86 protein-coding genes (1 of these 86 running past the window's edge) are annotated in these 103,664 nt (G+C 74.2%); 46 read left to right on the forward strand and 40 right to left on the reverse strand.

From position 1 onward, the window contains the following. Positions 1-265: the start of an acyl-CoA dehydrogenase family protein gene (locus ACH414_RS28505; RefSeq protein ID WP_382545622.1), read on the reverse strand. The gene continues 932 nt to the left of window position 1, outside the view; the window shows 265 of its 1,197 coding nt (coding positions 1-265); its start codon is at positions 263-265; the stop codon falls past the left edge of the window. Positions 266-946: 681 nt separating this feature from the next. On the opposite strand from ACH414_RS28505, the gene ACH414_RS28510 reads away from it, so the two are divergent. Then, positions 947-2,563: an AMP-binding protein gene (locus ACH414_RS28510; RefSeq protein WP_382545619.1), complete on the forward strand. Its 1,617-nt coding sequence runs from the start codon at positions 947-949 to the stop codon at positions 2,561-2,563. 20 nt (positions 2,564-2,583) lie between these two features. Further along, positions 2,584-3,417, forward strand: coding sequence for a PaaX family transcriptional regulator C-terminal domain-containing protein (locus tag ACH414_RS28515; RefSeq protein ID WP_382545616.1), 834 nt, complete (start codon positions 2,584-2,586; stop codon positions 3,415-3,417). Positions 3,418-3,432: 15 nt separating this feature from the next. Here ACH414_RS28515 and ACH414_RS28520 read toward each other — a convergent pair whose 3' ends face one another. Further along, positions 3,433-5,814 (reverse strand): bifunctional salicylyl-CoA 5-hydroxylase/oxidoreductase, encoded by a 2,382-nt coding sequence (locus ACH414_RS28520; RefSeq protein ID WP_398943906.1) that lies wholly within the window; start codon positions 5,812-5,814, stop codon positions 3,433-3,435. Beyond that, positions 5,811-6,638: an enoyl-CoA hydratase family protein gene (locus ACH414_RS28525; protein ID WP_398943908.1), complete on the reverse strand. Its 828-nt coding sequence runs from the start codon at positions 6,636-6,638 to the stop codon at positions 5,811-5,813. Before ACH414_RS28525 ends, ACH414_RS28520 begins: the two co-directional genes overlap by 4 nt. Before the next feature lie 278 nt (positions 6,639-6,916). Between ACH414_RS28525 and ACH414_RS28530 the strand changes: the two genes are divergently transcribed. Then, the gene (locus ACH414_RS28530; RefSeq protein WP_382545608.1) at positions 6,917-7,387 is read left to right on the forward strand and encodes an ATP-binding protein; all 471 of its coding nucleotides are present in this window, start codon (positions 6,917-6,919) and stop codon (positions 7,385-7,387) included. 79 nt (positions 7,388-7,466) lie between these two features. Here the strand turns inward: ACH414_RS28530 and argF are convergent, their stop codons facing one another. From argF to mmuM, 15 genes are all read right to left on the reverse strand, one after another. Further along, positions 7,467-8,477 (reverse strand): ornithine carbamoyltransferase, encoded by a 1,011-nt coding sequence (gene argF / locus ACH414_RS28535; protein ID WP_382545605.1) that lies wholly within the window; start codon positions 8,475-8,477, stop codon positions 7,467-7,469. Positions 8,478-8,631: 154 nt separating this feature from the next. Then, positions 8,632-9,864, reverse strand: coding sequence for an arginine deiminase (locus tag ACH414_RS28540; RefSeq protein WP_382545602.1), 1,233 nt, complete (start codon positions 9,862-9,864; stop codon positions 8,632-8,634). 40 nt (positions 9,865-9,904) lie between these two features. Next, a complete protein-coding gene (locus tag ACH414_RS28545) occupies positions 9,905-11,896 on the reverse strand; it encodes a hypothetical protein (RefSeq protein WP_398943911.1) in 1,992 nt (663 codons plus the stop codon). Beyond that, positions 11,896-14,019: a hypothetical protein gene (locus ACH414_RS28550; RefSeq protein WP_386567309.1), complete on the reverse strand. Its 2,124-nt coding sequence runs from the start codon at positions 14,017-14,019 to the stop codon at positions 11,896-11,898. Before ACH414_RS28550 ends, ACH414_RS28545 begins: the two co-directional genes overlap by 1 nt. Further along, entirely contained in the window at positions 14,016-16,658 is a 2,643-nt protein-coding gene (locus ACH414_RS28555) for a hypothetical protein (RefSeq protein ID WP_391770021.1), read from the reverse strand. Before ACH414_RS28555 ends, ACH414_RS28550 begins: the two co-directional genes overlap by 4 nt. After that, positions 16,655-20,047, reverse strand: coding sequence for a tubulin-like doman-containing protein (locus ACH414_RS28560; RefSeq protein ID WP_398943912.1), 3,393 nt, complete (start codon positions 20,045-20,047; stop codon positions 16,655-16,657). The genes ACH414_RS28555 and ACH414_RS28560 overlap by 4 nt, the downstream gene beginning before the upstream one ends. 61 nt (positions 20,048-20,108) lie before the next feature. Then, positions 20,109-22,598, reverse strand: a complete 2,490-nt coding sequence (locus tag ACH414_RS28565; protein WP_398943914.1) for a VWA domain-containing protein — start codon at positions 22,596-22,598, stop codon at positions 20,109-20,111. A gap of 7 nt (positions 22,599-22,605) precedes the next feature. Continuing rightward, on the reverse strand, positions 22,606-23,133 hold the full coding sequence (locus ACH414_RS28570) for a Pycsar system effector family protein (RefSeq protein WP_382545585.1): 528 nt from the start codon (positions 23,131-23,133) through the stop codon (positions 22,606-22,608). Next, positions 23,130-24,719 (reverse strand): hypothetical protein, encoded by a 1,590-nt coding sequence (locus ACH414_RS28575; protein WP_398943917.1) that lies wholly within the window; start codon positions 24,717-24,719, stop codon positions 23,130-23,132. The genes ACH414_RS28570 and ACH414_RS28575 overlap by 4 nt, the downstream gene beginning before the upstream one ends. After that, positions 24,716-27,079 carry a hypothetical protein gene (locus ACH414_RS28580; protein ID WP_382545580.1) on the reverse strand — a complete coding sequence of 788 codons (2,364 nt, stop codon included), beginning with the start codon at positions 27,077-27,079 and terminating at the stop codon, positions 24,716-24,718. Before ACH414_RS28580 ends, ACH414_RS28575 begins: the two co-directional genes overlap by 4 nt. Continuing rightward, positions 27,076-27,903 (reverse strand): hypothetical protein, encoded by an 828-nt coding sequence (locus ACH414_RS28585; protein ID WP_382545577.1) that lies wholly within the window; start codon positions 27,901-27,903, stop codon positions 27,076-27,078. Before ACH414_RS28585 ends, ACH414_RS28580 begins: the two co-directional genes overlap by 4 nt. Positions 27,904-27,989: 86 nt before the next feature. Next, entirely contained in the window at positions 27,990-28,715 is a 726-nt protein-coding gene (locus ACH414_RS28590) for a Crp/Fnr family transcriptional regulator (RefSeq protein WP_386567295.1), read from the reverse strand. 368 nt (positions 28,716-29,083) lie between these two features. Next, the gene (locus ACH414_RS28595; protein ID WP_398943920.1) at positions 29,084-31,612 is read right to left on the reverse strand and encodes a polynucleotide kinase-phosphatase; all 2,529 of its coding nucleotides are present in this window, start codon (positions 31,610-31,612) and stop codon (positions 29,084-29,086) included. Continuing rightward, entirely contained in the window at positions 31,609-33,120 is a 1,512-nt protein-coding gene (locus tag ACH414_RS28600; RefSeq protein ID WP_398943922.1) for a 3' terminal RNA ribose 2'-O-methyltransferase Hen1, read from the reverse strand. Before ACH414_RS28600 ends, ACH414_RS28595 begins: the two co-directional genes overlap by 4 nt. A 56-nt stretch (positions 33,121-33,176) precedes the next feature. After that, on the reverse strand, positions 33,177-34,079 hold the full coding sequence (mmuM, locus tag ACH414_RS28605) for a homocysteine S-methyltransferase (protein ID WP_382545566.1): 903 nt from the start codon (positions 34,077-34,079) through the stop codon (positions 33,177-33,179). Between the two features lie 333 nt (positions 34,080-34,412). Here mmuM and ACH414_RS28610 point away from each other — a divergent pair, with 333 nt between their 5' ends. Continuing rightward, complete coding sequence (locus tag ACH414_RS28610; RefSeq protein ID WP_382545563.1) at positions 34,413-34,706, forward strand: hypothetical protein; 294 nt, start codon at positions 34,413-34,415, stop codon at positions 34,704-34,706. A gap of 46 nt (positions 34,707-34,752) precedes the next feature. Here the strand turns inward: ACH414_RS28610 and ACH414_RS28615 are convergent, their stop codons facing one another. The 4 genes from ACH414_RS28615 to ACH414_RS28630 all read right to left on the reverse strand — a co-directional run bounded on the left by ACH414_RS28615 (position 34,753) and on the right by ACH414_RS28630 (position 37,601). Beyond that, the gene (locus tag ACH414_RS28615; RefSeq protein WP_382545560.1) at positions 34,753-35,250 is read right to left on the reverse strand and encodes a DUF6099 family protein; all 498 of its coding nucleotides are present in this window, start codon (positions 35,248-35,250) and stop codon (positions 34,753-34,755) included. A 125-nt stretch (positions 35,251-35,375) separates the two neighbouring features. Continuing rightward, on the reverse strand, positions 35,376-35,765 hold the full coding sequence (locus ACH414_RS28620; protein ID WP_398943925.1) for a nucleotide pyrophosphohydrolase: 390 nt from the start codon (positions 35,763-35,765) through the stop codon (positions 35,376-35,378). Then, a complete protein-coding gene (locus ACH414_RS28625) occupies positions 35,762-37,120 on the reverse strand; it encodes an AAA family ATPase (RefSeq protein ID WP_382545554.1) in 1,359 nt (452 codons plus the stop codon). The genes ACH414_RS28620 and ACH414_RS28625 overlap by 4 nt, the downstream gene beginning before the upstream one ends. Positions 37,121-37,175: 55 nt before the next feature. Then, entirely contained in the window at positions 37,176-37,601 is a 426-nt protein-coding gene (locus ACH414_RS28630) for a cell division protein SepF (RefSeq protein ID WP_386567288.1), read from the reverse strand. A 344-nt stretch (positions 37,602-37,945) separates the two neighbouring features. On the opposite strand from ACH414_RS28630, the gene ACH414_RS28635 reads away from it, so the two are divergent. Both ACH414_RS28635 and ACH414_RS28640 read left to right on the forward strand, forming a co-directional pair. Continuing rightward, a complete protein-coding gene (locus ACH414_RS28635) occupies positions 37,946-38,509 on the forward strand; it encodes a TetR family transcriptional regulator (RefSeq protein WP_382545548.1) in 564 nt (187 codons plus the stop codon). 289 nt (positions 38,510-38,798) lie between these two features. Further along, on the forward strand, positions 38,799-39,497 hold the full coding sequence (locus ACH414_RS28640) for a ScbR family autoregulator-binding transcription factor (RefSeq protein WP_382545546.1): 699 nt from the start codon (positions 38,799-38,801) through the stop codon (positions 39,495-39,497). A 37-nt stretch (positions 39,498-39,534) separates the two neighbouring features. Here ACH414_RS28640 and ACH414_RS28645 read toward each other — a convergent pair whose 3' ends face one another. Beyond that, on the reverse strand, positions 39,535-43,221 hold the full coding sequence (locus tag ACH414_RS28645) for an AfsR/SARP family transcriptional regulator (protein ID WP_398943928.1): 3,687 nt from the start codon (positions 43,219-43,221) through the stop codon (positions 39,535-39,537). A 192-nt stretch (positions 43,222-43,413) separates the two neighbouring features. On the opposite strand from ACH414_RS28645, the gene ACH414_RS28650 reads away from it, so the two are divergent. The 4 genes from ACH414_RS28650 to ACH414_RS28665 all read left to right on the forward strand — a co-directional run bounded on the left by ACH414_RS28650 (position 43,414) and on the right by ACH414_RS28665 (position 48,010). Continuing rightward, positions 43,414-43,989, forward strand: a complete 576-nt coding sequence (locus tag ACH414_RS28650; RefSeq protein ID WP_386567283.1) for an SDR family NAD(P)-dependent oxidoreductase — start codon at positions 43,414-43,416, stop codon at positions 43,987-43,989. Positions 43,990-44,218: 229 nt separating this feature from the next. Beyond that, positions 44,219-45,448: an MFS transporter gene (locus ACH414_RS28655; RefSeq protein ID WP_382545538.1), complete on the forward strand. Its 1,230-nt coding sequence runs from the start codon at positions 44,219-44,221 to the stop codon at positions 45,446-45,448. Between the two features lie 612 nt (positions 45,449-46,060). Beyond that, positions 46,061-47,290: a transposase gene (locus ACH414_RS28660; protein WP_382545535.1), complete on the forward strand. Its 1,230-nt coding sequence runs from the start codon at positions 46,061-46,063 to the stop codon at positions 47,288-47,290. A gap of 18 nt (positions 47,291-47,308) precedes the next feature. Then, positions 47,309-48,010 carry a response regulator transcription factor gene (locus tag ACH414_RS28665; RefSeq protein WP_382545532.1) on the forward strand — a complete coding sequence of 234 codons (702 nt, stop codon included), beginning with the start codon at positions 47,309-47,311 and terminating at the stop codon, positions 48,008-48,010. A gap of 44 nt (positions 48,011-48,054) precedes the next feature. Here the strand turns inward: ACH414_RS28665 and ACH414_RS28670 are convergent, their stop codons facing one another. Further along, positions 48,055-48,894 carry an arylmalonate decarboxylase gene (locus ACH414_RS28670; protein ID WP_382545529.1) on the reverse strand — a complete coding sequence of 280 codons (840 nt, stop codon included), beginning with the start codon at positions 48,892-48,894 and terminating at the stop codon, positions 48,055-48,057. A gap of 200 nt (positions 48,895-49,094) precedes the next feature. Between ACH414_RS28670 and ACH414_RS28675 the strand changes: the two genes are divergently transcribed. The 29 genes from ACH414_RS28675 to ACH414_RS28815 all read left to right on the forward strand — a co-directional run bounded on the left by ACH414_RS28675 (position 49,095) and on the right by ACH414_RS28815 (position 81,475). After that, positions 49,095-50,237 carry an isopropylmalate synthase gene (locus ACH414_RS28675; protein WP_382545526.1) on the forward strand — a complete coding sequence of 381 codons (1,143 nt, stop codon included), beginning with the start codon at positions 49,095-49,097 and terminating at the stop codon, positions 50,235-50,237. A gap of 77 nt (positions 50,238-50,314) precedes the next feature. After that, positions 50,315-50,500: a lysine biosynthesis protein LysW gene (locus tag ACH414_RS28680; protein WP_046912295.1), complete on the forward strand. Its 186-nt coding sequence runs from the start codon at positions 50,315-50,317 to the stop codon at positions 50,498-50,500. A 1-nt stretch (position 50,501) separates the two neighbouring features. After that, positions 50,502-51,353, forward strand: coding sequence for a RimK family alpha-L-glutamate ligase (locus ACH414_RS28685; protein ID WP_382545522.1), 852 nt, complete (start codon positions 50,502-50,504; stop codon positions 51,351-51,353). After that, positions 51,350-52,438, forward strand: coding sequence for an N-acetyl-gamma-glutamyl-phosphate reductase (gene argC / locus ACH414_RS28690; protein ID WP_398943932.1), 1,089 nt, complete (start codon positions 51,350-51,352; stop codon positions 52,436-52,438). The genes ACH414_RS28685 and argC overlap by 4 nt, the downstream gene beginning before the upstream one ends. Further along, positions 52,435-53,262 carry an acetylglutamate kinase gene (locus tag ACH414_RS28695; protein WP_382545516.1) on the forward strand — a complete coding sequence of 276 codons (828 nt, stop codon included), beginning with the start codon at positions 52,435-52,437 and terminating at the stop codon, positions 53,260-53,262. The genes argC and ACH414_RS28695 overlap by 4 nt, the downstream gene beginning before the upstream one ends. A gap of 14 nt (positions 53,263-53,276) precedes the next feature. Further along, positions 53,277-53,840 carry a type 1 glutamine amidotransferase gene (locus tag ACH414_RS28700; RefSeq protein ID WP_382545514.1) on the forward strand — a complete coding sequence of 188 codons (564 nt, stop codon included), beginning with the start codon at positions 53,277-53,279 and terminating at the stop codon, positions 53,838-53,840. A 58-nt stretch (positions 53,841-53,898) separates the two neighbouring features. After that, the gene (locus ACH414_RS28705) at positions 53,899-55,035 is read left to right on the forward strand and encodes a Glu/Leu/Phe/Val dehydrogenase dimerization domain-containing protein (protein WP_391770004.1); all 1,137 of its coding nucleotides are present in this window, start codon (positions 53,899-53,901) and stop codon (positions 55,033-55,035) included. Beyond that, on the forward strand, positions 55,032-56,771 hold the full coding sequence (locus tag ACH414_RS28710) for an AMP-binding protein (RefSeq protein ID WP_382545508.1): 1,740 nt from the start codon (positions 55,032-55,034) through the stop codon (positions 56,769-56,771). The genes ACH414_RS28705 and ACH414_RS28710 overlap by 4 nt, the downstream gene beginning before the upstream one ends. A gap of 36 nt (positions 56,772-56,807) precedes the next feature. After that, on the forward strand, positions 56,808-58,124 hold the full coding sequence (locus ACH414_RS28715; RefSeq protein ID WP_382545505.1) for a pyridoxal phosphate-dependent aminotransferase: 1,317 nt from the start codon (positions 56,808-56,810) through the stop codon (positions 58,122-58,124). Positions 58,125-58,211: 87 nt separating this feature from the next. Next, on the forward strand, positions 58,212-59,156 hold the full coding sequence (locus ACH414_RS28720) for a fumarylacetoacetate (FAA) hydrolase (RefSeq protein WP_382545502.1): 945 nt from the start codon (positions 58,212-58,214) through the stop codon (positions 59,154-59,156). Then, on the forward strand, positions 59,153-60,622 hold the full coding sequence (locus tag ACH414_RS28725; RefSeq protein ID WP_382545499.1) for an NtaA/DmoA family FMN-dependent monooxygenase: 1,470 nt from the start codon (positions 59,153-59,155) through the stop codon (positions 60,620-60,622). Before ACH414_RS28720 ends, ACH414_RS28725 begins: the two co-directional genes overlap by 4 nt. Continuing rightward, positions 60,616-61,818, forward strand: a complete 1,203-nt coding sequence (locus ACH414_RS28730) for an LLM class flavin-dependent oxidoreductase (RefSeq protein ID WP_382546018.1) — start codon at positions 60,616-60,618, stop codon at positions 61,816-61,818. Before ACH414_RS28725 ends, ACH414_RS28730 begins: the two co-directional genes overlap by 7 nt. Before the next feature lie 107 nt (positions 61,819-61,925). Then, on the forward strand, positions 61,926-62,987 hold the full coding sequence (locus ACH414_RS28735; protein ID WP_398943937.1) for a PucR family transcriptional regulator: 1,062 nt from the start codon (positions 61,926-61,928) through the stop codon (positions 62,985-62,987). 79 nt (positions 62,988-63,066) lie between these two features. Next, on the forward strand, positions 63,067-63,726 hold the full coding sequence (locus ACH414_RS28740; RefSeq protein ID WP_391770002.1) for a 4'-phosphopantetheinyl transferase: 660 nt from the start codon (positions 63,067-63,069) through the stop codon (positions 63,724-63,726). 152 nt (positions 63,727-63,878) lie between these two features. Next, a complete protein-coding gene (locus tag ACH414_RS28745) occupies positions 63,879-66,125 on the forward strand; it encodes a beta-ketoacyl synthase N-terminal-like domain-containing protein (protein ID WP_398943939.1) in 2,247 nt (748 codons plus the stop codon). Then, a complete protein-coding gene (locus ACH414_RS28750) occupies positions 66,122-66,907 on the forward strand; it encodes a thioesterase II family protein (RefSeq protein WP_386567252.1) in 786 nt (261 codons plus the stop codon). Before ACH414_RS28745 ends, ACH414_RS28750 begins: the two co-directional genes overlap by 4 nt. After that, positions 66,895-67,752: a 3-hydroxyacyl-CoA dehydrogenase family protein gene (locus ACH414_RS28755; RefSeq protein WP_398943942.1), complete on the forward strand. Its 858-nt coding sequence runs from the start codon at positions 66,895-66,897 to the stop codon at positions 67,750-67,752. The genes ACH414_RS28750 and ACH414_RS28755 overlap by 13 nt, the downstream gene beginning before the upstream one ends. Positions 67,753-67,757: 5 nt before the next feature. Next, entirely contained in the window at positions 67,758-68,051 is a 294-nt protein-coding gene (locus ACH414_RS28760; protein WP_398943944.1) for an acyl carrier protein, read from the forward strand. Then, positions 68,048-69,226, forward strand: a complete 1,179-nt coding sequence (locus ACH414_RS28765) for an acyl-CoA dehydrogenase family protein (protein ID WP_386567246.1) — start codon at positions 68,048-68,050, stop codon at positions 69,224-69,226. The genes ACH414_RS28760 and ACH414_RS28765 overlap by 4 nt, the downstream gene beginning before the upstream one ends. Then, positions 69,223-70,437 (forward strand): hypothetical protein, encoded by a 1,215-nt coding sequence (locus ACH414_RS28770; RefSeq protein ID WP_382545473.1) that lies wholly within the window; start codon positions 69,223-69,225, stop codon positions 70,435-70,437. Before ACH414_RS28765 ends, ACH414_RS28770 begins: the two co-directional genes overlap by 4 nt. Continuing rightward, positions 70,434-71,969, forward strand: a complete 1,536-nt coding sequence (locus ACH414_RS28775) for an acyltransferase domain-containing protein (RefSeq protein ID WP_398943946.1) — start codon at positions 70,434-70,436, stop codon at positions 71,967-71,969. The genes ACH414_RS28770 and ACH414_RS28775 overlap by 4 nt, the downstream gene beginning before the upstream one ends. Then, a complete protein-coding gene (locus ACH414_RS28780; protein WP_382545467.1) occupies positions 71,966-73,378 on the forward strand; it encodes a condensation domain-containing protein in 1,413 nt (470 codons plus the stop codon). The genes ACH414_RS28775 and ACH414_RS28780 overlap by 4 nt, the downstream gene beginning before the upstream one ends. Continuing rightward, entirely contained in the window at positions 73,375-73,614 is a 240-nt protein-coding gene (locus ACH414_RS28785) for an acyl carrier protein (RefSeq protein ID WP_382545464.1), read from the forward strand. Before ACH414_RS28780 ends, ACH414_RS28785 begins: the two co-directional genes overlap by 4 nt. Next, positions 73,611-75,143, forward strand: a complete 1,533-nt coding sequence (locus ACH414_RS28790) for an AMP-binding protein (protein WP_398943948.1) — start codon at positions 73,611-73,613, stop codon at positions 75,141-75,143. The genes ACH414_RS28785 and ACH414_RS28790 overlap by 4 nt, the downstream gene beginning before the upstream one ends. Then, the gene (locus ACH414_RS28795; protein WP_386567235.1) at positions 75,127-76,224 is read left to right on the forward strand and encodes a MupA/Atu3671 family FMN-dependent luciferase-like monooxygenase; all 1,098 of its coding nucleotides are present in this window, start codon (positions 75,127-75,129) and stop codon (positions 76,222-76,224) included. Before ACH414_RS28790 ends, ACH414_RS28795 begins: the two co-directional genes overlap by 17 nt. Further along, positions 76,217-77,071: a hypothetical protein gene (locus tag ACH414_RS28800; RefSeq protein WP_382545456.1), complete on the forward strand. Its 855-nt coding sequence runs from the start codon at positions 76,217-76,219 to the stop codon at positions 77,069-77,071. Before ACH414_RS28795 ends, ACH414_RS28800 begins: the two co-directional genes overlap by 8 nt. Beyond that, positions 77,068-78,873, forward strand: a complete 1,806-nt coding sequence (locus ACH414_RS28805; protein WP_398943951.1) for an amino acid adenylation domain-containing protein — start codon at positions 77,068-77,070, stop codon at positions 78,871-78,873. The genes ACH414_RS28800 and ACH414_RS28805 overlap by 4 nt, the downstream gene beginning before the upstream one ends. Further along, positions 78,870-80,180, forward strand: coding sequence for a condensation domain-containing protein (locus tag ACH414_RS28810; protein WP_398943953.1), 1,311 nt, complete (start codon positions 78,870-78,872; stop codon positions 80,178-80,180). The genes ACH414_RS28805 and ACH414_RS28810 overlap by 4 nt, the downstream gene beginning before the upstream one ends. Beyond that, positions 80,177-81,475 carry an MFS transporter gene (locus tag ACH414_RS28815; RefSeq protein WP_398943955.1) on the forward strand — a complete coding sequence of 433 codons (1,299 nt, stop codon included), beginning with the start codon at positions 80,177-80,179 and terminating at the stop codon, positions 81,473-81,475. Before ACH414_RS28810 ends, ACH414_RS28815 begins: the two co-directional genes overlap by 4 nt. Before the next feature lie 187 nt (positions 81,476-81,662). Here ACH414_RS28815 and ACH414_RS28820 read toward each other — a convergent pair whose 3' ends face one another. Continuing rightward, positions 81,663-82,700 (reverse strand): aldo/keto reductase, encoded by a 1,038-nt coding sequence (locus ACH414_RS28820; protein WP_382545446.1) that lies wholly within the window; start codon positions 82,698-82,700, stop codon positions 81,663-81,665. A gap of 51 nt (positions 82,701-82,751) precedes the next feature. Continuing rightward, positions 82,752-84,221: an MFS transporter gene (locus ACH414_RS28825; protein WP_398943957.1), complete on the reverse strand. Its 1,470-nt coding sequence runs from the start codon at positions 84,219-84,221 to the stop codon at positions 82,752-82,754. A gap of 57 nt (positions 84,222-84,278) precedes the next feature. Here ACH414_RS28825 and ACH414_RS28830 point away from each other — a divergent pair, with 57 nt between their 5' ends. The 3 genes from ACH414_RS28830 to ACH414_RS28840 all read left to right on the forward strand — a co-directional run bounded on the left by ACH414_RS28830 (position 84,279) and on the right by ACH414_RS28840 (position 86,890). Further along, positions 84,279-85,154 (forward strand): helix-turn-helix transcriptional regulator, encoded by an 876-nt coding sequence (locus ACH414_RS28830; protein ID WP_382545440.1) that lies wholly within the window; start codon positions 84,279-84,281, stop codon positions 85,152-85,154. Positions 85,155-85,316: 162 nt separating this feature from the next. After that, entirely contained in the window at positions 85,317-85,847 is a 531-nt protein-coding gene (locus ACH414_RS28835) for a cupin domain-containing protein (RefSeq protein ID WP_382545438.1), read from the forward strand. Beyond that, positions 85,847-86,890: a 3-oxoacyl-[acyl-carrier-protein] synthase III C-terminal domain-containing protein gene (locus tag ACH414_RS28840; protein ID WP_382545435.1), complete on the forward strand. Its 1,044-nt coding sequence runs from the start codon at positions 85,847-85,849 to the stop codon at positions 86,888-86,890. Before ACH414_RS28835 ends, ACH414_RS28840 begins: the two co-directional genes overlap by 1 nt. Positions 86,891-86,993: 103 nt before the next feature. Here the strand turns inward: ACH414_RS28840 and ACH414_RS28845 are convergent, their stop codons facing one another. From ACH414_RS28845 to ACH414_RS28860, 4 genes are all read right to left on the reverse strand, one after another. Beyond that, positions 86,994-87,818, reverse strand: coding sequence for a BTAD domain-containing putative transcriptional regulator (locus tag ACH414_RS28845; RefSeq protein WP_382545432.1), 825 nt, complete (start codon positions 87,816-87,818; stop codon positions 86,994-86,996). Positions 87,819-88,111: 293 nt separating this feature from the next. Continuing rightward, the gene (locus ACH414_RS28850; protein WP_382545429.1) at positions 88,112-88,561 is read right to left on the reverse strand and encodes a MarR family winged helix-turn-helix transcriptional regulator; all 450 of its coding nucleotides are present in this window, start codon (positions 88,559-88,561) and stop codon (positions 88,112-88,114) included. A gap of 92 nt (positions 88,562-88,653) precedes the next feature. Next, entirely contained in the window at positions 88,654-89,085 is a 432-nt protein-coding gene (locus ACH414_RS28855; RefSeq protein WP_382545426.1) for a hotdog fold thioesterase, read from the reverse strand. A gap of 11 nt (positions 89,086-89,096) precedes the next feature. Next, positions 89,097-90,659, reverse strand: coding sequence for an MFS transporter (locus ACH414_RS28860; protein ID WP_382545423.1), 1,563 nt, complete (start codon positions 90,657-90,659; stop codon positions 89,097-89,099). Between the two features lie 187 nt (positions 90,660-90,846). Here ACH414_RS28860 and ACH414_RS28865 point away from each other — a divergent pair, with 187 nt between their 5' ends. Beyond that, the gene (locus ACH414_RS28865) at positions 90,847-91,803 is read left to right on the forward strand and encodes an aldo/keto reductase (RefSeq protein WP_382546015.1); all 957 of its coding nucleotides are present in this window, start codon (positions 90,847-90,849) and stop codon (positions 91,801-91,803) included. Positions 91,804-91,875: 72 nt separating this feature from the next. Here ACH414_RS28865 and ACH414_RS28870 read toward each other — a convergent pair whose 3' ends face one another. From ACH414_RS28870 to ACH414_RS28915, 10 genes are all read right to left on the reverse strand, one after another. Continuing rightward, positions 91,876-92,613: an HAD family hydrolase gene (locus ACH414_RS28870; RefSeq protein WP_382545420.1), complete on the reverse strand. Its 738-nt coding sequence runs from the start codon at positions 92,611-92,613 to the stop codon at positions 91,876-91,878. Further along, positions 92,610-94,163, reverse strand: coding sequence for an FAD-dependent monooxygenase (locus tag ACH414_RS28875; protein WP_386567208.1), 1,554 nt, complete (start codon positions 94,161-94,163; stop codon positions 92,610-92,612). Before ACH414_RS28875 ends, ACH414_RS28870 begins: the two co-directional genes overlap by 4 nt. After that, on the reverse strand, positions 94,151-94,909 hold the full coding sequence (locus tag ACH414_RS28880; RefSeq protein WP_382545414.1) for an SDR family NAD(P)-dependent oxidoreductase: 759 nt from the start codon (positions 94,907-94,909) through the stop codon (positions 94,151-94,153). Before ACH414_RS28880 ends, ACH414_RS28875 begins: the two co-directional genes overlap by 13 nt. Before the next feature lie 92 nt (positions 94,910-95,001). Next, positions 95,002-95,988, reverse strand: a complete 987-nt coding sequence (locus ACH414_RS28885; RefSeq protein ID WP_382545411.1) for a 3-oxoacyl-ACP synthase III family protein — start codon at positions 95,986-95,988, stop codon at positions 95,002-95,004. A gap of 53 nt (positions 95,989-96,041) precedes the next feature. Beyond that, a complete protein-coding gene (locus tag ACH414_RS28890) occupies positions 96,042-96,767 on the reverse strand; it encodes an SDR family oxidoreductase (protein ID WP_386567203.1) in 726 nt (241 codons plus the stop codon). Then, positions 96,764-98,023: a beta-ketoacyl-[acyl-carrier-protein] synthase family protein gene (locus ACH414_RS28895; protein ID WP_382545405.1), complete on the reverse strand. Its 1,260-nt coding sequence runs from the start codon at positions 98,021-98,023 to the stop codon at positions 96,764-96,766. Before ACH414_RS28895 ends, ACH414_RS28890 begins: the two co-directional genes overlap by 4 nt. Further along, entirely contained in the window at positions 98,023-98,262 is a 240-nt protein-coding gene (locus tag ACH414_RS28900) for an acyl carrier protein (RefSeq protein WP_382545403.1), read from the reverse strand. Before ACH414_RS28900 ends, ACH414_RS28895 begins: the two co-directional genes overlap by 1 nt. A gap of 67 nt (positions 98,263-98,329) precedes the next feature. Then, entirely contained in the window at positions 98,330-99,385 is a 1,056-nt protein-coding gene (locus ACH414_RS28905) for a ketoacyl-ACP synthase III family protein (protein WP_382545400.1), read from the reverse strand. A 6-nt stretch (positions 99,386-99,391) separates the two neighbouring features. Continuing rightward, the gene (locus tag ACH414_RS28910) at positions 99,392-100,396 is read right to left on the reverse strand and encodes a ScbA/BarX family gamma-butyrolactone biosynthesis protein (RefSeq protein ID WP_398943963.1); all 1,005 of its coding nucleotides are present in this window, start codon (positions 100,394-100,396) and stop codon (positions 99,392-99,394) included. A gap of 279 nt (positions 100,397-100,675) precedes the next feature. Further along, the gene (locus tag ACH414_RS28915) at positions 100,676-101,605 is read right to left on the reverse strand and encodes an NADP-dependent oxidoreductase (protein ID WP_382545395.1); all 930 of its coding nucleotides are present in this window, start codon (positions 101,603-101,605) and stop codon (positions 100,676-100,678) included. 162 nt (positions 101,606-101,767) lie between these two features. On the opposite strand from ACH414_RS28915, the gene ACH414_RS28920 reads away from it, so the two are divergent. From ACH414_RS28920 to ACH414_RS28930, 3 genes are all read left to right on the forward strand, one after another. Then, complete coding sequence (locus tag ACH414_RS28920) at positions 101,768-102,409, forward strand: MBL fold metallo-hydrolase (protein ID WP_382545392.1); 642 nt, start codon at positions 101,768-101,770, stop codon at positions 102,407-102,409. Further along, on the forward strand, positions 102,406-103,425 hold the full coding sequence (locus ACH414_RS28925) for a zinc-binding alcohol dehydrogenase family protein (RefSeq protein WP_382545389.1): 1,020 nt from the start codon (positions 102,406-102,408) through the stop codon (positions 103,423-103,425). The genes ACH414_RS28920 and ACH414_RS28925 overlap by 4 nt, the downstream gene beginning before the upstream one ends. A gap of 60 nt (positions 103,426-103,485) precedes the next feature. Further along, positions 103,486-103,664: methylmalonyl-CoA mutase family protein (locus tag ACH414_RS28930; RefSeq protein WP_382533305.1), on the forward strand; the 179-nt coding region annotated here is incomplete at its 3' end.

The raw sequence follows: 103,664 nt of genomic DNA on the forward strand, positions 1-103,664 counted from the left end.
GGTGGGCGCCGAGGCCCTGGAGGGCGAGCGCCGTCTCGGCCTCGGTGCAGGCCTGGGCGAGGGACTCGCGCATCAGGCACAGGTCGAGGGCGCCGGAGTCGAAGAGGCGGGCGAGCAGGCCGAGCTCGCCCAGGGCGGCGACGAGGGGGCGGTTGACGCGGCCGGGCTCGCCCTTGTCGGCGAGCGGCCTGAGCTGCTCGGCGGCGAGCGTCCGCAGCCGCGCGCACCAGGTGGACTGTTCCGGGTCGAGCGAGAATGCGGGCATGTGGGAGCCCTCTCTGGCGCGCTCACGCGCCGACGTCGGCTCGCGCGCCGGCCCCGGCAGGGCCTGCCGGACCACCCACGGGCGCCGGCCCGGCCAGACCGACCGGCCCCGCCGGGCCGGACCGGGCCGAGCCGGACCGCCGGGCCGAGCCGGGCCGGACCGCCGGACCGAGCCGGGCCGGACCGCCGGACCGAGCCGAGCCGGGCCGAGCCGGGCCGGACCGCCGGACCGAGCCGAGCCGGGCCGAGCCTGGCCGGACCGGGCCGAGCTGGGCCGAGCCGAGCCTGGCCGGACCGGACCGGACCCAGCCGAGCCGGCCCGAGCCGGGCCTGGTCGGACCGAGCCGGACCGGACCGGACCGAGCCGAGCCGGACCGAACCGAACCGGACCGAGCCTGGTCGGACCGAGCCTGGCCGGACCGGACCGGACCGGACCGGACCGAGCCTGGCCCGACCGGACCCAGCCGGACCCAGCGTCCGTGGACGCCGCGCCCCGCCCGGGCCGGGCGACCCGGTCGGCCCGGGTCACCCGGGCCGCCCGGGTCGCCCCGGCGCCGTGGGTGTCGCGGAAGGCCCCAAGGTGCCGTATCGCGAACCGTTGACTGTCGTCACCATCACGATACGCTCCTTGGGCGACGGTCGACCCCACCACGACGATCCCACCCGACAGGGGGACGGACGCATGGAGCTGACGCCCTCGGCCCACCAGGACACCTTCGCCCGCGACCATCTGCCGCCCGCCGAGCAGTGGCCGCGTCTGCTGCTCGACCTGCCCGAGCTGGCCTACCCCGAACGGCTCAATTGCGGGGCCGAGCTGCTCGACCGCACGGTGGAACGATTCGGCGCCGGGCGGCCGGCCTTCCGCGACGGGGACGGCGGTGTGTGGACCTACGGTCAACTCCGCGAGCGGGTGGACCGGATCGCCCACGTCCTCGGCGAGGACCTGGGCGTACGCCCCGGCAACCGGGTCCTGCTGCGCGGCCCCACCACCCCCTGGCTCGCGGCCTGCTGGCTCGCCGTGATGAAGGCGGGCGCCGTCGCCGTCACCGTCCTGGCCCAGGCCCGGGCCGGGGAGCTCGCGGTCATGTGCGAGATGGCCCGCTGCAGCCACGCCCTGTGCGATGTCCGCGCGGTGGACGAGCTGGCCGGGGCCGGGGTGCCGGGGCTGCGGATCACCCCGTTCGGCGGTGAAGGACCCGACGACCTGCTCACCCTCGCCGTCGGCAAGCCCGGGCGCTACGAGGCCGTGCCGACCGCCGCCGACGACGTGGCGCTGATCGCCTTCACCTCCGGCACCACCGGACGGCCCAAGGGGTGCATGCACTTCCACCGGGACGTGCTGGCGATCGCCGACACCTTCTCCGCGCACGTCCTGCGCCCGGAGCCGGACGACGTCTTCGCCGGCTCCCCGCCGCTCGGCTTCACCTTCGGCCTCGGCGGGCTCGTCGTCTTCCCCCTGCGGGCCGGGGCGTGCGCGGTCCTGCTGGAGCAGGCGGGGCCCAAGCAGCTGCTCGCGGCGATCGACGCGCACCGGGTGTCGGTCCTGTTCACGGCGCCGACCGCGTACCGGGTGATGCTGGACGAGATGGGCGACCACGACCTCGGCTCGCTGCGCCGCTGCGTCTCCGCGGGCGAGAACCTGCCCGCCAGGACCTGGCAGGACTGGCACGAGCGGACGGGCGTCGGGCTGATCAACGGCATCGGGGCGACGGAGCTGCTGCACATCTTCATCTCCGCCGCCGACGGCGACGTCCGCCCCGGCACGACCGGGCGCCCCGTCCCCGGCTGGCAGGCCAGGATCGTGGGCCCCGACGGCCGGGAGCTCCCCGACGGCGAGGAGGGCCTGCTCGCGGTCCGCGGCCCGGTCGGCTGCCGCTATCTGTCGGACCCGCGCCAGACGGAGTACGTGCGCGAGGGCTGGAACATCACGGGCGACACCTACGTCCGCGAGCCCGACGGCTACTTCCGCTACGTCGCCCGCGCCGACGACATGATCATCTCGGCCGGGTACAACATCGCCGGCCCCCAGGTGGAGGAGGCCCTGGCCGCCCATCCGGACGTGGTCGAGACGGCGGTGGTGGGCCGCCCCGACGAGCTGCGCGGGCAGATCGTGGTGGCGTACGCGGTGATGCGCGCCGGGGTCCCCCGCGACGCGGCCACGGCGGCGGCGCTGCGCGCCTTCGTACGGGCCAGGCTCGCCCCGTACAAGTCGCCGCGCGAGATCGTCTTCCTGGACGCGCTGCCCCGGACGGCGACGGGCAAGCTCCAGCGGTACCGGTTGCGGGACGCCGCGGCCTGACGCGTGGCTAGAGTGATCACGTGGCCGAGCAGCACACCCCCCGTTCCCTGATCGTCTCCCTGTACGGCGCGTACGGCCGGTCGCCGGACGGCGCGCCGATGCCGGTGGCCGAGCTGATCCGGCTCCTCGGCGTGCTCGGCGTGGACGCGCCCTCGGTGCGCTCGTCGGTGTCGCGGCTGAAGCGGCGCGGGCTGCTGCTGCCGGGGCGCACGGCGGACGGCGCCGCCGGGTACGCGCTGTCGGACGACGCCCGGATGCTCCTGGAGGACGGCGACCGGCGGATCTACGCAAGGACCGAGCCCCGGCTCTCGGACGGCTGGGTCCTCGCCGTCTTCTCGGTCCCCGAGGCCGAGCGCCACAAGCGGCATCTGCTGCGCTCCCGGCTGGCCAGGCTCGGCTTCGGCGCGGCGGCGCCCGGTGTGTGGATCGCCCCGGCCCGGCTGTACGAGGAGACCCGGCACACCCTGGAGCGGCTGGAGCTGTCCGCCTATGTGGAGCTGTTCCGCGGCGACCACCTGGGTTACGCCCCGACGGCCGAGGCGGTGGCCCGCTGGTGGGACCTGCCGTCCATCGCCAAGCTCCACGAGGAGTTCCTGGACGCCCACGAGCCGGTGCTGCGCGCCTGGTCGACGGCGCCCGGGGGCCCGGAGGAGGCCTACCGCGCGTATCTCCTCGCCCTCGACTCCTGGCGCCGGCTGCCCTACGCGGACCCGGTCCTGCCCCTCGAACTCCTGCCGGAGAACTGGCCGGGCAGCCGCTCGGCCGAGGTCTTCGCCGCCCTGCACGAGCGGCTGCACGCGCTGGGCGGGGAGTTCGTACGGGCGGCGGGGGCGGCTTGGGGCCCGCCCGCCTGATCCGCGAGGGGGGCGCTACGCGTCCTTCCGGCCCGTCGGCGGGCGGCGGCTGCCCGCGCGGTACGGGGCGGGCCAGGGTGCGCCCGGGCCCTCGTAGCCCTGTTCGGCGGCGGCGTGCAGGGTCCAGTGCGGGTTGTAGAGGTGCGGGCGGGCCAGGGCGCAGAGGTCGGTGCGGCCCGCGAGGAGCAGGGAGTTGACGTCGTCCCAGGAGGAGATCGCGCCGACCGCGATGACCGGGACGCCGACGGCCGCGCGGATCCGGTCGGCGTACGGGGCCTGGTAGGAGCGGCCGTATTCGGGGCGCTCCTCGGGGACGACCTGTCCGGTGGAGACGTCGATGGCGTCGGCGCCGTGGGCGGCGAAGGCGCGGGCCATCTCGACGGCGTCCTCGGCGGTGGTGCCGCCCTCGGCCCAGTCGGTGGCCGAGATGCGGACGGTCATGGGTCGGTCGGCCGGCCACGCCTCGCGTACCGCGTCGAACACTTCGAGGGGGTAGCGCAGCCGGCCCGCGAGGTCGCCGCCGTAGGCGTCGGTGCGGTGGTTGGTGAGCGGGGAGAGGAAGCCGGAGAGCAGATAGCCGTGGGCGCAGTGGAGTTCGAGCAGGTCGAAGCCGGCCCGGGCGGCCCGGTGCGTGGCGGCGGTGAACTCCTCGCGTACGGCGGTGAGTCCGGCCCGGTCGAGGGCCTGGGGGACCTGGTTGACGCCGGGCCGGTACGGCAGCGGGGAGGCGGCGACGAGGGGCCAGTTGCCGGTGGGCAGGGGCTGGTCGATGCCCTCCCACATGAGCCGGGTGGAGCCCTTGCGGCCGGCGTGGCCGAGCTGGACGCCGATCGCGGTGCCGGGGGCGGCGTCGTGCGCGAAGGCGGTGATCCGGGCCCAGGCCTCGGCCTGCTCGTCGGCCCACAGGCCGGCGCAGCCGGGGGTGATCCGGCCCTGTGGGCTCACGCAGACCATCTCGGTCATGACGAGTCCGGCGCCGCCGAGGGCGCGGGCGCCGAGGTGGACGAGGTGGAAGTCGCCGGGGATGCCGTCCTGGGCGACGTACTGGTCCATGGGCGAGACGACGACCCGGTTGCGCAGGGTGAGGCCGCGGAGCCGGAACGGGGTGAACATCGGCGGGGTGTCGGGCGGGCAGCCGAACTCGCGCTCGACGGAGTCGGTGAAGGCGGGGTCGCGCAGCCGCAGGTTGTCGTGGGTGACGCGGCGGCTGCGGGTGAGCAGGTTGAAGGCGAACTGGCGCGGTGGGCGGTCGAGTTGTCCGGCCAGCTCCTCGAACCAGCGCAGGCTGGCGGCGGCGGCGCGCTGGGTGGACTCGACGACGGGGCGGCGCTCGGCCTCGTAGGCGGCGAGGGCTTCGGGGAGGGCGGGGTGGGCGTCGACGTGGGCGGCGAGGGCGACGGCGTCCTCGATGGCGAGCTTGGTGCCGGAGCCGATGGAGAAGTGCGCGGTGTGGGCGGCGTCGCCGAGCAGGACGGTGTTGCCGTGGGACCAGCGGGCGTTGACGAGGGTGCGGAACGCGGTCCAGGCGGAGTTGTTGGAGCGCAGGGCGCGGCCGCCCAGCGCCTCGGCGAAGATCTTGGCGCAGCGGGCGGTGGACTCGGCCTCGTCGAGTTCGTCGAACCCGGCGGCCCGCCAGACCTCTTCGCGCATCTCGACGATGACGGTGGAGGCGCCGGAATGACTCCGCGGCCCGGCGGCCCTCGTCGAGGGGTGGTGGTCGGGTGACGGGCGGGCGAAGGGGTAGGCGTGCATCTGCATCACGCCGTACTCGGTCTCGGCGATCTCGAAGCGGAAGGCGTCGAGGGCGAAGTCCGCGGCGAGCCAGATGTAGCGGCAGCGGTGCGGGGTGAGGGTGGGCCGGAAGACCTCGGCGTGGGCCTGGCGGGTGCGGCTGTGCACGCCGTCGGCGGCGACCACGAGGGTGTGGGTGGCGGCGAGTTCGGCGGCGGGCGGGGCCTCGGTGCGGAAGCGGAGGTCGACGCCGAGGCCGGCGCAGCGGTCCTGGAGTATCTCCAGGAGCCGGCGGCGGCCGAGGGCGGCGAAGCCGTGTCCGGTGGAGGTGAGGAGGTGGCCGCGGTGGACGATGTCGACGTCGTCCCAGCGGACGAGGGCGGCGCTCAGCTCGGCGTACACCTCGGGGTCGGCGTGCTCGATGCCGCCGAGGGTCTCGTCGGAGAGGACGACGCCGAAGCCGAAGGTGTCGTCGGGGGCGTTGCGCTCCCAGACGGTGACCTGCCGGTCCGGGTCGCCGCGCTTGAGCAGCGCGGCGGCGTAGAGGCCGCCGGGGCCGCCGCCGACGACGGCGACGCGGAGGGGGTCCGGGGGCCGCTCCGTCCCCGGCCGTGCCGCGGCGGTGCCGCCCGGCGCGGTACGGCCGTCCCTGGGCCGCACGGTCATCGCCCCCGCCACTTCGCGGGGCGTTTCTCCGTGAAGGCGGCGTGGAACTCGGCGTAGTCCTCGCCGTGCATGAGCAGGGCCTGGGTGGCGGCGTCCATCTCGACGGAGGCGGCGAGCGGCATGTCGAGCTCGGCGGTGAGCAGGGCCTTGGTCTGGGCGTGGGCGAGCGAGGGGCCCTCGGCGAGGCGGCGGGCGAGGGCGGCGGCGCGGGTGTCCGCGGCGCCCTCCTCGGTCAGCTCGCTGAGCAGTCCGATGCGCTCGGCCTCGGCGGCGCCGACCGGCTCGCCCAGCATCAGGAGGCGGGTGGCGTGCCCGAGGCCGACGACCCGGGGCAGCAGATAGGCCGCGCCCATGTCGCCGCCGGACAGGCCGACGCGGGTGAAGAGGAAGGCGAAGCGGGCGGTGGGGTCGGCGACCCGGAAGTCCGCGGCGAGGGCGAGGACCGCACCGGCGCCGGCGGCGACGCCGTGGACGGCGGCGATGACCGGGAAGGGGCATTCGCGCAGCGCGCGCACGGTCTGGCCGGTCATCCGGTTGAAGTCGAGGAGCTGGGCGGTGTCCATGGAGAGGGTGGCGCCGATGATCTCGTCGACGTCGCCGCCGGAGCAGAATCCGCGCCCTTCGCCGCCGAGGACGAGGGCGCGCACGGCCCGTTCCCGGGAGAGCTCGGCGAGCAGGTCGCGCAGGTCGGCGTAGGCGCCGAAGGTGAGGGCGTTGAGTTTCTCGGGGCGGGCGAGGGTGATCGTGGCGACTCCGTCGTCGACGGTGAGGCGCAGGTGCCGCCAGCGTTCGGTGCGGCTCGCGGAGCCGGTGAAGGGGCTCATTCGGGACGGCCTCCCTGTCGTGTGCACGTACGGGTACGGCATCACCACGAAGAGGGTATCACTCTGTTGTGACTGTCGTCACGACTACGCGATACGAGGAGGGGCCGGGCGACCCCCGTAAAGGAGGTGTCGACCGTGCGCCGCAAAGGTCCCGTCCCCCTACGGCCCCATGTCCCCAGAAACCCGGGCGACCGCCTCTGGATCCCGATTTTTGGCTCCGTAAGGTTGAAACCAGGACGTCCCCCACCGCCCGCCCCGAGCCCGAACGGAACCCTGCCGTGTTCGAAGTCTCAGGCCCCGCCTCCTGGCGTATCGCGCTGCCGCACACGACGGCCGCCGTGCCGCTCGCCCGCGCGCTCGTCCGGAGCGCCCTCGCCGAGATCGAGGGCGACGGGACGGGCGCCGCCGACCGGGACACGGCGGAGCTGCTCACCGCGGAGCTGGTCGCCAACGCCGTCGAGCACACCGCGGGCGACGGCCCCATCGAGCTGGTCGTGGAGCTCCTCCCGGCCCCCGGCGGCTGTCAGATCGAGGTCCACGACGGCCGGCCCGCCGCCCCCGGGGAGCTGCCCTGCCCCGAGCCCGGCACCCAGGTCGACCCCTGGCAGGAGCACGGCCGCGGGCTGCTCCTGATCCGCGCCCTCAGCGACGACTGCGGCCACCGCCCCACCGCGCACGGCAAGGCGGTCTGGTTCACGCTCCCGGCCGTGCCGCCGCAGCGGCGCCGGACCGCACCCCCTCGGGCGTGACGAGCCGCGCGTCGCGGCGCCCGTACAGCGCGCAGAGGAGGGCTCCGGCGACCTCTGCGCGCCGACCGCCCCGAAGTCCCTACGCGGCGGGGTCGCCCATCGTCGCCACCATGACGGCCTTGATGGTGTGCATCCGGTTCTCCGCCTCGTCGAAGACGACCGAGTGCGCCGACTCGAAGACCTCGTCGGTGACCTCCAGCTCGGTGAGCCCGTGCCGCGCGTGGATCTCCCGGCCGACGGCGGTGCCGAGGTCGTGGAAGGCGGGCAGGCAGTGCAGGAACTTGACGTCGGGGTTGCCGGTGGCGCGCAGGACGTCCATGGTCACGGCGTACGGGGAGAGCGCGGCGATCCGCTCGTCCCAGACCTCCTTGGGCTCCCCCATCGAGACCCATACGTCGGTGGCGACGAAGTCGGCCCCGCGCACACCCTCGGCGACGTCCTCGGTGAGCGTGATCCGCGCCCCGCTCGCCTCGGCGAGCCGCCGGGCCTCGGCGACGAAGGCCTCGGTCGGCCAGTACGCCTTCGGGGCCACGATCCGGACGTCCATGCCGAGCAGGGCGCCGGTGACGAGGTAGGAGTTGCCCATGTTGAAGCGGGCGTCGCCGAGGTAGGCGAAGGCCATGTCGGTCAGCGGCTTGTCGCTGTGCTCGGTCATGGTGAGCACGTCGGCGAGCATCTGGGTGGGGTGCCAGTCGTCGGTGAGCCCGTTGAAGACGGGCACGCCGGCGTAGGCGGCCAGCTCCTCGACGGCGGCCTGGCTGTCGCCCCGGTACTGGATCCCGTCGAACATCCGGCCGAGCACCCGGGCGGTGTCCTTGACCGACTCCTTGTGCCCCACCTGGGAGCCCGCGGGGTCGAGGTAGGTGGTCGAGGCACCCTGGTCGGCGGCGGCGACCTCGAAGGCGCACCGGGTGCGGGTCGAGGTCTTCTCGAAGATCAGGGCGATGTTCCTGCCCCGCAGCCGCTGGACCTCGGCGCCGGCCTTCTTGGCCGCCTTGAGCTCGGCGGCGAGCGCGATCAGGCCGTGGAACTCCTCGGCGGTGAAGTCCAGCTCCTTGAGGAAGTGGCGGCCGGAGAGGTCGGTGGCCATGGGTGCTCCTGGGTACGGTCGGGACGGGTCGGGACGTCGAGGGGGGACGAGACCCTGGAAGTCTATACGTAAACCAGAATTCTTATACAGCCCCCCTGGTCCCGCCCCGCCTCCGCCCCCGCCTCCGCCTCCGCCCGCGCCCCCGCGGCGCGCGTTACACGGCGTCCCGCTCCACCGGGCAGCTCATACAGCGCGGACCGCCCCTCCCCCGGCCCAGCTCGCTGCCCGGGATCTCGATCACCTCGATGCCCTGCTTGCGCAGATGCGTGTTGGTCGTGACGTTCCGCTCGTACGCCACGACCACGCCCGGCTCCACCGCCAGCACGTTGCACCCGTCGTCCCACTGCTCGCGCTCCGCCGCGTGGACGTCCTGGGTCGCCGTCAGCACCCGGATGTCCTGCAGGCCGAGCGCGGCGGCGATGGCGCTGTGCATCTGCTCCGGCGGATGGTCGGTCACCCGCAGGGACTGGCCCTCGTCGCCCGGCTCGATGGTGTAGGAGCGGAGCATGCCGAGCCCCGCGTACTGGGTGAAGGTGTCCTGGTCCACCATCGTCATCACCGTGTCCAGGTGCATGAACGCCCGGCGCTTCGGCATGTCGAGGGCGATGATCGTGCGCGCCGAGCCCGCCGCGAACAGACCGCGGGCCAGCATCTCGACGGCCTGCGGGGTGGTGCGCTCGCTCATGCCGATGAGGACCGCGCCGTTGCCGATGACGAGGACGTCGCCGCCCTCGATCGTCGACGGGTAGTCGGCCTGGCCCTGGGACCAGTGGTGGAAGTTCCCGGCCTCCTGGCCGGTGAAGAGCGGGTGGTGCTTGTAGATCGCCTCGAAGTGGACGGTCTCGCGCTGCCGGGCCGGCCAGCGCATCGCGTTGATCGACACCCCGTCGTAGATCCACGCGGAGGTGTCCCGGGTGAAGATGTGGTTGGGCAGCGGACCGAGGACGAAGTCGTCCAGGTCCAGCGCGTGGAACCGGACCGAGGTCGGCTCGCGGTGGCCGGCCAGGAACTCCCGCTTCGTCATCCCGCCGATCAGCGCCTCCACCAGGTCGGCGGTCTCCAGGGAGTCGAAGGCCGAGCGCAGGTGGTCGGTGGCGAGCGGGCCGTACTCCTTCTCGTAGAAGACCCGGTCCAGCACGAGCGTGCGCGCCGCCGGGACCTCCAGGGCCTCCCGCAGGAGGTCCCCGAAGAGGTGCACCTCGACGCCCCGGTCGCGCAGGACGTCGGCGAACCCGTCGTGCTCCTGACGGGCACGGCGCACCCACAGCACGTCGTCGAAGAGGAGGGCGTCCTTGTTGGTCGGGGTGAGCCGCTTCAGCTCCAGATCGGGGCGGTGCAGGATGACGCGGCGCAGCCGCCCGGTCTCGGAATCGACATGGAATCCCATGGGCCCATCCTGACGTAGCGGGACGGCTCGCGCGTGGTACTCAGCGCGTCAGGAACGACGCGAAGATGACGATGAGGAGCAGGACGAGCACCGCGCCCAGGACGGAGACGACGACCATGCCGTCCTTGGACCGCTCCTGCCGGGGCGGGGCCGGGGCCGGGGCCGGGGACGGGGGCTCGGCGGGGCGGGTCGCCACGGGTTCGGCGGGCGCCGGGGCGGCCCGCCGTGGTGGTGGCGGGTCCGGCGGGTGGTCCCGCTCGGCGGCCTTCTGGCCGCCGAGGACCAGACTGCGCAGGACGGACTCGGGCACCCCCGACCGCTCGTCCCGCACGAGCTTCAGGAACGTGCCCCGGGCGGCCGGGTGCGGACTGGTGCGGAAGCGGGCGAGCAGCTCCGCCAGGTCGGCGACCGCCCGCTCGGCGTTCCGGCCGCCGCTGCCGCCCCGGCCGGTGCCGAGCACCGGGCGCACGGCCCAGCGGTGCAGGGCGGCTGCGTCGGCGGCGCGCTCGGCCGGCTCGACGCGGTCGGCGGGGTGCGAGCGGTACACGAAGTACGCCTCGCCGAGGACGAGATCGCGCAGCTCGTGGCGGAGCGCGCGGTTCCAGGCGGGGATCCGGCGCGCGATCTCCTGGACCAGGACCGTGGCGAGACGGTACGGCAGGCGCCGGTCGCGGAGCACCGCGAGCAGGTCGGAGTCGGCCGCCTCGCGTGCGGCGGCCTGCGCCTCCCCGACGTTGGCCGCCTGGTCGAGCCGTGCGCCGAGCCCGCCTTCCTTCGGGGCCGGCCCCCTGCGCCGCCGCAGCCTGCGCCCCGGCTTCGCGGGCCCGGCCCAGGGCGAGGCGGTGGGGTCCGCCGCGGGGCGGGCGGGGCGGTCCTTGGGGAGGGGCGGTACGGGGGTGGGCGAGGGCGGCACCGACCGGGAGGGCTCGGTCCGGGGCGGATCGACCCGGGGCGCCTCCGTGCGCGGCGGCTCCGTCGGGGGCGGGTCGGTGCGGGGCGGGTCGGCGCGGGTCGGGTCGGGGCGCGGCGGCTCCGTGCGGGGCAGCTCCCGGCGGGCGGGCTCCGTCGGGCTCGGCCCGGGTGGCGCCGCCGTGGTGCGGTCCTCCTCCGCCGGGCGGCGGGACACCGGGCGGGCCGGGAAGCGGCGGTCCAGCTGGGCGACGGCTGCCTGGGCCGCGGTCAGCAGCGGCGTACGAGGCGTGCTGTGGCACTGGCGGAGAGTGGCGTCCACCGCGAACTCGCGGTTGTCGCCCTCCTCCAGGCCCCGCAGGTGGTGCTCGACCAGCCGGGCCGCCACCGACTCCGCCGCGTCGCCGAGCCGTTCCAGGGGATCGGCGCGGCGGCGGTCGGTGTTGCGGGAGGCGGCGCCCGTCCAGCGGCTGACGAACACGAAGCGCAGCGCCGGGAGTTCGGCCGTGTCGTGGGTGGCGAAGGTCCAGCGGCGGTAGACGCTCCCGAAGATGCTGTGCAGCCCCCACAGGACCGGCAGCGAGGTGTCGCCCGTTTCGTCCAGGAGCGTGAAGCGGTCGTCCGGGCGGCGCAGCAACTCGGCCATGACGCCGACGAGTTCGTCCACGACGCCGGGCAGCCGCGCGTCGAGCTCCGCCTGCCCCCGGCCCACCGCCTCCAGCAGCGCCTCCTCCCACACCGTCGGCAGCGCCCCCCGCACCCGGGCGAGCGGCAGGTCGGCGCCCGACCAGGTCCAGGCGTGCAGACCCAGGCAGGTGCCGGCCCCCAGGACCTCCGGGGAGCCGACGAGGGCGTGGCAGATGGTGGACGCCCCGCCGCCGGGGTCGGTCCAGGGCAGGCGGCGGATCAGCACCGCCTCGCCGCCGCGGCGCTGCAGCCGGATCAGCGCGGGCCTGGTCTCGTCCCCGCTGGCCCGCAGCAGCGCTCCGGCGCCCTGGAACAACCCCTCCGCGTCCTCGCGCGCACCCGACCAGGCGACGGGGCCGAACCCGGTCGTGCCGGAGACGTTCTCGCTGTCCCAGCGGAAGACGATCTGGTCGATCTCGTCGGGGTTTCGCTCCATCAGCCTCTCCCTCGAAGCAGCCCGCACGCGGCGAACACGGACAGCAGCGGCGCCAGGACCCGCCGCGGCCTGGCCCCGTGCGGAAAGCGGTCGCCCCGTGCCTGGCCGCCGGTGGCGGCCACGAAGTGCAGGGTGCAGTGCGCGTGGTCGTCGAAGGGGCGGAGCCAGGCCGGGCTGGCGTGGTGGTACAGGAAGGCGTAGGCGTCCCGGCTCTCCGCCCGCTCCTGACCCTCGTCGTACCGCTCGGGCAGCGCCCGCCCGAGCCACCGGTCGACGGCCGGTTCGAAGCGCATCAGGTCGCTCTTGTTGAGGGCGATCGCGGCCGGCGCGGGGACGAACCCGTCCCGCCGCTCCAGCCGGTTGAGGACGGTGGTGAACGCCTCGTCGCCGAGGTCGCGGCGCGGCAGCCCGTACCGCTCGCGCGCGGGGTCGAGCGACGTCATGCGCAGGGCGCGCAGCGGGTCGACGACGAACACGAAGGCGTCCACGCCCATCAGGAAGCGGGTCACCTCGCCGTCCTGGACGAGGTCCTCGCCCGCGAGGTCGAAGAAGACCACCGGGCGCGGGGTGCGGCCGGGCGCGGCGACGAGCAGGCCGTCGGAGAAGTGGGCGAAGGACTGCTGCCCGGTCCGGCCGAGCTGCCGCCCCTGCTGCAGGTTCTGCACCCGTTCGCGCAGATAGGCGCGGTGCGCGTCGGGGTTGAGGGGCAGCGCCTTCAGACCGTACGGCTCCAGGCCGCCGAGTTCCACCTCACCGAGCATCGCGGCCATCAGATGGGTCTTGCCGACGGCGGAGCTGCCGACGAAGGCGATGGACAGCGGCTCGCCGTTGGTGAGGTACGGGACGGGCAGCTCGTGCGCCTCGTCCCCGTCGGCGGGGTGCGGGCACAGGTGGTACGCGCTGCGCAGGGCGTCCCTGATGTGGGCCTGGCTGAGGTCTCTGCTGAGGACCAGCGGGTTGCGGTTGCCCTTGTTGTCGATGGTGACGAGCAGGTTCTCGTCGTAGTGGACGATCCGCAGGCAGTACGGGCACATCCGCCCGGGTGGTCCCGGCGGTTCCGGCGGTTCCGCGCGGTCCGGCGGGTAGGGCGGCGTCCGGTCCTGCTCCTCGCGGAGGAACCGGGGGAAGCGGCGGCGCGGCGGCGCCGGTTCGCGCGGTGCGCGCGCCTGCTCCCCGTACTCCCGCGCCTCCCTCAAGGAGGCCTGCTTGCGGGCGACTTCGGCGTCGTAGCGCTCCCGGCCGCGGTCGAGCGGGTCGGCGTCGTCGACGGACCGGGCCAGCGGGTCGGGCATCCGGAGCAGTCGCAGCAGCGCGGCGGGGGACGGCCGGGCGTCCGCGGCAGCGGCGAACAGGCCGCTCTGCGCGAGCGCGGTGAGCCGCCGGTACTCGCCGAGGTCGGCGGGCGGGCCGTCGGCGCGGTCGGTCACCCCGGGCGGGCCCGGGTGGCCGGAGGACAGGTAGTAGGCGATCCGGCCGAGCGACCACAGGTCGTCGCGGGTGTCGGCGGCGCCGCGCCCCCCGCGCTGCTCGGGCGAGGCCCAGGGGGCGCTGCCGAAGGACTCGCGCGGCTCGCCCGCGCGCAGCGCCGCGTAGGGCTCGGACAGCCGGATGTGGCCGCCGCCCCAGCGGACGGTCTCGGGGGCGATGGCCCGGTGCACGAGTCCCGCCTCGCCGAGCAGGCGTACGGCGACGGCGAGCTGGCCGACTATCTTCACCTGCTCCTCGCCGCCGAGGCGGGGCAGGCAGTCGGCGAGCGGGGTGCCGGGAGAGGCGCGGTAGAGCACGAAGGGCTCGGCGCAGTCGAGGTCGAAGCCGATGATCCGGGTGAAGAGCTCGGCGAACTTCTCCCCTCCGTAACGCCGTTCGACCGCTATGGCCGCGGCGACCTCCCGTTCGAGCAGGGCGTACGCGCGGGGGTCGCCCTGCGCGGCGCGCGGCAGCCGGTACTGGACGACCGGCCAGCCGGCGCTCATGGTGAGGTGCCGCATCGTCAGGCCGGCCCGGCCGGGCGCCCTGCGCTCCTCCCCCGGGTGCACGGCGACCCGGATCGACTCCTCCTGGTGGGTGAGGAACTCCAGCTCCTCCTGGGGCCCCTGGCCCGGTGCGGACTCCGCCTCCGTCATGGCGCTCCGCCCTCCTCTTCCCTCACGGTGCGCACGACGTCCTTGCGCAGCGGCACGAGACGCAGGACGCCCGCGTGCCGGCCGGAGTCCGTCCACACCACGTCCTCGACGGCGCCCCACCAGATGTCGTCGCCGGTCGCCCCGCGCCGCATGGTCTCGGGCACGAACCGCACCCGTCGTGCGGTGCGCTCGTGCGAGAGCAGCCGCAGGTGCTCGGGCCCGCACAGCGGGACGGTGAGCCGCGGGTCGTCGTCGGCGGCGATCAGCCGGGCCACCGCGTCCGGGGAGACCCCCGTGAGCCGGGCAGCGTCGGGCCGGTCGCCCCGTTCGCGGCCGGGCGGCGGGGAGGCGGCGGCGTCGCGCTCCAGGCGGGTCCTGGTCTCGTCGAGCAGCGCGTTCATCGGCTCGTCGAGCGGGACCCGGCCCGCGTTGCCGGGATCGCGCTCGATCCCCGCCCAGCAGGTGTCGAGCAGGGCCACGACCCCGTCGAAGAGATCACCGGAAAGCGTGTCGACGAGCGCCGGGCCGCCGTCGCCGTAGCGCCGTTCCAGCCACTTGGGGGCGGGGGCCTCCGCCGGAGCCTGCGCGGCGGGGGCGGGCGCGCCGCGGCGCGGGGTGGCGCCTGCGGGATGGGGGCCCGGGCCGTGGGGGCCGGGGGCGCGGGGGCCCGGGGCGGCCCTCGTGTCGCCCGACCACGTGTCGCCGGTCGCCGTGTCGTCCGACCACATGGGGCCGGACCACGTGTCGCCGGAGGACCCGGTTCCGGCCCAGGACTCGCCGGAGGCTCCGCCGCCCGCGGGCGTGCCGGCGGCCGACGCGCCACCGGCCGGGCTGCCGCCCGCCCAGGAGCCGTAGTCGCCGTCGTCGTCCGCGTCGTCCCAGTCCCAGCCGTTCTGCTCGGCCCGCCGGGGCGGCGGCACCGTGCCGCCCGCCTCCCTGGTGCGCGGCGCACCCGCGTACGGGGACGGGTCCGCCTGCCCGCCGGACGCCTCCGCGGTCGCCGCCAGGCCCTTCAGGAGCCGGGCGACCGCGCCGGCACCGTCCGAGCAGTGGTGGCGCACGTCGGCGAAGAGCCAGTCGTGGACGGCGGTGGTGACGAGCAGGGCCTGGATCTCCTTCAGGATCCGGCCCGCGCCCTCGGGATCCGCCCGGTCCCACCAGTCGTCCACGCCCCGGGTCCAGTCGCGCAGCGCGAGCAGCAGCACGACGGTGACGGCGAGGGCGAAGGCCAGGGCGCCGACCCAGAGCGGCAGGGCGAGGTAGGAGCCGGCCCCCGCGCCGGCGAGGCCGCCGACGAGGCCGCCGAAGAGGCGGGGACCCGAGCCCGTACTGGCCCCGCCGTCGAGGCGTCCGTCGGGCGAGCGGTTGGGGCGGCGGCGCAGCATGAGCAGGGCCAGGGAGGCGGCGAGCACGCCCACGGCGGGACCGAGCACCCAGCCGGCGCCCGCCCACAACCCTCCCAGGGCGGCGAGCACACCGGTCACCAGGGCGGCGAGCGGCCGCGAGCCGCCGGCGAGGAAGGGGTACTGCGCGGTCAGCCGGTCCATCTGCACGGGGCCGCAGATCGCGTCGAGCCGGGCGAGCCGGGCGGCGCTGCCGGCCGGCGCGGTGCGGGCCGCGAGGGCAGTGAGCCGGGCGGCGACCGAGCGCAGCGGCAGCCGGCGGCCGATCAGCTCGTGGGTGTGGTCGCGCAGCGCCGGCACGATGCCGGTGCGGGTGATCTCCCGCGGCATCTCCGGGAGTTGGACGCCCCGGTCGCGCAGCAGACCGCGCTCCTCGACGGTCGGCCGGGTGCTGCCGGCGATGGCGAAGGTGTCGGCGACGGTGGTCCGGAACCGGGCGAGGGCCTGACCGAGGTGTTCGATGCCGCCCGGCAGGTCGGTGTCGCGGCCCGCCGGGCCGAACAGGCCCGCCGGGCCGCGCACCCGGGCGTGGTCCTCGATCACCTCGTCGAGGGCGTCCTCGCAGGCGCTCAGCTGGGACCCGGCCCGCCCGTTGCCGGGCAGCCAGGCGTGCCCGGCGAGCGAGCGCGGCACCGACTCGTCCAGCAGCAGGGCGAGTTCGCCCGGGACCTGGCCGATGGAGGCGGGCGTGGGGACGTCCGGTCCGGTGAGCGCCTCCAGCGCCTGCCGCCAGGCCCGCTCCCGGGCCTCGTCGGTCAGGTCGTGCTCCAGGACGCGCACGGAGGGGACGGCGACGCCGTACACGATCCGGCCGAGGCGGCCGAGCACGGCGTCGAAGACCTCGGGGGTGGCCAGCACGTCCACGAGCGGCCGCAGGGCGCCCGCGCCGGCGCCCCGGAAGTCGTCGAGCAGCCACAGCACCCCGGCGGCGGGCGGCCCCAGGGTGAGGGACCGGCGCAGGGTCCGTTCCCCCGGCGCGCCGATGGCCAGGCAGACGATCTGCGCGGGGCCGTAGGAGGACAGGCGCTCGTAGAGGAGCTGGTGGGCGACGAGCCGGTCGGCGTCGTCGACGACGAGGAAGCGCCGTTCACCGTCGGGCTGGGGCGTGTCGAGCGCCCGGTGGACGGCCGCTTCGGCGTCGGCGTCGGCGTGCCGGGGGGCGTACGCGCCGGCCCGCAGGTCGACCAGGACGGCGTGCCCCGGCACCGGCTGGTCCAGGGTGGTGCGGTTCTTCACTCCTCCTCACCGTCCAGGTCCCAGGGGTAGCCGCCCTCCTCGGGCTCGGGCCGGCGCGAGGGTGCGGACCCGGCGCCCGGCTCGGATTCCCCGTACCGTCGCCGGCCGCCGTCCGCGTAGCCGTCGGCATCCCCGTGCCCGTCGGCACTCCCGTACCCGTCGGCACTCCCGTACCGATCGCCGTCCGCATACCGGTCGGACGCCGGCGGATCGGAGGCCCGGGGCGCCCGGAGGCCCCGCGGTGCCGGCGGCTCGGGGGCCCGGCCCGGTGCGTGGCGCTCGAACAGGGCCCGCAGGTTGGGCCGGGTGGCCCGGCCCGCCCCGGAGAAGCGCATGTCGAGCGCGCCCGGGTAGGTCACCGTCCAGAAGTGCCGCAGCGGCGCCAGCCATTCGGCGTCCTCGAACCCGTACTCCGCGGCCAGCTCCTCGAGGAGGACCAGCTGGCGCGGGGCGACCTCCTCCACGAAGTGGACGAAGAGCGGGGCGGGGCCCGCCGGGGTGTGGGCGAGGCCCTTGGGCAGGGCGCGCATGAGCCGCTCGCAGAACTCCTCGATGATCTGCCCCTCGTCGAGCAGCGCCCACCGCTCGTAGGCGCGCAGCAGCCCGGCCCAGCTGGACAGGGAGCCGTCGAAGCCCTCCAGGCGCAGCGACATGGTCGCGGACTCGCCTTCCTGGAGGCGGATGCGGACCAGGTCGGGCGAGTCGGGGTGGCCCTCGACTTGGATGTGTCCGTTCCACATGGCGTTCAGCAGGCGGTGCAGGATCCGCTGCCGGTCGTCCTCGGTGGAGACCAGCCAGTCGTCCTGGTAGCCGAGGCGCTGGCGCCAGTGCAGGAAGTCGTCCTGGCCCGCCGAGTCGCGTGCCTCGGCCCAGAGGTTGAGGACGCCGCGGACCTCGGAGATGTCCGTGAGGTTCATTCCGCTGCGGAAGAGGACGACGGTGATGGAGTCGGTGTCGACCGCCCGGTACTCCTGGGTGGCGCGCGGCGGCAGGTTGAGCTCCTGTCGCAGGTACTCCATGGCCCGGCTGTCGGACTCGCTCGCCGGGTGGACGATGAGGATCTTCAGCGGGCCGCCGCCGTCCGGGGTGAAGCCGACCGGGAGCAGTCCGGCGAGCGCCGAGCGGAACTGCCCGAGCCAGCGGGCGTCCACCCGGGACTCGGCGGACTCGTCGCCGGCCGCGGCGCGCAGCAGCAGTTCCATCGAGGGCAGCAGCGGGCGGTCGAAGCGGTCGTCGTTGGCCTCGCCGAACAGGCGCTTGACCCGCCGCTCGACGACCTGCTTGATCTCCTTGACGGCGGCGCCGGGCGAGCGGCGCACGGCGTCGAGGGCGCGGCGCCAGTCCTCGGGCCGGATCAGGCGTTCGAGCAGCCCGGCGGCGTCGGTGTTCTCCGGCAGGGCCTCGCTCTGGACGAGCCGGTCGAGCACGTCGTCGTAGAACGCGCGCAGGCTGTTCTGCGGCGGCAGCAGATAGGAGATGCCGGTGCGGTCGTCGCGGTAGAGCTCGCGCCGGCGGTCGGCGAACTGCTTGCCCTCGTCCTGCTCGTGGGCGCGCAGCACCTTGGCGAGCTCGCCGAGCTCGCCGAGGATCCGCAGCAGCGGGGGGCGCCACTGGGAGTCGCCGGCCTTCCAGGCCCGGTGCCACAGGGCGCGGGCCCGCCACTGGTACCAGGCCTCCTGGCGGGCGAGCGCCTCCTGCACGTCGGGGTCGCTCCAGCGGGCCGGGACGAGGCCGCCGGCGCTGCGCCTGATGTGCGGGATGACGGGCGCGGAGACCTGGATGTCCGGGGGCCGTTCGGGATCGTTGCGCCGGTTGTCGAGCATGCCGGTGAAGCCGACGGCGGCGACCCGGTCGGGGTGTCCCGGCAGTCCGTTGAGGATCGCCTCCAGGCGGAACGGGCTGATGACGCCGAGCAGTTCGCGGGCCGCGGTGCCGGGTTTGAAGTCCTCGGTGAGCCGGGGGACCTCGCGGGCGAGCTCGGCCTCCAGGCGGCGCAGCGAGTCCTCCATGTCGCCGAGCCGGTCGCGCAGGGCCTGGGTGATGGCCCGGCTGCCCTTGGGGAGCTGCTCGGGTGCGGGCACGTCGGGTGCCTCGCGGGTCCACAGGCGCCCGATGCCGGAGCGGTTGAACATCTCCTGGACGAGCTCCCTGTCCTCGCGGCCGCCGCGCCGCGCCCTCTCGCCGAGGCCGCGGACGGCCTGGGCGAGCAGCCGGGCGGCGACGATCTCTGCGAGGTCGTCGACGGGCACGGTCAGGGAGGCGGCGAGGCTGGTGGACATGCCGCGGTAGCCGATGCCGGTGCGGGCGGGGGTGGACCGCTCGACGCTCTTGTTGATGAAGCTGGCGGCGAAGGACTGGTAGTCGTCCTCGGCGCGGCTCGCGGCGCCGCTGTCCTCGCTGAGCTCGGTGCCGATGAGGGACATGACCATGGCGGTGATGGAGCGGCGCAGGTCCTCGGTGCCGATGACGGCCGGCTTGGAGAAGAGGAAGGCGGTCTGCACGGTGGAGGGGCGCAGCGCGACCACCCCGTCGCCGGGGTAGTGGACGCTGATCCGGCCGCGCTGTTCGACGTCGCCGACCTCGTCGAGGGCGTCGGGCACGTTCTGGTCGTCGACGAGCCGGGAGATGTCCACGAGGGCGCGGGCGGAGTTGAGTTCGGCCTCGCGTCCGCCGCCCGCCTCGGGCGGGAAGGCCGAGGGCATGACGACCAGCGGGTAGATCTTGACGCCGGGGACCTTGGAGCGGCGGAACTCGTGCCCGATGAGATGGATGAAGTCGTAGAAGATCCCGGCGCCGGTGCCGCCGGCGACGGAGAAGGCGACGAAGACGTCGCAGCCGCGGATCCGGCCGCCGCCGACCCGCTGGAGGTCGCCGGCCGAGTTGCCGATGGCGCCGATGGCCTCGCGCAGTTGCCGCAGGACGGGTTCGAGGCCGGAGCGCATGGTCGCGAAGAGGGCGGCGCGGCCGACGGTGGGGAGCTGCCCCGCGCCGTTGTGCAGGGGCGCCACGCGGGGCTGGCGGGCCTGCGGCGGGAGCCAGAGCCGGGTCTCCTCGTGCAGGGCGACCCGCAGCATGCGGGTGACCTCGGGGGAGGAGTCGTAGTCGGTGGGCAGGAGGTCGCGGACCATGCGGGAGGTACGGGCGTAGGCGGCGCCCTCGGCCCCCTTGGCGCGGAACTGCGGCTGGCGCAGCAGCTCGGCCTCGCTGAAGTCGGCGTACACGAACTGCAGGCAGTCGGGCAGCTGGAAGGGCAGCCGCCTGCCTCCGTCGACGAGTTCGGTGCCGTCGGGCCCGCACAGCTCGCGGCGCAGGCTGCGTTCCAGCTCGCTGCCGATGCGTCCGCCGGTGCCGCCGAGCCCGACGAACAGCATGGGCTGGTAGATCTTCATGTCTTCTCCCTGAAGGACCCTGAGGACCCCGTGGTTCGGTCGGTGGTGTCGCTGGGGCGGGTCAGAAGTCCCGGTTCCAGGTGCCGCTGGTGCCGGTGTCGGTGTCGGGCGCGGGTCCGGGCGGCCAGGTGGTGTCCCCGGCGCCCGCTCCCCCGTCGGCGCCGCCGGCACCGGGGCGCCTGCGGGTGCGGGTGCCGGCGCCGCCGCGGCGGGCCCGGGGGATGGCGGAGAGGCGGGCGCGTGCGGTGCGGGCGGGGGTGCGGGTGCCCTGCACGACGAGTTCGCAGTCGTCGACGGCGACGGGCTCCCCCGGCCGTACGGGCTCCTCGCGGCCCCGGTGCAGCCGCAGCAGCAGCTCACCCGAGCCGTTCCTGCGCAGCCGGTGGGCGGCGGCGGCACTGCCGCGGGTCCGGCGCAGGGTGGGGGCGGCGCCGCGCACCTCGTCGACGGTGAAGAGGTACTCGCCGCCCGCGCTCTGCCCGGGGCGGATGGTGAGGTTGTCGAGGACCCTTCCGTCCCTGCGGAGTTCGAGCCGGGTGCCGGCGAGGTCGCGGCGGCGGCGCCGGGCCGCGAGCCGGACCCCGGCGACGGCCGCGAGGAGCGCGAGCAGGACCGCGCCGCCGATGACGTACCTCAGCCACTTGTCCCACCAGGTGGGCCACGGGGTGACCTCGACCTCCAGGAAGGCGGTGTCGAGTGGCCGGCCGGGGTCGGCGGTGTCCACGACGGCCACCTGGCCGGCGAGTTCGCCGAGCGGGGTGCCCTTGCCGACCGTGACGGTGAAGGGCACGTTGGTACGTCGGCCCGGCGGTGCGACGACCGTCGCCGGGGAGATCCCGAGCTCCGCCGTGCCGGGCTTGCCGCTCGCCGCGCCGTCGGCCGCGGCCCCCTCGGCCGCCGCGCCGTCGGCCGCCGGTCCCGCGGTCTGCGTGCCGTCGCCCAGGCTGAGGCGCAGGGTGTGCGGGCCGGTGCCGTTGTTGGTGACCGACAGGGTGCCGTGCACCTGCTGGCCGGGGTGGACGGTCACGCGGTCCACGGAGAGTCCGGCGGTGACGTCCGGCGTGCCGACGGTGGTCACCGTGTGGAACGGGCGCTCGTCGGAGGTGACGCCCGGCGCGGACATCCGGGCGACGAGCTTCAGACGCCCGGCGGCGGTGCCCGGGACGGTGAGCGTGCCGGTGAACCGGACGTCCCCGGCCGTGCGGTCGGGGGCCCTGCCGTCGTCGGCGAGGCGCGCGGTCAGCGGCGCGAAGCCGTCGCCGGTCAGCTCCACGGCGACCCCGATCCCCGCCAGCTGGCGCGGGTCGGTGATGACGACCCCGCGTCGGGTCTGCATCCGCACCTCGACGACGGTCCGCTGGCCGGCCCGTGGGGCGGCCGGGTCGAGGGTGAGGACGGAGCGCAGCCGGCCCTGCCAGATGGCCCGGACGGCGACCTCGCGGTCGCGGTGCCCCTCGGGCGCCTCGATGTGGACGCGCCAGCGGCCCGGCAGCGGGTTCTTCACCCGCAGCGCCTCCACGGGCCCGTCCTCGCCGCTGACCTCGAAGGAGGAGTCCTCGAACTCCCCGTGGGTGGGCACCTTGCGGCCGGCCGGGTCGAAGTAGGTGACGCGCACCTTCGGGTCGTGCTTGCTGACGGTGAGGGAGCCGTCGGTGGCGATGGGCGGGATGGTGACGAACAGGTCGGCGGGCGGCCTGCCGACGGTGCCCTCGGCGACCCGGGCGCAGCGGGCGGCGGCGAAGGTCTCCTGGAGCGCCTTGTCGATCTCGGCGGAGGAGCCGGCCTCCCGCATCCGGGGCATGGAGCCGGGCACGTCGGAGCAGGCGCCCCGGTAGCCGCTCTCGGCCATCGCGGTGAGCGCGGCCCGGTCGATGCCCTTGCCGAAGCCGAGCGGCCAGATCTGGACGCCGGCGGCGCGGGCGCGGGCGAGTTCCTCGTCGAGCCGCTTGGCGCCGTTGGCCTGGCGGCTGGCCGGGTCGGTGCCGTACTCGGGGCTGTCGCCGACGTCGAGCTTCCCGTCGGTGAGGAGGAAGACCACCTTGGGCGTGCGCGGGGCCTTCGGGTCCGCCGTCGCGGCGGCGCCGTCCTCGGTGAGCCGGGAGACGGCCTGGCGGATCGCCGCGGGGAAGTCGGTGCCGGGGCCCATCAGGGCGCTGTCGCGCCGGGAGAGCCCCTGGACGCAGTCGCTGAGGTGCCGGCGGCCGGCCTCGTCCACGGTGGTGAGCGGACACACGTCGCGCACCGGTGCCTGTCCGGCCTTCTCCGAGCTGCCGAAGCCGATGACGGTGGCGCGGGACCGGTCGGATATCTCGCCCTGGCTGAGCAGGGCGGCGGCCTCGGTCTCGCGGACCAGGTCCTCGTCGGCGAGGCTCGCCGACTGGTCGACCACGACGGCGAAGTCGATCGGGTCGGGCCCGTCGGCGGCGCCGGAGGCCGTCGTCAGGGGCACGGCCGCGCCCGGCGCCGCGGCGGCGGGGCCGCCGAACGGGCCGGACAGGGCGAGCAGCGCCCCGGCGAGGAGCAGGACGCCCCTCGGGTGTCTCCAGTGCATGGTCAACTCACCACAGTTCGCTGAGGAGGGCCAGGAGGGCGCCGAGCACGAGGGACGCGACACCGAGCCGTAGCCATCGGTACTTGGCGGCGAGCACCACCCCGTGGACGCTCGCCTGTTCGAGGAGCCAGCCGGTGACGTCCGTGCCGGAGCCCTGGAGACGGGCCCGCAGGGCGCCGGCGGTGGTGCCGGCCGTGAGCTCGCGCAGCAGGGTGCGCTCGGCTCCGAAGCGCGTGCGCGGCAGGACGACGGAGACCAGCATCAGGACGCCCGCGGTCCACAGCAGGCCGGCCGCGACCAGCAGGGCGAGCCCGGTGCCGGCCGGCACCGGGCCGCGGTCGCGGGAGAAGACGACCGCGAGGAAGGCGAGCGCCCCGGACAGCAGGATCGCCGCCTTGGTGTCCGCCCTGCCGATGTCCTCGCGGACGGTCGTCAGCAGCTGCTCGGCCATCCCGCGCAGCTCGGCGGGGCCGGGCCCGGCGCCCGGGGCGGGGCCCGTGTCCGGCACGGCGCCCGGGGGCGGGGCGGCGGTCATTCGTCGTCCCAGTCGTCGAAGTCCGCGCTCGGGCGGGCGGGCCGGGGGCCGGGGCGCGAGGAGTCGCGGGCGTCATAAGCGTCGCGGGAGTCGCGGGGGTCGTAAGCGTCGCGGGCGTCGTAAGCGTCGCGGGCGTCGTAAGCGTCGCGGGCGTCGTAGGTGTCGCGGGCGTCGTAGGTGTCGTGGCCGTCGTCGCGGCTCTTGCCGTCCCGGCCGTTCTCCCGGGCGTCGTCGTTGCGGTCCCAGCCGGGGCTGCCGCTCTCGTCCCAGTCGGGGCTGCCGCTCTCGTCCCGGTCGCGGTCCGGGCCCCGACCGCGGCCCCGGCCCCGGTCGCCGCCGCGGCCCCGGTCACGGTCACGGCCGCCGTCGCGGTCGCGGTCGCCGTCGCGGTCCCGTTCGAACGACGCCTGGACGCGGGTGGGTTCGTACACGCGCGGGTCCGGCGGGGCCTGCGGCGCCTCGTCCTCCTCCCAGTTGGGCGCGGTCGGCTCCGGGCCCGCGGCCCGCTCCAGGGCCCGGCGGCCGGGCGCCCGGCCGGTGTCGAGGACCCGCTCGGCGACGCCGCCGAGGATCGTGCCCGTGCTGCTGCGCAGGTGCTGGAGGATCTGGTACGCCTGCTCGTCGACCTCGTGGCGTTCGAGCACCCCGGAGTCCAGGAGCCGGTTGAAGACGGCGAGCAGGTCGGCCTGGCCCTCCCGCTTCTCGCGCTGGAGCTGGGTGCGGATCTCCCACTCGTGGTCGGGGTTCTTGGCCATGTGGTGGGCGATCTGCGCGAGGTCGCCGCGCCGGAACATCGCCTCCAGGTCCGCGGCCCGCGCGGCGATCCGCCGGCGCTCCCACTCCTCCTTGCGCAGCTCGGCCTCGGCCTCGCGCGCGTCGGCGCGGCTGGTCACCTCGACCGTGTCCGCGCGGGCGACCTCCTTGCGGATCTGCTCGTCCAGGTCGAAGAACACGTAGACCTGGGTGCGCAGGCCGATCTCCCGGCCGAGCACGAGCCGTCCGGTGCCCAGCTCGTCGCGCACGGCCTCGTCGGCCCGCTGGGCCTCGGTGAGCCGGAAGCGGCGGGAGAGCGAGCGCAGTCCGTCGAGCAGGTCGTCGTGGAGCAGCTCGGCGACGTTCCACACCTGCTCCTTCACCACGCGGTACGGATCCTCGACGGTCCATTTGACCCGGACCCGCACGTTGAAGGAGGCCCCGTCGCCGGCGGCCGGCAGCTTGAGGGAGAACTCGGTGACGTTCTGGCCGAGTTGCACCTCGAAGACGGTGTACGGGGCGCGCAGCAGGGGTTTGTCGTTGTCCTCGTGCCGGTCGGGCCAGACGATCCGGTGTCCGCCGTTGCGGTAGAGCAGGACGGCGGCGATGAGACCGCTGGTGCGCCGGTACGGGGGCGGGACCTCGCGGATCAGCGGCCCGAGCGGCCCCTTGGCTCCCTTGCCGGACGCCCGGCCGGCCCCGTTCTGGCCGCCCGCTCCGGCCCGCTGCCGGGCCTGGTTCGAGGTGCCCTGCCGCTGTCCGCCCTGGTCGCGTCCGCCCTGTGCCCGGCCCGGGGCCGCACCCTGGGCTCCGCCCTGTTCGGGACCGCTCATCGCTTCGCTCCTTCCGCGACGGCGTCCCACATGCGACGCGCCGCGCTCTTGTCCAGGGGTCGGTCCCGGTCCCGTACGAGCTCGTTGAGCAGGCCGCGGAGCCGGTCGCGGTCCCGGCGCTCGACGGCGAGCAGCGGCAGCAGCCCGCAGACGAGCCCGAGGGCCGTCCCGTCCTTGGCGGCGCGGCGCAGCAGGCTGCCGAGGCCGTCGAGCGCGGCCTCGCCGGCGCGCGCGGTGTTCAGGGTGCGGCGCAGCAGGGCGCCGAGCGCGGGCCCGAGGTCCGGCCGGGTGGCGAGCAGCGCGACGAGGAGGGGGCGGCTCGCGTGCTCGTCGAGTTCGGGCACGTCGCGCAGGCCCCACAGGTGGGTCGTGCGGGTGGTCAGGGTCGTGATCACGGTGATGTGCACGAGGTTGGACAGGTTGAGGCGTCCGTCGGCGAGCCAGCGTTCGAGGCGTCGCAGCACCGGCTCGGGGTCGCCGGAGGCGAGCAGCCGGGCGACGCTGAAGGTGGCCGGCACGAGCAGCTCGACGTCGTCGGGCTCGTGGGTCCTCACCACCCGGGCGATGGCGTCGAGCGAGCCGCCGATGCCGCCGGCGGCCAGCACATAGCCGTGGGTGAGCAGCGCGGTCTCCATGAGCTCGGGGTCGTCGGAGGCCGCCCAGTCCTTGACGGTGGCCGCGACGGCGGGCCGGACGCGCGGGTCGCGGGCGGCCTCGGCGAGCGCGGTCGCGGCCGCCATCCGCGCGACGGGTTCCTCGCGTACGGCCAGGGGGGCGACGAGCTCGCCGTAGCCGTGGATCCAGTCCCAGGAGCAGAGCACCCCGGCCGCGATGGAGGCCCGCACCCACACCTCGGGCCGAGGGTCGTCGCACAGCGAGCGGAGCCAGCGGGCCACCGGGCCGCGGACGTTGTGGTATCCGTGCCAGACCTCGGAGAGGACCGCGGTGGCGAGTGCGTCGCCCTGGAAACGTACCGCCCGCGCGGGCACCTTCGCGGGGCCCAGGTCGAGCTCGGTGTCCTCCAGGACGGAGCGGGCGAGGACCGGGCGGTGCTCGGCGTGGGTGCCGAACAGGCGCCGTCCGGCGGGCCGGTCGGGATCGAGGGTGACGGCCAGCTCCCAGGCGAGGAGCTCGGCGGCCTCGGCCGCGATGCTGTACGCGGAGCCGTTGAAGACGGCCACGGCGATCCGGAACGCGGTGGCGTTCAGGACCGGCAGCGCCTCGGGCAGGGTGCCGGGCCGGTCGGCGCCGGCGAACCACTCGCGGGCCTGCGCCCGTACGAACGCGGCGCAGTCCTCCAGGAGTTGCTCGTCGGTGAGCTCCTCGCGCTGGCGGCGGGCCAGGTGGTCGGCGAGCCGGGCGGCCTCGCGCGGGCGGAGCTCCTCGAGGCCCAGGGCGGCGACCACGTCGGACCGGGCGGCGAGGGCGCGGGCGGCGGCCGTCGCCTCCTCGGGCTCGCCGCGCAGCAGCTGGCGCAGGTGGCGGTGGAGGACCTCCTCGGCGGGCGGCGGCGCGCAGTACGTCCCGTACCGTCCGCGCAGCAGCCGGTCGGCGAGGTCGCCGCTCTCGACGACGAGCACGCCGTAGCCGTCGACCCCGCCGAGGAGGTCGGCGAGCCGGTCGAGGTGCAGTTCGGAGAGGCGCACGGGGGGCCGCGGGGCCGGTTCGGCGCCCGCGCCGCGGGAGTGGCGGGGCTCGGCCTCGGTGCGCATGTCCTCGGCGAGGATCTCGATGAGGTGCCCGGCGGCCGGCTGGAGGTTCTCGGCGCGGATCTCGTCGGCGCCGTGCCGCGGGTCGAGCCGGAAGACCTGCCCCTTGGCGACCTCGGAGAGCAGCGCGAGCGCGGTGGTCTTGCGCCCGCTGCCCGGCTCGCCGCACAGCACCAGGACGCGGCGGGCGCGCAGCCGGTCCTTCATGCGCTGGTAGCCGGCGGTCTCGCAGTACACGTCGTCGAGGTGGTCCAGGGTCTCGCGCGGCACGGGTCCCTGGACGAAGTGGGGGCGGTCGCCGAGCCAGAAGTTGTTGTAGAGGTCCCCTTCGTGGATCGTCGCGTCCCGGCCGATGGTGGTGTGCCGGTCCCCCGCCTCGCGTACGAGGGTGCGCACGGCGGCGCGCGCGGTGCCCGCGCCGCCGGTCCCGGCCCCGCCGAGGGGACCGCGGCCGGCCCGCTCGAAGGGGTTGGCCTGGGGCTGCTCGGAGGCTTCGGCGTTCTTGTCGGCCCCCTTGTCGCCGCCCTTGTCGGCGCTCTTCTCGCTCCCCTTGTCGCCCTTGTCGCCCTTCTCGGCCCTGTCTTCGGCGGCGGGCGTCCCGCTCGGGGAGTCGGCGCCCGCGCCGCCGTGGTCGAGGTCGTCGTCGCTCACGCCGGGTCCCCCTTGCCGTGGGCCTTGCCGTCGCGCTTGCCGGCGCTCGTGTTGTCGTGGCGGATGCCGGTGAACCCGCCGTTGATCGTGGAGCCTTGGATGAGCTGCATGTCCCGCCCCGCCTTGTACGTGCGGCTGCCGCCGCCCACGGGACCCGTTCGAGGCGGTGAGCCGTCCCCCCGCGACGGCCCACCGCCGGTCTCGTCGTCACCGCCCGTGCCCGGCTCCATCGGCGGCTCCGGGCGCCGCGGCACGTGGAACCAGGCGTCCTCGTCGGTCTCCTTGGAGACCACGGCGGCCCGCCGGTAGTGCGAGGGCTCCACATAGCGGCCGCCCTCGACGACCACGTTGCGGTAGAGCCAGTCGGAGACCACGATCAGCAGGTCGACGTCCGGCGCTTCCGTCATGATCCGCTTGGCGCGGGCGCTGTCGCAGAGCCTGCAGGCCAGGTCCACGGCCCGGCCGACGAGGCCGTGCCCGTCGTCGAGGACCAGGCCCGCGTTCATGCCGACCCGCATCCTGAGCGGCCTGCGGCGGCCCGTGTTGTGCTCGCGCAGGCACTCGTAGAGGGTGTCGATCCAGCGGCCGACCATGAGGGTCGGCGGGACGTCCGGGCGCAGCGCGGCGAGGATCCCGTCGCCGCGGTCCTCCTGGTGGACGGTGCCGGGCTCGATGCCGACCGAGGCGTACGCCTCGCCGAACGCCTCGTACACGGCGGCTCTGGTCAGGCGCTTCTCGTCCATGCCGAGGCGTCCGGAGCCGACGACGTCCCCGAAGACGACGAGCCGGTGGATGGCTCCCGCGCTCGCTCCCGTACTGCTCACTCGGACTCCTCTGGCGTGGTTCCGCGGTGGTGAGTGGTGGTGACGTGACCAGCCTGGCGGCCGGCGCGCGTGGGCGATGTAGCCGTTTACACAGCCGGGGGTGGTTTGTCGGACGATTCCGCGCCGGGGCGTGTGCGCCCCTGGGCGAGGAGGGTGAGCACGGGCATGTCGACGACGACGACCGTGCGCTGGGCGGTGCGGACGACCCCCTGTTCGCGCAGCAGCCGCAGCGCCTTGGCGACGGCTTCCCGGGTGGCGCCGATGGCCGCGGCCAGATCGTGCTGGGGCAGCGGGAGTTCGAGCACGGTGCCCGAATCGGCGTGTCGGCCCGCGCGTTCGGCGAGTTCGACGAGGCGGGCGGCGAGCCGCTGGAGGACGGTCTCGGAGGCGAGCGAGCGGCGCTCCACGTCGGAGCTGCGCAGCCGGGTGGCGAGCTGCCGCATGATGAGCGAGGTGGCGTGCGGGCGGGCGGCGAGGAAGCGTCGGAAGCGGTCGCCGGATATGGCGACGGCCTCGACCCGGCCGAGCGCGGTGACGGTGGCGGAGCGCGGACCGCGGTCGACGGCGGCGAGATCGCCGACGACCTCGCCGGCGCCGCGCAGCGCGAGGATGAGCCGGGCGCCGCGCTCGGTGCCGACGGAGACCACCGCCCAGCCGGAGAGCAGGGCGAGGACGTAGGCGGAGGTGTCCCGCTCCCGGATCATGATCTCGCCGGGTTCGTAGGCGCGCGGGGCCCCCTCGGCGAGCAGGTCGCGGCGGTCGGACGCGGGGAGGGCGTGGAGGAAGGAGCGGTCCTGGCCGAAAAGACTCAACGGTCGCTCACACCCCCGCACGACTTGCGCATTCGTGTGCTTGTTCCCCACACCAAGGGGCAACCAGAGTCACATTGCTGACGCTGCGTCACGCCGTGGGGTGAAGAACGCTAGAGGGTGGCCAAGAATCGAGTCAACGCGGCCGGGGGCGATCACGAGGGGCGCAAGGGAGCGCTGTTTTCGGCGCCCTTGCGCCCCCTGTCACCACCAGGCCGCGAGCGGACCGTGACAGGGCCCGAGCCGAGGTCACGGCCGTGCGTTCGGCATATTCACCCCGGCGTGAACGGCAGCTACACCGCCACCGCCGGATGAACGGCGCGTTCCGGCTCGTACGCGCGACCGTTCACCGATCGCGCGTACGAGCTCCGTCAGAGGCGCGGGTCGACCGGCTCCGACTCCAGGGCGAGTACCGCGAAGACGGCCTCGTGCACCCGCCACAGGGGCTCCCCCTCGGCCAGCCGGTCGAGGGCCTCGAGGCCGAGCGCGTACTCGCGCAGCGCGAGCGAGCGCTTGTGGCCGAGGAAGCGGTCGCGCAGCCGCGCCAGGTTCTCCGGCCGGGTGTACTCGGGGCCGTAGACGATCCGCAGGTACTCCCGGCCGCGCACCTTCACGCCCGGCTGCACCAGCCGCCCGTCGGCGCCCCTGGCCAGGGCGGCGAGCGGCTTGACGACCATGCCCTCGCCGCCCGCCGCGGTCAGCTCCAGCCACCAGTCGACACCCGCCCGCACGGACTCCTCGTCGGCCGGGTCGACCACCAGCCGCCGGGTGACCTGGAGCAGCCCCGTCGGATCGTGCTCCACCAGCCGGTCCAGCCAGGCCAGCTGCTCGTCGTGCGGCACGCCGGCCAGCGGCCGTCCACGGGCCGCGAGCACCTGGAACGGCGCGAACCGCACACCCTCCAGGCCCTCCGTCGGCCAGCAGTAGCGCCGGTACGCCTCGGTGAACGCGCCGGCGTCCGCCGCCCGGTCCCGCTGCTTCGCGAGCAGCCCGCCGAGCCCGGACACCCCGCGCGCGACCGCCTGTTCGAGCGCCCCCAGCGCGTCGGGGAAGACCGCCCGTGCGGCGGCGCCGACCGCCGCGTACTGGGCACGCAGCAGCCCCGTCGACTTCAGCGACCAGGGCATCAGCTCGCCGTCGAGCAGCAGCCAGTCCGTGTCGAACTCGTCCCACAGCCCGGCGGCGCCGATCGCCGCCCGCAGCCGCGCCAGGACCTGCTCGGTCACCTCCTGGGCGTCGAAGAACGGGCGCCCGGTGCGGGTGTGCAGGGCGCCGGTCGGCCCGTCGACGCCGAAGCGCTCCCGGGCCGCGTCGGCGTCCCGGCAGACCAGCGCCACGGCCCGGGAGCCCATGTGCTTCTCCTCGCACACGACCCGGCCGACCTTGTCGGCCGCGTACTGGGCGAACGCCTCCGCCGGGTGCTCCAGATAGCCGTCCACCTTCGACGTCGCCGTCGGTGCCATCGTCGGCGGCAGGTAGGCGAGCAGCCGCGGGTCGACGGCGAACCGGCTCATCACCTCCAGCGCGGCGGCCGCGTTCTCCTCGCGGACGGCGACGTTGCCCAGGTGCCGGGTCTCGACGGTCCGGCGTCCGTGCACATCGGCCAGGTCCAGCGGCCGGCCCTGGTGCCCGCCGGGCGCGCCGGTCGCGAGCGGCCGGGCCGGCTCGTACCAGACCCGCTCGGCCGGTACGTCGACGAGCTCGCGCTCCGGCCAGCGCAGCGCGGTCATCCTGCCGCCGAAGACGGCGCCGGTGTCGAGGCAGATGGTGTTGTTGATCCACGAGGTGGTGGGCACGGGTGTGTGTCCGTACACCACGGTCGCCCGGCCGCGGTACTCCTCCGCCCACGGGTAGCGCACCGGAAGCCCGAACTCGTCGGTCTCGCCGGTCGTGTCCCCGTACAGGGCGTGCGAGCGCACCCGGCCCGAGGTGCGGCCGTGGTACTTCTCCGGCAGACCGGCGTGACAGACGACCAGCCTGCCCTCGTCGAGGACGTAGTGGCTGACGAGCCCGTCGATGAACGCCGACACCTCGGCGCGGAACCCCTCCGGCTCGCGCTCCAGCTGCGCGATCGTCTCGGCGAGGCCGTGGGTCTCCTGCACCTTCCGGCCGCGCAGCCAGCGGCCCAGCTTGTTCTCGTGGTTTCCGGGCACACACAGCGCGTCCCCGGCGGCCACCATGCCCATGACGCGGCGCAGCACGCCCGGGCTGTCGGGGCCGCGGTCGACCAGGTCGCCGACGAACACGGCGGTCCGGCCCTCCGGGTGGTGTCCGTCGACATAGCCGAGCTTCGCGAGCAGGGTCTCCAGCTCGGAGCGGCAGCCGTGGACGTCGCCGATGATGTCGAAGGGGCCGGTGAGGTGACGCAGGTCGTTGAACCGCTTCTCCAGGACGACCTCGGCCGCCTCCACCTCCTCGACGCCGCGCAGTACGTGCACCTTGCGGAAGCCCTCGCGCTCCAGCCCGCGCAGCGAACGGTGCAGCTCGCGGCGGTGCCGCTGGATGACGTGGCGGGGCATCCCGGCCCGGTCGGGGCGGGCCGCGTTGCGCTCGGCGCACACCGACTCGGGCACGTCGAGGACGATCGCGATGGGCAGCACGTCGTGCTCGCGGGCCAGCTGGACCAGCTGACGCCGGGCCTCGCGCTGCACGCTGGTGGCGTCGACGACGGTCAGCCGCCCGGCCGCGAGGCGCTTGCCGGCGATGTAGTGGAGGACGTCGAAGGCGTCCCTGCTGGCGCTCTGGTCGTTCTCGTCGTCGGCGACGAGACCGCGGCAGAAGTCCGAGGAGACGATCTCCGTGGGCTTGAAGTGCCGTCGGGCGAAGGTCGACTTGCCGGCACCGGTCGCACCGATCAGGACCACGAGGGACAGGTCGGTGACGGGAAGCGTGCGGGTCATGCCGCGTCCTCCTTCGGGGTCGTGTCGGTACGGGTGAAGACGGCCATCTGGGTGGGCGGGCCGACCTCGGGGTCGTCGGTCCCGACGGGGGCGAACTCGACTCCGTACCCGTAGGTGCCGGCGATGTCGGCCGCCCAGGCGCGGAACTCCTCGCGGGTCCACTCGAAACGGTGGTCGCCGTGCCGGACGTGCCCGGCGGGAAGCGTCTCCCAGCGCACGTTGTACTCGACGTTCGGCGTGGTCACGACCACGGTGCGGGGGCGGGCCGAACCGAAGACGGCGTAACCGAGCGCGGGCAGCCGCGGCAGGTCCAGATGCTCGATGACCTCGCTGAGGACGGCCGCGTCATAGCCGGTCAGCCGCTTGTCGGTGTACGTGAGGGAACCCTGGAGCAGGGTCACCCGGCCGGCCTGCCGCTCGCCCATCCGCTCCAGACGGAGCCTGCGGGCGGCGATGGCCAGAGCGCGTGCCGACACGTCGACGCCGACGATGTCGGTGAACCGCACGTCCTTGAGCAGGGCCTGCACCAACTGCCCCTGGCCGCAGCCGAGATCGAGCACCCGGGCCGCCTCGGCGGCACGCAGCGCCCCGAGGATCGCCTCGCGACGCAGCTCGGCGAGGGGCACGGACCGCTCCTCGGCACCACCGGCCTCCCCGACGGCGTCGACGGCATCGGCCGCGGTGTCGCCCTCGCCGGCACCGACGGCGTTGTCGACGTCCTCGACCTCCAGACCGTCGGCCTCGGCGAGCCGGACCATCTCCAGGCGCTCGGTCGCCTCGCGGGTCAGACCCCAACGGCGCGACAGATAACGGCTGGTGATCAGCTTCTGCTCGGGGTGCCCGGCGAGCCAGCCGTCACCGGCGCGCAGCAGCTTGTCGACCTCGTCGGGGGCGACCCAGTAGTGCTTGGCGTCGTCGAGCACGGGCAGCAGCACGTACAGCTGGTTGAGCGCGTCGGCGAGCCGCAGTTCGCCCTCCAGGACGAGCCGTACGTAGCGCGAGTCGCCCCACTCGGGGAACTCCGGGTCCAGCACGACCGGCTCCGCCGTCACCGACGTCCAGCCCAGCGGGCCGAAGAGCCGGTCGACGAGACCCGCGCCGCCGCGGGCCGGCAGCGCCGGGATCTCGATCCGCAGCGGCAGCGGCGCGGCGGCCCGCTCGGGCAGGGCGGCGCAGGCGCCGTGCAGCGCGCTCTTGAAGACCTTGGCGAGCGCGACGGCGAGCAGCGAGGACGCGGCGTACGGCCGGTCGTTCACGTACTGCGCGAGCGCGGAGTCGGGTGCACCGCCCCGGCCCTTGCCCTTGCCTCGCCGCACGAGCGCCACGGGGTCCACTTCGAGGAGCAGCGCTGCCGTGCACCGCTCCGCCGTCGCCTCGGGGTAGAGGACGTGCGCGGTGCCGTGCGCGGTCGAGAACGCCTGCGCCTTCTCGGGATGCTTGTGCAGCAGAAAGCCGAGGTCGGTCGCGGGGCGCTCGGGGGTACCGGTAGTACTGATCGTCAGGAACACCTGTCCGAGTATGGCCACGCCGCCCGTCACCGACCAGGCAATTTCCGGCGCCCGGGCTAGCCCTGGACGGTCCTGGCCAGCTCCGCGACGAGGTCGGGACCGACCCGGCAGCAGCCGCCGATGAGCCGGGCACCGGCCGTCCGCCACTGGGCGGTGGTGCCCGGGGCGAAGGTGGCGCCGCCGTGCCAGCCGCGGGCCTCGGCGTCCCACTCCTCTCCGCTGTTGGGGTAGACGACGACCGGCTTGCCGGCCGCCGCGGCGGCGATCTCCACGGCGGGCCCGACGTCGCGGGGCTCGCAGCAGTTCACCCCGACGGCGACGACCTGGTCGTTCCCTGCGGCCAGCCCGAAGGCGTCCGCCAGCGGCTGCCCGGCCCGGGTGCGCGTCCCGTCGATCGTGTACGAGAGCCAGACCGGCACCCCGCACCCCTCGACCGCCCGCAACAGCCCCTCGGCCTCGTCGGCGTCGGGCACCGTCTCCAGGGCCAGGACGTCGGGCCCGGCCTCGGCGAGGGCCTCGATCCGCGGCCGGTGGAACCGCTCGAGCTCGCCCACCGAGAGCCCGTACCGCCCCCGGTACTCGCTGCCGTCCGCGAGCATCGCCCCGTACGGGCCGACCGAGGCCGCGACCCAGATCTCCCGCTCCGGCCGCTCGCCCGCCTCCCGCGCCAGTTCCACGCTGCGCCGGAGCAGGCGCGCCGCCTCCTCCCGCCCGGTCCCGCGCCGGGCGAAGCCCTCGAAGGTGGCCTGGTAGCTGGCGGTGATCAGCACCTGCGCGCCCGCCCGTACGTAGGCCGTGTGGGCCGCCTCGATCTGCTCGGGGCCGTCGGCGAGCAGCCGTGCGGACCAGAGCGCGTCGGACAGGTCGCAGCCCTGTGCCTCGAGCTGGTTGGAGAGCCCGCCGTCCAGCACGAGCACCTGCTCGGCGAGGGCGTCGGCGAGCGAGCGGTCGGGTTTCATCGGGTCACCCCAGCTGCGTCAGGACCTGTGCGGAGATCGGTTCCGGGCACTCCGGACCCTTCTGTGCACCGTACCTGCCGCTCCTCCTTCCTCCCGCATCGCGGGTGTGCGTCAACCTCTTCGGTCAGCAGACGATCACCACCGGCCCGGGCGGGTGAATATCCGCCCCCTGGGCGGGCGGCGTCCGGCCCGGCCAGTGACCGGGGCCCGGGACCCGTCGTTGGCTCGGGCGGAGCCGGACCGCCCGGCCCGCGTGCCGGCGGCCGCTGCCGGTGCGTCGCTCTCTCTTGTGGCCCCATCCCTCACCGGAGGGGCCTGGCCGAGGAGGCCGCCATGTCCCAGGAAGCCGCGCCGGAGCGGGCCCTGCCCGAGCAGCCCGTAGCGCCTGTACAGCAGTCCGCACCGACCGCGCAGTCCGCCGCTTCCGTGCCCGAGCAGGGCGGTGGCGCGCCGAAGGGGCTGCTGCAGCAGATGGAGGAGCTCATGGCGGCCCTCACCGCCGACCTCTCGCAGCTCGACGCCGATCTGCAGTCCTCCGCCGACCGTCAGGCGAGCACGGCCGACCCGGCCGCCGGGGCCGTCGAGCCCGCCGGTCCCACGGACCACCGCGGCGGCTCCCTCGCCTGACGCCCGCGGCGGCACCCCCGGCCTCACGGCACGGCCGGGGCGTCCCTCACCGCGGGCCCGGTCTCGGGCCCGCGCGGCCCCGCGCCGGGTCGGGCGGCCGGTCGCGCTCCCGCACCGCGAGGCGGCGCAGCATCCCGCTCACCCGGTCGCCGGCCTCGTCGGCGGCGTCGATCGCCTCGATGCACTGCCAGTAGAGCCCGTCCTCGTCCGTGTCGCAGGCCACCCCGACCAGGGCGATTCCCACCTCGCCGAGAAGCGCGCCGAGTGCGGTCAACGCGGTCCGCGGATCGCCCACTTCGGTCAGCTGCGCGGCCCTCGGCCCCCCGTTCCGCAGTGCCGGGTGCTCCATCGGGCCGCGGCCGCAGCCGATCTCGCTCAGTCCCCGCGCCTCGCTCCGCAGCTCCAGCGGTCCGCAGAGCACGAGATGACTCCCTATCGCCTGGGCGAGGGCCTGGGCCTGCCAGGCCTCCGCCACGATGTCCAGCGCCGTGCGGCTCTCGGCCAGCGCATGCCGACCGGTAGCGATGAGTCGCTCCGCTTCCATCAACGCCGCCCCCGTTCTTATGACTTACTGCCCACTCATTCATTACCCAGCGTGAGACCGCCTGAGCACAAACACCAGGGGAATTCGGAAATCTGTGGACAGGAAGCGCCACGGGGAGAACTCGATCACTCCGAAGAGTGACGATGAGTGTCGTTCTCGCTCCCTCCGGCGGCCTCCTCCTCGGGCCGGTGGCCCCGCGCCGGGAAGCGGAGCTCGTTCCGGTCGATCTTCGCCGCGAGCGCGGCGAGCGGATCGATCCCGAGCACGGTGCAGAACTGGAGGAGATAGGCGAGGACGTCGGCCACCTCGTCGCCGACCCGGTGCGCGGTCTGGGGGTCCGCCATCACCCGGTCCGCCTCCTCGGGCGTCAACCACTGGAAGATCTCCAGGAGTTCGGCCGCCTCGACGCTCAGCGCCGCCGCCAGGTTCTTGGGCGTGTGGTAGGGCTGCCACTGGCGGGCGGCGGCGAAGTCGGCGAGGCGGCGCTGCAGGCCTGCTACATCAAGTTCGGTCACGGCCTCAGGTCTACCACCGTCACGCCGGGCGGCCACCCGGAGCCCGTCCCGGCCGGGCCGGCCGGGCCGCCCTCCCCCACCGTCCCGACCAGCCTGAGGTGCCCGTTGGCGCAGATCCCGGCGGCCAGGGAGACCAGCTCGCGCAGCTGCCGTCCGTCGAGACCGCGGTCGAGGCCGTCGGCGAGGACGGTGAGCGCCCGCATCGCCTCGGGCACCTCCGCGAGGGGATCCACGGCGAGCACGCCCGGGCCGGTGAGCAGGACCAGCGCGAGGGCCAGATAGCGCAGTTCGCCCTCGCCGAGCCGGCCCAGCGGCGTCGCGGGCCGCGTCCCGCGCTCCAGCACGGCCTGCACCATGCCCTCCGCCGACTCGCGCAGGGCCAGCGCCGTCACCGGGCCGGCGCAGCCGGCGCCCGCCATCGCCGCGAGCCGGGCGTGGCGGCGCGGGCACTCGGTGGCGGTGCGGTGCAGCACCTCGGCCAGGTTGCGGCAGTCGCGCCGCAGCCGTCCCTCGCCGACCGGGACCGGAGCCCGCATCCCGGCAGGCCTCGGGTCGCACGCGAAGACCGAACGCAGCCCGACCACCACCTGCTCGGCCGCCGCCAGGACTTCCAACTGCCCCTGGGTCTTGCCCGCGACGCGCAGCGGCAGCAGGGCGGTGCCGAGGAGGTCGTCGGGGAAGGGCGCCCGGGTGACGGGGGTGCTGCCCGCGGTGTGCCACTCGGCCTGCACGGTGCTGCGCTCCGGATCCCGCAGGGCCGTGGCCAGGAGCGTACGCCCGCGCGAGGTCAGCCGTTCGCCGACGATCCGCAGCCGCGGCTCGGCCTGGACGGCGACGTCGAGGTGGACGGGGCCCGCCGGGCCCTCCACGGTGCAGCCGATGCGGAACCCGCGCCGCCCCTGCGCGTCGGGCCGTGCCCGCTCGGGCACCAGGTCGGCGGCGTCGGGCAGCGCCTCGGCGAGTCCGGCCCCCGCACCGAGCCGGGCGAGCGCCTCGTACGCGCGCAGCGCGGTGGACTTGCCGCTGCCGCTCGGCCCCCGCAGCAGCGTGACGGGCCCCAGCGGCAGCACGACGGCCCGGTGCACCGCGAAGGCCGACAAGCGCAGCTCGGTGACGACGGGCCGGTGCTGCGCCCGGGCGCCCTCCTCGGGCGCGGACGGGGCGGGGCCGTGCGCGCGGAGGCGCCCCTGAGCGGGGACGCTCCGCACGGCTGCATCGGGGACGGAGGCGTCGCGTGCCGGGGCATCGCGGACGGAGGCGTCCCGTACCGAGGCGTCCCGTACCGAGGCATCGCGGACGGAGGCGTGCGGGCGATCTGACGTGCGGTCGGGCGCGGTGCCGCCGGTGGTGGTCATGATCGGACCGTACGCAGCCGCCCGCGTGAGGAACCGTTACGGCTGAATGACCTTCCTACGAACGGGGGACCGCGGCCCCGGCCTCGTCGACGTCCTCCGCCGCCTCCTCGGCGCCCTCGACCTCGGTACCGGCCGGCGCCAGCAGGAAGACGTTGCGGTCGACGCGGTGCATCCCGCTGCCGAGGCCGAAGACGACGCCGCTGCTGAAGTCGAGGATGCGCTTGGCGACCTCGGTGTCGGCACTCGTCAGGTCGAGGAGGACCGGGATCTGGGCGATGAGGTACTCGGCGACCTCGCGGGCGTCGGCGAAGACCTGGACCCGCAGCACGACCATGCGGCGCTGCTCGACCGCCCCGTACTGCTCGGGAATCGTGTGGTGGTCGACCCTGGACGGCCATTCGTCACGACCGCGCAGGGGCACGACCTGCGCCAGGCCCTCCCACTGCTCGTCGGTGACGTCGTACCTCTCGTACCTACTCATGCACCCATCCTCCCGTTCCTCACCCGTTCGGCCCAACAGCGACACGAGCGGACTCGGCTCGCCCCGCGCCGGGCTCCTCACACAAGATCACCCCGCGGTGCGCCGTGTCACTTCGGGCGGGCCGTGCGCCGCTTCAGGCCACACCCCGCGCGCCTTCTCGCCGATCTCGCGGACGGGCCAGGCGGTACGTGGCGTTCCGTCACCATCTCGACGGGATCGTTTGGTTGCCATCGTCCGGCAGACCGGGGTATGAGAGCTCCCACGAGAAAAAAATTCTCCAGAGACTGTTATCTTCCGTGACCGATCGACTCCGGAGGGGCACCGTGCCGAAGCAGGAGAGAGCGGTGAGGACGCAGGAGCGGTTCCTGGACGCGTCGGCGGAGGAGTTCGCCCGGCACGGCTACGCGGGGGCCAATCTGCAGCGGATCGCCGCCCAGGCGGGGATGACCAAGGGCGCGCTGTACGGGCACTTCGCGTCGAAGGACGCCCTCGCGGCCGTCTTCACCTCGGCCTTCGACGCCGGGTGGCGCGAGCTGTTCGGGAAGGTCGGCGACGGCGATGCGCCGATCGACGTCCTGCACCGCGTCACGGTCGGCTTCGTCCACCGGATGCACGCCGACCTGCGCTTCCGCGCCGGGCTGCGGCTCGTGTACGAGGAGGCCTCCGCGCGCGACACCGCCCCGCAGGCCGTGAAGGACCTGACGGCCGAACTGACCCGGCTCGTCGCGGACGCGCAGGAGCGCGCCGAACTGGCCTCGACCCACAGCCCCGAGGTCATCGGCTCGATGTTCCTCTCGCTGATGTTCGGCATGTACTACACCGCGCCGACCGACGACCCCTCCGCCCACAGCACGCGCCAGGTATGTCAGGTCTGGCGCTTGCTGGAGTCCGGAGACACGGCGGCGTAGGCCGGCCACCGGCGAATTCGGGCCGCGTCGCGAGCGCGGTCCCGGGGTCCGGCGGCCGGGCTCCGGGGCAGCCGTGCTGCCCACGGCGTGGGGCGGCATGCGGCCGGGCACGGCGCCGGGAACGGGCTCCTCGACCGCCGCTCCGGGACGGCTTCTCTCCATACGGGAGACGCCCCCGACAGGGGCCTCCCCACGAGGGCCGCGCGCCCTTCGGATTTCGGCCACCCTCCCGTACGATTCCTTCCCGGCCGTACGAAACGGGGATCAGCGGCTGTGGAAATGGACGGTCATGGCCAACTCGGGCGACATCTTCAGCGTTTCGACTCCCACCGTCACCAAGGAGCTGAAGCAGGAGCGGGCGGTACGGACACGGGAGCGGGTCCTCGCCTCCGCCGCCGCGGCCTTCGCGGCGAAGGGGTATCCCGCGGTCACCATCCTGGACGTGGCGCAGTCGGCCGGGATGACCAAGGGCGCGGTCTACTTCCACTACGAGAACAAGGACGCCCTCGCCGTCGCGGTGACCGAGCTCTTCAACCGGCGCATCGGCGAGATCGCCCGTGCCGTCGAGGAACTGGGCCTCCCGCCGGTCAGCGCCGTCGCGGAACTCCTCATCCGCACGGCCGTGGCCTTCCGCGACGAGACCGCGCTCCAGGCCGGGGCCCGGCTCCAACTGGAACGGCAGCTCATCGGCGCCCAGATCCCGCTGCCCTACGAGGGCTACACCGACCTCATCACCTCCTGGCTCGCCAAGGAGGCCTCGACACCCGGCGGGACGGAGGACCGGGGCGCCGACGAGGGGCCGACGGCGCTCTCCTCGCCCACCACGCTCGCCACGGTCCTCGTCTCCGCCTTCTTCGGGGCGCAGCACATCTCCTGGGTGCTCAACAACCGGGCCGACCTGGCGGAACGCACGATCGCGGTGGTGCGCACGATCATTCCGTGCGCGGAGGAGGACATCGAACTCTGTCCGTCCGCCCCGCGCGGCTGACGCTAGGGCAGGGCGGCGGGGGCGGACTGGCGGGCGGTCAGGCGGGCGGGCGGACCGGCCGGGTGGCGGACTGCCGGGAGGACAGGCGGGCCCCTGTTCCAGCTCCCGTTCCTGTTCTCGCTCCCGTTCCCTCCTCCGCATCGCCCGGCAGCGGATCGGCGTCCCCGTGTACCGCGCTGACGGCCTCGCACGGGGTGAGCTCCGCGCCCCGCCCGAACGCCTCCGCGTACCCGGCCTCGCCCAGCGCCGCCCTGGCCGCGCTCGCGATGCGGTCCACGTCGCCCCGCTCGGCAGGCGGCAGCGGTGCCCCCACGCCCCGGCGCGCCGCGTCCGCCGCGCCGAGCAGCAGGGCTGCCGAGGTGGCGGAGGCGGTCGAGGCCCCGCCGCCGTTCCCGTCGCGGAGCAGCGCCGCGCCCGCGAGGCCCTCGAGGGAGAGGGCGAGGGCGCGCGGTTCGTCGAGCGCGCGGGCGACGGCCCAGCCGCGCAGGTGGTGGGTGGCGGCCCCGGCCGCGTCACCGCGGAGTTCGGCGAGGAAGCCGAACTCGGCGAGGAGCAGATGGTCGCCCGCCTCCGAGGACACCTCGGCGTAGCCGTCCCGGATGCGCAGCAGGTGCCTCTCGGCGGCGTCGAGGTCGCCGGAGCGGCGCGCCCCGAGCGCGAGGCCCATCTCGGAGTGGATCTCGCCGTACTTGTAGCCCTGTTCGGCGGCGATCCGGCGGGCCTGCTCGTGCAGGTCGCGGCCGCGCTCCCAGTCGTGGGCCAGCAGGGCGAGCCTGCCGAGCCCGGACAGCCGGGCCGACACCTCCGCCTCCAGGCCCAACTCACGTGCGATGTCCAGCCCTTCACGCTGGCGGCGGGCGGCGGCGGCGTAGTCGCCCTTGATCTCGGCGAGCGCGGCAAGCGGTGACACGGTCTGCAACTCGCCCCACCGGTCGCCGAGTTCGCGGAAGAGCGCGGCGCTGCGCAGGCCGTCGCGGCCGAGCCCGGCGAGGTCGCCGCTGACCAGGGCGAGCGTGGCGCGCAGCCCGAGCGCGGCGGCGGTGCCCCACGGTTCGCCCGCCGTGTCGAAGAGGCTCAGCGCCCGGGTGTTCAGGGCCGCGCTCTCGACCGGGTCGCCCACGCTGAACAGGCCGTACGCGCAGAGCCACAGCGCGCGGGCCCGGCGGGCCGGGTCGGGCACGCCGTCGGCGGTGGCGACGGTGTCGGCGAGTGCGCACGCCTCGGCGTGGTCGCCGGTGAGCAGTGCGAAGGCGCTGTGGAGGAGCGCGAGTTCGGGGGCCGGTCCCCGGGTCGCGGCGAGGGCGGCGGACAGACTGCGCCGCCCCTCGGCGAGCCGGCCGCGCAGCAGCCACCACCAGGCCAGGGCGGTCGCGAGCCGGACGGCGGCGTCGGCGGGCTCGTGCGCGGTGCGCGACAGGGTGGCGGAGACGGCGGCGGGCTCGTGCGCGGTGCGCGACAGGACGGCAGGGACGGCGTCGGCGGGCTCGTGCGCGGTCCGCCGTACGGCCTCGTCCAGCGCCGCGCGCAGGTTGCCCGCCTCCGCGTCGAGCCGGACGAGCCAGGTGCGCTGCCCCGCGCCGCGCAGGTGGGGCTCGGCGCGTTCGGCGAGCGCGAGGTAGTGGCGGAGGTGGCGGTCGCGTACGGCGGCCAGGTCGGCCATCTCGTGCAGCCGCTCGGTCGCGTACGCGGCGACGGACTCCAGCAGGCGGTAGCGCCGCCCGGCGGGCCCGTCCACGACGACCACGAGGGAGCGGTCCACCAGTCGCGTCACCAGGTCCGGCACCTCGTCGGCCGTCACGCCGTCGCCCGCGCAGGTCGCCTCGGCCGCGTCCAGGTCGCAGCCGTCACTGTGCACGGCGAGGCGGCGCAGCACGATGCGTTCGGGTGCGCTGAGCAGCTCCCAGCTCCAGTCGATGACGGCCCGCAGGGTCTGCTGGCGGGCGGGCGCGCCGCGCTGCCGGGAGTTGAGGACCCGGAAGCGGTCGCCGAGCCGCGCCGCCAACTCCCTTACCCCCAGAGCTCGTACGCGGGTGGCGGCGAGTTCGAGGGCGAGCGGGATGCCGTCCAGGCGGCGGCAGATCTCGGCGACGGCCTCGCGGTCGTCGGGGGCGATGTCGGCCGGGTCGCGCGGGAAGCCGGGGTCGCGCGCGGCGACCCGCTCGCCGAAGAGGCGCACGGCGTCCTCCGTCCCCAGCGGCTCCACCGGGAACACCGCCTCCCCGGCGAGCCCCAGCGGCTCCTGGCTCGTGGCGAGGACCCGCAGGCCGGGCGCGGTCCGCAGCAGCAGTTCGGCGAGCTCCACCGCCGCGTCCACCACGTGTTCGCAGTTGTCCAGGACCAGGAGGGCGCGGCGGTCGCGCAGGGCCGCCGCGAGCCGGTGCGCGGGCGAGGGCGCGCCCGCCGCCCCGGCGCCCGTACCGGGCAGCGCCGCCGGGGCGTCGTCCCGGATGCCGAGGGTGGCGGCGACCACCTGAGCGAGGTCGGCGGCGGTGCCGCCGCGTACGCCCGCGAACTCCACGAGCCATACGCCGTCCGGGAGTTCGGCCTGGTCCGGCTGTCGCTCGGCCTCCGCCGTCGCCGCGGCCACGGCGAGCCGGGTCTTGCCCACTCCCCCGGCACCGGTGAGCGTGACGAGCCGGGTGCCGCGCAGCAGCCCGGTGACCTGGGCGACGGCCTCCGCGCGGCCGACGAGGTGGGTCAGCGGCACGGGGAGGTTGGACGGGGTGGCGGCGGACCCGGTCGGGGAGTGCCGGGGCGCCCCCGGCGGGGACTGCGCGGGCGACGGGGGTTGATCGGGCGACGGCGGTTGCGGGGACGACAGGGGCTGTGGGGACGACAACGGTGCGGGCGCGGGTGCGGGCGCGGCGGGCGGGGCGGGTGACGGCTCCGGGAAGGGCGCGGGGAGAGGGGCCGCCGCACCCGCGGAATCGGTTCCGCTCGTCGTCTCGCCCTGCTTCCGCAGCAGCGGCGCCGCGGGCGCGCCCTCCCCCAGGCGCGGGTCCTGGCGCAGTACGGCCTGGTGGAGGGCGGTCAGGGCGGGGCCCGGGTCGACACCCAGGTCATCGGCGAGGCGGGAGCGCAGGTCCTCGTAGGTGGCGAGGGCGTCGCTCTGGCGGCCGGCGAGGTAGAGCGCCCGCATCTGGACCGCGCGCAGGCGCTCCCGGAGCGGGTGCTGGTCGACGAGGGCGGCGAGTTCGCCCGCGAGCAGCAGATGGTCGCCCGCGAGGAGGCGCGCCTCGGCCTGTTCCTCCAGCACGGACAGGCGCTGTTCGGCGAGGCGCTGGGCCGCTCCTCGTACGAACTCCTCGTCGGCGAAGTCGGCGAACGCGGGGCCCCGCCACAGGTCGAGGGCGTCGGTGAGGAGCGCCGCGCGTTCGCGCGGGTCGCGTACGGCGCGGGCCTCGGCGACCAGCGCGCGGAAGCGGTCCGCGTCCACCTCGTGGACCGCCCGGTCGAGCCGGAGCCGGTAGCCGGGGGCCTGGTGGACCACGCGGTCGCGGCCGATCACCCGGCGGAGCTGGGAGACCTTGGCCTGGAGGGCGCCCGCGGGCTTGCCGGGCGGTTCGTCGCCCCACAGGTCCTGCACGAGGCGGTCGACGGAGACGGGGTCGCCTTCGTGGGCGAGCAGGTCCGCGAGCAGGGCCCGCACCTTGACCTCGGGGACCCTGACCGCCGCGCCCTCGTCGTCCCACACCACGAGCGGTCCCAGTACCCCAAAGCGCATGTCGGCCACCGTACCCCGCGGGCGCCGCCCCGCACCGCCCCGTATCGCCCCGCCGCATGCCGTCCCGGCCCCGGCGACACCCACCCGCGTGCCCACGTCAGCGGACCGTCAGCGCTTCCGAAGCGTCCCCGAAGCGGCCGCGCGCACAGTCGCCGAAGACGCATCGGCGGACGGCGGAAGGGAGCGGCGGTCATGACCAGGTACGCGGGCAGGAGGGCCGTGGTCGTCGGCCAGGACACCGGAATCGGCCTGGCCATCGCCAAGCGGCTCGTGGAGGGCGGGGCGCAGGTCCTGCTGACCGCGCGTACCGCGGCGGAGCGCGCCCACGCCCGGGCCGAACTGGGCTCCGCCGCCCGTGTCGCCGAGAGCCCCGACGACTCCTGCGCCGCCTCGGCCGCGGGCCCCGACGCCCCGGACGGCCCGGAGGACCAGGACGGCCCGGACCTGCTCTTCGCGGACGCCGTCGCCACCGCCCGCCCCCTGTTGGCGCGGCTCAAGGACGGTGGCGCGGTGGTGCTCACCGCGCCCGCCCCGTCCTCGGCGGCCGTACGGCAGCTCGCCGCCGAGCTGGCTCCCCGCGGCATCCGGGTCAACGCGGTGGCACCCGGCTGTATCGAGGCGGCGCCGGCCGTCGCCTCGCCGCTGCCGCCGCTCGGCCGCCTCGGCTCCGCCGAGGAGGTCGCCCGCGCCGCGCTCTTCCTCGCCACGGACGCCACCTTCACGACCGGCGCCCAGCTCCCCGTCGACGGGGGCCTCGGCCCTTCGTAGGCGCCGCCGAGTCCGTCAGGTCCGCGGGCCCCGGCCCCGGCCCCCGTCATCCGCCTTCCTCCCAGTCCCCTCAGCCCCGCTGCCCATCGGTCCACGCAGGCCCCGCCGCCCGTCAGTCCCGCTGCCCCTCAGGCCCCGGCCTCCATTCGGCCCCAGTCCCCCAGTCCCCTGACCCCAGTCCCCTGTCCCCCAGCCCCCGCACCCCACCCGATCCTCCGGAGCACTCCAGATGAGCACCTCACCCGACACCACCACCGCTCCCGCCTCGCCACCGGCGGCGGGCGAGGGCGACGGACCGCAGAAGCTTCCGCTCTTCGCCCTGCTCGCCCTGGCCACCGCCGTCTTCATCACCAGCCTCACCGAGACGCTGCCGGCCGGCCTGCTGCCCGCGATGAGCAAGGACCTCGCCGTCAGCGAGTCGGCGACCGGCCAGACCGTCACCATCTACGCGCTCGGCACCGCCCTGACCGCGATCCCGCTCACCGCCGCCACCGCGCGCTGGCGGCGCAAGCGGCTGCTGCTCACCGCCATGGCAGGCTTCGCCGTGGCGAACACGGTCACGGCCGTGTCGTCGATCTACGGCCTGACGATGGTCGCGCGGTTCGTCGCGGGAGTCGCCGCGGGTCTCGCCTGGGCCCTGCTCGCCGGGTACGCGCGGCGGATGTCGCCGGTGCACCTCCAGGGCAAGGCCATCGCCATCGCCATGGCGGGCATCCCCGTCGCGCTCTCGCTCGGCGTCCCCGCCGGCACCTTCATCGGCTCCCAACTGGGCTGGCGCGTGGCCTTCTTCGCCATGACCGGCCTCACCGTCCTGCTGCTGCTCTGGATCTCCGCCGCCGTGCCGGACTACCCCGGCCAGGAGGCGGGCGAGAAGCCCAAGATGCTGCGGGCCCTGAAGGTTCCGGGGGTCAGCCCCGTCCTGTTCGTGACGCTGGTCTTCGTCCTGGCGCACACCATCCTGTACGCGTACATCGCCACGTTCCTCGACGACGTGGGCCTGGGCGGCAGCACCGACCTCGTGCTGCTCGTCTTCGGCGCCGCCTCGCTCGCCAGCATCTGGATCGTCGGCGCGCAGATCCACCACCGGCTGCGCGCCCTCACGGTCGCCAGCACCCTGCTCGTCGCCGTCGCCGCCGCGCTCCTCGCCGTGCTCGCCGACAACACGGCCCTGGTCTACGTCGCCGCGGCCCTGTGGGGACTCGGCTGGGGCGGTGTGCCGACCCTGCTGCAGACGGCGGTGGCCGACGCGGGCGGCGAACAGGCCGACTCCGCCCAGGCGATGCTCGTCACCCTGTGGAACGTGGCGATGGCCGGCGGCGGCATCATCGGCGGCGTCCTGCTCGACGCGATCGGCAGCGACTCCTTCCCCTGGACGGTGCTGCTGCTCCTGGCGCCCGTGCTCGTGGTGGTCCTGGCCGCCCGTGCCCACGGCTTCCCCGCCAAGCGCCCCACCGCCTGACTCCGCCCAGCAGGGCCCGCACCCGGACCCGCACCCGGACCCGGGTGCGGCCGCCCGGCGGGAACGAGGAAGGGCGAGTCCCGGGTCCGGGGCGGACACCCACCCGATCCGGCCACGGCCCCACCCCGAACGGCCGCCGAAGGCGCACCATCCCCCGAGCCTTCGGCGGCCTTCCCGATCCCCCGTCGCCCACCCGACACCCACCCGACACCCCCTCCACTCCCGTCGCCCCCGTCCCCCTCCCCCTGCCTCCTGCCGCTCCCCTGATGCCCGACAGCCGATTGTTCATGTGCTGTTGACACATGCGTCCGCGCCCCCGTCCGCCCTCGCCGAAGCGCCCCGCACCCGCACCCGCGTGACCAGCGGACGGAGGCCCGGAGGGGGCGTTTCACGCCGTTCTCCGGCACCCGGCCGCGCACCGTCGCGCAGCGCCGGGAGGCGGCCTCGCACACCCCTCTCCAGAGGGCGTTTTCGCAGGTCAGAGGGCGAATGAGCAAAGTCGCCGACCATCTCGTGAAATTTTCCTTCGAGACGGTATTTTTGAGCTTCGTACGGAGCGCAGGGCACCGACTCGGGTGCGAGCGAGGGAAGTACGAGGGGGCGTAGCGTCACATGTCGGCAAGCACGTCAGTCACGGCACGGGCGACCGCGGGCGACGAGGACTCGCACCTGCAGACGTTCTTCGAGGAGGTCTTCAGACCGCTCCACAGAGCCGAACAGCGCCGCTGGGCCCGGGCCTACCTACGGGGCCTGATCCATGTCTCCGGCCGGAAGACACCCCGGAGCATGGCCCGCACCGAGCGGTTACCACCCGCCGCGGCGCACAGCCTGCACCAGTTCATCAACACCAGCACATGGGACTGGGAGCCGGTGCGCCGCCGGCTCGCCCTGCGGGTCGCCGCGGGCGCCGCACCGTACGCCTGGACCGCCACGGAGCTCCTGATCCCCAAGCGCGGCGAGCACTCGGTCGGGGTGCGCAGACGGACCGACGCGGCCACCGGACGGACCGTCAACTCCCAGCGGGCCGTGGGGCTCTTCCTCGTCACGGACACCCACTGCTTCCCGGTCGACTGGAGCCTCGTGCTCGACGGACCGTGGGAGTACGACCCGGAGCGCCGGCTCCGCGCGCGGATCCCGGACGAGGAGACCGCGCGCTCGGTCGGCACCTGTGTGCTCGACTACGCGGCGGGCGTCGCCGCCCGGACCAGGCTGCCCCGGCTGCCCTGGGTGCTCGACCTCACCCACAGCGAGGACGCGAGCGGGGTGCTCGCCGGTCTGGCCCGGCACCGCGCGGACATCCTGTGCGAGGTGGACCCGGGTCAGGTCGTCCTCGGCGGGCGCCGCACCCCGACCGTCACCACCGTCGGCATGCTGATGGACGAACGCAACGCCCGGCAGCCGTATCTGATGGCGACCCGCCACACCACCGACGCCCGCTTCCGGGGCAGTGCGCGGGCCCCGCTCTACACCTACGCCGGTACGGTCCGGCTTCCGCTGCGCACGGTCGGGGCCGACGGCGGTCCGGGCGGCTACCGGCTGTTGGAGCTTCCCGACCCGGACGGGGTGCGGCCGGCGCGCTACTGGATCACCAGCCTCGCCGACCGGCGGGTGGAGCGGATCCTGGCGCTGATGCGCAGCCGCGCCACGGTCCGGTCGACCGTCACCACTTTGCAGGAACGGTTCGGCGTACTGGATTTCGAGGGCCGGTCCTACCCCGGCTGGCACCACCACATGACGATGACCTCCGCCGCCTACGCGTACCAGTACCTGCGCAGGCGCGGCAGCGTCCCCGCCCAGCCGTCCCGCAGCCCCACCCCGGTGCCGGCCCGGGCCGCGGGCTGACGAGAAGGGTCCGGGCCGATGAGAAACGTACTCGTGGTGGAGCGGGAAGCCTCCTCCGCCGCATCGTTGGTGCGCGATCTGCGCCGGCAGGGCTTCGCCGCCCGCAGCGTGGACAGCGGGGCGCACGCCCTGCGCACCTACCGCGAGGCGGACCTGGTGCTGCTCTCGCTGGAACTGCCCGATGTCGACGGCATCGAGGTCTGCCGCAACCTGCGCGCCGAAAGCGATGTCCCGCTGATCGCCTTCACCCGCCGCGACGACGAATTGGAGCGGGTGCTCGCACTGAAAGCGGGTGCGGACGACTGTGTCGCGCAGACCTGGGGTTTCCGTGAGATCGCGGCGCGGGTCGAGGCCGTTCTGCGGAGGGCCAGGCGTCCGGTTTCCGCGGCGCCGCAGGTGATTTCCCTCGGCCCTCTGCACATCGATTCCCGGGCGCGGGAAGTACGCCTCAGGGGGCGTCTCATCGAGGTGACATCGAAGGAATTCGAGCTTCTTCATCTGCTCGCCTCGCATTCCGAGAGCGTCATCTCCCGGAAGGAACTGATGGCGAAGGTCTGGGGCAGCGAATGGGCCGCCGGCAGCCGGACCATCGACACCCATGTGAGCACGCTGCGCGCCAAGCTCGGCTGCAGCCGCTGGATCCTCACGGTCCGCGGGGTGGGCTACCGGATGGGGCACTACCCGGCGTTCGCGCGCGTCCCGGAGACGTCGGCGGGCTGAGGCCCCGGCCCCCGCGCCGGGGCCCGCCCGCCGCGGCCGGCTCCTCAGCGGACCCCCGCCGCCGCCACCTGCGCGTCCAGTCGCCGCACCAGCGGGTGCACCGCCGCGGCCTGCCCGAGCCCCTCGGCTCCGGCTGCCCCGGCGTCCCCGGCGGTGGCCCCGGCAGGTCCGCCCGTGGCCCGCCACGCCCACCACGCGGAGGCCAGGTTCGAGGAGAGCAGCGGCCGGCCGGCGGTGTCCCGGCGGGCGGCGAGCTCCGTCAGGGCGGCCAGCGTGCCCATCCCCGTACCGGTGAAGAGCAGCGCGGAGCGCTCGGGCAGCGGGTGTTCCCGCAGGTGGGCCCGTACGCGCTCGCCTATCCGCTCGGTGGTCACCTGGTAGGGGTCGAAGTGGTCGGCGCCGTCGGCGGTACGGCCCGCCGGTACGAGGACGACGCCGTCGACCGTGAGTCCGGCGCGCTCCCAGAAGGCCCGCGAAACCTCGGTGAGCCACGGCTGGTACGGGGAGACGAGGGTCAGCCGGTGCACGCCGAGCGCCTCGCACGCGGCCAGGATCGCCTGCGTCGAGGACCGTACGGGAAAGCCGGCGTGCTCCGAGAGCTCCTCGCACAGGGCGAGGTCCCCGTCGGGGTCGAGCAGGTAGTGCGAGGCGCTGCACGCCACCACGGCGGCGTCCAGGCGCATGCCGCCGAAGCCCGCGAGGGTGTCGGGCAGCACCCGGTTGTAGGTCTCCAGCATCTCCTTGAGCTCCACGCCCGGCGTGACGGGGAAGCGGGACGTGTACACGTGCGTTCCGGCGCCGACGAGCCGGTTGAACTCCGGTTCCGCCGTCGGGTTCTCCGGCGGGACGACGACGCCGAGTCGGGGCAGCGAGAAAAGGTCCATGGGCGCACATTAGGGCGCGGGCGGCGGGCCCGGCAGCGGAAGCGGGACGAAAAGACACGCCGCTCACCTCGGCCTTGCACGTCCTTTCGTTCTTGACACTGCTTGACATTCCCCCACAGAGCCCTGACCCGAATCCCCTTGTTTCTTACATGTATTCGCTGGAGTGTGGTGATCACAGGATCCCGAGAAGGAGTGAGGAAATGGCAGCAGTCGAAAGGCTGGAGACCCCTCCCCGCATATCCGACGCGACGCTGCGGGATTCGGCGCACATGGCGGGCGTCGAGTTCGGCCCCGAGGACGCCGCGGCCATCGCCGGACTGCTGGTGCGGACCGGCGTCGAGCTGGTCGAGGTGGGGATGGTGTCGGGGCCCGGCTCGAAGGACGCCGACCTGGTCCTCGCCACCCACGAGGCCGTCACCCCCGAGCGGAGCATGACGCTCGTGGTGGTGCGGGACCGCCAGCAGGTCGCGAGGGCCCTCGACGAGGCCGAGCGGCTCGGCGTCCGCCACATCATGTACTCGATCCCGACCTCCGAGCAGCACGCCCGCCTCAAGCTGGGCTCGCCCAGTGCCAAGTTCCTGCAGACGCTGGCCCGTTCCGCGATCACCCAGGCCAAGGAGCGCGGCTTCCACGTCACCTTCAGCGGCGAGGACGGTGCCCGCACCCCGCGGGAGCGGCTCGTCCCCTATGTCGAGGCGGGCTTCGCGGCGGGCGCCGACCGGTTCCGGCTCGCCGAGACCGTCGCGTACCTCTCGCCCTGGCAGATGGAGGAGGTGATCGGCGACCTCACCGCCATCGACGGCTCGGAGATCGAGATCCACTCCCACAACATGCTGGGCATGGCCGTCGCCAACTCGCTGGCCGCCGTCCGGGCGGGCGCCCAGTGGATCTCCGCGACCGTCGGCGGGATCGGCGAGCGCGGCGGCAACGCCCCGCTGGCCGAACTGCTCACCTCGCTGCGGGTGATCCACGGCGACACCCGCTTCGACCTGACCCATCTCACCGAGCTGTCCCGCATCGCGCTCAAGGGCGCGGGCCTCGGCGAGGCCTTCCAGTCCGGGCCGACGACGTCGCACGCCTTCGCGTACGAGCTCCCCGGGCAGCTCACCCACCCCGAGGCGTACGAGACGCTTCCCGCCGAACTGGTCGGCAACTCGCGCGAGTTGCTGGTCCGCACCCGGCTCACGCCGGCGCTCGTGAAGTGGGCGCTGGACGGTTCGGGCGTCTTCGTCGACGTGGACGCCTTCACCCCCTGGCTCACCGAGCGCCAGGAGCGCACGGGTGCGCCACTGCTCGACCGGGACGCGATCCGCAAGGCGGCGATCGACTTCCAGGCCGCGTGAGCGCCTCCCGTCACCCGTACGCGTCCACCCTGCCTGTCATTCCCCTCGTTCATTCCTCTCCGAAAGGAAGTCATGCCATGCCCACTGCCACCCTCACCGGCGTCTGCCCCGAGTGCGAGACCGATCTGACCGTGCCCCCGATCGGCGAGGGCGAGACCCTGTCCTGCCCCGAGTGCATGCTCACCCTGCGCGTCGAGGCCGTCCAGGACGGCACGCTCACCCTCGAGATGGTCGAGGTGCAGCTGCGCGACTGGGGCCAGTGACATGACCCGGCGCATCGCGATCGTCGCCGACCGGATCAGCTGGGAGGAGCGCAAGCTGATCCAGGCGGGACCCGACTTCGGCCTGGCCGTCGAGTGGGTCAACGACGAGTCCCTCACCCTCGGGCACGAGGACGCCCCCTCCCTCAAGGGCTTCGACGCCCTGTTGGTCCGCAGTCGCAGCTACACCCGCGGCGGCCTCGTCGCCACGCTCGCCGAGGCCGCCGGGGCGCGGGTGATCAACTCCGCGCGGGCGATCCACGTCTGCGAGAACAAGGCGGTGCTGCGGGCCGAGCTGCGCAGGGCCGGGGTGCCCGTGCCCGAGTTCCGGCTCGCGCTCTCTCGCAAGGACTTCGAGCAGGCCATCGACGAGCTGACGCCCCCGCTGGTCCTCAAACCGGTCTTCGGCGGCATGGGCAAGCGGGTGACGCTGATCCGGCACGCCGACCTCGCCCACTCGGTGTACGACTACGTCGAGGACCTCGGCCACGCCTTCGAACAGGCCTGCCTCGTCGAGCCGTACATCGGCGGCGGCACCTCCGTGCGCTGCCTGGTCGTCGGCCACGAGGTGGTCGGCGCCGCCGAGTTCGAGAGCGCGGGCACCGACTGGCGCAACAACGCGGCGCTCGGCAACAGCAGCCGCGCCGTGGCCCACGACCCGGACGTCCTGAAGATCGTCGACGGGGTGGTGGGCGAACTCGGCCCCGGCATCTACGGGGTCGACCTGTTCCGCACGCCCGACGGCTACGTCGTCAACGAGGTCAACCACGCCCCCGGTTTCCGGGCGGTGGCCTCCGCGACCGGCGCGGACATCCCGGCCGCCGTCGGCCGCTACCTCCAGGAGCTGCTCGCATGACACGCACCACCCGTCCGGTCCGCGCGGGCGTCGTCGGCGCCTCGGGGCTCGCCGGCGGCGAACTCATCCGGCTGATCACCCAGCACCCCGATCTCGAACTGGCCTTCCTCGGCGGCTCCTCGAACGTCGGCCGCCGCCCGGCCGAGCTCCACCCCGGTCTCCGGCTCGACCTGGGCGGCCTGACCGTCCGGCGGGTCGACGAGGAGATCGTCGACGAGCTCGCCGAGGCACTGGACGTGGTCTTCCTCGCCACCCCGGCGCCGGTCTCCGCCGAGCTGTCGGCGCTGCTCGCCGACCGGGTCCCGGCGGTCGTCGACCTCAGCGGCGCCTTCCGCATCCGCACGCCCGAACTGCACGACCGCTGGTACCCGAAGGTCAGCCGGCGCACCGACCTCGCCGACCGCTTCGTCTACGGCGTGCCGGAGCTGGTCAAGGACCAGCTGGCGGACGCCGCGCTGATTTCGCTGCCCGGCTGCTACGCGACCGCCATCACCCTCGGCCTCGCCCCGCTCACGCTGGGCCTCGGACTTGACCTGAAGACCGTGGTGGTCGACGGCAAGAGCGGTTCGAGCGGCGGCGGGCTCCAGCTGCGCACGGCGGACCTGCATCCCTTCCGCAGCGGCGCCATCGCCCCGTACGCCCCGACCGGGCACCGGCACGCGGGCGAGGTACGGGACTTCCTGGACCGGAGCAGGCCGGGGTCCATCGGCTCGCTCAGCATGTCGGCGTACGGCGTCTCGCATGTCCGCGGCCTGCTGACCAGCAGCTACGTCTTCACGGACGCGGCCGTCGACCAGCGCGAGCTGCAGCGGGCGTACCTCCGCTTCTACAAGGAGCACCGTTTCGTGCGGGTGCGCCGGCACAACGAGACGCTGATCCCGGTGCCGGACCCGCAGGCGGTGCTGGGCTCCAACTTCTGCGACGTGACCGTGCTCCACGACGAGGAGGACGGCCGGATCGTGGTGCTCGCCGCGCTCGACAACCTCGTCAAGGGGGCCGCGGGGCAGGCAGTGCAGGCGGCGAACCTGCGGTTCGGGCTGCCCGAGGACGCGGGGCTGACCATGCAGCCGGTGATGCCGGCATGAGCGCCACCGCGAAGCCCGCCGCTCCGGGCGGCGCCCCGGCCGTCGTCCCCACCGTCGTCAAGCTCGGCGGCAGCTGCCTCGACGATCTCTCCGGCGCCTGGTGGGACGACCTCGCCGCGTACGGCGCACGGCATCCGCTGGTCCTGGTGCACGGCTGGTCCAAGCCGCTCAAGCGGCTCAGCCCCCGCTACAGCGAGCCGTCCGCGGTGCTGCGCGACCGCTACGGCAACCAGAGCCGCTGGACCACCCCCGAGGTGATCGAGGACATCAAGACGGTCAGCGCCACGCTGGCCGAGGAGGTCTTCGCCCGGCTCTCCGCGCGCGGCATCAGCGCCGAGCGGCTGCTCGGCAGCGAGGGCCTGGTCAGCGCGGGCGAGGGCGAGCGCTGGTGGTGGCGGGACAAGCAGCTCGTCGAGCTGGAGAACCTGGTCGGGCCGATCACCGGGGTGAACCCGGCGCTGCTCAAGGACCTGCGGCCGGGCCACGCCCACCTCGTCACCCCGCTGGCCAGGAACACCGCGGGCCGCGAGGTGAACACCGACGCCGACCGGGCCGCGGCCGCCCTCGCCGGAGCCACCGGCGCGACGGACCTGGTCCTGGTCACGGACGTCGCCCATCTCCTGGTCGACGGCGAGCCGGTGTCCCGGATCGACGCCCAGGCCGCCGCCGCCTTCCGCGACAAGGGGGCCACCGGCGGCATGCGGAAGAAGCTGCGGGCGGCCGGGGAGGCCCTGGACGCGGGGGTGGCGCGGGTCGTCCTCGGCGGCGCCTCCGTCAGCGACCTGCTCGCCGGCCGGACCGGCACCGTCATCACGCGAAGCTGAGGAGCGAAGGCACCATGGCGCAACCCCGGGTACTCGTCGTCAACAACGGGACCCTGTCCCTGAAACAGCTGCGCGCCCGCTTCGAGGAGCTGGGCTCGCAGACCGACGTCGTCGACGCGGCGTCCGTGCCGGCCCGGCTCGACGGCCGCCACCAGGCCATCGTGCTGAGCGGAACGAAGGTACGGGCCTACGACACCGACTACTACCGGCCGCTCATCGACCTCGTGATGGGCAGCGACGTCCCCGTCTACGGCATCTGCGGCGGGATGCAGATCATCGCCGTCGCCAACGGCGGCCGGCTCGCCGAGGGGCCGCAGCGGGTCGGCGGCTACCAGGCGACGGTCGACCCGCAGGAGCCGCTGTTCGCCCACGTCAAGCCCACCGTGACGGTCTTCCACCGGCACACCCTGTACCTCCGGGAGGCGCCGGCGGGCTTCCGGTCCATCGGGCACTCCGAGCACGCGCCGGTGGAGTTCCTCCGCTCGGACGACGGCCGGATCCTCGGCTCGCAGGCGCACGTGGAGTTCCGCCCCGACGGCCTGGAGATCCTGCGCGGCTTCGCCGGGCTCTACCAGTGAGCCCGCACCCGCCTCTTCGGCCCTTTCTTCCTCTCCGTGAAAAAGGATGTGAGCACTCATGAGCGTTGTCGAGAACCCGCAGGAACCCGCCTTCACCGTCCACCTCAACGGCAGCCGCGGCGCGATCAAGGGCTGGGTCGTCGTCGACACCCTCGTCGACGGCCTCGCCATGGGCGGTACGCGGATGACGACCGGGGTCACCGAGGAGGAGGTGGCCGGTCTCGCCCGCGACATGACCGACAAGTTCACCCTGGCCGGGCTGCGCATCGGCGGCGCCAAGGCCGGCATCGTGGCCGACGCGGGCAACTCCGAGGGCGCCGACCGGGAGCGGACCTTCCGCACCTTCGGCCGCACCGTGAAGCCGCTGCTGCACGGCGGCATCCACCTGGGCATCGACATGGGCGTCACCCCCGCCGACCGGGCCGTCTTCTTCGACGAGGCCGGCTACGACCCGCGCTACCGGCTCGGCGCGCCCGACATGCCGATCGACTGGCGCACGTACTACGAGCCGCTGATCGACTGCACCGGGCACGGCGTCGGCGTCGCCGCGCTCACCGCGCTGGAGGCCCGGGGCCGCACCGAGGCCGCCCGGGTCGTGGTGCAGGGCTTCGGCGCGGTCGGCCGGGCGGTGGCGCGCTTCCTCGAGGAGCGCGGGCACATCGTCGTGGGCGTCGCCGACGTGCAGGGAACCATCAGCGCCGACCGGCTCCCCGTCGCCGAACTCGTGGCGATCACGGATGAGTTCGGGCGCATCGACCGTTCCAGGCTCCCGCAGGACGTCACGCTCTCCACGGCGCCGGACGCCTGGCTCGACGTGGACGCGGACCTGCTGATCCTCGCCGCGCAGAAGTACGCGCTCACCGCCGAGAACGCCCACCGCCTGAAGGCCGGCCTGGTCGTGGAGGGCGCGAACCTCGCCTCCACCGCCGCGGCGAAGGAGAAGGTCGCGGCCTCGGGCGGCACGCTGGTGCCGGGCGTGATAGCCAACATCGGCGGCGCGGCCTCGGCGGCCCTCGCCGTCACCCGGGTCGTCCCCTTCGAGCTGGCGGCGGACGCCCGCAAGGCGTGGGTCTTCGACTGGGTCGGCGACCGGGTGCGGCAGAACACCCGGGACCTCCTGGAGATCGCGGACGGCCGCGCGGGCGACCCGCTGCCGGAGCTCCTGGCCACGCGCCGGAAGGAGCTCCTGGGATGACGGCCGCCACGACGGATCCCGCCCCGTCGTCGGGGACGGCGGTGCCGCAAACGGCCGCGTCGGGAGCGCCCGGGCGGGGCGCGCCTGAGCCGGGAGCGGGTGCCGAGTACCGGCGGCGGGGCTGGTGGCGGGACGAGACCTTCCTGGACGACCTGTACCGGCAGGCGCGCGAGCGGCCGCACAAGCTCGCCATCGCCGGCCGCAGGATCGCCGAGTCCCGCACGGACACCCTCGACTTCGCCGAACTCGGCGCACTGACGGACCGCTTCGCGCTCGCCCTCGTCGAACTCGGCGTCGAGCGGGGCGACTTCGTGGCCGTCCAGCTCCCCAACCGCTGGGAGATGGTGCCGCTGATGTTCGCGTGCATGCGGGTCGGCGCCGTCATCTGCCCGATCTCGCCGATCTGTCCCGAGGAGGAGCTGCGCCACCGCTTCGGCCTCACCGGGGCCCGGGTGTGCATCACGCTCCCGGAGTGGTCGGGCACGCCGCTCGCCGACATCGCGACCCGCCTCAAGGACGAACTCCCCACGCTGGAGCACGTGCTGGTCGTGGACGGACCGGTGCCGGACGGTGCGCTCTCCTTCCACGAGCACTTCGTGGCCGCCGCCCGTGAGGAGCGCGCCGAGGCCCTGGAGGGCCGGGCCGCGCTCACGGCCGACGAGCCGTTCGTCGTGCTGTTCACCTCCGGCACCACGGGCGAGTCCAAGGGCGTGCTGCACAGCCAGAACACGGTCCACTCGGCCGTGCGCGGCTACGTCGAGGCCTTCGGGCTCGGTGACGACTGGGTGGCCGCCGTGTCGACCCCGCTCGTCCACTACTCCGGCTTCGCGCAGGGCGTCCTGGCGGGCGTCATGCTCGGCGGGACGGTCGCCTTCCAGGACGTGCGGAAGAACGAGGCGCTGCTCGACCTGGTGGAGCGCTACCGCGCGACCCTGCTGTACGGGCCGCCGGCCACCCTCGCGGACGTGGTGGCCTCGCAGCGCGCCGAGAAGCGCGACACCGGCACGCTGCGGCACGTGGTGATCGGTTCGGCGCCGGTGCTCGCGGAGCTGGCCGACGAGGTCCACGCGGCGCTCGGCGCCCGTACGTACTCGCTGTGGGGAATGTCGGAGAACGGTCCGGTGACGATGACCCGCCCCGCCGACCCCGAGGACTGGGCGGCGCACAGCAACGGGCGCCCCATCGACGCCATGGAGGTCCGCGTCGACGCCGAGGCCGCGGGCGGCGTGGGCCGGCTGCGGGTGCGCGGTGCCTCCCTCGCCCTGGGCTACTACCGGCGCGAGGAGGCGTTCGCGGCGGAGTTCGGCGCGGACGGCTGGTTCGACACCGGCGACCTGGCCCGGGAGGACGGCCGCGGCGGCATCCGCATCATCGGCAGGGCGCGCGACGCGATCGTCCGGGACGGGGTGGTCGCGCCGATGACGGAGCTGGAGGCGGTGATCGGCAGCCACCCGAAGGCGGTCGAGGCCGCGCTCGTGGGTCTGCCGGACGCCACGGACGCCGGGGCCACGGTGATCTGCGCGGTCGTGGTCGTGCCCGAGGGCGCGGGCGCCGAGGCAGGACCGGGCCTCGACGAGGTGCGCGCCCACCTGCTCGCCGCCGGACAGGATCCGCGATTCCTTCCTGACCGGGTGGAACTCCTCCCGGCGCTGCCGAAGACGCTGACCGGCAAGGTCCGGAAGGTGGAGCTGCGGCAGCGGTACGGGCCGCCGCAGCCCTCGTCGGCCGCCCGCTGATGCCCCGCCGCTTCCCCCCGACCCCTGGAGCCTGACATGCCCCCGGCCCCCGTGCCCGCCACCGCCACGACCACCGCCGACGGACCCGGCCCCGCGCCCGTCGCCATGTCCGCGACCCTCGCCGCCGACGAGGCGCTGGCCCGGCGGCGGCTGGCCGGGGAGCGGGTCCTGTCGATGGCGAGCGGGGAGATCGGCCTCCCGGTGCTGCCCGCGCTGCGCGAGCGCCTCGCCGCCGCGGCCGGTGAGAACGCCTACGGCCCCGTGCCCGGCAGCGCGGCCCTGCGGGAGGCGGCGGCCGGGTACTGGGCGCGGCGCGGGATCGGCGTGGACCCGGGGCGGGTCGTCGCCGGGCCGGGCAGCAAGTCCCTGCTGTTCGCGCTGCTCCTGGCGATCGGCGGGGACGTGGTGGTGCCGGTGCCGAGCTGGGTGAGCTACGCGGCCCAGGCGCGGCTCGCGGGGGCGCGCCCGCTGCCCGTGCCGACGCCGCCGGGCGAGGGCGGGGTGCCGGATCCCGAGCTGCTGCGCGAGGCGGTGCTCGCGGCGCGGGCCGCCGGGCGCGAGCCGCGTGCGGTGGTGGTGACGGTGCCGGACAACCCGACCGGCACCGTGGCCTCGCCCGGCACCGTACGGCGGCTGGCGGCGGTGGCCCGGGAGCTCGACCTGGTCGTGGTCTCGGACGAGATCTACGGCGACCTCGTGTACGACACGTCGGCACCGGCCGAGTCCCCGGCCCTGCACGCGCCCGAACGGACCGTCGTCACCACGGGGCTCACCAAGAACCTGGCCCTGGGCGGCTGGCGGACGGGGGTCGCCCGGCTGCCGGACGGGGAGCTGGGCCGGGAGCTGCACGCCCGGCTCGTGCCGGTCGCCAGCCAGATCTGGTCCAGCCCGCCGGCGCCGGTGCAGACGGTGGCCGCGTACGCGTTCGGCGAGCCGCCGGAGGTGACCGCGCACATCGCGGCGAGCCGCCGGCTGCACGAGACGGTGGTGCGCGCGGTCGCCGGGCACTTCACCGCGGCCGGCGCCCTCCTCGCCCCCGTCCGGGCGACCTGCTACCTCTACCCGGACTTCGTTCCGCTGCGAGAGCAACTCGCCCGCGTCCATGGCCTCCACAGCGGCGACGACCTGGCCCGCTTCCTCAGCGAGCGCCACGGCGTGGGCGTGCTCCCGGCGAGCGCCTTCGGGGAACCCGCCGAGGCGCTGCGGATCCGGGTCGCGACCAGCCGTCTGTACGGGGACACGGACGAACAGCGCCTGACCGCGCTCACCGCACAGGACCCCCTGGCGCTGCCCTGGGTCCGGGAGTCCGTCGCATGGGTGGGCGAGGCGGTCGCCTCGCTGACGGCCTCGTAACGCCCGCAACGCCCGTAACCCACTCCCCCCTTCGCCCTTCCTCACCTCACCTCACCTCACCTCACGAACGATCAGGAGGTCCTCCCCATGTCCGTTCCGACCCCGACGCCGTCCCCCGTTCCCGCCCCCACCCCCACCCTCTTCGAGGCCCTGTACCGGGGCCGCCGTCACGTCGGCTTCGGCGGGCCCGGGGAGCCGGGGGCCACGCACACCCTCTACCCGGTGGCCGACGGGCAGCTCGCCGCCGCGTTCATCGCCACCGACGGCTCGGCGGAGGCGGTGCGGGCCGCGGTGACCGAGGGCGCGGCCCCGGTCGCGGTGGCCGCGGACGACCCGGAACTGCGGCTGCTCCCGCCGCTGCTCCCGACCGCCACCGGCAACGCCCTGCTGAGCGGCTTCATGGGCACCCACCGCAAGAAGTGGGGCGGCGAGACCCAGCCGGAGGGCGCGGAGTTCACCCCGCCGAAGTGGTTCTTCAAGGGCTTCGGGGAGTGGGTGCGCCTGCCCGGCGAGGCGCTGAACGTGCCGGCGGAGCCGGTGGCGCTCATCGAGGAGCCCGAGGTGGCCCTCGTGTACGTCAACGACGCCGACGGCACTCCGCACTACGCGGGCTACACCTTCGGCAACGACCTCTGCGACATCGGCCTGCACCGCAAGGACCCGGGCTACAACCCGTACTGCAAGCTGTGCGACACGGCGCTCGCGCCCTGGCTGTTCCTCGGCGAGCCGCCGCGCTCGGCGAGCGGGCGGGTGACCATCACGCGCGACGGCGCCACCGCGTGGGAGGGCGGCTTCGACTGCGGCGGCGACGCGCTGTACTTCCGGGTGCGGGACATGGTGGAGCACCTGTTCTCGTTCCCCGCCGTGCGGCGGCCCGGCCTCGTCAACTACGTGCTGCTCGGCGCGGACGAGGCCAGCTTCCACGACGGGTTCCGGATCGCCGACGGGGACCGGATCGCCATCGACGTGAAGAGCCACGGGATCGCCTTCGAGAACACCGTGCGGTACGTCTCGCCCGCCCGTCTCGCATGACCCGGCCCGCCACCCGACCGACCCGAGAAGGAGCAGGCACGGTGAAACAGGTGCACCTCGCGGCGCAGCTGCCGGGCATCCACAACGTGACCGTCTGGTCGGACCCGCGGTCCGAGAGCCAGATCTCCATCGACTCCTTCATACGGCTCGCGCAGACCGCCGAGCGGGGGAGGTTCGACTTCTTCTTCCTCGCCGAGGGGCTGCGGCTGCGCGAGCACAAGGGCGAGATCTACGACCTGGACGTGGTGGGCCGCCCGGAGAACCTGACGGTGCTCGCCGCCCTCGCGGCCGTCACCGACCGGCTGGGGCTCGCCGCCACCGTGAACGCCACGTTCAACGAGCCGTACGAGGTGGCGCGCCGGCTCGCGAGCCTCGACCTGCTGAGCGGGGGCCGGGCGGCCTGGAACGTGGTCACCAGCTTCGACGCCTTCACGGGCGAGAACTTCCGCCGCGGCGGCTTCCTCGACGAGGCCGACCGCTACACCCGGGCCGCCGAGTTCCTGGCCACGGCACGGGAGTTGTGGGACAGCTGGGCGGCGGGCGACGTGCTCGCGGACGCCGCGTCGGGGCGGTTCGTGCGCCCGGGCGCGGGCCGGTTCGCCCATCGGGGCCGGCACTTCGACATCGAGGGCCGGTTCACCACCCCGCGCGGCCCGCAGGGGCATCCGGTGGTCATCCAGGCCGGGGAGTCGGAGGCGGGCCGGGAGTTCGCCGCGTCGGACGCGGACGTGATCTTCAGCAAGTACAGCCGGCTCGACGAGGCCCGCGCGTTCTACGCGGACGTGAAGTCCCGGCTGGCGAAGTACGGGCGCGGCCACGAGCAGTTGAAGATCCTGCCGACGGCGACGGCGGTCGTCGCCGACACGGACGCGGAGGCGGCCGCGTACGCCGACGAGATCACCCGCGCCCAGGTGAGCCCCCAGACGGCGATCGCCCACCTGGAGGGGGTGTGGGGCCGCGACCTGTCCGGTTACGACCCGGACGGTCCGTTGCCCGACGTGGACCCGGAGCCCGAATCCCTGGTCCTGAAGGGGCATTCGGTGTTCCGCAAGGGCCGGGAGGAGACGGCCCGGCGCTGGCGGAAGCTTGCGGAGGAGCGCGGTCTGAGCATCCGCGAGCTGATGATCGAGGTGCACGGCGGCCAGACCTTCGTGGGCAGCCCGCGCACGGTCGCCGACGCCATCGACCACTTCGTGCAGAGCGACGGGGCGGACGGCTTCGTGCTCGTCCCGCACCTGACGCCCGGTGGGCTGGACGACGTGGTGGACCGGGTGGTCCCGCTGCTCCAGGAGAAGGGCGTCTTCCGCGAGGAGTACGAGGGCACGACGCTCCGCGAGCACCTGGGCCTCGGCGCCCCCGCCACCGCCGGGCCCCGCCCGTCCGCCGTCCCTTCCTCGTCCGCCGCGCCCGCGGCACCCGCCTCGTCCCCCACGTCTCCCACGTCGACGCCCAAGGAGGCATCGTGACCCTGCACCTGGCCGTCGCCCTCGACGGCGCGGGCTGGCATCCGGCGGCCTGGCGGGCCCCGGACGCCCGGCCCGCGGAGCTGTTCTCCGCCGGCTACTGGGTGGACCTGGTGACGGAGGCCGAGCGCGGGCTGCTCGACTTCGTGACCCTGGAGGACGCCCTCGGACAGCAGTCCGCCGCCTTCCACCGGCCGGACGAGCGCACCGACCAGGTCAGGGGCGGTCTGGACGCGGTCCTGGTGGCGGCCCGGGTGGCGCCGCTGACCCGCCACATCGGTCTCGTGCCGACGACTAACGTCACCCACACCGAGCCGTTCCACGTGGCCATCGGCATCGCGACGCTCGACCACGCCGCCCGCGGCCGGGCGGGCTGGCGTCCGCAGATCGCCTCTCGCGCGGCGGACGCCCGGCACTTCGGGCGCCGCACCACCCCGCAGCTCACCGACGAGGACGTACGGGATCCGGAGTCGATCGCCGCCCGGCTGCGCCCGCTGTTCGCGGAGGCCGTCGACGTGGTGGAGGTGGCGCGGCGGCTGTGGGACAGCTGGGAGGACGACGCAGAGATACGGGACACGGCGACGGGCCGCTTCGTGGACCGCGCCAAGCTCCACGCGGTCGACTTCGAGGGCCCGCACTTCAGCGTCCGGGGCCCCTCGATCACCCCGCGCCCGCCGCAGGGCCAGCCGCTGGTGGCGAGCCTGGCGCACGCGTCGACGCCGTACGAGTTCGCCGCGCACGCCTCGGACCTGGTCTTCGTCACCCCGCACGGCCCCGCCGACGCGCGCCGTGTGCTCGCGGAGCTCGACGTCGCGGTCCGCGTCGCGGACCGCGACGAGAGCGCCCGCCCGCTGAAGCGCTTCGCCGACCTGGTGGTCCTGCTGGACGAGACGGAGGCGGCGGCCGACGCGCGCAAGGCGCGTCTGGACGCCCTGGCCGGTGCCGAACTCGCCTCCGACGCGCACGTCTTCACCGGCACCCCCGCCGGCCTCGCCGACCTGCTCCTCGACTGGCGGCCACTCGGCTTCGACGGCTTCCGGCTCCGCCCCGCGACCCTCCCCCACGACCTGGAGGCCATCACCCGCGCTCTCGTCCCCGAGCTCCAGCGCCGTGGCGCCTTCCGCACCGCCTACACGGCCGACACCCTCCGCGGCCACCTGGGCCTGGCCCGTCCGGCGAACCGGTACGCCAAGGGCTGAGCCCCCCGCGTACCGCCCCCGTCGGCGGACCGCGCCCACCGCCGTGCCACCCTTGGTCACCGCGCGTCAGGAACTCGTCAAGGGCGCGCACGGGACGGGGAGGGGTCATGGCGGTTCGGGAGTCGGCGGAGGAGTACCTGCAGGGGTACGCCGAGATCCTGAGCGGCGTCTGCGCCACCGGCAGGCGGCTGAGCCGCGAGGAGCTGGAGGCGCTCCGGGCGCGCGGGGAGCGGGCCGCGGAGGCCGGGCTCGGGCTGCGGTTCCTCGTCCGGGCCCATCTCTCCGCCGCCCGGCGGATCCGGCCCGCCGACCCGCGGGACGGCCACGAGCGCCTGCTGGCGGCGGTCGAGCAGGCGGTCGACGCGTTCGCCGAGGGCCACGAGCGGGCGCAGACCCTGGCCGTACGGCAGGAGGAGGCCGCACGGCGGGAGTTCGTCGACGACCTGCTGTACGGCCGCAGCGACCTGGGCCGTCTCGCGGAGCGGGCCGAGCGCTTCGGCCTGCTGCTCTCGCACGCGCACGCGGTGGCCGTCGCCGAGTGCCCCCGCACGTATGCCGACGGCGACCCGGTCCCGCGGGCCGTCGAGTCCTCCCTGCTCGCCCGGTTCGGGGACCGGCGGATCCTGCTCGCCACGAAGGACGGGCGGCTGGTCTGCGTCGCGCCCGCCGACGAGCCGGAGGTCCTCGGCCACTTCGCCGAGCAGGCGTACGCCGCCGCCGACGGCGGGATGGTCGCCGTCGGGCGGCCCCATCCGGGCGCCGGCGGAGTCGTCCACTCCTACGAGGAGGCGCTGAACGCCCTCGCCCTGGCCGGGCGCATGGGCCTGGAGGGGCCGGTCCTGCACGCATCGGACCTGCTGGTGTACCCGGTGCTCACACGCGACCGGCAGGCCATGGCCGATCTCGTACGCTCCGTGCTCGGCCCGGTCCGCCAGGCGCGGGGCGGCGCCCAGCCGCTCCTCGACACCCTGACCGCCTACTTCGACAGCGGCTGCGTCACCACCGAGGCCGCCCGCCGGCTGTCCCTGAGCGTGCGCGCGGTCACGTACCGGCTCGACCGCGTCCACCGGCTGACCGGGGCCGACCCGACCGATCCGGCACAGCGCTACACGCTCCAGACCGCCGTCATCGGCGCCCGTCTCCTCGGCTGGCCGGACCAGGAGCTGTGACCGCGGCGGCGGGGCCCCGGAGCGGGGAGCCCGGAGGGCCGGCCCGTACCTTGGCCCCCATGAACCAGGTGGGTTTTCCGTGAGGGCGCTGCTGCCGCCGCAGGTCGTGGTCGTCGAGTCGTACGGGGACGTCCCGGACGCGCGGCCGTTCCCGGGCGAGGAGGAGGCGCTGACGCGGGCCGTCGAGCAGCGTCGGCGGGAGTACGTGACCGTGCGGCACTGCGCCCGGCAGGCACTGGCCGAGCTCGGGCTGCCGCCGGTGGCGATCCTCAGCGGGGCGCACCGGGAGCCGTTGTGGCCCGCGGGGGTGCTCGGCAGCATCACGCACTGCGACGGCTACCGGGCCGCCGCGCTCGCGCGCGAGGGATCCGTCGCCTCGGTGGGCATCGACGCCGAGCCGCACGCGCCGCTGCCGGAGGGGGTGGCCGGCGTGATAGCGCGGCCCGAGGAGCGGGCGGAGCTGGCGCGGTGGGCGGGCGAGCGGCCCGGGGTCTGCTGGGACCGGGTGCTGTTCAGCGCGAAGGAGTCGGTCTACAAGGCGTGGTTCCCGCTGGCGCGGCGTTGGCTGGGATTCGAGGACGCGACCGTGCGGTTCGCGCCGCGGGACGGCACGTTCACCGCCGAACTGCACCAGGCGGGCCCGGTGTTGGGCGGGGTGCCGCTCACGGCGATGACGGGCAGGTGGGCGGTGCGGAACGGGCTGATCCTCACCTCGGTGACGGTCCCGGCGACCGGCTGACCGGTCGCCCCGCCCGTCCCCTATGCCGTCAGTTTCAAGCCAGTTGACCCGGTCCACCGGAGGCCCGAAGGCCAGTCCGATGAACTCTTGTTCCCCGCCTGCGCGTTGCATAGGATCCACGCGTTGATCACGGACGAAACGGGGGCGCTGCCGTGTCAGCAGTGGATCGGCGTATCGCCGTCATAGGTCTGACCTGCAGGTTTCCCGATGCCGACGGTCCGGAGGCGTTCTGGCGGAATCTGCTGGAGGGCCGGGATTCGATCACCCGGGTCAGCGGCCCCGACGGCGTCGCCGCACGGGGGCTCCTCGACGATCCGGAGTGGTTCGACGCCGGATACTTCGGCATCTCGCCCCGCGAGGCCCGCATCGTCAATCCGCAGGCCCGGCTGTTCCTGGAGTGCGCCGTCGCCGCGCTCGAGGACGCCGGGCAGGACCCGGGCCGGATCTCCGGGGCGGTGGGCGTGTACGGGGGCGGCGGCGAGAACGCGTACGCGCAGCTGCTCAGGGCGCACCGGGCCGAGCTGCCCTCGGTCTCCGACTGGGAGATCCGGGTCGCCAACGGGCCCGACTTCCTGTGCAGCCGGGTGGCCCACCGGCTCGGCCTGACCGGCCCGACCGTGGCCGTGCAGGCCGCCTGCGCCACCTCGTTGGTCGCCGTGCACCTCGCGGTCCAGGGGCTGTTGAGCGGCGACTGCGACCTGGCCCTGGCCGGCGGCGTCACGGTACGGCTGCCGACCGGGGTGGGCGGCACCGACGAGGTGGGGATCCAGGCACCGGACGGTGTGCTGCGGGCCTTCGACGCCGCCGCGAGCGGCCTGGTCGGCGGCGACGGCGTCGGTGTCGTGGTGCTGAAGCGGTTCGCGGACGCGGAGGCCGACGGCGACCGCGTCGACGCGGTGATCCTCGGTTCCGCGGTCAACAACGACGGCGCCGACCGCATGGGCTTCACCGCCCCCGGCATCGCCGGGCAGGCCGCGGTCATCACCCGGGCCCAGCGGGTGGCCGGCGTGACGCCGGACTCCTGCACCTATGTGGAGACCCACGGCACCGGAACCCGGCTCGGCGACCCCGTCGAGGTCGCCGCCCTCACCAAGGCCTTCCGCTCCGAGGGGAACGAAGGCGCCGACCGTCCCGGCTTCTGCGGCATCGGCTCGGTGAAGACCAACATCGGGCACACCGACGCCGCCGCGGGCGTGGCCGGTCTGATCAAGACCGTGCTGGCGCTCAAGCACGGGGTGATCCCGCCCAGCCTGCACTTCACCGAGCCCAACCCGGAGATCGACTTCGGCGCCGGGCCGTTCCGGGTGGTCGCGAGCGCGGAGGAGTGGCGGCCGGAGGGCATGCCGCGCCGGGCCGGGGTGAGCTCGTTCAGCGTGGGCGGCACGAACGCCCACGTGGTCCTCGAACAGCCCCCGGCCGCCGCCGCGGAACCGGCCGGTGCGCCGAGCGCGGGCGGCCCGTACGTGCTGCCGCTGTCGGCGAAGACCCCGACGGCCCTGGAGGCCGTCACGGCCCGCCTCGCGGACCGGCTCCGCGCCGATCCCGGCATCCCGCTCGCCGACGTGGCCTGGACGCTGCAGACCGGGCGGCGGGAACTGCCGTACCGGCGCTTCGCGCTCGTGCACGACGCCGTGGACGCCGTCCGCGTGCTGGCCGGCGAGGAGCCGGAGCGGCTCGTCACGGCGCCCGGAGCGGTCTGGCCCGGGGCCGGGGCGCCCGAACCGCCGGGGGAGGGTCCCGCCGCGGCCGGCCGGCTCTGGCTGACCGGTGCGGCCGTCGACTGGGCCGCCCTCCACCGGGGCCGGCGCCCGCGCAAGGTCGCGCTGCCCACGTACCCCTTCGAGCGACAGCTCTTCACGGTCGGCCGGGACGCCCGGCCCACCGCTCCGACGCCCCCGGCACCCACGACCACACCGACGCCTGCGGCCACGGGCACGGCCGCACCGGCACCCACGACCGTGGCCTCGGCCGCGGGCACATCCGCGGCCACGGGCACGGCCGCACCCACGCCCACGACCACGACCACGCCGACGGCCACTGGCACGGACGCGACCGCATCCACGCCGACGTCCGCCGGCAGCCCGCCCCCGGCCCCGTACGCCGACGTGACCCCGCCGTCCGCCCCCGCTCCGTACGCCGGCATCGCCACGGACGGCCCCCCGCCCACGTACGAGGTCGTCGCGAAGCTCTTCGCCGAGATCCTCGACCTGCCCGAGGTCGACCCCGACGAGAGCTTCTTCGACCTCGGCGGCGACTCGCTCATCGCGACCCGGCTGGTGGCCAGGGTCCGAGAGACCTACCCGGTGGAGCTCGCGCCCAAGGAGCTGATCACGGCGCCCACGGCCGAGGAGTTCGCCGCGCTGATCGAAGCGCGGCTCGACCGGGACCGCACGCCGTGACGCGGTGGACCGTCCGCCGGCACCGCCGCCCGGACGCCGTCGCCGTCCTCTACTGCTTCCCGCACGCGGGCGGCCTGCCGGGCGAGTACGTCCGCTGGTCCGACGAGCTGCCCGGCATCGAGGTCCGGGGCGTGCACCTGCCGGGCCGGACCACGCGCCGGGCCGAGCCGCCGTACACGCGGATGGACGCCCTGGTGGACGCCCTGGTGTCGGCCGTCGACTTCGGGAATCCGGACGCCGACCGGAACGCCGACCGCCCGTTCGTCTTCTTCGGCCACAGCCTCGGCGCCCTGGTCGCCTTCGAGACGGCCCGCGAACTCCGTTCCCGCGGACGGGAATTGCCACGGCGGCTGATCGTCTCCTCCTGCCCCGCTCCCCCGCTGCCGCCGGTCGCGCGGCCGGTGCGCGGCTTGTCGGACGCCGAGCTGCTGGACGCGATCGAGCGGGGCACGGGCGAGCCCATGGGCCATCTGCGGGAGGACGCCGACCTCCGGGAGCACGCGCTGGCGAGCTTCCGCGCCGACTACGCCCTCCTGGAGGGGTACGCCCCGGAGCCGGCCGAGCCGCTGGACCGCCCGATCACCGTCCTCGCCGGCAGCGAGGAGCCGTGGGCGCCCTGGCGGGACGGCTGGGCGGCGCACACGAGCGCCGGGACCGAGCTGCGGATCGCGGCCGGCGGGCACTTCCACTTCCGCGGCGGGCAGGGGCGGGACGACCTCCTGCGGGCCCTCCGCGCATCCGTAACGACACCGACGAGGGGAGACCGCGGGTGGACCGCATAGGGGTGGTGGGCGCCGGGACGATGGGGCGCGGGGTGGCCGAGCTGTTCGCGGAACACGGCCACGAGGTCGTGCTCGTGGACGTGACCGAGGCCGCGCTGGCCTCCGCACGGGACGAGATCGCGAGGAACGTGCGGTTCGCCCCGCTGGTCCGCCCGGGGACTCCCGTACGGGATCCGCAGGACGTGACCGGGCGGATCGACTTCACCCTCGACCTCAAGCGGCTCGGCGACGTCGACTTCCTGGTCGAGAACGTCACCGAGGACTGGGACGTCAAGCGCCCCCTGTACGCCGAGCTCGACGCGGTCTGCCGCGCGGGGGTGCCCTTCGGCGTCAACACCTCCGCCATTCCGATCACGCGGGTCGCCGGGCTCACCGGCCGCCCGGAGCACGTGATCGGAATGCACTTCATGAACCCGGCGCACCTCAAGCCCACCGTCGAGCTGATCCGCGGCCACCACACCTCGGACGACACGATCGCCCGCACCCGGGCGCTGCTCGACGGGGTCGGCAAGGGGCACGTCCTGGTGCAGGACTCCTCGGGCTTCGTCACGAACCGGGTCGCCATGCTCACCGTCAACGAGGCGGCCTTCCTGCTCCACGAGGGGGTGTCCACGGCGGCGGACGTCGACCGCCTGTTCAAGGAGTGCTTCGGGCACGCCATGGGACCCCTGGAGACCGCGGACCTCATCGGCCTCGACACCGTCCTGCTGTCCCTGAAGGTGCTGTACGACAACTTCGGCGACCCCAAGTACCGGCCCTGCCCGCTGCTCACCCGACTGGTGGACGCGGGCCTCCACGGGCGCAAGACCGGACAGGGCTTCCATTCCTACGAGTCGGGAGAGTGACCCCCATGGCTGACGTGACGACCGGCGTGACGGCTGACGCGACCTCCGAGGAAGACAGGGCCCTGATCCGGGAGTTCCTCGCCGGACACGTGCACGGCGTGGAGGTGGAGGACGACGAGGACCTGTTCGCCTCGGGTCTGGTGAACTCGCTCTTCGCCGCGCAGATGGTGATGTGGGTCGAGCGGACCTACGGCGTGGCCGTCGCGGGCGAGGACCTCGCCCTCGACAACTTCCGCTCCGTGACGGCCATCGCGGAGTTCGTCGCGGGCAAGAAGGCCCTCGCCGGGGGCGGCGCGTGATCGTCGAGCCGACGCCCGAGCAGCTGCGGCTGCGCCGGGAGATCATCGCGTTCGCCCGGAAGGAGCTCGGCCGGGACGCCGCCGAGGCGGACCGCGAGGCGCGCTTCCCGCGGGAGGACTGGCAGCGCTGCGCCGACTTCGGCGTGCTCGGCTGGCCGGTGCCCGAGGAGTACGGCGGTCGCGGTCTCGACCCGCTGAGCACCATGATGGCCCTGGACGCGCTGGGCTACGCCTGTCCCGACAACGGCCTGGTGTTCGCGGTCACCAACCACCTCTGGGGCTGTGTGATCTACCTGCTGCTGCACGGCACCGAGGAGCAGAAGCGGCGTTTCCTGCCCGGTCTGTGCGACGGCTCGCTGGTCGGCGCGCACGCGCTGTCGGAGCCGGAGGCGGGCTCGGACATCCTCTCCATGACCACCACGGCGGAGCGCGACGGCGACGGCTACCGGCTGACCGGGACGAAGTGCTTCATCAGCAACGGCCCGGTGGCGGACGTGTACGTCACGATCGCCCGCACCGGTACGGGGCCGGGCAGGCAGGACCAGCTGTCGGCGTTCCTGGTCACCGCGGACACGCCGGGGGTGGTGAAGAAGCGCGAGCTGCCGAAGATGGGGCTGCGGAGCACCCCGATGGGCGTCGTCGAGTTCGACGGGGCCTCGGTGCCCGCGGCGAACCTGCTCGGCGCGGAGGGCGCCGGCTACCCGGTCTTCACCTCGACCATCGAGTGGGAGCGGTCCTTCATGTTCGCCCCGCACGTCGGTGCCATGGAGCGGCTCCTGGAGGCCTCCGTGCGCCAGGCCAACACCCGGCGCCAGTTCGGCAGGAGCCTCGGTTCCTTCCAGGCGGTGTCGCACCCCGTCGCGGACATGAAGATCCGCCTCGACCTGGCCCGGATGCTGCTCTACCGGGTCGGCTGGCTGAAGCGGGAGGGCAGGCTGGCGCTCCAGGAGGCCACCATGGCCAAGATCTTCATCAGCGAGGGCCTGGTCGAGACGGCGCGGGCCGCGGTCGAGCTGCACGGCGCCCGGGGCTATCTGGAGGAGCACGGCATCGAGCGCGAACTGCGCGACGCGCTGGGCGGGCCGATCTACGCCGGGTCCAACGCGGTGCAGCGCGGCATCCTCGCCGAACTCATCGGCGTCCACGGGGCGTTGTCGGGAGGCGACGCCAGGTGACCACTGCCAGGCTCTCGCTCGACCCGGTGCTGCCCGCCGAGCTCTCCCAGGAGCTGGCCCAGCGGGTCTACTTCGTCTCGGACACGATCACCGGGTTCCGCCTGGTCCGCTCGGACGCGGGCGACACGGTCACGGCCGTGGAGGTCGAGCTCGACGGGGACGCCGCCGGGGGCCGGGCGCCCGCGGACCTCACGGCCGAACTCACCCGCAAGCTCAACCTGGTGGCCGCGAACGACCTGCTCGGGCAGCGGTTCCTCGAACCCAAGGTGGTCTGGCGCGCCGCCGACACCGGACCGGCGAAGGACGTGTTCGACGAGCTGGTGGCGGCCGGGGCCGCCGTGGAGGCCGGCGCGGGCCAGATCGCGGTCGGCGAGCCGGTCCTGTCGCTCATGGACCACCTGGACGCGGCTCTGCGGGCGCTGGTCGCGGCGGAGTTCGGCGCCCGGGAGTTCCGCTACCCGACGCTGATCACCGCCGACGCGCTGCGCCGCACCGGCTACTTCGAGTCCTTCCCGCAGATGGTGATGTCGGTCTCGCGGCTGCACGGCGACGTCGACAGCTACCGCGGCTTCCTCGACGACCTCGCGGACGGCGGCGACCTCCAGGCGGCGCTCACGGCGCACAGCGGCGGCTTCGACCACTGCCTGCCGCCCACGATGTGCTTCCACACGTACCACCAGTTCCGCGACGGTCCGCTGCCGGAGAGCTCTCTGGTGGTGACGGCGCGGGGCAAGTCCTTCCGCAACGAGTCGCGCTACCGGCGCTCCCTGGAGCGCCTGTGGGACTTCACCATCCGCGAGGTCGTCTTCCTCGGCACCGCGGAGTTCGTGCTGGACGCGCGCCGGCGGCTGATGGAGCGGGCGCAGGAGCTGGTGGACGCGCTCGGTCTGGGCGGGCGGTGCGAGGTGGCGGGCGATCCGTTCTTCCTCAACGACACGACGGCGGCGCGCGCCTGGTCGCAGCGGCTCCTGGAGCTGAAGTACGAGCTCCGGCTGCCGCTGGACGCCGAACGCGACGTCTCGGTGGGCTCGTTCAACTACCACGAGCAGTTCTTCGGGCGGTCCTTCGGGATCGGCGGCGAGACGGGCGAGCCGGTCTTCACCGGGTGTGCGGGGTTCGGGCTGGAGCGCTTCGCCTACGCGTTCCTGTGCCGCCACGGCCTGGACCCGAGGGACTGGCCGGAGTCCGTCCGGGCGGCGGTGGCGCCGTGACCGTACGCGCTTCCTCTCCCGACCCCGCGCCGGCGCGCCTGCTGACGCTGTCCGCGCCGACCGTGGAGGCCCTGGAGCGGGCCACCGACGAGCTCGCCGACCGCCTCGACGCGGCGGGCGAGGCGGGCTTCGCGCGGCTGCCGGCCGTGCCCGCTCCCCGGGCGGAGCCGGGCGCGGTACGGCGTGCCGTCCTCGCCGACTCCGCCGCGAACGCGGCGCGCTGGCTGCGCAAGCGGGACGTACGGCGGGTCTTCGGCGGCGCCGGCGACGGGTCGTCCCGGGTGTTCCTGTTCTCCGGGGTGGGCGACCAGTATCCGGGGCTGGGGGCCGGTCTGTACCGGTGTCTGCCGGCGTTCCGGGACGAGCTCGACCGCTGCTTCGGGCTGCTGGCCGACGAGCACGGCCTGGACCTCCGCCCCGTCCTGTTCCCGCCGCCCACCGCCGGGGACGCCGGGGAAGCCCAGGCCGCCGGGGCCGCCGGGGCCGCCGGGGCCGCCGCCGAGGGCTCGGCCGACCCCTTCGACCGGCACACGGCGCCACAGGAGATCCACCGCACGGTCGTGGCACAGCCGCTGCTGTTCGCGCTGCAGTACTCCCTGGCCCGTGCCCTGACGGCGCTCGGCGCCCCGCCGGCCGCGCTGGCCGGCTACAGCGTCGGCGAGTACACGGCGGCGTGCGTCGCCGGGGTCTTCCCGGTCGAGGACGCCCTGCGTCTGGTGACCGGGCGGGCGCGGCTCGTGGACGAGCTGCCGCCGGGCGCGATGCTCGCGGTCGCGGCGGGTCGCGAGGCCCTGGACGGCCCGCTGGCAGGGTTGCTGCCCGGCCCGCTGTCGCTCGCCGCGCTCAACGGCCCGCAGCAGACGGTGCTCTCCGGCCCCGTCGAGGCGGTCGAGGAGGCCCTGGGGCGGCTGACCGGAGCCGGGCTGCCCTGCCAGCGGCTGGCGACCGCCCACGCCTACCACTCGGCCATGACGGAGCCGCTGACCGGTCCGCTGGAGGAGCTGCTCGGCACCGTGCCGCTCGCCCGGCCGGCGATCCCGCTGCTCTCCAACGTGACCGGCACCTGGCTGCGCGACGAGGAGGCGACGAGTCCGGCCTTCTGGGCCCGTCAGCTGTCCCGGACGCTCCGCTTCTCGGACGAGCTGGCGACGGTCTGGCGGCTGCCGGATCCGCTGCTGGTCGAGCTCGGCCCGGGTCAGGCGCTCACCCGGCTCGCCCTCGGGCACCCGGACCGCCCGGCGAACGCCCTGGCCTCGGTCGTCCAGACCCTGCCGGGCCGCCTGGAGAGGCGCCCGGAGCGGGAGCTGCTCCTCGCCGCGGCCGGCCGGCTCTGGGCGGCGGGCGCGGCGGTCGACTGGTCCGCGCTGGCCGAGGAGCCGCCGGCCGGCACCGAGGAGCCGCCGGTCCACCCCGCGGGGCCGTCGGCCCCCACCGAGGAGCCGCCGGTCCACCCCGCGCAGCCGTCAGCCCCCACCGAGGCGCCGGCGGCCAGCACCGCGGCGCCGGCGGCCCGTACCGAGGAGCACGGATGAACGACAGGGCCGCGATCCGGCCGGTGCCCCGCGACGGCAGCGTGACCCTGCCGCTGTCGAGCGCGCAGGAACGCCTCTGGTTCATGCAGCGGCTGCACCCCGGCATGCTCGCCTACCAGTTCCAGGCGAAGATCGAGTTCACCGGGACGCTCGACCCCGGGCCCCTGGCCGCCGCCCTCACCGAGGTGGTGCGGCGCCACGAGGCCTACCGCACGACCTTCGACGAGGGGCCGGACGGCCCGGTCCAGGTGGTGCACCCGCCGTACCGGGTCGAGCTGCCGGTGGAGGACCTGCGCGGGGCCGGCGCCCCCACGGAGGCCGAGGTCGTCCGTGCGGCGGTGGCCGCCAGGATCCCGGTGGACCGGCTGCCGCTGGTGCACTGGCGGCTGCTGCGGACCGCCGACGACCGCCATGTGCTGTTGCACCTGGAGCACCATCTCGTGCACGACGGCTGGGGTTTCAACCTCTTCGTCGACGAACTGTGCGCGCTGTACCGGGCGTTCGCGGCGGGCGAGCCCTCGCCGCTGCCGGAGCCGGAGGTGCAGTTCGCCGACTTCGCGGTCTGGCAGCGGTCCTGGCTGGAGGGCCCGGAGGCGGCGGCGCAGCTCGCGTACTGGCGCGAGCAGCTCGACGGCGTGCCGTACTTCCTCGATCTGGCCACCGACCGGCCGCGCACGGCGAAGCGCCGGTTCACGGGTGACGCGCCGCGCTTCACGGTGCCGGCCGAGCTGGCCGACGCGGTGCGCGCGCTCGCCGCGCGGGAGCGGGTGCCGCTGTTCTCGGTGATGCTCGCCGCGTTCGAGGTGCTGCTCGCCGGCTGGTCGGGGCAGGACGACTTCTGTGTCGCCACGGGGATGGCGGCCCGTACCCGGCCCGAGGTCGACGGCATGTTCGGCATGCTGGTCAACACGGTGGCGCTGCGGGCCGATCTGCGCGGCGACCCGACGTTCCGGGAGCTGCTCGGCCGGGTGCGGAAGACCACCTTCGGCGCGCTGCGGCACCAGGAGCTGCCCTTCGACCGGGTGGTGGCGGCGCTGCGTCCGCCGCGGGTGCGCGGCCGGCAGCCGCTGTGCGAGGTGCTGTTCGCGTTCCACGACTCGCCGTCGCGCCCCGTGCCGATCCCCGGTCTCGAGGTCGAGGTGACGCCCGGCGTCAGCAACGGCAGCGCCAAGTTCGACCTCAACGTCATCGCGATCCCCCGGGCCGAGCAGACGATCGGGCAGCGGGACCGGGCGACGACGCAGGCGGTCGAGTTCATCTGGGAGTACGACGCGGACCTCTTCGACGCGGCGACCGTCGCCCGGGCCGCGGCGCGGTACGAGCGGCTGCTCGCCGCGGTGACCGCGGCTCCGGAGACCAGGATTTCAGCGCTGACCGGCGACGGCCGGCGACAGGAGGACGAGAAGTGAGCGACGCGGACGAGCTGCTCGGACCGGTGCGGGCGGCGTGGGCCGAGACCCTGGGCTACGACGAGGCCGAGATCCCCCTGGACGTCGGCTTCTTCGACGCGGGCGGCAACTCGCTGCTGCTGTTGCTGCTGTGGGAGCAGCTGAACGAGCTGACGCCGGGCGAGCTGCGCGCGACCGACCTGTTCCAGCACCCGACCGTACGAGGGCAGGCGGCGTTCCTGCGGAGCGTCGCATGACCGGAAGCCTGTACGAGGTGTTCGCGGCCACCGCGGAGCGGCACCCGGACTCCCCCGCCGTGGAGTTCCCGGCCGGGCCGGGCGGGACGGGCGGGACGGGCGGGACGGGCGGGTCCGGTGCCGACGTGGTGACCTACGGCGAGCTGCTGCGGGCCGCCGAGGCGGTCGCGGAGCGGATCGCGGCCGGGCACGGCCCGGTGGAGCGGGTCGGGCTGCTCGCCGCCCGCGGCCTCGTCGCGTACGCGGGCTATCTCGCGGCGCTGCGGCTCGGCGCCGCGGTCGTGCCGCTGGGCCCCGAGTACCCTGCCGCGCGCAACCAGGACATCTGCGCGGCGGCGGGCGTGGACGTGGTGGTGGCCGAGGCCGCCGCCCCGCGCGGCGGGACCGCGTGGGCAGGCGACCGTCCCGTGCTGCCGCTCGACGGCGCGGAGCTGCGGGCCGCCGCGCCCGAGGGGCGGCTCGCACCGCACAAGGCGGACCCGGACGCGCTCGCCTATCTGCTGTTCACCTCGGGCACGACGGGGCGGCCCAAGGGCATCCCGATCCGGCACCGCCAGGTGCTGCCGTTCCTGGCGCACAACATCGCGCGCTTCGGGGTCGGCCCCGGCTGCCGGATGTCGCACACCTTCGAGCTGACCTTCGACCTGTCGGTGTACGACCTGTTCGTCACCTGGGGCGCCGGCGCCACCCTCGTGGTGCCGTCCCGGGCCGAGCTGTTCGCCCCGGTCGACTACCTGACCGGCCGGGGGCTCACCCACTGGTTCTCGGTGCCGTCGGCCGTCTCGGTGAGCGCCGGCTTCGGACAGCTCGCCACCGGTCTGCCCTCGGCCCTGCGCCACAGCGTCTTCTGCGGCGAGCAGCTCACCCTTGACCAGGCGCGGGCCTGGCACGCGGTGGCCCCCGGGGCGACGCTCGACAACCTCTACGGTCCCACCGAACTCACCATCGCCTGCAGCGAGTACCGGCTCCCCGAGGACCCCGCGCGGTGGCCGGCGACCTCCAACGGCACCGTCCCCATCGGCTCGGTCTACGCGGGCCTGGAGCACCGGGTCGCCGAGGAGACGGGCGAGTTGTGGGTGCGCGGGCCGCAGCGCTTCGACGGCTATCTCGACCCGCGCGACGACGAGGGCCGGTTCACCGAGGACGGGTACTTCCGCACCGGGGACCGGGTCCGGGTCGAGGACGGGCTGCTGGTCCACCGGGGCCGGCTGGACGACCAGGTGAAGATCCGGGGCTACCGGGTCGAGCCGAGCGAGGTGGAGGCCGCGCTGCGCCGGCTGGACGCGGTGACGGAGGCGGTGGTCCTCGGGGTCGCCCAGGGCGGGGTGACCGATCTGGTGGCCTGCTACACCGGGCGCGAGACCGGCCGGGCCGAGCTGGTCGGGGCGCTGCGCGACGCGCTGCCGATCCATCTGGTGCCCCGCCGCTTCGCCCACCTCGACGCCCTGCCCCGCAACGCCAACGGCAAGGTGGACCGGGGCGCGGTCCGCCGAATCGTCAGTGAGGTCGACGATGGCGCACTCGCCTGAGCCCCCGGCCGCGGCGGCACCGCGGCGCGGCATGGACTTCAGCCTCTTCTACTTCGCCAGCGACAGCGAGGGCGACGACACCGGCGGCGCGGGCTCCGGCGGCCCCCGCTACCGGCTGCTGCTCGACGGCGCCCGGTTCGCCGACGCGCACGGCCTCGCCGCCGTGTGGACGCCCGAGCGGCACTTCCACCCCTTCGGCGGCCTGTACCCGAACCCGGCGGTCACCGGCGCGGCGGTCGCCGCCGTCACCGAGCGGGTGGCGATCCGGGCGGGCAGCGTCGTGGCGCCCCTCCACCACCCGCTGCGCATCGCCGAGGAGTGGTCCGTCGTGGACAACCTCTCCGGCGGGCGGGTCGGCGTCTCCTTCGCGTCCGGCTGGCACGCGGCCGACTTCGCGCTGCGCCCGGAGGCGTACGCCGACCGCAGGCGGCTCATGACCGAGCAGGTGGCACAGGTACGGGCCCTGTGGCGGGGCGAGTCGCTCGCCTTCCCGGACGGCACCGGCACCGAGCGGGAGGTGTCCGTGCACCCGCGGCCGGTGCAGCGGGAGCTGCCGACCTGGATCACCAGCGCGGGCGGTGTGGAGACCTTCCGGGCCGCCGGGGCCATGGGCGCGGGCATCCTGACCCACCTGCTCGGCCAGAGCCTGGACGACCTCGCGTACAGGATCGGCGAGTACCGGGCCGCCGGGGGCCGGCACGTGGTCCTGATGGTGCACACCTATCTGGACGACGACGAGGAGCGGGTCCGGGAGCTGGTGCGCGAACCGCTGCTGCGCTATCTGCGCGGCTCGCTCGGGCTGCTGCTGGGCTCGGGCCTCGACGGCAGGCGCCGGATCGACCCCGCCAAACTCCACCCTGACGACCTGGAGTTCCTCGTCCGGCGCTCCTTCGACCGCTATGTCGACGACTGCGGTCTGCTCGGCTCGCCCGCGACGGCGGCGCGCGCGGTGGAGCGGCTGCGCGGGATCGGCGTCGACGAGATCGCCTGCCTGATCGACTTCGGCCTGCCGACGGAGACCGTCCTGAAGGGCCTGGAACGGATCGCCGACCTGAACGCCCTGGAGCACGCCGATGGCTGAGCACACCGCGATGACGACGGACGGCCCCGCGTTCGCGAAGGCGGTCGCCCCGCTGCGGGTGCCCGGCATGGGCACCGAGGCGGTCGCCCCCTTCCTGGCCGGGCTCGTCCGGATGACCAGGCCGCGCCGGGTCCTGGAGGTCGGGATGGGCTACACCACCCCGTTCCTGGCCGCCGCCCTGGCCGAGGCCCGGGAGCAGGCCGACGAGGAGTCGCGCCTGCTCGCCGCGAAGACCCGGCCGTATCTGGCATCCGGGGCCCCGCTGGACGACGCGTGGCTGCGCGCCGAGCCCGCGCTCGCGACCCCGGCCTCCTACCTGGAGCCGTACCGGCCGCGGTTCGTGGCCGTCGACGACCGGTCGATCCCCGAGTCCTCGGCCGGTCGGGTGGAGGACGTCCTCGCGGAGCTCGGCCTCGCCGGACAGGTCACCGTCGTGGACGCGCCGCTGCGCGAGGCCGACGGGGCGCTGCCGGAGGACTTCGAGCCGATCGACTTCGCCTGGGTCGACGCGTGGGACTGCCTGTACTTCCTCGACCACTACCTCGACCGGATCAACCCGGCCGGCGGCGTGGTGGTCCTGCACTATCTGATGACCTATCCGGAGGGCGAGGCGATCCTGCGCTATCTGGCCGGGCTGCAGAAGGCGCGGCCGGGCGAGCTGGAGGTGCTGAACCTCCTCGAGCCGCACAAGCTCCGGCAGAACAGCGTCACGATGATCCGCCGGACCGCCGTGCCCGCCCCGCGGCTCGCCGGCCCCGGCGGACGGATCCGGTACGACGGCGAGCTGCGCGCACACGCCACGGCCCACGCCGAGTCCCTCGACAGCGAACGGGAGAACGACAAGTGAGCATCCTGCGCGGGGCCGTGACCCCCTATCCCGCCGACGCGTCCCTGCCCGAGGTCTTCGCGGCCCAGGTGCGGGCCAGGCCGGACGCGCCCGCCGTCGTGGACGGCGGGCACACCCTCACGTACGCCGAGCTCGACGCCCGGTCCGACCGCCTCGCGCGGCTGCTGCGCGACCGGGGCGTGACCGTGGGCTCCCGGGTGGGCGTGCTCCTGGAGCGCGGCCACGAACTGGTCACGGCGCTGCTCGCGACGCTCAAGGCGGGCGGCGCCTACGTGCCGGTCAACCCGGCGTATCCGAGGGAGCGCCGGGAGCACATGCTGGCCGCCGCCGAGGCCGTCGTGACGGTCACCGGCGAGGAGCTGCGCCAGGCCGAGCGGGCGCAGGACGCGCCCGAGCCGCCGCGGCCGGCGACCGGCTCCCGGGTCCCGGCGTACGTCCTCTTCACCTCCGGCTCCACGGGCCGCCCCAAGGGTGTCGTCGTCGAGCACCGCTCGGTGCTGCGCCTGGTCCGCGACACCGACTACGCGGAGCTGGGCCCCGACGTGCGGATCGCCCAGGTCGCCGACTCCTCCTTCGACGCCTTCACCTTCGAGGTCTGGGGCGCGCTCCTGAACGGCGGGACGGTCGTCGTGATCCCCACCCGGACGGTGCTGGCCCCGGGGGCGCTGGCCGCGGCGCTCGCGGAGCACCGGATCACCACCATGTTCCTGACCTCCGCGCTCTTCACCACGGTGATGGCCGACCGGCCCGACTCCTTCGCGGGGATGCGCACCCTGATGGTCGGCGGTGACGTGCTGAACGTCGCGGCCGTGCGCCGGCTGCTCGACGCGGACCCCGCCCTCCGTCCGGCCCGCCTGGTCAACGGCTACGGCCCGACGGAGGCCACCACCTTCGCCGTGTGCGGCGAGGTGAGCTCGCTGCCCGAGGACGCCCGCTCGGTGCCGCTCGGCCGGCCCATCGCGAACACCGACTGCTATGTGCTCGGCGAGGACCTGGAGCCGGTCGCGGCCGGGCAGACCGGCGAGCTGTTCATCGGCGGCCCGGGGGTGGCCCAGGGGTACGCGGGGCAGCCGGAGCTGACCCGGGAGCGCTTCCTGCCCGATCCGTACGCGACGGAGCCGGGCGCCCGGATGTACCGCACCGGCGATCTGGTGAGGCTGCTGCCGGACGGCCGGCTCGACTTCCTCGGGCGGGTCGACGACCAGGTGAAGATCCGCGGCTACCGGGTCGAGCCGGGCGAGGTGGAGGCGGCGCTGCGGCTGCACCCGGGGGTGCGCGAGGTGGCGGTGGTCGCCGACGACTCGGCGGGCGAGCGGCGGCTGGTGGCCCACCTGTCCCCGGCCGTGCCCGGCGAGACGCCGACCGGGCTGCGGGAGTTCCTGGCCGGTGCGCTGCCGGAGTGGCTGATCCCCTCCGCCTTCGTGGTGGTGTCCGAGCTGCCGCTGACGTCCAGCGGCAAGGTGGACCGGGCGGCCCTGCCGCCGGTCCCGGCGGACGGCGAGGGGGCCGCCGCGGTGTCCCCCCGTACCGACCTCGAACGGGACCTGGCGGCGATCGCCGCCGAGCTCCTCGGTCTGGCCTCGGTCGGCGTCACCGACGACTTCTTCGCCCTCGGCGGGCACTCGCTGCTCGCGATGCGGCTGCTCTCCCGGGTCGAGGCCGCCTTCGGGGTACGGGTGGACCTGGGCGAGTACCTGTACGACCCGACGGTCGAGCGGCTCGCGGCCGAGGTGTCCGCCGGCCTGTCCGGCGGGGCGTCGGCGCCGGGGTCGGAAGCGGTGTCCGAAGAGGTGTCCCCGTGACGGGTGACCACCCGGTCTCCTTCGCGCAGAAGCGGCTGTGGATCCTCGACCGGCTCTACCCGGAGTGCCCGGCGTACACCGTCCCGGTCGTCTACCGGATCGACGGCGAGCCGGACGTCGCGGCCCTGGAGGCGGCCCTGAGCGAGCTGGTCCGCCGGCACGAGGTGCTGCGGACCGGCTACCGGATGGCCAGGGGCGCGCTCCGCCAGTCGGTGCGTCCGGCGGAGCCGGTGGCCATCGGGCGGGTGGACCTGACCGGGCACGAGGACGCGGCGGCGGAGGCGGAACGCCGGGCGGCGGCCGCGGCGAGGCGGCCGTTCGACCTGCGCGGGGGCGAGGTGCTGCGCCCGCTGCTGATCACGACGTCGGCGACCCGTCATCTGCTGTGCCTGACCCTCCACCACATCGTCTGCGACGGCTGGTCGCTGGCGCTGCTGGAGAGCGAACTCTCCGCGTGCTACGAGGCGTTCCGGGCCGGCCGGAAGTCCGGACTCCCGCCGCTGACCGAGCAGTACGCGGACTTCGCCCGCTGGCAGGGCGACCGGGTGGCGAGCGCGGCGCTGGACAGGTCGCGCGCCTACTGGCGCAAGCACCTGGCCGGTGTCCCCGCGTTGGCGGGCATCCCGTCCGACCGCCCGCGCCCGGCGGTGTGGAGCTTCGCGGGCGCCCATGTGTCCTTCGAGCTCGGGCCGGAGGCCGTCGCCCGGGTCGACCTGCTGGCCCGGGCCTGCGGCACCACCCCGTACGCCGTGATGCTGGCCGCGTTCGCCGCGCTGGTCCGCGAGGAGGGCGGCGGGCCGGAGGTGGTGGTCGGCGCGCCGGTGGCCCTGCGGGAACGCGAGAGCCACTTCGCGCTGGTCGGCATGTTCGGCAACACGGTCGTGCAGCGGCTCGACGTGCCGAACGGGTCGCCCTTCCGGGAGCTGGTGCTGCGGGCGCGCGACGAGAGCCGGGCCGCGCTGTCCCATCAGGCGCTGCCGTTCGAGCTCCTGGTGGAGGAGCTGAACCCGGCGCGGGACCCGGGCGCCAATCCGCTGTTCCAGCTGATGTTCAGCTACCAGCCGGCGCAGGCGCCCGGCCTGCGGCTCGAAGGCTGCCGGGTGGTGCGGGAGTTCGGGGACACCAGGACCGCGAAGGTCGACCTGTCCCTGTCGCTCACCCGGGACGGCGCGGGCTGCACCGGGCGCCTGGAGTACAGCTCGGACCTCTTCGAGGACTCCACCGCACGGCGGCTCGCCGCGCGGTACGTGACCCTGCTCGCCGGAGCCGCCGCCGAGCCCCTACGACCCATCGGACCGATGCCGTGACCGAGACCGAGCCCGTATCCGAGACAGCCGACGCCGGACGCCCGTCCCTGCTGCGCCACCGTGACTTCATGCTGCTGTGGAGCGGCCAGACGATCAGCGAAGTCGGCTCGATGATCACCCCGTTCGCGCTGCCGTTCCTGGCCGTCACCGCGCTGAACGCCTCCAACTTCCAGGTCGGCCTGCTCACGGCGCTCGGCTCGCTGGCCTTCCTGCTCGTCGCGCTGCCGGCGGGCGTGGTGGTGGACCGGGTCGCCCGGCACCGGCTGATGATGTGGTGCGACGTGCTGCGCGCGGTGGTCGTGGCGACGGTGCCGGTCGCCTGGTACCTGGACACCCTGACGCTCGCCCATCTGTGTGCGGTGGCGCTGGTCACGGGCTCGCTGACGGTGTTCTTCGACGTGGCGTACCAGAGCTATCTGCCGAGCCTCGTCGACAAGGAGGCCCTGATCGACGCGAACGGCAAGCTGGGCACGACCAGTTCGGCCGCCGCCACGCTCGGGCCCACGATGGCCGGCGTGCTGGTCGCGGCGATCGGCGGGGCGCGGGCGCTGGTCGCCGACGCGGTGTCGTTCCTGATGAGCGCCGTGTCGCTGTTCCTGATCCGCACCCCGGAGGCGAAGCCGAGCCTCCCGGACGGGCCGCGCCCGCCGTTTCGGCAGCAGATGGGCGAGGGCCTGGGCTTCGTGGTCCGCCACCCGGTGCTGCGCCGGATCGTGGCCTGCACGGGCACGGTGAACCTGTTCGCGCACATGGCCTCGGCGATGGAGATGCCGTTCCTCATCCGCGAGCTGGGGCTCTCGTCGAGCCAGGCCGGTCTGCTGCTCGCCCTCGGCCCCGTAGGCGGCGTCGTGGGCGGCCTGCTCGCGGGCCGGCTCGCCCGCCGGGTCGGCTCGGCACGCATCATCTGGCTGGCCCCGCTGGCCCTGGGCGTGCCCTCGTACCTGGCCCCGCTGGCGTACCCCGACTGGCGGGTGGTCCTCTACGGGGTCGGCTGGTTCGCCTTCACCTTCGGCGCCGTCGTCTACAACACGGCGCAGGTCACCTACCGGCAGCAGATCTGCCCGCCGGATCTCCTGGGGCGCATGAACGCGGCGGTCCGGTGGATCGTCTGGGGCACCATCCCGCTCGGCGCCCTCCTGGGCGGCGCGCTGGCCACCTGGTTCGGCCTGCGCACCACGATCTGGATCGGCCTCGTCGGCGCGAGCCTCGGCGGCCTGTGGGTCTACTTCTCGCCGCTGCGCGGACTGCGCGACGTGACGCCGGACGCGGAACCGAAGGCGAGCACGGCCGGCTGAGCAGACCGAGCCTACTGGGCCTACTGGGCCGACCAGCAGACCGAACCGACTGAGTCGACCAGGCCGACCAGCCGACCGACCGACCAGGCCGACCAGGCCGACCAGGCCGACCGAGCCGGAGAACGCCGAAGCCCCGCGGGTCGCGTGGACCCGCGGGGCTTCGGCGCGTCACCGTCGCGGCGGCCCGTCAGGATCCGCCGTCCGACTCCCGGACGCGGTCCGCGTCGCAGTAGTCCTGGTGCCAGTACGGGTAGGGCAGTCGCGGGGCGCTGACCTCGTCGAGGGCGGCGTGCTCCTCGGGCGTCAGCGACCAGGTCGTCGCCGCCAGGTTGTCGGTCAGCTGGCGCTCGTTGCGGGCGCCGATGACGACCGAGGTGACGCCCCTTCCGTCCAGCGCCCAGCGCAGCGCGACCTGGGCCGGGCTCACCTCCCGCTCCTGCGCGATCTTGCGCAGGACGTCGATGGTGTCGAAGGTGCGCTCGGGGTCGACGGGCTCGAACCAGCCCACCGCCCGCCGGGTGCCCGGCGGCGGCGTGGCGCCGCGCTCCTGGTGTCCGCTGAGCAGACCGCCGGCGAGCGGGCTCCACACCATGACGCCCACGCCCTCGGCCTCGGCCATGGGCAGCAGTTCCCACTCGACCTCGCGGGCGGCGAGGCTGTACTGGATCTGGTGCGAGGCGAAGCGCTCCAGACCGGCCCGCTCGCTGGTGGCGAGCGCGCGGGTGAGCTGCCAGGACGTCAGGTTCGACGCGCCGACGTAACGGACCTTGCCGGCCCGGACGAGGTCGTCCAGGGCCCGCAGGGTCTCCTCCCACGGGGTGCGGCCGTCCCAGCCGTGCGTCTGGTAGAGGTCGATGTAGTCGGTGCCGAGCCGGCGCAGACTGGCCTCGACCGAGCGCACGATGTGGTGCCGGGACAGACCGCGGTCGTTCGGACCGCTGCTGCCGTCGGGCATCTGCCAGCGCACCTTGGTCGCGATGATCACGTCGTCGCGACGGGTGCCGAGGGCGGCTCCGAGGACCTCCTCGGACTGTCCGGCGGAGTACATGTCGGCGGTGTCGAAGAAGTTGACGCCCGCGTCCATGCTCGCGTGGACGAGCCGCCGGGCCTCGATGGTGTTGAGCTGGCCCATGTGCTGGAACCCGTGGCGGCCCCCGAACGTCATGGTGCCGAGGCAGATCTCGGAGACCTGGAGGCCGGTGCGGCCCAGGTAGCGCATACGCATGTGCATCGTTTCCTTCGGTGTTCGGTGTTCCGCGTCGGCGGGGAGGGTCGCTCAGGACGCCTCGACGGGCACCCGGTGCTCGGCCGCGGGGGCCTCGGCCGCCGCGGTCCGGCCCGGCCGCAGGAAGGCGATGGCGGCGACGGCTGCGAGCAGCAGCGCGCCGGCGGCGATGAGCACGCCGTTCTGGACGCCGTTCAGGACGGCGGCGGGGCCGCTGCCTCCCGCGGACTCGATGCCCGCGGCGGCGACGGTGGCGAGGACCGGGGTGCCGACGGTCACGCCGAGCTGCTGGCCGGTGTAGGCGAGGCCGGTGGCCAGGCCCTGCTCGCGGTCCGGCAGGCCCGAGGTGGCGGTGATCATGTAGCCGACGACCGCGAGGAGGTGGCCGAAGCCGCCGGTGGCGGTGGCGATGAGGAGCAGCGGCATGCCCTGGGCGGCGTCGAGGAAGAAGAGCGAGGCCGTGCTCACGGCCTGCAGCAGCAGACCGTAGACGAGGGCGCGGTGGACGCCGATCGCTCCGATGATCTTGGCGGCGAAGGCGCCGCCGAGGACGGCCGCGATACCGAGGGAGGCGAAGGAGAAGCCGGCGTTGAGCGGGCTCATGCCGCGCACCTGCTGCATGTACAGGGTCAGCAGGAACACCATGCCCGTCATCATCGCGAAGGTGATCAGGCCGGTGGTGTTGCCCCAGCTGACGGTGCGGCGGCGCAGCACCTTCAGGTCCACGAGGGGTGCGGAGACCCGGGACTCGATGGCGAAGAAGGCGATGAGGAGGACGAGTCCGGCGGCGAGGGAGACCAGGGTGGTGGTGGAGCTCCAGCCGTTGCGCTCGGCGGAGGTGATGCCGAAGATCACCGAGAGGAGGCCGCCGGTGACGGTGACGGCGCCGAGGAGGTCGAGCCTCGGGGTCTCCTCGTTGCGGCTCTCCTTGATGAGGATCGGGGCGGCGATGACGGCGAGGACGCCGACGGGGACGCTGATGAAGAGCGTCACGCGCCAGCTGGTGAAGTCGGTGATGACGCCGCCGAGGACCACGCCGGACAGGAAGCCGAGCGACAGCAGGGCGCCGTTGATGCCGAGCGCGCGGTCGCGCTGGGGGCCCTCGGCGAAGCTGGTGGTGAGCAGGGACATCGCCGCCGGGGTGAGCATGGCGGCCGCGACGCCCTGGGCGGCGCGGGCCGCGAGCAGGAAGCCGGGGGTGGGGGCGAGGCCGCCGGCGAGGGAGGCGACCGTGAAGAGGGTCATGCCGACGATGAACCAGTTGCGCCGGCCGTAGAGGTCGGCGACGCGGCCGAAGAGCAGCAGCAGACCGCCGGAGGGCAGGGCGAAGGCGGTGACCACCCACTGGAGGTCGCTCAGCTTGAAGCCGAGGTCCTCGCCGAGCGCGGGGAGGGCGACGCTGAGGATGGAGAAGTCGAGGGCGAGCATGAACTGCGCGCCGCACAGCAGGGCGATGATGAGCCACTGGCGGGTCGTGAACGGCGTCTTGCCGGTCATCGGAGTGACGGATTCGGAGGTCATGACAGAAGGCTGGCAATTATCAAGATGCTGTGGGGAGCCCGAACGTATCCTGGGTTTATGACCACCAGTCTCAACGCGGTACGTGAGCCCCGTCGTCGGGAGGAGCTCAGGAACTTTCTGCGCGCACGCCGGGCCCGCCTCAGGCCCGAGGACGTGGGCCTTCCCCCGGGCGCGCGCCGTCGCACACCGGGGCTGCGCCGGGAGGAGGTCGCGCTGCTGGCGGGCATGGGCGCCTCCTGGTACACCTGGCTCGAACAGGGCCGGGACATCAAGGTGTCGGAGCAGGTCGTGGCGGCGATCAGCCGGGCGCTGCTGCTCGACCCGGTGGAGCGGGACCACCTGTATCTGCTGGTGGGGATGAACCCGCCGCAGCGCGCGGCGGACGAGCTCCCGGACACGGCGCAGTTGACCGCCCTCCTGGAGGGCTGGATGCCCAGTCCGGCGTATGTGATCGACCGGTGCTGGGACATCGTGGGGCTCAACCGGGCGGCCGGCCTCGTCTTCGGCTTCGACGAGCGGGACACCAACTGCCTGGTGTCCTTCTTCACCAACCCGGCGTTCCGGGCCCGCCATCGGTACTGGGCGGAGGTCGCCCCCGGCCTGGTGTCCGAGTTCCGCAGGGACGCCGCCCGTTACCCCGCGGAGTCGCGGTTCTCGGCGATCTCGGACCGGTTGACGCAGGAGAGCGAGGAGTTCGCGGAGCTGTGGTCCCGCTACGAGCTCTCGGCGACGAACCGGGGCACGAAGGCGATCGACCATCCGCGGGCGGGGCTGATGATCTTCGACCACTCCGTGCTCGAGATTCCGGACCGGCCGGGCATCAGGCTGATGCTGCACACGGCGCAGGCCGGTACGAAGACCCGCGAGAAGGTCGTGGAACTGCTCGGGCGGGACGAGCGGAAGGGCCGGATCTCCCTGGTCGAGGCGGGCTGAGCGGCACAAAAAGCCCTGGTGGGAGCGCCGTTCGGAGGTCTCACAAGAGAACGACTGAAGCCCCGGTGGAGACCGGCTCGGAAAGTCAAGACAGACCTCACCTCAGTGACAATGCTCTGATACACATGGCTGCGATCGGTTCCCGTGAGCAGAGGAGATCCCGTGTTCCAGAAGAGCAGGCTCATCACCGCAGGCGCCGCCGCCGCGGTGGCGCTCGGCGTCGGATTCACCAGCCAGCCCGTCGCCTCGGCCAGCGCCACCGGCGACCTCCCCCCGGTCAGCTCGGTCACGCTGAGCCAGGGCACCACCTCGGCGCCCTTCAAGATCAGGGCCGACGGCAACCGCAAGGTCCTGTACCGCAAGGCGATCGTGCAGCCGGGCGCCTCCACCGGCTGGCACTACCACCTGGGCGAGGAGATCGCCGTCATCAACTCCGGGACGTTCACCCGGATCGACGGCTCGGACTGCACGGCGAAGGCGTACGGCCCGGGCGAGTCGCTCGTCGAGCCCGTGGGCCCGGACACCGTGCACATGGGCATCAACAAGGGCACCGAGCCCGTGGAGCTGTACGTCGTCGACATCATCCCCACGACGGCCACCGGCCCGACCACCGCCGCGCCGGACCCGGGCTGCGACATCGACGCGGCGATCGCGAAGATCAAGCCCAAGAGCAAGAGCGCCGGAGCCAACTGATGCGTCTGCCGAGCCCGCTGGGCATCTCGGGCCCCACGCTCTGGCTGCCCTCCGGCCGGCAGAGCGCGGCGGACGCGGTCGCGCGTGGACTGACGGACGCCGAGACGGCCGCCGAACTCGGGCACTCCGGACTGCCGGTGGCCGACCTGGCGCCGCCGGAGATGGCGGTCGAGGCCGGCCGCGAGGCCCTCGCCGCGGCCGGGGTCGACCCCGGCTCCGTCGGCCTCCTGATGCACGCCTGGATCCACTACCAGGGGCACGACCTGTGGTCCCCCGCGCACTACGTCGCCGACCGGGTCGGGGCCCACGACGCGCTGCCCCTCGGCGTCCAGCAGGTGTGCAACGGCGGCGCGGCGGCCGTGGAGCTGGCCGCCGCCCGGCTGTTCGTCGAGCCCGGGCTCGGGCACGCGCTGCTCACCACCGCCGACGCCTTCGCCGAGCCCGGCTTCGACCGCTGGAGCGGGGACTACGGCATCGCCTACGGCGACGGGGCCACCGCCCTCGTCCTGCACCACCTGCCGGATCACGAGGGCGGCCGGCCGGCCGATCTGGTCCTGCACGCGGTGTCGACGGTCGCCGCTCCCTCGCTCGAGCGCATGCACCGCGGCGACGACCCGTTCAGCCCGGCCGCCCGCTCGCTCGGGCCGCGGGTCGACATCCGCCGCACCAAGAAGGCGTTCCTCCAGGCGGGAGGCATGGAGGCCTTCGCGGAGGCGAGCGCCAGGTCGCTGCAGAACGCCGTGGAGTCCTGCCTGGCGGCCGCCGGGCTCTCCGCGACGGGCGACACGCCGCTGCGTTACGTGGTGGCGCCGCGGCTCGGCCGCAAGACCCTGGATCTGGCCTATGTGCCGCCGCTGTCCAAGCTCACCGGGGCGGAGCTGCTGCTGCCCGGCGAGGAGACCGGGCACCTGGGGGCCGGTGACGCCGCGGCCAGCCTCGCGGAGCTGCACGCCCGGCGGATGCTGGGCCCCGGCGAGTACGCCCTCGTGGTGAGTGCCGGCGCCGGCTTCACCTGGTCGTGCCTGCTGGTCAGCGGAACCTGACAGATTCTCTATGGATCCGCCCACATATGGCGATCGGCCGGGGGAAGCCCCGGCCGATCGCCATATGCGCGTCGCGCGGGCCCGAACGGCCCCCGCCGGCCGGCTACATCGCCGACGCCAGGGTGCGCAGGGTGCTGCCCATGCCCCGGCGCTCCTGCCGCGGCAGAACGGGCCGATGGGTGTCCAGGGACGGCTCCCCGCGCAGGATGTCCTGCTCCATCTGGACCAGGAACGGCGAGGGTTCCAGGCCCAGCTCCTCCACGAGGCGGGCCCGCAGCCGCCGCATCACGGCGAGCGACTCGGCCCGCCGGCCACAGCGGTAGAGCGCGAGCATCAGGTGCCGGTGGAAGTTCTCGTGGAGCGGGTGCCGGGCGGCGAGCCCGGTAAGCTCCGGAACCAGGGTGTGGTGGGCACCGCGCTGGAGGTCCGCGTAGATACGCTGCTCCAGGGTGCACAGCAGGGACTCGTCCAGATGGACGATCCGGGCGCCGAGCAGTTCTCCGGCCTCCACGTTGACAAGCGCCGGTCCACGCCACAGCGATGCCGCCTGGTGGAGCAGATCGGAGCCCTCGACGAATTCGCCGCGCTGGACCGCGGCGTTGCCGGCCGCGGTCAGCGTCTCGTATTCGGAGATGTCGAGCTTGACCCTCTGCGTGGACAGCACATAACTGCTGCCCTCGGTGATGAGGATTTCTTCGGCAATTTCGTTGACGGTCTTCTTGAGGGCCTCCGCGAAGATACGGCGGACCTGCCCGATATACGTCTGAATCGTTGCGGTGGCCGTACGGGGAGGATTGCTCCCCCACAGCTCCTGAACCAGCGCGTTGACCGATACCGCGCTGTCGGCATTGACAGCAAGGAGAGCCAGCAGACGGCGCGGCTTGGGCGCGAGAGCGACCAACTCCATGTCATCGTCGAATACGGCCATCGGTCCCAGGACATGAATCTGCACAATTTCCCCCTCATTGGCACATCCACACCACTCTACGGGGAAACGGTCCACCCATTCCCCCCGGTGTATGTACCTGACACGAGTCATGACCAGCTTAGCAGGAACTCGCCAGAAGACGCTTTTCAGCCCCTCCTCGAACGCAATGTTTACGGGCTGGAACCTTCGCTGTTACCTGCCTCACAGACGAAAAGACGAAGGCCGCATTGAATTGCCTGTCGGCTAATTCAATGCGGCCTTCCGCACCTCTCGGAGATATACCCCCGAGGGGTTTATTTGAGAGTGCCGAGAACGGTGATGCTCCGCTCCAGGTACTCCTCGAACTGGGCCCTTTCCTCGGGCGTGAACTCGGCGCCCAGCGCACCCTCGACGGCCAGGGCCGCCTTGTCGGCCTTCTTCGCGATGGCACGGCCGGCCCGGGTGGCCCGGTTGACCACGACCTTCTGGTGCAGCTCCGAGGGTTCCCGGAAGACCAGGTCGGCCTTCTCCAGGTTGGTCAGCACCGTCGCCATCGTCTGGGGCGTGACCATGCATTCGCGTGCGAGCTGGGCCGCGGACATGCCGTCCGAGACCGACAGCAGCAGCAGAACCGAGTACTGGGGCACCGTCAGGCCGTACTCCCGCAGCACGTCCGTCTTGCAGCCGATCAGGGCCTGCTCGGCCCTCTTGATCGTGTGCCCGAGTCGACCTGCGGCGACCGTCTCCGTCGTCGTCTTCGCCATATCAATAGTCTCGCATACCGCAGAAGACGAAGCAGTAGTCGTGCATTGTCTCCGCCGCCCCGGCCGACCGCCGTTTCCCGGGGCGCGGACGGTCACCGGACCGCCCGACGCCTGGCCGGGGGGATCGCGCAGGTCAGCCGCGCGGTGCAGGTGCGCCGGCCCTGTTCGTCACGGATGACGATCTCGTAGGTGGCGGTGTGCGTACCGACGTGCAGCGGTCGGCACTCACCCCTGACCCGGCCCGAGCGCGCCCCGCCGTGGTGGGTGCAGGACAGCTCCTGGCCGACGATGATGCGGTCGGCGCCCGCGTGCGTCCAGGCGGCGAGCGAACCGAGCGTCTCGGCCAGCACCGCGTTGGCCCCGCCGTGCAGCAGGCCGATCGGCTGGCGGTTGCCGGCCACCGGCATGGTGCCGATCACCAGGTCCGGCTCGCAGACCTCGATCTCGATGCCGAGGCGCTCCACCAGCTGCTCGTCGACGTAGGGGGACAGGACCTCGACGGGTCCGAGGGCGGTCTGTGTCATGAGCCGCCCCCTCAGCGCGCGGAGGCGGGCTCGGGCGTCGCCGCGGAGGGCTCGCCGGCGGCTTCGGTCGCGGCCTCGGCCGCCCCCGGGCCCTTGAGCAGGCTGCCGACGACCACGGCGGTGACCGCGCAGGCCGCCGCGACGATCCACATGGTGGTGTGCAGGCCGGAGGCGTAGGCGTCGGACATCGCGGCCACCGCGCGGTCGCGGACCTCGCCCGCCGGCAGCGTCTCGGCGGCCGCGTTCAGGCCGCCCTGCAGGGCGCGCGAGGTCAGCGCGTCCGCGCCGCCCTGGAAGGCGGAGACCGCCTTCTCGTCGAGGGCGCTCTTGGTGAGCGCCGTGACGAGAGCGCCCAGGCCGGCCATGGAGACCGCGTCCGAGGTGAGGCGCACCGTGTTGAACATGCCGGCGGCCATGCCCATCCGCTCGGGCTCGACGGACGAGACGGCCGCGCCGTCCAGGATGCCGAGCGAGATGCCGTAGCCGATGCCCAGGAAGAGCAGCGGGCCGGCCAGCACGGCGGTCGAGGCGCCCGGCTCGACCACGGTCAGCCAGGCGGCGCCGACGGCGGAGAAGGCGAGCAGGACGACGAACAGCGCGCGCTGCGAGACCTTCTGCGCGACCATGCCGGTGAGGGCGGGCATCACCAGCGAGGGGCCGGTCAGCAGCAGCAGGACCAGGCCGATCCGGGCGGCCGACATGCCGCTGGTGGAGGTGAGGTACGGCGGCAGCACGATGACGAGCGCGACGAAGCTGAACGCCAGCACCAGCGGCACCAGGCAGACGGCGAGGAACTGCGGGCGGGCGAAGAGCCCCAGGTCGAACATCGGGTTCTCGGAGCGGCGCTCGACCCCCACGAAGGCGGCGAGCAGGACCACGCAGCCGACGGCCGAGGCGAGCACGATCGGGTCGGTCCAGCCGCGGCCCGGGCCCTCCACGAGGGCGAGGACGAACAGGGCGATGCCGAAGCCGAAGACGAAGGTGCCGGCCCAGTCGAAGCGGGGACCGCGGTTCGGTTCGGTGCGGGGCAGCAGCGGGGTGCTGAGCAGGACGAGCGCGGCGACGCCGGCGAGCACGAGGAAGACCGAGCGCCAGCCCCACAGGTTGACCAGGACGCCGCCGAACATCGGGCCGAACGCGAGGCCCGCGCCCAGGAAGGTGCCGAAGAGTCCGAACGCCTTCACCCGTGCGGGGCCGTCGAAGGCCTGGGCGACGATCGCGGTGATGGAGGCGAGGGCGGCACCGCTGCCGAAGCCGGAGATGGCGCGCGAGACGTCGAGCAGCAGGATGCTGTTGGAGAGACCGGAGACGGTCATCCAGAAGGCGAAGAAGGCCATGCCCCAGGTGAACATCCTGCGGTGGCCCACGCGGTCGGCGAGCGAACCCATCGCCGCGAGGCTGCTGGACGCGGTCAGCATGTAGCCGTCGACCACCCACTGGGCAGCGGCGAGGGAGCTGTGCAGGTCGGCGCCGATGTCGGGGACGGCCACGGACGGGCCGGTCACCACCAAGGTCATCAGTGGGCCGACGACGCACGCCGCGGCGAGTGTCGCCCGCGGGTTGCCGGTGGTCACGGAGAATCACCCCTGTTCTGTCTGTTCGTAAGCAGGTATGTGTAAGAACTCTGTCATAGAGTAGAGGCCTGAACATGTCGGCTGTCAATGTCGTATGGCAGAGTTCTGCATGAAGACGAGGTCCTGTCACAGGAATCGAGAGGGCGGGACGTCAATGGGCACAACGGGAGAGGCGGTGCGCACGCAGATGCGCAGGATCCAACTGGGCGGTTCGCAGAGGACTTTCGCGGCCGTCGGCCTCGGCTGCATGGGCATGTCGTGGGGGTACGACGAGCTGGGCCGGGACGAGAACGAGTCCATCGCGGTCGTACGGCACGCCCTCGACCTCGGCGTCGACCTGATCGACACGGCCGACCAGTACGGCCCGTTCACCAACGAGGTGCTGGTCGGCAAGGCGCTGCGGGGCCACCGCGACAGGGCCCTGCTGGCCACCAAGGGCGGGCTCGTCGTGGACGACCCGGCCACCTACAAGAGCCACCGGGACGGCCGGCCCGAGTATCTGCGCTCCGCCGTCGAGGCGAGCCTGCAGCGGCTCGGCGTCGAGCACATCGACCTCTACCAGCTGCACCGGATCGACCCCGAGGTGCCGGTCGAGGAGAGCTGGGGCGCGCTCGCGGAGCTGGTGAAGGAGGGCAAGCTCGGCTCGATCGGGCTCTCCGAGGCCTCGGTCGACGAGATCGGCCGGGCGCACGCGGTGCACCCGGTCGCGTCCGTGCAGAGCGAGCTGTCCCTGTGGACCCGCGAGGCCCTGAAGGACGGCGTGGTCGAGTACTGCGGGCGCGAGGGCATCGCCTTCGTCGCGTTCGCCCCGCTCGGCCGCGGCTTCCTGTCCGGGCTGATCAGCAGCCCGCAGGACCTGCCGAAGGTCGACGGCCGGCACCGCATCCCGCGCTTCCAGCCCGAGGCCATCAGCGCCAACCAGGAGATCGTCGACCGGGTGCGGAACCTGGCCGACCGCCTCGGCGCGACGCCCGCGCAGGTGGCGATCGCCTGGGTGCTGGCCCAGGGCGAGCACGTGGGCGTCATCCCCGGCACCAAGACCCGGCGCTACCTGGAGGACAACGTCGAGGCCGGGTCCCTGACCCTGCCGCCCGAGGCCCTCGCCGAACTGGCGGACCTGCCGGAGGCGGTCGGCGCCCGCTGACCCGCTCCGTTCCACGGCACACGCCGAGGGGGCGCCTCGTCCGAGGCGCCCCCTCGTGCTCGTTCCCGCCGGCTACACCGGCTGGCGGCGCGTGCCCGGCATCAGGGTGGCGGGGACGACCGGCCAGCCCTTCTCGGCCGCGTGGGCCGTCATCCGCGGGTTCCCTCCGACGACCGTCGGGTGACCCACCATGCCCAGCATGGTCAGATCCCCCGGGTCGTCGCCGTACGCGTAGCAGTCGGCCGGATCCGCACCGAACTTCGCCAGCGCCTCCCGGACCGCGTCGGCCTTCGCCTCGCCGAACATCGCGTGCCGGATCGCACCCGTCATGCGCCCGTCCGCGTCCAGGTCCGGCTCGGTGCACAGCACGAGGTCGATGCCCAGGTCGTCGGTGATCGGGTGGAGCGTCGCCGGCCAGGAGCCGGAGATGACCACCGTGTGGTGCCCGGCCTCCTGGTGCTGGCGCAGCCGGGCGACCGTCGGCTCGATGAACGGCGCCCCGCGCTCCCGCAGGTGCACGTACCACTGCCGGGCCTCGTCGACCAGGTCGTCCCAGGGGACGCCGGCGAACAGCTCGTAGAACTTGGCCACCACCTCGACCGGCGTCACGCCCATGGACGCCAGCCGCCGCAGCGGCTCGACGACCCGCTCGTACGCGGCGCCGGTGACGTCTCCCTCCTGCTTCATGCGGTGCCGCAGCAGCGAGAACGGCGTCTTCATCGCGACGAGCGTCTCGTCGGCGTCGAAGAAGGCCACCACCGGGCGGGAGTGACCGGTGACGAGGGGCGGGAGGGCGGGGGTGGTGGTCAAGACCGGCTCCTGAGGTGTGCCGCTCGGGTGAGCAGTCGCGTGATGTCCTGCGGGCGCCCGGGGTCGACCCGCGCGAGCAGATGGCCGTCGGGGCGCACGACCGCCACGACGGGGCCCCGGCCGAGTGCCCGGGCCAGGCCCCGGGGAACGGCACGGGACAGATCGAGTACGGGGGTGCCCTCGGGCAGCTCCCTGCGGACCAGGTCGCGCGTCCCCTGCCAGTCCGCCGGCGGGGTCCGGGTGCCGGGCCACAGCAGCACGGTGTGCCGGTCACGGTCGATCGCGGGCCAGCCGCCGCCGTCGAGGCGGGGGGCCGCGGACCCGCTGACCCGCAGCGGCATCCGGGGATGCCGGTCGCCGTCGTAGCTGACGGCCGTCTGGCTCAGCTGCGGAGCCAGCTTGCGCTGGAAGAGACCGGTCCGGTCGGCCGCGGTGAAGGCGGCGTTCCGCAGCGCGACCTTGGCGGGCGTGTCGACCAGACCCGCCTTGGTCAGCAGCGCCGTCGAACGGGCCACCTCGTGGGAGACGGCGCGGCGTTCGGAGTCGTACGAGTCGAGGATCGACTCCCCGAACTCCCCGCGCAGCACGCCGGACAGCTTCCACGCCAGGTTGAACGCGTCCTGCATGCCGGTGTTCATGCCCTGGCCGCCGGCCGGGCTGATCACATGGGCGGCGTCGCCCGCGAGGAAGCAGCGGCCGCTGCGGAAGGCGGAGGCGATCCTGACCCGCACCCGGAAGGAGCCGCTCCACAGCAGCTCCTCGACATGGCTGCGGCCGGCCGCCCGGTCGTCGACGACCTGCTGGAACATCTCGCGGGGCGGCGGGTTGTCCTCGTCGTACGCCTCGTGCGGCACGTTCAGGGCGATGCGGTGGACGCCGTCGCCCATCGGGCCGAGCACGATGGCGCCGCTCGGCGCGTAGCAGTAGTGCGAGAGGTCCTCGGAGAGGCTGGTGGTCAGCCGGGCGTCGGTGATCGCGAACGACACGTCGACCGGCGGGCCGTCGTAGGCGATGCCCAGCTCCTTGCGGACGGTGCTGTGCGCGCCGTCCGCGCCGACGACCCAGTCCGGCTCCAGCTCCTCGATCCGGCCGTCCTCGTGCTCCAGCTTGACCTTGGGGCCGTCCGCCGCGTTGTCGAGGGCGGTGAGCCGGACGCCCTGCTCGACCTCGCCGCCGAGCGCGACGAGGCGTCGGCGCAGCACCCCCTCGGTGTCGTTCTGCGAGAGGGTGAGGGCGAACGGGTAGGGCGAGTCGGGCAGTTTGCTCATCCACGCGGTCGCCAGTCGCCGGCCGCGCGCGTAGAAGGCGGTGCCGGCGAGGCGGTGCCCCGTGTCGAGCAGCTCCTCGGTGACCCCGATCCGGTCGAGCAGTTCGAGGTTGCGCGGCCAGACGACGTTCGCGCGGGAGTGCGCGGTGTGTCCGCGGCCGGCGTCCACGACACGGACCGCGATGCCCTGCTGCAGCAGTTCGCACGCGACGACCAGGCCGACCGGGCCGGCGCCGACGACGAGGACCGACTGCCCGGGGCGGGTGTCCGTCAGGCCGCCCACATCAGGCCTCCGTTGACCTCGACCACGCTGCCGTTGACGTACGAGCTCTCCTGCGAGGCGAGGAAGACGGCGGTCGCGCCGACCTCGGAGGGACGGCCGAGGCGCCCGGACAGCAGGCGGCCGCGGTAGCTCTCCCAGGCGCGCTCGTTGGAGGCCAGCTCCTTGCCCATGCCCTCGTCGATGTAGCCGGGCGACAGGCAGTTGACGGTGATGCCCTTGGGGGCGAGCTCGACCGCGGAGGTCCGGGTGAACATCTCCACGGCGGCCTTGCTGGCGCTGTAGGCGGCGGCACCGATCGCCGCCCGGCCCGCGACGCAGGACGACACGTTGATGATGCGGCCGCCGATGCCGGTGGCCTCGCGGCGGGCCGCCATCGGGGCGATCACGGCGCGCGTGCAGAGGAACACGCCGGTCAGGTTGGTGGCGAGCGTGGTGTTCCAGTCGTTCACCGAAAGCCGGGCGATCTTGCCGTCGCGGCTGACGCCCGCGTTGTTGACGAGGACGTCGACTCCGCCGAAGGTCTCGGTCGCGGCGGCGATCAGGCCGTCCACCGAGGCCTCGTCGGTGACGTCGGTGTGGTGGAAGAGCAGTCGGTCGCCGTGCTCGTCGGCGAGCTCCTTGATGTCGTACGGGTTGCGCGCGGCGACCACGACCGAGGCGCCCTCCCTCAGGAAGGACTCGGCTATCGCCCGCCCCAGGCCCCGTGTGCCGCCAGTGATGACGGCCGTCTGTCCGTCGAGCCTCATGGCTCCTCCATCCGATGCTGCGTGTGGTGTGCGTGTGGGGGGGGCCGGTGCGCCGGCGGGGAAGGGGCCCGCCGGCGCACCGGGTCGGGGCGTCAGTACCAGTTCAGGAGCGCCGCGCCCGCGGTCATGCCGCCGCCGACGGAGGCCATCAGGACCCGCTCGCCGCGCTGCAGCGGCCGCTCCCGGTGCGTGGCGTGCAGGGTGAGCGGTACCGAGGCGGCGACGGTGTTGCCCAGGTGCGGCGCGGTGTACGCGACGCGGTCCGGGTCGATGCCGGCCTCCTTGACGAAGGTCTCCAACAGCCGGGTGTTGGCCTGGTGGAAGACGAACCGGTCGATGTCCTCCAGGGCGAGGCCGGTGTCGTCGAGCGTCTGCGCCGTCAGCTTGGCCAACACCGCGAGGGCGTAGTCGCGCACCGCGCGCCCGTCCATCCGGAAGTAGTGCTTGCCGGCCTCGCGGGCCTCGGCGTCGAGCGGTGTCCGGGTGCCGCCGCCCTCCACGCCCACGTAGTGGTGGAACTCCCCGTCGGTGACCAGGTGCACCGACTGCAGGCCGTAGCCCTCGGGCACCTCGCCGAGCAGCACCGCGCCCGCGCCGTCGCCGAAGAGGCTCACGGTGCGCCGGTCGGACCTGTCCATGATCGTGGAGAACATGTCGGCGCCGACCAGCAGCACGTGCCTCCCGTGCCGGCCGGCCTTCAGCAGCCCCTCGGCGACCGACAGGCCGTAGAGGAAGCCGCTGCAGACGGCGTTGATGTCGAAGGCGGGCAGGGTGGAGAGACCCAGCTTGTGCTGGAGGATCGCCGCGGTCGAGGGCTGCGGCACGTCCGGGGTGCTGGTCGCCACGACCAGCGCGCCGAGCCGCTCGCGGACCTCGTCCGAGACGCCCTCCAGTGCCTCGCGGGCCGCGTGCAGGGCCAGGTCGGACGTGGTGGTGCCGGGCTCGGCGTACCGGCGCGTGAGGACGCCCGTCCGCTCGGTCACCCAGGACTCGGGCATCCCCGTCCAGGCGCTGATCTGCTGGTTGTCGACCACCGTGTCGGGTGTGTAGGAGCCGATCGACAGGACACCGACGGGCATGTTTTACCTTCCCTGTGCTTGGTGAATGGTGGTGGGTCGTACGGCGCGGGGCGTCAGTGGCCCATGCCGAGCCCACCGCTGACCGGCAGCACGGCGCCGGTGATGTACGAGGCCTCCTCGCCGGTGAGGAACCGCACGGCGGCGGCCACCTCGTCGGCGGTGCCGGCCCGGCCCAGCGGCGTCATCGCCAGGTACTGGTCCATGCGGGCCGGCCGCACCTCGCGCAGCATGTCCGTCTCGACGAGCCCGGGGGCGACGACGTTGACGGTGATGCCGCGGCTGCCGAGCTCCCAGGCGAGGGAACGGGCGAGACCGACGAGGCCGGCCTTGGCGGCGGTGTAGTTGGTCTGCCCGGGCGATCCGGTGAACGCGACCGCCGAGGAGATCAGCACCAGCCGGCCCCAGCGCCCGCCGAGCATGCCCCGGGCCGCGTGTTTGGCGACCCGGATGACCGACCGCAGGTTGGTGTCGAGGACGGTGTCGACGGCGTCGTCGTCGAGGCCGAGCAGCAGCCCGTCCCGGGTGATGCCGGCGTTGGCGACCAGCACCTCCACCTCGCCCTGGGCGGCCGCGACCTCCTTGAAGGCGCGTTCCACCTGCGCCTCGTCGGTGACGTCGCAGCGCACCCCGAACAGTCCCCGGGGAGGTTCTCCGGTGCGGTACGTGACGGCCACCCGGTCGCCGCGCGCGGCGAGCGACCGGGCGACGGCCAGACCGATGCCGCGGTTGCCGCCGGTGACGAGGACGGAGCGGCCCGAGGGTCCGGGAGCCGTGGTCATGCCGGCGTCACCACGATCACCGCGTTCTGGCCGCCGAAGCCGAACGAGTCGTTGACCGCCGCGCCGATCGGCATCGGCCGGGCCTCCTTGGCCACCACGTCCACCCCGATGCCCGGGTCCAGGCTGTTCAGGTTGGCCGTCGGCGGGACGAGCTGCCGCTCCACGGCGAGCACCGTGTAGACCGCCTCGGCGGCGCCGGCGGCGCCCAGCAGGTGCCCGACGACGCCCTTGGTGGAGGTGACGGCGGGCTTCTCGCCGAAGACCCGGCGGAGCATCCCGGCCTCGGTGATGTCGTTCAGCGGCGTCGACGTGCCGTGCGCGTTGACGTGGTCGACCTCGGAGACGTCGACCAGGGCGTCGGCGAGCGCCGCGCGTACGGCCCGCTCGGCGCCTCCGCCGGTGGGGTCGGGCGCAGAGGCGTGGTGGCCGTCGGCCGAGGCGCCGAAGCCGGAGACGCGGGCCCTGATGCGGGCGCCGCGCGCCCGGGCGTCCTCGACCCGCTCCAGGACCAGCATGGCCGCGCCCTCGCCGGCGACGAAACCGTTGCGGTCGGCGTCGAAGGGGCGGGAGGCCGTGGCCGGGTCGTCGCGCCGGGTGGACAGCGCGCCGGCCCGGGCGAGGCTCGCCATGGCGGTCGGGGACATCGCGGCCTCGGCACCGCCGGCCAGGACGATGTCGCAGACCCCGGACTCGAGGAGCGCGCGGGCGTACCCGATCGCCGTGTTGCCGGAGGCGCAGGCGGTCGAGACGACCTGGTTGGGGCCGAGTGCCTTGAGGTCCATGGCGATGTAGCCGGCCGTCATGTTGACCGGGCCCATCACCATGAGCAGCGGCGAGACGAACTCGGGCCCGTCGGCGAGGTGCTTGCCGTGTTCGCGTTCGACGGTGGACCAGCCACCGAGCGAGGTGCCGACCACGACGCCGACGCGGGGGCCGTCCCAGGCCGCCGGGTCGAGCCCGGCGTCCTCGACGGCCTGCCGGGCGGCGACCACGCCGAAGTGGCTGATCGGGTCCATCCGGACGGCGCTGCGCCGCCCCAGCAGGGCGCCCGCGTCGAAGTCCGGCACGCGGCAGGAGAAGTCGACGGGCAGACCGGCCAGGTCCGGGTCGGCGGCCGCGGTGGACCGTCCCGACCAGACCCGCTCGAAGTTGGCCTCGACGCCGAGGCCGGCCGGGGTGACCAGGCCGACGCCGGTGACCGCCACGTCGAAGCGCTTGGTGCGCCCGCCGGGGCGCTGAGTCGGGATGCCGGTCATCAGGCCGCCGCCACCTTGCCGTCGATCTCGGCGAGGATGTCGGCGAAGGTGTTCTCCGGGGTCAGCCCGGTCTCGTCGATCTGGACGCCGAACTCCTTCTGGACGATGACGCTGAGCTCGATCAGCGCGAGGGAGTCCAGGTCGAGCTGGTCGAAGGTGGAGGTGGTGTCGAGCTCCTCGGCGGGCACGCCGAGCTTGTCGGAGACGAGGGCGAAGAGACGGTCCTGGTTGGCGGACATGAGGGTTCTCCTTGGAGTGGGATGGGTGTTCGCGTGATGCGGAGTGATCGGTTCGTGGTGCGGCCGGTCAGCGCTTGCTGACGACGGCCGCGGTGAAGGTGAATCCGCCGCCGCCGTTGAGCACGAGTGCGTGTGCTCCGGGCCGCAGCTGGTTCGAGCGGGCCAGGTCGGCGAGGGAGGCGTTCAGGTCGCCCGCCCCCACGTGCCCGGTGGCCCGGCCCAGGTCGAGCACCTGCGCGGAGGTGACGTCCCGGAGCGGGGGGATGTAGGCCTCGTTCATCGCCTTGGTGCCCAGCCGCGGGATCACGGCGTAGTGCAGCCGCGGGTCGTCGCCGGTGAGTCCGGCGTCGGCCAGGCACTCCTCGACGACGGCGCGGATGCGGTCGGCGGCGGTCTTGACGAAGAACTCGACGCCGTACGCCTTGATGAAGGCGCGCTTGGTGCGCCGCACGTCGATCATCGGGCTGTGCCCCATCGGCGTGGCGTTGAGCTCGTCGCCCTCGCGGTGCATCACCTCCAGTTCGGAGGCCGTGCGGGTGGCGAGCGAGTGCAGCATCAGGTCCGGGGCGAAGTCGTGTCCCGAGCCGGGTTCCGCCGTGCCGGTGGTGCGGTGGACGAGTACGGCGGTGGCCGCGTCGCCGGCCGCCATCCCGTAGTCGCTGCGCCAGCGGTGCCAGCTCGGCATCAGGAAGCGGTCGGCGGTGGTGACCAGGGCGGGGCCGGCGGCCGGGTCGCCCTGGAGCCGGCTCGCGGCCAGTTCGATGCCGATGGCGCCGCCGTTGCACTGCTGGAGCAGTCCGATCGGCACCGCGTGGTCGGCGCCGATCCGGCGGGCGATGTAGTGCGGGGCGGACCAGGCGTCGTGGCCCTGGTGGTGGACGCTCGCGTGCAGGACGAGGGAGAGCGCTTCGGGGCGGGCGCCGGAGAGCTTGAAGAGGCAGTTGGCGGCCTTGACGGCCATGTCCGGCGGCGCGGTGTGCTCGCTGACCGGGAGGGAGGTGTAGCCGAGTTCCCGGGCGGTGCGGGCGTCGATGTCACCGGAGGCGACGGCCTCCTCGGTGGTCTGGATGCCGTCCGGGTACCAGGCCGTGGCCGAGAGGCCCAGGGGCGCGTGCAGTTTCACGGGCCGTCACCTGCCGTCCGTGCCGGGCAGCGGCAGGGCCGCGACCTCGACCTCGGCCGTGCAGACGGACTCCCCGTCCTGCCGGAAGTCGACGGTGAGGCGCTCGCCTTCGGAGGGCGTCACGAGGACGTCGACCGGGCTGTCCAGCTCCACGAAGCGGCGGAACGTGGCGCCGAAGGCGCGGGCGTACCGCTGCTCGGCCCGCCCGCCCGAGGCGAGCACGGCGGCCTGGCGGGCCGCCTCCATGAGGGCCATCGCCGGTACGTGGTCCAGGGGGTGGTCGTACATGGCCGCGTGCTGCACCGGGACGTCGAGGAGCGCGCGCAGCGCGGTCGTGTCGTCGGGGTGGCGCTCCGCGTCCGTGAGGACGACGTTCTCCGTGCGCTCCCGGCCCACCAGGGCGGGTTCGACGGGCGTGCCCGTGCGGGAGGCCGGCATGTCGGAGGAGAGCGGCGGGACGGAGCCGCGGCTCTTCGCGCGGTGCGCGGTGTAGCCGTCGCGGCTGAGGTATCCGGCCACGATGACGCTCGTCCCGGCCCGTCGGCCGCCCACCAGGAACACGCAGTCGAGCGTGGCGGCCAGCAGCTTGGTGCCGCGCCGCTTGAGGTCGCGCGTGGTGACCTCGATGACGAGTTCGTCCGGGGCGTCACCGCGGGAGCGCAGTGCCGCGAGGTCGGTGAACTCCGTGGTCCAGTCGCTGATCAGGAAGGAGGTGTCGTACGTGACGTCCAGCCACTGGTGCGCCACGACGGTGACCGCCTGGCGGGCGGCCTCCAGGAGGAACAGCGGGTCGAGCAGGGCGGGCCGCTGGGTGTGGTCGTTGTAGTAGCCGTGGGCGCGGGGCGCCTGGACGGCGACGGCGTAGGCGTCCTCGCCGTGCCGTACGGCGTCGGTGACGAAGACCTCCATGACGGCCCGGCGGTGCACCAGGACGCGGTCCATAGGACGCTGGTAGGCGAGTTCGGCCGCGGCCGGGGCCGCTTCCGTCGGCTCCTGCTCAGCAAGGGTCATGCCCGGTTCCGTTTCGTCCGTGGGTCTGCTTTCGGCGGGCCCCCGAGAGGGCGTGTTTCAAGCCTCACAGCCGCCCCTGGGGTTTCGTCTGCGAATGACTGGGTAGTCGGCCGGGGCCTCACATGGGGTCGGCTTGAGAGCCGCTGGAGATTCACTGAAGGTCCGTCACCAAGCCTTCTGGGCATACGAGAAAGGCCGCCCCTGCCAGGGACGGCCTTTCTTCGTTCGGAGCTGTGAGGTTGTGGAGGCGGGCGGTCGGGGGATGCCGGAGGGCCTGATTCAGGCCGTTTCCACGGCGAGGACGACCTTGCCGCGCACATGCCCGGTTTGCACGAGCTCATGGGCGCGGGCCGCGTCGGCGAGCGGGAACTCGGCGCTCACATGGACCTTCACCTCGCCGCGGTCCGCCATCGCCACGAGTTCCGCAAGGTCGACCGGGTCGGGGCGGACGAACACATAGCGTCCGCCGAGTCCGGTCACGTCACCGGAGATGGAGGCGAGCCGTCCGCCCGCCCGCAGCAGCGCCGGCGAGCCGTGGAGGGTGTCCCCGCCCATCAGGTCGAAGACGGCGTCGACGCCCTCCGGGGCCAGCGCGCGCACCCGGCCGGCGAGCCCGGGGCCGTAGGTCACCGGCTCCGCGCCGAGCGACCGGAGGAAGTCGTGGTTGCGCTCGCTGGCCGTACCGATGACACGGGCGCCGAGGGCGCGGCCGATCTGGACGGCGAGCGATCCGACGCCGCCGGCCGCCGCGTGGACGAGCAGCACATCGCCCGCCCGGACGTCGAGATGGCGGCGGAGCGCCTGGTACGCGGTGAGGCCGGCGGCCGGCAGTCCGGCCGCCTCCCGCGGGTCGAGGGAGCGGGGCTTGTGTGCGAGGGTGCGTACGGGCGCGGCCACCAGCTCGCCGTAGGTGCCGCGCTGCATGTGGTCGGCGCGGACGTAGCCGACGACCTCGTCGCCGGGGGCGAACTCGGTGACGCCGAGGCCGGTCCGCACGACGACACCGGACAGGTCGCAGCCCATCACCATGGGGAAGTGGGACTCGAACCAGTCGTCGATGTACCCCTCGCGGATCTTCCAGTCGGCGGGGTTGACGCCCGCGTACCGCACCCGGACGAGCACGACGTCCGGGCCGAGACGCGGCTCGGGCAGGTCCATGAGCTGCAGGACCTCCGGGCCTCCGTAGCGCTGGATGGCGATGGCCTTCACGGGCGAACCCCCTGACGGGACGGTGGATGTACGGGCCTTCGGCGCCCTCCGCGGGGGAGGGACCACTGGCGGCCCCCGCCACTATAGGGCAGACTTAAGCCAGGGTTCTGCGACACCTATGGCAATTGACATACGTACGAGGGCTCAGCCAGAGTCGCGGTTATGCTCGTACTGTCCGCAGCCACCGGCAAGTTCGGAACCAACGTCCACATCGTCGCCGCCGGGCCGGGAAACCCCTGCCTCATCGTCGACCCCGGGCACGACTCCCGCGAGGCGGTCCTGCGGGCCGTCCGCGCCCATCGCCTCACACCCGAGGCGATCCTGATCACACACGGCCACATGGACCACACCTGGGACGCCGTGCCGCTCGCGCGGCACTACGGAGTCCCGGCCTGGATCCACCCGGCCGACCGCTACCAGCTCGGCGCCCCCGCCAAGGGGCTGCCCGACTCGTTCCCCCGCGAGCTGCTCGTCGGACACCCCGACCAGGAGCCCGACGAGGTGACCGAACTCCCCGAGCAGGGGGGCGAGCTGGCCTTCTCCACCGGCACCGTCACCGTGCTGCACACCCCCGGCCACACCAGTGGCTCGGTGATGTTCCGCTTCGAGGGCGGCGACGCTCCCCTCCTCGCCACCGGCGACACCCTGCTCGCGAACGGCCCGGGACGCGCGGACGCGCCGACCGCAAGCCCCGCGAGCATGGCGGACTCGCTCCGCAAGGTCTCCGGCCTCTGCCCGGCCGACACCCGGCTGCTCACCGGCCACGGCCCCACCACCTTCCTCGACCAGACGGGAATCCGATGACGAACACCGCCGCCCCCACGACCTCCGGCAGCCGCATGCGCACGGTCCGCTTCGACTCCTTCGGCGGCCCGTCCGTCCTCACCGTCGGCGAGGTCGTCACGCCCGAGCCCGAGGCCGGCCAGATCACCGTCGACGTCCGGTACGCGGGCGTGAACTTCGCCGAAGTGATGTTCCGCCGCGGCCAGTTCCCGGTCGGTCTGCCGCACTTCCCCGGCCTGGAGGCGGTCGGCACGGTCCGCGCCGTGGGCGAGGGCGTCAGCGGCTTCGAGCCGGGCGACCGGGTGGCCGCGCTCACCCTGGGCGGCGGCGGCAACGCCGAGGTGGTCGCCGTCGGCGCCGAGCACGCCGTCCGCCTCGACGGCGCACTCGCCGACCTGGACGGGGCCCTCGCGGCCGGCGCCCTGTGCAACGTCACCACCGCCTACGGCGTGCTCACCTCCGCCGGCCACCTCGCCGAGGGCGAGACCGTGGTCGTCCTCGCCGCGGCGGGCGGCGTCGGCACGGCGGCGGCGCAGCTCGCCCGCTCGCTCGGCGCGGGCACGGTCATCGGTGTGACGAGCTCGCCCGCCAAGGCGGAGTACGCGCGCGGATTCGGCTACGACGGCGTCGTGTCGTACGAGGAGCTGAAGCAGGAGGTCGAGGAGCGCACCGGCGGCAAGGGCGCGGACCTGGTCCTGGACTCCGTCGGCGGCGCGTTCCGGTCCTCCGTGACCGAGATCCTGGCCGCCTTCGGCCGGCACGTCATCTTCGGCAACGCGGCCGCCGAGGACGTGACCTTCGAGGGCAACCACCCCTGGTACACGAACAGTTCCCTGGCCGGCTACAACCTGGGCGGCGTCGCCGGGCGCGCGCCGGAGCTGCTCCGCGCCCACCTGGAGCACGCGCTGACCGAGGTCGCCAAGGGAAGCGTGCGCGTCGACGTGACCGTGCTGCCGCTGGCCGACGTGACCCGCGCCCACGAGCTGCTCGAGACGCGGGCCTCCACGGGCAAGTACGTCCTCGACGTGCGCTCCTGACCACGACACGACCAGTAGACGACAGACGGCCACAGCAGCCGGGAAGACGGGGGAAATCACATGGCGCGCGAGTCGGAGTCGGGGCTGCCCATCGAGCCGGTGTACGGGCCGGGGTCGCTGGAGGGCTGGGATCCGGCGGGAAAACTGGGTGAGCCGGGTGGGTATCCGTTCACCCGTGGTGTGTATCCGTCGATGTACACGGGCCGGCCGTGGACGATGCGCCAGTACGCCGGTTTCGG

Origin of the sequence: Streptomyces sp. NPDC020422, from assembly GCF_044386705.1 — a bacterium.
Lineage (GTDB): Bacteria > Actinomycetota > Actinomycetes > Streptomycetales > Streptomycetaceae > Streptomyces.

Bases quoted from the DNA above. Each gene is read 5' to 3' on its own strand.
- ACH414_RS28510 (WP_382545619.1), top strand. From the start codon at position 947: ATGGAGCTGACGCCCTCGGCCCACCAGGACACCTTCGCCCGCGACCAT.
- ACH414_RS28520 (WP_398943906.1), bottom strand. From the start codon at position 5,814: ATGACCGTGCGGCCCAGGGACGGCCGTACCGCGCCGGGCGGCACCGCC.
- ACH414_RS28525 (WP_398943908.1), bottom strand. From the start codon at position 6,638: ATGAGCCCCTTCACCGGCTCCGCGAGCCGCACCGAACGCTGGCGGCAC.
- argF (WP_382545605.1), bottom strand. From the start codon at position 8,477: ATGGCCACCGACCTCTCCGGCCGCCACTTCCTCAAGGAGCTGGACTTC.
- ACH414_RS28540 (WP_382545602.1), bottom strand. From the start codon at position 9,864: ATGGGATTCCATGTCGATTCCGAGACCGGGCGGCTGCGCCGCGTCATC.
- ACH414_RS28545 (WP_398943911.1), bottom strand. From the start codon at position 11,896: ATGGAGCGAAACCCCGACGAGATCGACCAGATCGTCTTCCGCTGGGAC.
- ACH414_RS28550 (WP_386567309.1), bottom strand. From the start codon at position 14,019: ATGACGGAGGCGGAGTCCGCACCGGGCCAGGGGCCCCAGGAGGAGCTG.
- ACH414_RS28560 (WP_398943912.1), bottom strand. From the start codon at position 20,047: ATGAAGATCTACCAGCCCATGCTGTTCGTCGGGCTCGGCGGCACCGGC.
- ACH414_RS28565 (WP_398943914.1), bottom strand. From the start codon at position 22,598: ATGCACTGGAGACACCCGAGGGGCGTCCTGCTCCTCGCCGGGGCGCTG.
- ACH414_RS28570 (WP_382545585.1), bottom strand. From the start codon at position 23,133: ATGACCGCCGCCCCGCCCCCGGGCGCCGTGCCGGACACGGGCCCCGCC.
- ACH414_RS28575 (WP_398943917.1), bottom strand. From the start codon at position 24,719: ATGAGCGGTCCCGAACAGGGCGGAGCCCAGGGTGCGGCCCCGGGCCGG.
- ACH414_RS28595 (WP_398943920.1), bottom strand. From the start codon at position 31,612: ATGACCCGCACGCTTCCCGTCACCGACCTGTCCCTCGTGGTCCTGATC.
- mmuM (WP_382545566.1), bottom strand. From the start codon at position 34,079: ATGAAACCCGACCGCTCGCTCGCCGACGCCCTCGCCGAGCAGGTGCTC.
- ACH414_RS28610 (WP_382545563.1), top strand. From the start codon at position 34,413: ATGTCCCAGGAAGCCGCGCCGGAGCGGGCCCTGCCCGAGCAGCCCGTA.
- ACH414_RS28615 (WP_382545560.1), bottom strand. From the start codon at position 35,250: ATGGAAGCGGAGCGACTCATCGCTACCGGTCGGCATGCGCTGGCCGAG.
- ACH414_RS28625 (WP_382545554.1), bottom strand. From the start codon at position 37,120: ATGACCACCACCGGCGGCACCGCGCCCGACCGCACGTCAGATCGCCCG.
- ACH414_RS28630 (WP_386567288.1), bottom strand. From the start codon at position 37,601: ATGAGTAGGTACGAGAGGTACGACGTCACCGACGAGCAGTGGGAGGGC.
- ACH414_RS28640 (WP_382545546.1), top strand. From the start codon at position 38,799: ATGGCCAACTCGGGCGACATCTTCAGCGTTTCGACTCCCACCGTCACC.
- ACH414_RS28645 (WP_398943928.1), bottom strand. From the start codon at position 43,221: ATGCGCTTTGGGGTACTGGGACCGCTCGTGGTGTGGGACGACGAGGGC.
- ACH414_RS28650 (WP_386567283.1), top strand. From the start codon at position 43,414: ATGACCAGGTACGCGGGCAGGAGGGCCGTGGTCGTCGGCCAGGACACC.
- ACH414_RS28655 (WP_382545538.1), top strand. From the start codon at position 44,219: ATGAGCACCTCACCCGACACCACCACCGCTCCCGCCTCGCCACCGGCG.
- ACH414_RS28660 (WP_382545535.1), top strand. From the start codon at position 46,061: ATGTCGGCAAGCACGTCAGTCACGGCACGGGCGACCGCGGGCGACGAG.
- ACH414_RS28665 (WP_382545532.1), top strand. From the start codon at position 47,309: ATGAGAAACGTACTCGTGGTGGAGCGGGAAGCCTCCTCCGCCGCATCG.
- ACH414_RS28670 (WP_382545529.1), bottom strand. From the start codon at position 48,894: ATGGACCTTTTCTCGCTGCCCCGACTCGGCGTCGTCGTCCCGCCGGAG.
- ACH414_RS28675 (WP_382545526.1), top strand. From the start codon at position 49,095: ATGGCAGCAGTCGAAAGGCTGGAGACCCCTCCCCGCATATCCGACGCG.
- ACH414_RS28680 (WP_046912295.1), top strand. From the start codon at position 50,315: ATGCCCACTGCCACCCTCACCGGCGTCTGCCCCGAGTGCGAGACCGAT.
- ACH414_RS28685 (WP_382545522.1), top strand. From the start codon at position 50,502: ATGACCCGGCGCATCGCGATCGTCGCCGACCGGATCAGCTGGGAGGAG.
- argC (WP_398943932.1), top strand. From the start codon at position 51,350: ATGACACGCACCACCCGTCCGGTCCGCGCGGGCGTCGTCGGCGCCTCG.
- ACH414_RS28695 (WP_382545516.1), top strand. From the start codon at position 52,435: ATGAGCGCCACCGCGAAGCCCGCCGCTCCGGGCGGCGCCCCGGCCGTC.
- ACH414_RS28700 (WP_382545514.1), top strand. From the start codon at position 53,277: ATGGCGCAACCCCGGGTACTCGTCGTCAACAACGGGACCCTGTCCCTG.
- ACH414_RS28705 (WP_391770004.1), top strand. From the start codon at position 53,899: ATGAGCGTTGTCGAGAACCCGCAGGAACCCGCCTTCACCGTCCACCTC.
- ACH414_RS28710 (WP_382545508.1), top strand. From the start codon at position 55,032: ATGACGGCCGCCACGACGGATCCCGCCCCGTCGTCGGGGACGGCGGTG.
- ACH414_RS28715 (WP_382545505.1), top strand. From the start codon at position 56,808: ATGCCCCCGGCCCCCGTGCCCGCCACCGCCACGACCACCGCCGACGGA.
- ACH414_RS28720 (WP_382545502.1), top strand. From the start codon at position 58,212: ATGTCCGTTCCGACCCCGACGCCGTCCCCCGTTCCCGCCCCCACCCCC.
- ACH414_RS28725 (WP_382545499.1), top strand. From the start codon at position 59,153: ATGACCCGGCCCGCCACCCGACCGACCCGAGAAGGAGCAGGCACGGTG.
- ACH414_RS28735 (WP_398943937.1), top strand. From the start codon at position 61,926: ATGGCGGTTCGGGAGTCGGCGGAGGAGTACCTGCAGGGGTACGCCGAG.
- ACH414_RS28760 (WP_398943944.1), top strand. From the start codon at position 67,758: ATGGCTGACGTGACGACCGGCGTGACGGCTGACGCGACCTCCGAGGAA.
- ACH414_RS28780 (WP_382545467.1), top strand. From the start codon at position 71,966: ATGAACGACAGGGCCGCGATCCGGCCGGTGCCCCGCGACGGCAGCGTG.
- ACH414_RS28790 (WP_398943948.1), top strand. From the start codon at position 73,611: ATGACCGGAAGCCTGTACGAGGTGTTCGCGGCCACCGCGGAGCGGCAC.
- ACH414_RS28795 (WP_386567235.1), top strand. From the start codon at position 75,127: ATGGCGCACTCGCCTGAGCCCCCGGCCGCGGCGGCACCGCGGCGCGGC.
- ACH414_RS28800 (WP_382545456.1), top strand. From the start codon at position 76,217: ATGGCTGAGCACACCGCGATGACGACGGACGGCCCCGCGTTCGCGAAG.
- ACH414_RS28820 (WP_382545446.1), bottom strand. From the start codon at position 82,700: ATGCGTATGCGCTACCTGGGCCGCACCGGCCTCCAGGTCTCCGAGATC.
- ACH414_RS28825 (WP_398943957.1), bottom strand. From the start codon at position 84,221: ATGACCTCCGAATCCGTCACTCCGATGACCGGCAAGACGCCGTTCACG.
- ACH414_RS28830 (WP_382545440.1), top strand. From the start codon at position 84,279: ATGACCACCAGTCTCAACGCGGTACGTGAGCCCCGTCGTCGGGAGGAG.
- ACH414_RS28840 (WP_382545435.1), top strand. From the start codon at position 85,847: ATGCGTCTGCCGAGCCCGCTGGGCATCTCGGGCCCCACGCTCTGGCTG.
- ACH414_RS28845 (WP_382545432.1), bottom strand. From the start codon at position 87,818: ATGGCCGTATTCGACGATGACATGGAGTTGGTCGCTCTCGCGCCCAAG.
- ACH414_RS28850 (WP_382545429.1), bottom strand. From the start codon at position 88,561: ATGGCGAAGACGACGACGGAGACGGTCGCCGCAGGTCGACTCGGGCAC.
- ACH414_RS28855 (WP_382545426.1), bottom strand. From the start codon at position 89,085: ATGACACAGACCGCCCTCGGACCCGTCGAGGTCCTGTCCCCCTACGTC.
- ACH414_RS28865 (WP_382546015.1), top strand. From the start codon at position 90,847: ATGCGCAGGATCCAACTGGGCGGTTCGCAGAGGACTTTCGCGGCCGTC.
- ACH414_RS28880 (WP_382545414.1), bottom strand. From the start codon at position 94,909: ATGAGGCTCGACGGACAGACGGCCGTCATCACTGGCGGCACACGGGGC.
- ACH414_RS28885 (WP_382545411.1), bottom strand. From the start codon at position 95,988: ATGCCCGTCGGTGTCCTGTCGATCGGCTCCTACACACCCGACACGGTG.
- ACH414_RS28890 (WP_386567203.1), bottom strand. From the start codon at position 96,767: ATGACCACGGCTCCCGGACCCTCGGGCCGCTCCGTCCTCGTCACCGGC.
- ACH414_RS28895 (WP_382545405.1), bottom strand. From the start codon at position 98,023: ATGACCGGCATCCCGACTCAGCGCCCCGGCGGGCGCACCAAGCGCTTC.
- ACH414_RS28900 (WP_382545403.1), bottom strand. From the start codon at position 98,262: ATGTCCGCCAACCAGGACCGTCTCTTCGCCCTCGTCTCCGACAAGCTC.
- ACH414_RS28910 (WP_398943963.1), bottom strand. From the start codon at position 100,396: ATGACCCTTGCTGAGCAGGAGCCGACGGAAGCGGCCCCGGCCGCGGCC.
- ACH414_RS28920 (WP_382545392.1), top strand. From the start codon at position 101,768: ATGCTCGTACTGTCCGCAGCCACCGGCAAGTTCGGAACCAACGTCCAC.
- ACH414_RS28925 (WP_382545389.1), top strand. From the start codon at position 102,406: ATGACGAACACCGCCGCCCCCACGACCTCCGGCAGCCGCATGCGCACG.